The 115,343-nt window shown below is 48.9% G+C and carries 99 protein-coding genes, 2 tRNA genes and 3 pseudogenes (2 of these 104 cut by a window edge); 61 read left to right on the plus strand and 43 right to left on the minus strand.

Annotated features, from left to right (window positions below):
• From HW115_RS01350 to HW115_RS01420, 16 genes and pseudogenes are all read left to right on the plus strand, one after another.
• On the plus strand, nucleotides 1-917 hold the 3' portion of the coding sequence (locus tag HW115_RS01350) for an NAD+ synthase (RefSeq protein ID WP_178930780.1). 730 nt of this gene lie to the left of the window's left edge; only the last 917 of its 1,647 coding nucleotides appear in the window; its start codon lies beyond the left edge, outside the window; its stop codon occupies nucleotides 915-917.
• A gap of 86 nt (nucleotides 918-1,003) precedes the next feature.
• The gene (locus tag HW115_RS01355; protein ID WP_178930781.1) at nucleotides 1,004-2,953 is read left to right on the plus strand and encodes a right-handed parallel beta-helix repeat-containing protein; all 1,950 of its coding nucleotides are present in this window, start codon (nucleotides 1,004-1,006) and stop codon (nucleotides 2,951-2,953) included.
• Between the two features lie 384 nt (nucleotides 2,954-3,337).
• Nucleotides 3,338-5,437, plus strand: a complete 2,100-nt coding sequence (locus HW115_RS01360) for a DUF3857 domain-containing transglutaminase family protein (protein ID WP_178930782.1) — start codon at nucleotides 3,338-3,340, stop codon at nucleotides 5,435-5,437.
• Nucleotides 5,438-5,524: 87 nt separating this feature from the next.
• Nucleotides 5,525-6,739 (plus strand): annotated as a pseudogene (locus tag HW115_RS20285) (DUF3857 domain-containing transglutaminase family protein); the annotation flags it as partial.
• 618 nt (nucleotides 6,740-7,357) lie between these two features.
• The gene (locus HW115_RS01365) at nucleotides 7,358-11,659 is read left to right on the plus strand and encodes a tetratricopeptide repeat protein (RefSeq protein WP_227021286.1); all 4,302 of its coding nucleotides are present in this window, start codon (nucleotides 7,358-7,360) and stop codon (nucleotides 11,657-11,659) included.
• A gap of 400 nt (nucleotides 11,660-12,059) precedes the next feature.
• Nucleotides 12,060-13,898 carry a molecular chaperone HtpG gene (gene htpG / locus HW115_RS01370; protein WP_178930784.1) on the plus strand — a complete coding sequence of 613 codons (1,839 nt, stop codon included), beginning with the start codon at nucleotides 12,060-12,062 and terminating at the stop codon, nucleotides 13,896-13,898.
• Nucleotides 13,899-14,066: 168 nt separating this feature from the next.
• On the plus strand, nucleotides 14,067-14,666 hold the full coding sequence (locus tag HW115_RS01375; RefSeq protein ID WP_178930785.1) for a peroxidase-related enzyme: 600 nt from the start codon (nucleotides 14,067-14,069) through the stop codon (nucleotides 14,664-14,666).
• 536 nt (nucleotides 14,667-15,202) lie between these two features.
• A complete protein-coding gene (locus HW115_RS01380) occupies nucleotides 15,203-15,412 on the plus strand; it encodes a hypothetical protein (protein ID WP_178930786.1) in 210 nt (69 codons plus the stop codon).
• Between the two features lie 383 nt (nucleotides 15,413-15,795).
• Nucleotides 15,796-16,809 carry a rolling circle replication-associated protein gene (locus tag HW115_RS01385; protein ID WP_178930787.1) on the plus strand — a complete coding sequence of 338 codons (1,014 nt, stop codon included), beginning with the start codon at nucleotides 15,796-15,798 and terminating at the stop codon, nucleotides 16,807-16,809.
• Between the two features lie 62 nt (nucleotides 16,810-16,871).
• A complete protein-coding gene (locus tag HW115_RS01390) occupies nucleotides 16,872-17,048 on the plus strand; it encodes a hypothetical protein (RefSeq protein WP_178930788.1) in 177 nt (58 codons plus the stop codon).
• A gap of 469 nt (nucleotides 17,049-17,517) precedes the next feature.
• Complete coding sequence (locus HW115_RS01395; RefSeq protein ID WP_227021211.1) at nucleotides 17,518-17,733, plus strand: hypothetical protein; 216 nt, start codon at nucleotides 17,518-17,520, stop codon at nucleotides 17,731-17,733.
• Nucleotides 17,734-17,836: 103 nt separating this feature from the next.
• Nucleotides 17,837-19,249, plus strand: coding sequence for a hypothetical protein (locus HW115_RS01400; RefSeq protein ID WP_178930790.1), 1,413 nt, complete (start codon nucleotides 17,837-17,839; stop codon nucleotides 19,247-19,249).
• A 1-nt stretch (nucleotide 19,250) separates the two neighbouring features.
• On the plus strand, nucleotides 19,251-19,604 hold the full coding sequence (locus tag HW115_RS01405) for a hypothetical protein (RefSeq protein ID WP_178930791.1): 354 nt from the start codon (nucleotides 19,251-19,253) through the stop codon (nucleotides 19,602-19,604).
• Entirely contained in the window at nucleotides 19,604-20,491 is an 888-nt protein-coding gene (locus HW115_RS01410; RefSeq protein ID WP_178930792.1) for a zonular occludens toxin domain-containing protein, read from the plus strand. Before HW115_RS01405 ends, HW115_RS01410 begins: the two co-directional genes overlap by 1 nt.
• 67 nt (nucleotides 20,492-20,558) lie before the next feature.
• Nucleotides 20,559-21,512, plus strand: coding sequence for a type II and III secretion system protein (locus HW115_RS01415; protein WP_227021212.1), 954 nt, complete (start codon nucleotides 20,559-20,561; stop codon nucleotides 21,510-21,512).
• 160 nt (nucleotides 21,513-21,672) lie between these two features.
• Nucleotides 21,673-21,843, plus strand: a complete 171-nt coding sequence (locus tag HW115_RS01420; RefSeq protein WP_178930794.1) for a hypothetical protein — start codon at nucleotides 21,673-21,675, stop codon at nucleotides 21,841-21,843.
• A 54-nt stretch (nucleotides 21,844-21,897) separates the two neighbouring features.
• Here HW115_RS01420 and HW115_RS01425 read toward each other — a convergent pair whose 3' ends face one another.
• The 6 genes from HW115_RS01425 to HW115_RS01450 form a co-directional block, all read right to left on the minus strand.
• On the minus strand, nucleotides 21,898-22,194 hold the full coding sequence (locus HW115_RS01425) for a hypothetical protein (protein WP_227021213.1): 297 nt from the start codon (nucleotides 22,192-22,194) through the stop codon (nucleotides 21,898-21,900).
• Nucleotides 22,195-22,829: 635 nt separating this feature from the next.
• Nucleotides 22,830-23,264, minus strand: coding sequence for an SMI1/KNR4 family protein (locus tag HW115_RS01430; protein WP_178930796.1), 435 nt, complete (start codon nucleotides 23,262-23,264; stop codon nucleotides 22,830-22,832).
• A gap of 150 nt (nucleotides 23,265-23,414) precedes the next feature.
• Nucleotides 23,415-23,852, minus strand: a complete 438-nt coding sequence (locus tag HW115_RS01435; protein WP_178930797.1) for a hypothetical protein — start codon at nucleotides 23,850-23,852, stop codon at nucleotides 23,415-23,417.
• A gap of 104 nt (nucleotides 23,853-23,956) precedes the next feature.
• Complete coding sequence (locus HW115_RS01440; RefSeq protein WP_178930798.1) at nucleotides 23,957-24,514, minus strand: hypothetical protein; 558 nt, start codon at nucleotides 24,512-24,514, stop codon at nucleotides 23,957-23,959.
• 101 nt (nucleotides 24,515-24,615) lie between these two features.
• The gene (locus HW115_RS01445; RefSeq protein ID WP_178930799.1) at nucleotides 24,616-25,152 is read right to left on the minus strand and encodes a hypothetical protein; all 537 of its coding nucleotides are present in this window, start codon (nucleotides 25,150-25,152) and stop codon (nucleotides 24,616-24,618) included.
• A 91-nt stretch (nucleotides 25,153-25,243) separates the two neighbouring features.
• The gene (locus tag HW115_RS01450; protein WP_178930800.1) at nucleotides 25,244-25,828 is read right to left on the minus strand and encodes an SMI1/KNR4 family protein; all 585 of its coding nucleotides are present in this window, start codon (nucleotides 25,826-25,828) and stop codon (nucleotides 25,244-25,246) included.
• A gap of 2,660 nt (nucleotides 25,829-28,488) precedes the next feature.
• On the opposite strand from HW115_RS01450, the gene HW115_RS01455 reads away from it, so the two are divergent.
• The 6 genes from HW115_RS01455 to HW115_RS01480 all read left to right on the plus strand — a co-directional run bounded on the left by HW115_RS01455 (nucleotide 28,489) and on the right by HW115_RS01480 (nucleotide 34,956).
• Nucleotides 28,489-29,943 carry an efflux RND transporter periplasmic adaptor subunit gene (locus tag HW115_RS01455; RefSeq protein WP_178930801.1) on the plus strand — a complete coding sequence of 485 codons (1,455 nt, stop codon included), beginning with the start codon at nucleotides 28,489-28,491 and terminating at the stop codon, nucleotides 29,941-29,943.
• A 44-nt stretch (nucleotides 29,944-29,987) separates the two neighbouring features.
• Nucleotides 29,988-30,701: an ATP-binding cassette domain-containing protein gene (locus HW115_RS01460; RefSeq protein ID WP_178931422.1), complete on the plus strand. Its 714-nt coding sequence runs from the start codon at nucleotides 29,988-29,990 to the stop codon at nucleotides 30,699-30,701.
• Nucleotides 30,698-31,837: an ABC transporter permease gene (locus tag HW115_RS01465; RefSeq protein WP_178930802.1), complete on the plus strand. Its 1,140-nt coding sequence runs from the start codon at nucleotides 30,698-30,700 to the stop codon at nucleotides 31,835-31,837. Before HW115_RS01460 ends, HW115_RS01465 begins: the two co-directional genes overlap by 4 nt.
• Nucleotides 31,838-31,899: 62 nt before the next feature.
• Nucleotides 31,900-32,997, plus strand: a complete 1,098-nt coding sequence (locus HW115_RS01470; RefSeq protein ID WP_227021215.1) for an ABC transporter permease — start codon at nucleotides 31,900-31,902, stop codon at nucleotides 32,995-32,997.
• A gap of 71 nt (nucleotides 32,998-33,068) precedes the next feature.
• A complete protein-coding gene (locus HW115_RS01475) occupies nucleotides 33,069-33,605 on the plus strand; it encodes a hypothetical protein (protein WP_178930804.1) in 537 nt (178 codons plus the stop codon).
• A gap of 85 nt (nucleotides 33,606-33,690) precedes the next feature.
• The gene (locus HW115_RS01480; RefSeq protein WP_178930805.1) at nucleotides 33,691-34,956 is read left to right on the plus strand and encodes a M48 family metallopeptidase; all 1,266 of its coding nucleotides are present in this window, start codon (nucleotides 33,691-33,693) and stop codon (nucleotides 34,954-34,956) included.
• Nucleotides 34,957-35,009: 53 nt separating this feature from the next.
• Here HW115_RS01480 and HW115_RS01485 read toward each other — a convergent pair whose 3' ends face one another.
• Complete coding sequence (locus tag HW115_RS01485; protein ID WP_178930806.1) at nucleotides 35,010-35,879, minus strand: hypothetical protein; 870 nt, start codon at nucleotides 35,877-35,879, stop codon at nucleotides 35,010-35,012.
• A 97-nt stretch (nucleotides 35,880-35,976) separates the two neighbouring features.
• Here HW115_RS01485 and HW115_RS01490 point away from each other — a divergent pair, with 97 nt between their 5' ends.
• Complete coding sequence (locus HW115_RS01490) at nucleotides 35,977-36,960, plus strand: AAA family ATPase (protein WP_178930807.1); 984 nt, start codon at nucleotides 35,977-35,979, stop codon at nucleotides 36,958-36,960.
• A 45-nt stretch (nucleotides 36,961-37,005) separates the two neighbouring features.
• Here the strand turns inward: HW115_RS01490 and HW115_RS01495 are convergent, their stop codons facing one another.
• On the minus strand, nucleotides 37,006-37,863 hold the full coding sequence (locus HW115_RS01495; RefSeq protein WP_178930808.1) for a fumarylacetoacetate hydrolase family protein: 858 nt from the start codon (nucleotides 37,861-37,863) through the stop codon (nucleotides 37,006-37,008).
• A 50-nt stretch (nucleotides 37,864-37,913) separates the two neighbouring features.
• Nucleotides 37,914-38,081 (minus strand): annotated as a pseudogene (locus HW115_RS20290) (Rdx family protein); the annotation flags it as partial.
• A gap of 243 nt (nucleotides 38,082-38,324) precedes the next feature.
• Between HW115_RS20290 and HW115_RS01505 the strand changes: the two are divergent.
• Nucleotides 38,325-38,401: transfer RNA gene (locus tag HW115_RS01505), tRNA-Pro, on the plus strand.
• 98 nt (nucleotides 38,402-38,499) lie between these two features.
• Here the strand turns inward: HW115_RS01505 and HW115_RS20295 are convergent.
• The 4 genes and pseudogenes from HW115_RS20295 to HW115_RS20305 form a co-directional block, all read right to left on the minus strand.
• Nucleotides 38,500-38,592: pseudogene (locus HW115_RS20295) on the minus strand (transposase); the annotation flags it as partial.
• 6 nt (nucleotides 38,593-38,598) lie between these two features.
• Complete coding sequence (locus tag HW115_RS20300; protein ID WP_178930810.1) at nucleotides 38,599-40,104, minus strand: hypothetical protein; 1,506 nt, start codon at nucleotides 40,102-40,104, stop codon at nucleotides 38,599-38,601.
• Between the two features lie 129 nt (nucleotides 40,105-40,233).
• Complete coding sequence (locus HW115_RS01520; protein ID WP_227021216.1) at nucleotides 40,234-41,967, minus strand: sulfatase; 1,734 nt, start codon at nucleotides 41,965-41,967, stop codon at nucleotides 40,234-40,236.
• Nucleotides 41,964-42,407 (minus strand): LacI family DNA-binding transcriptional regulator, encoded by a 444-nt coding sequence (locus tag HW115_RS20305; RefSeq protein WP_178930811.1) that lies wholly within the window; start codon nucleotides 42,405-42,407, stop codon nucleotides 41,964-41,966. The genes HW115_RS01520 and HW115_RS20305 overlap by 4 nt, the downstream gene beginning before the upstream one ends.
• 303 nt (nucleotides 42,408-42,710) lie before the next feature.
• Here HW115_RS20305 and HW115_RS01530 point away from each other — a divergent pair, with 303 nt between their 5' ends.
• Both HW115_RS01530 and HW115_RS01535 read left to right on the plus strand, forming a co-directional pair.
• Nucleotides 42,711-43,979 carry a class I SAM-dependent RNA methyltransferase gene (locus HW115_RS01530; protein WP_178930812.1) on the plus strand — a complete coding sequence of 423 codons (1,269 nt, stop codon included), beginning with the start codon at nucleotides 42,711-42,713 and terminating at the stop codon, nucleotides 43,977-43,979.
• A 154-nt stretch (nucleotides 43,980-44,133) separates the two neighbouring features.
• The gene (locus tag HW115_RS01535) at nucleotides 44,134-44,580 is read left to right on the plus strand and encodes a hypothetical protein (RefSeq protein ID WP_178930813.1); all 447 of its coding nucleotides are present in this window, start codon (nucleotides 44,134-44,136) and stop codon (nucleotides 44,578-44,580) included.
• 18 nt (nucleotides 44,581-44,598) lie between these two features.
• Here the strand turns inward: HW115_RS01535 and HW115_RS01540 are convergent, their stop codons facing one another.
• The gene (locus tag HW115_RS01540) at nucleotides 44,599-45,006 is read right to left on the minus strand and encodes a hypothetical protein (protein ID WP_178930814.1); all 408 of its coding nucleotides are present in this window, start codon (nucleotides 45,004-45,006) and stop codon (nucleotides 44,599-44,601) included.
• A 626-nt stretch (nucleotides 45,007-45,632) separates the two neighbouring features.
• On the opposite strand from HW115_RS01540, the gene HW115_RS01545 reads away from it, so the two are divergent.
• Nucleotides 45,633-46,925, plus strand: a complete 1,293-nt coding sequence (locus HW115_RS01545; protein ID WP_178930815.1) for an IS4 family transposase — start codon at nucleotides 45,633-45,635, stop codon at nucleotides 46,923-46,925.
• Between the two features lie 123 nt (nucleotides 46,926-47,048).
• Here HW115_RS01545 and HW115_RS01550 read toward each other — a convergent pair whose 3' ends face one another.
• The 4 genes from HW115_RS01550 to uvrA form a co-directional block, all read right to left on the minus strand.
• Nucleotides 47,049-48,053 carry a S1C family serine protease gene (locus HW115_RS01550; RefSeq protein ID WP_178930816.1) on the minus strand — a complete coding sequence of 335 codons (1,005 nt, stop codon included), beginning with the start codon at nucleotides 48,051-48,053 and terminating at the stop codon, nucleotides 47,049-47,051.
• Nucleotides 48,054-48,380: 327 nt separating this feature from the next.
• Nucleotides 48,381-49,085: a hypothetical protein gene (locus tag HW115_RS01555; protein ID WP_178930817.1), complete on the minus strand. Its 705-nt coding sequence runs from the start codon at nucleotides 49,083-49,085 to the stop codon at nucleotides 48,381-48,383.
• A gap of 95 nt (nucleotides 49,086-49,180) precedes the next feature.
• Nucleotides 49,181-49,837, minus strand: coding sequence for an RNA polymerase sigma factor (locus HW115_RS01560; protein ID WP_319609224.1), 657 nt, complete (start codon nucleotides 49,835-49,837; stop codon nucleotides 49,181-49,183).
• 106 nt (nucleotides 49,838-49,943) lie between these two features.
• Nucleotides 49,944-52,832, minus strand: coding sequence for an excinuclease ABC subunit UvrA (gene uvrA, locus HW115_RS01565; RefSeq protein WP_178930818.1), 2,889 nt, complete (start codon nucleotides 52,830-52,832; stop codon nucleotides 49,944-49,946).
• Nucleotides 52,833-52,931: 99 nt separating this feature from the next.
• Between uvrA and HW115_RS01570 the strand changes: the two genes are divergently transcribed.
• The 7 genes from HW115_RS01570 to clpX all read left to right on the plus strand — a co-directional run bounded on the left by HW115_RS01570 (nucleotide 52,932) and on the right by clpX (nucleotide 62,449).
• Nucleotides 52,932-54,209 (plus strand): phospholipase D-like domain-containing protein, encoded by a 1,278-nt coding sequence (locus tag HW115_RS01570; protein ID WP_178930819.1) that lies wholly within the window; start codon nucleotides 52,932-52,934, stop codon nucleotides 54,207-54,209.
• A 147-nt stretch (nucleotides 54,210-54,356) separates the two neighbouring features.
• Nucleotides 54,357-55,037 (plus strand): YiiX family permuted papain-like enzyme, encoded by a 681-nt coding sequence (locus HW115_RS01575; RefSeq protein ID WP_178930820.1) that lies wholly within the window; start codon nucleotides 54,357-54,359, stop codon nucleotides 55,035-55,037.
• Between the two features lie 69 nt (nucleotides 55,038-55,106).
• Complete coding sequence (locus tag HW115_RS01580) at nucleotides 55,107-56,402, plus strand: AI-2E family transporter (RefSeq protein ID WP_178930821.1); 1,296 nt, start codon at nucleotides 55,107-55,109, stop codon at nucleotides 56,400-56,402.
• Between the two features lie 148 nt (nucleotides 56,403-56,550).
• On the plus strand, nucleotides 56,551-58,710 hold the full coding sequence (locus HW115_RS01585; RefSeq protein WP_178930822.1) for a protein-disulfide reductase DsbD family protein: 2,160 nt from the start codon (nucleotides 56,551-56,553) through the stop codon (nucleotides 58,708-58,710).
• Nucleotides 58,711-58,950: 240 nt separating this feature from the next.
• Nucleotides 58,951-60,294 carry a trigger factor gene (tig, locus tag HW115_RS01590; RefSeq protein WP_178930823.1) on the plus strand — a complete coding sequence of 448 codons (1,344 nt, stop codon included), beginning with the start codon at nucleotides 58,951-58,953 and terminating at the stop codon, nucleotides 60,292-60,294.
• 65 nt (nucleotides 60,295-60,359) lie between these two features.
• Nucleotides 60,360-61,004, plus strand: a complete 645-nt coding sequence (locus HW115_RS01595) for an ATP-dependent Clp protease proteolytic subunit (RefSeq protein WP_178930824.1) — start codon at nucleotides 60,360-60,362, stop codon at nucleotides 61,002-61,004.
• A gap of 173 nt (nucleotides 61,005-61,177) precedes the next feature.
• A complete protein-coding gene (clpX, locus tag HW115_RS01600) occupies nucleotides 61,178-62,449 on the plus strand; it encodes an ATP-dependent Clp protease ATP-binding subunit ClpX (RefSeq protein ID WP_178930825.1) in 1,272 nt (423 codons plus the stop codon).
• A 114-nt stretch (nucleotides 62,450-62,563) separates the two neighbouring features.
• On the opposite strand, the gene HW115_RS01605 is transcribed toward clpX, so the two are convergent.
• On the minus strand, nucleotides 62,564-62,776 hold the full coding sequence (locus tag HW115_RS01605; RefSeq protein ID WP_178930826.1) for a hypothetical protein: 213 nt from the start codon (nucleotides 62,774-62,776) through the stop codon (nucleotides 62,564-62,566).
• Between the two features lie 21 nt (nucleotides 62,777-62,797).
• Nucleotides 62,798-63,406 (minus strand): hypothetical protein, encoded by a 609-nt coding sequence (locus HW115_RS01610; RefSeq protein ID WP_178930827.1) that lies wholly within the window; start codon nucleotides 63,404-63,406, stop codon nucleotides 62,798-62,800.
• Nucleotides 63,407-63,738: 332 nt separating this feature from the next.
• Between HW115_RS01610 and tal the strand changes: the two genes are divergently transcribed.
• The 5 genes from tal to HW115_RS01635 all read left to right on the plus strand — a co-directional run bounded on the left by tal (nucleotide 63,739) and on the right by HW115_RS01635 (nucleotide 69,244).
• Nucleotides 63,739-64,707 (plus strand): transaldolase, encoded by a 969-nt coding sequence (gene tal, locus HW115_RS01615; RefSeq protein WP_178930828.1) that lies wholly within the window; start codon nucleotides 63,739-63,741, stop codon nucleotides 64,705-64,707.
• Between the two features lie 186 nt (nucleotides 64,708-64,893).
• Nucleotides 64,894-65,328, plus strand: coding sequence for a nucleoside-diphosphate kinase (ndk, locus tag HW115_RS01620; protein WP_178930829.1), 435 nt, complete (start codon nucleotides 64,894-64,896; stop codon nucleotides 65,326-65,328).
• Nucleotides 65,329-65,538: 210 nt separating this feature from the next.
• Nucleotides 65,539-66,402, plus strand: coding sequence for a succinate dehydrogenase cytochrome b subunit (locus HW115_RS01625; protein WP_178930830.1), 864 nt, complete (start codon nucleotides 65,539-65,541; stop codon nucleotides 66,400-66,402).
• 63 nt (nucleotides 66,403-66,465) lie between these two features.
• Complete coding sequence (locus HW115_RS01630; RefSeq protein WP_178930831.1) at nucleotides 66,466-68,436, plus strand: fumarate reductase/succinate dehydrogenase flavoprotein subunit; 1,971 nt, start codon at nucleotides 66,466-66,468, stop codon at nucleotides 68,434-68,436.
• A 46-nt stretch (nucleotides 68,437-68,482) separates the two neighbouring features.
• The gene (locus tag HW115_RS01635) at nucleotides 68,483-69,244 is read left to right on the plus strand and encodes a succinate dehydrogenase/fumarate reductase iron-sulfur subunit (RefSeq protein ID WP_178930832.1); all 762 of its coding nucleotides are present in this window, start codon (nucleotides 68,483-68,485) and stop codon (nucleotides 69,242-69,244) included.
• Nucleotides 69,245-69,452: 208 nt separating this feature from the next.
• Here the strand turns inward: HW115_RS01635 and HW115_RS01640 are convergent, their stop codons facing one another.
• Complete coding sequence (locus tag HW115_RS01640; protein ID WP_178930833.1) at nucleotides 69,453-70,673, minus strand: hypothetical protein; 1,221 nt, start codon at nucleotides 70,671-70,673, stop codon at nucleotides 69,453-69,455.
• Between the two features lie 104 nt (nucleotides 70,674-70,777).
• Here HW115_RS01640 and HW115_RS01645 point away from each other — a divergent pair, with 104 nt between their 5' ends.
• Both HW115_RS01645 and HW115_RS01650 read left to right on the plus strand, forming a co-directional pair.
• Entirely contained in the window at nucleotides 70,778-71,698 is a 921-nt protein-coding gene (locus tag HW115_RS01645) for an RluA family pseudouridine synthase (RefSeq protein WP_178931425.1), read from the plus strand.
• A gap of 146 nt (nucleotides 71,699-71,844) precedes the next feature.
• Nucleotides 71,845-72,099, plus strand: coding sequence for a hypothetical protein (locus HW115_RS01650; protein ID WP_178930834.1), 255 nt, complete (start codon nucleotides 71,845-71,847; stop codon nucleotides 72,097-72,099).
• Between the two features lie 14 nt (nucleotides 72,100-72,113).
• On the opposite strand, the gene HW115_RS01655 is transcribed toward HW115_RS01650, so the two are convergent.
• The 5 genes from HW115_RS01655 to HW115_RS01675 all read right to left on the minus strand — a co-directional run bounded on the left by HW115_RS01655 (nucleotide 72,114) and on the right by HW115_RS01675 (nucleotide 79,818).
• Nucleotides 72,114-73,724, minus strand: a complete 1,611-nt coding sequence (locus tag HW115_RS01655; protein ID WP_178930835.1) for a DUF4955 domain-containing protein — start codon at nucleotides 73,722-73,724, stop codon at nucleotides 72,114-72,116.
• Nucleotides 73,725-73,746: 22 nt separating this feature from the next.
• The gene (locus tag HW115_RS01660) at nucleotides 73,747-75,057 is read right to left on the minus strand and encodes a sulfatase-like hydrolase/transferase (protein ID WP_178930836.1); all 1,311 of its coding nucleotides are present in this window, start codon (nucleotides 75,055-75,057) and stop codon (nucleotides 73,747-73,749) included.
• A gap of 130 nt (nucleotides 75,058-75,187) precedes the next feature.
• Nucleotides 75,188-76,540 (minus strand): sulfatase-like hydrolase/transferase, encoded by a 1,353-nt coding sequence (locus HW115_RS01665; RefSeq protein ID WP_178930837.1) that lies wholly within the window; start codon nucleotides 76,538-76,540, stop codon nucleotides 75,188-75,190.
• A 212-nt stretch (nucleotides 76,541-76,752) separates the two neighbouring features.
• A complete protein-coding gene (locus HW115_RS01670; protein ID WP_178930838.1) occupies nucleotides 76,753-78,843 on the minus strand; it encodes a sialidase family protein in 2,091 nt (696 codons plus the stop codon).
• 108 nt (nucleotides 78,844-78,951) lie between these two features.
• Complete coding sequence (locus tag HW115_RS01675; RefSeq protein ID WP_178930839.1) at nucleotides 78,952-79,818, minus strand: sialate O-acetylesterase; 867 nt, start codon at nucleotides 79,816-79,818, stop codon at nucleotides 78,952-78,954.
• Between the two features lie 154 nt (nucleotides 79,819-79,972).
• Between HW115_RS01675 and HW115_RS01680 the strand changes: the two genes are divergently transcribed.
• The 3 genes from HW115_RS01680 to pheA all read left to right on the plus strand — a co-directional run bounded on the left by HW115_RS01680 (nucleotide 79,973) and on the right by pheA (nucleotide 82,501).
• A complete protein-coding gene (locus HW115_RS01680) occupies nucleotides 79,973-80,485 on the plus strand; it encodes a lactoylglutathione lyase family protein (RefSeq protein WP_178930840.1) in 513 nt (170 codons plus the stop codon).
• A gap of 113 nt (nucleotides 80,486-80,598) precedes the next feature.
• Nucleotides 80,599-81,393 carry an SMC-Scp complex subunit ScpB gene (gene scpB, locus HW115_RS01685; RefSeq protein ID WP_178930841.1) on the plus strand — a complete coding sequence of 265 codons (795 nt, stop codon included), beginning with the start codon at nucleotides 80,599-80,601 and terminating at the stop codon, nucleotides 81,391-81,393.
• A gap of 37 nt (nucleotides 81,394-81,430) precedes the next feature.
• Nucleotides 81,431-82,501 carry a prephenate dehydratase gene (pheA, locus tag HW115_RS01690; protein WP_178930842.1) on the plus strand — a complete coding sequence of 357 codons (1,071 nt, stop codon included), beginning with the start codon at nucleotides 81,431-81,433 and terminating at the stop codon, nucleotides 82,499-82,501.
• Between the two features lie 87 nt (nucleotides 82,502-82,588).
• Here pheA and HW115_RS01695 read toward each other — a convergent pair whose 3' ends face one another.
• Both HW115_RS01695 and HW115_RS01700 read right to left on the minus strand, forming a co-directional pair.
• Complete coding sequence (locus tag HW115_RS01695) at nucleotides 82,589-84,052, minus strand: sulfatase-like hydrolase/transferase (RefSeq protein ID WP_227021217.1); 1,464 nt, start codon at nucleotides 84,050-84,052, stop codon at nucleotides 82,589-82,591.
• A 77-nt stretch (nucleotides 84,053-84,129) separates the two neighbouring features.
• Complete coding sequence (locus HW115_RS01700; RefSeq protein ID WP_178930844.1) at nucleotides 84,130-86,142, minus strand: right-handed parallel beta-helix repeat-containing protein; 2,013 nt, start codon at nucleotides 86,140-86,142, stop codon at nucleotides 84,130-84,132.
• A 403-nt stretch (nucleotides 86,143-86,545) separates the two neighbouring features.
• On the opposite strand from HW115_RS01700, the gene HW115_RS01705 reads away from it, so the two are divergent.
• From HW115_RS01705 to HW115_RS01720, 4 genes are all read left to right on the plus strand, one after another.
• Nucleotides 86,546-87,151 carry a trimeric intracellular cation channel family protein gene (locus HW115_RS01705; protein WP_178930845.1) on the plus strand — a complete coding sequence of 202 codons (606 nt, stop codon included), beginning with the start codon at nucleotides 86,546-86,548 and terminating at the stop codon, nucleotides 87,149-87,151.
• A 289-nt stretch (nucleotides 87,152-87,440) separates the two neighbouring features.
• Complete coding sequence (locus tag HW115_RS01710; RefSeq protein ID WP_178930846.1) at nucleotides 87,441-88,730, plus strand: tyrosine-type recombinase/integrase; 1,290 nt, start codon at nucleotides 87,441-87,443, stop codon at nucleotides 88,728-88,730.
• Between the two features lie 322 nt (nucleotides 88,731-89,052).
• Nucleotides 89,053-89,280: a hypothetical protein gene (locus tag HW115_RS01715; RefSeq protein WP_178930847.1), complete on the plus strand. Its 228-nt coding sequence runs from the start codon at nucleotides 89,053-89,055 to the stop codon at nucleotides 89,278-89,280.
• Nucleotides 89,281-89,380: 100 nt separating this feature from the next.
• On the plus strand, nucleotides 89,381-91,594 hold the full coding sequence (locus HW115_RS01720; protein ID WP_178930848.1) for a BT4734/BF3469 family protein: 2,214 nt from the start codon (nucleotides 89,381-89,383) through the stop codon (nucleotides 91,592-91,594).
• 234 nt (nucleotides 91,595-91,828) lie between these two features.
• On the opposite strand, the gene HW115_RS01725 is transcribed toward HW115_RS01720, so the two are convergent.
• On the minus strand, nucleotides 91,829-92,272 hold the full coding sequence (locus HW115_RS01725; RefSeq protein WP_178930849.1) for a terminase small subunit: 444 nt from the start codon (nucleotides 92,270-92,272) through the stop codon (nucleotides 91,829-91,831).
• Nucleotides 92,273-92,315: 43 nt separating this feature from the next.
• Entirely contained in the window at nucleotides 92,316-92,609 is a 294-nt protein-coding gene (locus HW115_RS01730) for a hypothetical protein (RefSeq protein ID WP_178930850.1), read from the minus strand.
• A 76-nt stretch (nucleotides 92,610-92,685) separates the two neighbouring features.
• Between HW115_RS01730 and HW115_RS01735 the strand changes: the two genes are divergently transcribed.
• The 5 genes from HW115_RS01735 to HW115_RS01755 all read left to right on the plus strand — a co-directional run bounded on the left by HW115_RS01735 (nucleotide 92,686) and on the right by HW115_RS01755 (nucleotide 94,334).
• Nucleotides 92,686-93,216, plus strand: coding sequence for a hypothetical protein (locus HW115_RS01735; protein WP_178930851.1), 531 nt, complete (start codon nucleotides 92,686-92,688; stop codon nucleotides 93,214-93,216).
• 3 nt (nucleotides 93,217-93,219) lie between these two features.
• Nucleotides 93,220-93,474, plus strand: a complete 255-nt coding sequence (locus tag HW115_RS01740; RefSeq protein WP_178930852.1) for a hypothetical protein — start codon at nucleotides 93,220-93,222, stop codon at nucleotides 93,472-93,474.
• A complete protein-coding gene (locus HW115_RS01745) occupies nucleotides 93,474-93,692 on the plus strand; it encodes a hypothetical protein (RefSeq protein WP_178930853.1) in 219 nt (72 codons plus the stop codon). The genes HW115_RS01740 and HW115_RS01745 overlap by 1 nt, the downstream gene beginning before the upstream one ends.
• Nucleotides 93,693-93,697: 5 nt before the next feature.
• Complete coding sequence (locus HW115_RS01750) at nucleotides 93,698-93,955, plus strand: hypothetical protein (protein WP_178930854.1); 258 nt, start codon at nucleotides 93,698-93,700, stop codon at nucleotides 93,953-93,955.
• A gap of 106 nt (nucleotides 93,956-94,061) precedes the next feature.
• Nucleotides 94,062-94,334, plus strand: a complete 273-nt coding sequence (locus HW115_RS01755) for a hypothetical protein (RefSeq protein ID WP_178930855.1) — start codon at nucleotides 94,062-94,064, stop codon at nucleotides 94,332-94,334.
• 285 nt (nucleotides 94,335-94,619) lie between these two features.
• On the opposite strand, the gene HW115_RS01760 is transcribed toward HW115_RS01755, so the two are convergent.
• The 8 genes from HW115_RS01760 to HW115_RS01795 all read right to left on the minus strand — a co-directional run bounded on the left by HW115_RS01760 (nucleotide 94,620) and on the right by HW115_RS01795 (nucleotide 100,329).
• Nucleotides 94,620-94,696: transfer RNA gene (locus HW115_RS01760), tRNA-Met, on the minus strand.
• A gap of 118 nt (nucleotides 94,697-94,814) precedes the next feature.
• Nucleotides 94,815-96,791 (minus strand): ATP-dependent helicase, encoded by a 1,977-nt coding sequence (locus HW115_RS01765; RefSeq protein ID WP_178930856.1) that lies wholly within the window; start codon nucleotides 96,789-96,791, stop codon nucleotides 94,815-94,817.
• Between the two features lie 108 nt (nucleotides 96,792-96,899).
• Entirely contained in the window at nucleotides 96,900-97,820 is a 921-nt protein-coding gene (locus HW115_RS01770) for a S1C family serine protease (protein ID WP_178930857.1), read from the minus strand.
• A gap of 79 nt (nucleotides 97,821-97,899) precedes the next feature.
• Nucleotides 97,900-98,514 carry a sigma-70 family RNA polymerase sigma factor gene (locus HW115_RS01775; protein WP_178930858.1) on the minus strand — a complete coding sequence of 205 codons (615 nt, stop codon included), beginning with the start codon at nucleotides 98,512-98,514 and terminating at the stop codon, nucleotides 97,900-97,902.
• A 119-nt stretch (nucleotides 98,515-98,633) separates the two neighbouring features.
• Nucleotides 98,634-99,008, minus strand: coding sequence for a dihydroneopterin aldolase (locus tag HW115_RS01780; protein ID WP_178930859.1), 375 nt, complete (start codon nucleotides 99,006-99,008; stop codon nucleotides 98,634-98,636).
• On the minus strand, nucleotides 99,005-99,667 hold the full coding sequence (locus tag HW115_RS01785; protein WP_178930860.1) for an HAD family hydrolase: 663 nt from the start codon (nucleotides 99,665-99,667) through the stop codon (nucleotides 99,005-99,007). Before HW115_RS01785 ends, HW115_RS01780 begins: the two co-directional genes overlap by 4 nt.
• A 19-nt stretch (nucleotides 99,668-99,686) precedes the next feature.
• Nucleotides 99,687-100,106, minus strand: a complete 420-nt coding sequence (locus tag HW115_RS01790; protein WP_178930861.1) for a DciA family protein — start codon at nucleotides 100,104-100,106, stop codon at nucleotides 99,687-99,689.
• Nucleotides 100,096-100,329 (minus strand): ferredoxin, encoded by a 234-nt coding sequence (locus HW115_RS01795; protein ID WP_178930862.1) that lies wholly within the window; start codon nucleotides 100,327-100,329, stop codon nucleotides 100,096-100,098. The genes HW115_RS01790 and HW115_RS01795 overlap by 11 nt, the downstream gene beginning before the upstream one ends.
• Nucleotides 100,330-100,547: 218 nt before the next feature.
• On the opposite strand from HW115_RS01795, the gene HW115_RS01800 reads away from it, so the two are divergent.
• The 3 genes from HW115_RS01800 to ffh all read left to right on the plus strand — a co-directional run bounded on the left by HW115_RS01800 (nucleotide 100,548) and on the right by ffh (nucleotide 104,347).
• Nucleotides 100,548-101,543 (plus strand): hypothetical protein, encoded by a 996-nt coding sequence (locus HW115_RS01800; protein ID WP_178930863.1) that lies wholly within the window; start codon nucleotides 100,548-100,550, stop codon nucleotides 101,541-101,543.
• Nucleotides 101,544-101,648: 105 nt separating this feature from the next.
• The gene (locus tag HW115_RS01805) at nucleotides 101,649-102,902 is read left to right on the plus strand and encodes a polysaccharide deacetylase family protein (protein ID WP_178930864.1); all 1,254 of its coding nucleotides are present in this window, start codon (nucleotides 101,649-101,651) and stop codon (nucleotides 102,900-102,902) included.
• A 41-nt stretch (nucleotides 102,903-102,943) separates the two neighbouring features.
• Nucleotides 102,944-104,347: a signal recognition particle protein gene (gene ffh, locus HW115_RS01810; protein ID WP_178930865.1), complete on the plus strand. Its 1,404-nt coding sequence runs from the start codon at nucleotides 102,944-102,946 to the stop codon at nucleotides 104,345-104,347.
• Between the two features lie 308 nt (nucleotides 104,348-104,655).
• On the opposite strand, the gene HW115_RS01815 is transcribed toward ffh, so the two are convergent.
• The 3 genes from HW115_RS01815 to HW115_RS01825 form a co-directional block, all read right to left on the minus strand.
• The gene (locus tag HW115_RS01815; RefSeq protein WP_178930866.1) at nucleotides 104,656-105,354 is read right to left on the minus strand and encodes a hypothetical protein; all 699 of its coding nucleotides are present in this window, start codon (nucleotides 105,352-105,354) and stop codon (nucleotides 104,656-104,658) included.
• Between the two features lie 96 nt (nucleotides 105,355-105,450).
• Nucleotides 105,451-106,035 (minus strand): hypothetical protein, encoded by a 585-nt coding sequence (locus HW115_RS01820; protein ID WP_178930867.1) that lies wholly within the window; start codon nucleotides 106,033-106,035, stop codon nucleotides 105,451-105,453.
• Between the two features lie 47 nt (nucleotides 106,036-106,082).
• Nucleotides 106,083-106,676 carry a hypothetical protein gene (locus HW115_RS01825; RefSeq protein ID WP_178930868.1) on the minus strand — a complete coding sequence of 198 codons (594 nt, stop codon included), beginning with the start codon at nucleotides 106,674-106,676 and terminating at the stop codon, nucleotides 106,083-106,085.
• 47 nt (nucleotides 106,677-106,723) lie between these two features.
• On the opposite strand from HW115_RS01825, the gene HW115_RS01830 reads away from it, so the two are divergent.
• Nucleotides 106,724-107,299, plus strand: a complete 576-nt coding sequence (locus HW115_RS01830; RefSeq protein ID WP_178930869.1) for a 5-formyltetrahydrofolate cyclo-ligase — start codon at nucleotides 106,724-106,726, stop codon at nucleotides 107,297-107,299.
• Here HW115_RS01830 and ybeY read toward each other — a convergent pair.
• Nucleotides 107,296-107,736 carry an rRNA maturation RNase YbeY gene (ybeY, locus tag HW115_RS01835; RefSeq protein WP_178930870.1) on the minus strand — a complete coding sequence of 147 codons (441 nt, stop codon included), beginning with the start codon at nucleotides 107,734-107,736 and terminating at the stop codon, nucleotides 107,296-107,298. The genes HW115_RS01830 and ybeY overlap by 4 nt on opposite strands.
• Before the next feature lie 25 nt (nucleotides 107,737-107,761).
• On the minus strand, nucleotides 107,762-109,423 hold the full coding sequence (locus tag HW115_RS01840) for an HD family phosphohydrolase (protein WP_178930871.1): 1,662 nt from the start codon (nucleotides 109,421-109,423) through the stop codon (nucleotides 107,762-107,764).
• A gap of 210 nt (nucleotides 109,424-109,633) precedes the next feature.
• Between HW115_RS01840 and HW115_RS01845 the strand changes: the two genes are divergently transcribed.
• From HW115_RS01845 to HW115_RS01860, 4 genes are all read left to right on the plus strand, one after another.
• Nucleotides 109,634-110,305: a TetR/AcrR family transcriptional regulator gene (locus tag HW115_RS01845; protein ID WP_178930872.1), complete on the plus strand. Its 672-nt coding sequence runs from the start codon at nucleotides 109,634-109,636 to the stop codon at nucleotides 110,303-110,305.
• Nucleotides 110,306-110,352: 47 nt separating this feature from the next.
• Complete coding sequence (locus tag HW115_RS01850; RefSeq protein WP_178930873.1) at nucleotides 110,353-111,588, plus strand: efflux RND transporter periplasmic adaptor subunit; 1,236 nt, start codon at nucleotides 110,353-110,355, stop codon at nucleotides 111,586-111,588.
• Complete coding sequence (locus HW115_RS01855) at nucleotides 111,585-114,758, plus strand: efflux RND transporter permease subunit (protein WP_178930874.1); 3,174 nt, start codon at nucleotides 111,585-111,587, stop codon at nucleotides 114,756-114,758. The genes HW115_RS01850 and HW115_RS01855 overlap by 4 nt, the downstream gene beginning before the upstream one ends.
• Nucleotides 114,759-115,196: 438 nt before the next feature.
• On the plus strand, nucleotides 115,197-115,343 hold the beginning of the coding sequence (locus HW115_RS01860) for a sensor histidine kinase (RefSeq protein WP_178930875.1). Its footprint extends 1,038 nt past the window's final position; 147 of the gene's 1,185 nt are visible here — the first part of the coding sequence; its start codon is at nucleotides 115,197-115,199; its stop codon lies off the right edge, out of view.

The following is a 115,343-nucleotide window of genomic DNA, read 5'->3' on the forward strand; positions in this document are numbered from 1 at the left end:
TTGAAGAAAAATGCACGGTCGTTGAGACCACGGCCGACGCCAACACCACAAGCCGGAATCACTTCGACTTGTCAGATGAGGAGTCTTTGTACCGAGCATTGGTCCTTGGTTTGCGAGATTACGTGAATAAATGTGGATTTTCCAGTGTCTGCTTGGGTTTGAGCGGGGGGATCGATTCAGCTCTGACAGCCGTGTTGGCATGTCACGCATTGGGGGCTGACAAGGTGCGAGGCTTGACCATGCCCAGCGAATTTTCATCCGAGGGCAGTGTCGGACACTCAGTGGATTTGGCTCGCAATCTGGGAATGCGCTGTGACACCGTGCCTATTGCAGACGCATTCGCATCGGTTAAAACATCGATGCAACCCATATTCGGCGATTTGCCGGAAGATGTGACGGAGGAGAATATGCAAGCTCGGATCCGCGGACTGTTCCTCATGTCGCTTTCCAATAAGTCAGGGAGTTTGCTGCTGACGACAGGAAATAAAAGCGAATTAGCTGTTGGTTACTGTACCATGTACGGTGACATGTGTGGGGGGCTCGCCGTAATCAGCGACCTACCAAAAATGCAGGTATACGCACTATCTCGCTGGATCAACCGGGAGCAGGAAATCATCCCTTGGGACACCATCGAAAAACCTCCAAGCGCCGAGTTGAGGCCAGACCAAAAAGATCAGGACACCCTGCCTCCCTATGAAACACTCGACGCCATTCTATCCCTCTACGTGGAACAGCAACTGTCGGCCAGCGAGATTGTAGAAGATTACGGCCACGAAGAAAATCTGGTTCGTTGGGTTCAGCGGCGGGTGGATCTCAATGAATGGAAGCGCTTTCAGGCGGCTCCGGGGTTGAGGGTGACATCAAAAGCATTTGGCATGGGACGGCGCATGCCGATCGTTCAGCGATTCACAGATTAATTAACGCTAATTCCTGCTAGCGTTTCGCCCCGAACCTTTGCTATGCTCAATCATCGGGTCAATTGACCTGCGTTACCCCCAGGATCATGATGGACGAATCTTCAGCGCGCGCCATACTCGGACTCAAGGCTAGGGAAAACCCTCGCCCCCGCTTAGCTGAGTTCCGCGCCAACGTCCGTAGGCGAGAGGCCTTTATTGAAAATGCCCCGAGCCCGGAAACGAAGCTTCGACTAAAAAAGGAACTGCATGACTACGAGCAAGCAATCGAAGTTATCGCTGCCGTAGCCCAATCGGTCAAACAACGAAGGCATGTTGGCTTCTGTTGCTGTTTACTGGTGATTGCCACCGCTGCGGCATGCGGGTGGTGGAAGTATGATCAGTATGTAAAGCAACAGATAGAGCTGGAGCAGGCTAGGGAGTTGGATTACGAGCATCGCCGTTTTGAACAAAAGGAAAAGCTTGTCAATCAACGGCTGAAAGAGGGGGAGGGCTACCTGAACCGTCGTCAGTGGAAGTCTGCCACCGAGGCTTACCAATCCGCACTAAGCATCGACCCCGGTTCTGTGGCTGCAGAGCAAGGTCTGGAGGCTGTCAGCGCGGGGAAACTGGAAGAAAAAAACCAAAAGATTTTTTATCGCTTGGGTGAAAGTCAGGCTGCGATGGAGGCCGGAGAATGGGAGAAAGCGATCCGTTTAACCCAATCGGTGCTCAAAGAGAATCCAGGGCACCCGGAAGCGACCAAAAAGCTGAAGTCCATCAAACTTAAGCAACATCAGCAAAAAGTCAGCTTGCTAGCTCAAGCTGTTGAGCGAGACCTTGAAAGCGGAGACTTGCAGCAAGTTCAGCAATCGTATGCGCAATTGGAAAAAGAAGCCCCTGATCACCCCGGACTGCAAGCCTACTCGAAGCGCATGAATCAAGCGCTCGCAGAGTTGCAAGCCAGGCAAAGGCAGGCGCTGGCCCTCATGCAGCAGGCCAAAGAACTGGATAAAGGAGAGTATTCCTCTGAAGCGGTTCGCCTCCTCGATCAAGCTGCGCAGTTGGACCCGGATAACCCGGAAGTTAAAAAGCTGCATCAAAAAATCAATAACTACTCCAGAACTGTTAAAGTGCCTGAAGATGTGGCCACGATCACTGAAGCGATCGCCATGGCCAGAGCTCGGGACAGAGTTGAGATCGCTCCAGGTATCTATCATGAGTCAATTATTCTGGACAAGCCGATCAAACTGGAAGGGGGCGCCGGTGTGGGTAAGCTCGAAAACAAGGAGCCCAACACCCGTGCTTCAGAAAAGCCCCGGGAGAGAGTCATTCTTCAATTGCCAGCGGGTGAAGCACCGCTACTAACCGTCCGAGCTACAGCAGACGGATCCCATATCAGCGGCATCAGTTTTCAACACGCAGGTTTCGACTATGATGACGAGAGGGCATCCGCAGTCATCGTCCAAGGGGCATCGGTCACGATCAGTGAATGCTCGATCAGGCAGGCCGCAGGGCACGGGTTGGCTGTGATAGATGGAGCCAAGGTTCGGGCTCTTGGGTGCTCATTTACGCATTGCGGGTGGGATGGCGTTTCTGTTTATGGGAAATCGGATAAACGCAACAGTTATGCTGAACTGTTCAATTGTATCAGTCAGGATAATATTCAACACGGAATGGAGTTCTGGAACGGGGGGCATGGTAAAGTCGAGAATTGTAGAGTGTTAGCCAATGGCTTGTGTGGGATACTGGCCATGTCTCCTCTGGCGCAACTGACGGTTCAAACAAGTGTCTGCTCAAGAAATCGAAGTGCTGGAATTTTAGTTTCGGATCAAGTAAAAGGGAAGCTCGTAGCCAACCGGTGTGACAACAACCTGCTCAGCGGAATTGTTGCCAGAGGCCAAGGAACGGATGTCCAGCTCATCAACAACGTAAGCAACGGAAATCAGGAGGTGGGCATTCTCATTCACCAAGGGGTCAAACGCAGCGCCTTCTCTGGAAATCAGGCAACGGGAAACAAACACCGCCAAATTTGGTTGAATGCTTCCGCCGGCCGCTAGCTTTTTTGCGGTCAGCTTGAGAAGGTTGTTCTTGGTTGTTGAGGTAGAGCTTTACCTCCGGTCATTCACTCCTGTGTAGGTCTAATACCACTCCGTAAAATAGACGAGACGATTGATCATTGTTGCGGTATTTGGAAGAGCACTGCGTGATCCATGAGAGTTCCGGATGAATGACTCCTTTGGCTGTGTTTCTCCTTAGTCATGGTGCCCGCACCATTCCTTCGTCGCGCCTTGCCAAAGAACTTATTCATCTCGGCTATCGTCCCGTCTGTTTTACTACTTGGTCTAAAAATTACGGGCGTTTTACCAAATACGGATTATGCATATTTTGCTATTTCTAGCTGGTCGTGCAGGAAGCATCAGGGGTAAGTTACACCTATCAAAATGACTTCTTCTGATTTTGGCTATTCCGATGCCCATGCATCCACATCCTCCTTGAAAGGCAGTAAGGTAACCGTCACTCAATCCCCCTCATGGTTGCAAGCTGTAGAATATTCACCCATGGATCGGGTTCTGGACGCCCCGGTTTCTATTCATCTCATTGATCACCAAATCAATACTCTCGAGCACTCGGCATACTACCGCAGCTGTAAGAGATTGGAGACCCCGGCCGGGGTGCAAGATGAGTCCCAAATTGAAGTCGCTTTTGATCCGGCAATCCAAAAGCTGGAATTGCACCACTTGTCTGTTTTTCGGCACGGCGAGCTGGTGGCAAACTACGCAGATTTAGATAAAATTCGATTGATTCAGCGGGAAACATCCTTGGAGCAACGGATCTATGGTGGTGAAATAACTGCGCTGATCGTTTTGGATGATGTTCGCAGTGGAGATACCGTTGATTTGGCGTATACGATCACCAACGAATCGTGGTTATTTAATCAGCATGAGTGGAGGCACTTTTTGCTTCAACACCGCAACACGGTAGGTCTACTTCGGCTCGTCTGGCTCGGAGAAAAGCCGAGGTATTCCTTGAATGTGGACAAAGCTGAAGATGTTTCCTTTCAGGAGTCTGATGGATGTTTCATATGGCAGCGTAGAGACTGTCCAGCTTTCAAGATGGAGAACGGCATTCCTTTAAACTACATGCCGATTGAAGACCTCGAATTGAGCAGCTTCGCCAACTGGGGCGAAGTTCAAGATGAGGTCAACGCTCTGTGGCGGAACCTCGGCCAACTGGCCCCAGAGGCTTTGCAGATGGTTGAACAAATTAAAGCCGAATGCTCGGAGACCGAGCTGATCGAAAAGCTCGTTCAATGGGTCAGGCAGGAAATCCGCTATCAAGGTTTCGAGGTTGGGGCTTTAGCCATGAAACCTGCAGACCTTGAGGCCATCTGGAAACGGCGGCATGGCGACTGTAAAGAAAAGTCATCTCTGCTGGTTGCCTTGTTGCGTGCTGCCGGAGTTGAGGCATATCCGGCTCTTGTTCACACATCCATGGGTGGGCTTTTGGAATCGACGCTTCCATCTCCCGGAGCCTTTAACCACGCCATTGTCTGTATCCGACATCAGGGCCTGGAATACTGGGTGGATTCGACCAACTCGCTGCAACGCGGAGGTTTGCCGAACTGGACCGGCATCTACCACTTTGGCTACGCCTTACTGATTGGTCCCGATGACGGTAACTTAAGTGTGATCGCTGAGCCAGATAAACGACGTAACTGGGTGCAAATCGCCGAGCACTATCAAATCAACTCCCATCAAAAATCGGCTAAATTTACGATCAAGCATCGGGCGTCAGGGGTTGAAGCTGAGCACCTTCGTCACATTGTGGAACATGAGGGGCGAGTGAAGCTGCAAGGTGACTTTGTGGCATGGGTTAAAGCAGCCCATCCCTCGGCCGAACTCCAGACAGATCTCGAGATTGAGAGCACCGACAGCAAAGATCAATTTTGCATGCAGGGGGAGTTTTATATCCCTGAAGCCTTTATTGTCTCTCCGGACGGATCGGAGGAGGGGGTGGTCTTTAGCCCCTACGCCATTATCGACCGAGTGGTTGGCGCTGATCACTCAAACAGAAAGCATCCGCTTGGCTTGAACTACCCATGCCGAATTGGGCAAACAACCACGATCGATTGTGATGTGAGCATTCCTTTCAGCAAGGACACCAAGAGGGTGGATTGCCCGTTTTTTGTCATGAGTTTCGATGTCGAAAACCACGAGGGAAAGCCTTTGTTGCGTTATCATTATGAAACCAAGGAGAAATTAGTCCCCCCTGATCGCATGGCCGGCTATAAAGCTCATTTGGTCAAATCAGAAGACTTGATCACTTGGGCAATTTCGGGTCCCCGCAATGCATCGGGCCAGAGTGAAGTCGAAAACGCTTGGGGGGCACCCAAACGGCAAAGCTATCGAAGTTCAGGTAGCGGGCGCCGGCGAGTCTACCGGGAAAGGCCCGAGTCCTCTTCTGCCGGCATCCCGGTGTGGCCATTTGTCATCGCAGTCGTCATCGTTTTGCGATTGGTTTTTGCCATGATGGATGGTTAACAGGGGCTTAGGTTACGCCTTTAGCGAAGAACATCCGCTCCCACGTTTACTTATCAATTGGATCTATATCACTCCATGAAATCGCTTATGCACTACCGTTTGCTTTGTCTCTGTTGGTTTCTTCTGGCTCTGCCAGCCTTCGGGGAGAATGAATCTCTGTCACGAACCCTCCCCAAGGCGTTGCCTCAAGATATCCTTACTCGCTTAACGCCATTGCAAAATGTCTTAGACAATTCCAAGGGGATTTCCAACTCCGAGGATTCTGGAGTCATTCTACTAAAAGAACGCTATGTGTGGGGAGATCGTTCGGGTCGGAGGTTTAAAATCCACCATTTGGTGTATAAAGCTTTGACCGAGCAAGGCTCCAAATATCTGGAAAAAGACAATTTTCGGTATGATGAGCAACTGACTAAAATCCACCTTTTGCAAGCCAGGACGGTTCTGCCTGACGGAACGATCAAAAAGGTGGCCGATAATGCGGCTTTCTTGCAAAGAGGGAGAGATTCAGGCTCATCTCAAACCTACCACAGTGACCGTGAGTTGGTGATTATTTACCCCGATATCAAAGTTGGCTCAATCACCGAAAGTATCGTCATTTATGAAGATGTTTCACCTCGGATCGAGGGAGAATTTATGACGGGGTTCTCGTTTCATTCCGGTTGGCCAACCGAACGGTCGATCAGCACGGTTGATCTTCCGGACGACCTCGGGAAGCGCCTCAGGTTACACCATATTGGGGCGGGGGTGCCTCAGTTAAAAAAGTCATCTTCTACAAAAGGTCGAACCCGGTGGGTGTGGGAGCAGCGTAAGGTGGAGTCGTCTGATTATGAGCCACAACGAGCTCCTAGTTTTCAGGCAGGGCCTGCAGTGAGAACTTCGACACTCCCCAATTGGGATGCTGTGGCCCGCTGGTATCAGGGGCTACTTGAACCTCGGGCTAAATTATCCCCAGAGTTGAAAGCACTGGCTAAACAGTGGACCAAAAGCAATCAAACACGGAAGCATACGATCAATGCTCTTTATCAGCGGGTAGCCAATGATGTGCGTTACACCGGTCTGGAGTTCGGACTTTCGGGCTTGCAGCCATATGATTGTAATGATGTTTGGAAAAACCAGTATGGTGATTGCAAAGATAAATCAAATTTACTCTGCGCTCTACTCAGGCATTGCGGGGTTACAGCCTATTTGGCCCTGGTCGAGACGGAGCATCGAGGTATTACCCATCAACAGCTGCCCACCTATCAAGCGTTTAACCATGCCATCGTTGCCATCCCCCCGGAAACTGAAAATGGCGAGTGGCTGTATTGCGATCCTACGATTCGATATGGAAAACCAGGTCTGTTATCTCCATCTTCATCCAACCGGAATACGCTGGTAGTGCAGCCTGATCGCGCGGTCTGGAAAATGACTCCGACCTCGAGTGCGGGATCATTGACTTATGACTTCAATCTGAAGCTGAATACCACAGGTCAATTGGAGGGGTGGATGACTTTGAGTGCAGAAGGGTATTATTCCATTAGCACCGGCGAGTCCTACCACGGCAGGGAGAGGGACAGTGTGCTCTATCAGTTAAATCAGCTGATTCAGCCTTTTTTCGCCGGAGCGCTTGTGGCCGATTACGTCATTCCGTCCCCTGAAGATAAGCAATTTAAAGAACCTGTAGTCGTCAAAGCCTATTTTACGTGCCCGGCCATCCAGCCTGACCAAAAGGGAAGAATTCACCTCTCCTTTCCCTCATCCAGTGGGTTGATTTCAAATTATGGAACCAACCCAACGAGACAGACCGACTTCTACCAATGGCCTGATCAAATCAACGTAACAGCTAATATCAAGGTCCCTGAGGGATACTCCATTCAATCCGCTCCACCATCATTTGAGGCGTCGACGCCGTATTTCAAGGCTGAGGCCAAATGGAACGACTTGCATTCCAGCCAAACTTGCCAAGCAATCATGAGACTCCATGTCCTTGGTGATTTTATACCGGCAACAAAAATAGCCCCAGTGCAACAGGCAAGCAGAGCTTTAAATGCGTGGCTTGAGAAATCAGCATTAATTCATCATGGAGATGTCACCCCTGCACTTGAACGGGAAGACAGTAAAGCGATAGAGATGACATTGATGCCGACCGGGGAAGGACAACTCGATCTTTTGGACAGACGGTACCCGTTGGGAGGATCAAAAGAAATGAGGGAAAGCGCCTTAAAAAAGGTGATACAGTGGTTTCCAGGTGATGCCAATACCGTGTTCATTGCACGCTCGAGAATGGCGTATTTGAATTATTGTCACGACGAGCTTCAAAAAGCGGAAGAAATCTACTCAAAGCTTCTCTCGAGGGCAGCTAATGGAGTCGACATCGATGAACGCCTGCTCGCCAAGTATCTCTATGCCATGGTCAAATACGAATTGGATGAGAAGGAACAGGCCATTGGAATTCTGGTGGAGCTCGCCTCAGATGATCGCATCAATGATTACCGCAAAGGGTGGACACACACCTTACTCGCCGATTACTTGTATGAGAATAAGAAGAGGATGGATGCCGCTGCTGAGCACGCAAAATTAGCTCTAACCATTGAAAATGAGCATCAGCCACGTGCCATGCAACGGCTGTTTCTCTGTTACTGCCATCAGCAGATGTCAGAACAGGCTGCAAAGTTATTGCTGGACTGGGCGAGCACACATGCCGATCAAGCGGAAGACACGTTCAAAGAACTCGAAAGTAAACTTTTTGAATTACCGATTTCACCTCTCATGAAGAACGCACACCTTGCGATTCAGCAATCACTAAAGACTCAAGCAAAAGATGGAGTCACAGCTTCAAATCAAAAGGACATACAAGCCATGCTCGAAACATTGGCTGGGAATCTTCGCTGCAAGATGGAATCTCGAGAAAGTAATGGGGAGATTCGGAAAGAACTGCTGGCATTGTTTGATCAGATAAATCCAAACTATCTAAAAAGCCGCCAAGCGACTGCAATTCATGCCAGCGCATCAAAGCTGGAAGCACAGCTAAATGATCTGTACAATGAAGACAATGATCAATGGTTGAAGGTTGCGGGGAAGTATTTTCGGTCATGCGAGCCTAACGGGCAATTCACACACTACCTATGGCAATTCCTAGCAATGGTTCAATGGAAAGAACATCAAAGCTCAGTGCCAGAAAATTGCGGAATGTATGGGTCTTTGGCAAAGTTGAGCGAAAAAATCCCACACCATGACGACAACTACTGGGAGTGTCAGTTTTTGATCGCTAGTCATTATGAATCCATGAACCAATGGGAGTCGGCAGTGCAGATTTACAAAAAAATGTCCAACGATCCGCAATTCAATTCAGAATACGGGCACGCTTGCTGGCACCGAATGGGTAAGGCCTATGAGGGGCTCGGTATGTGGGGGGAATCGAGGGAGTGCCACCTTAAGTTTGTAAAAGAACGGAAAGAATTTGAGAGTGTATGCTCACATATATGTAGAGCTGGATTGGTTAGTTTGAAGTCTGGCAATCGCCAGCAGGCAATTGACGACTGGAAGCTGTTGCAGGATGTGCCTCGGTCAACGTGGGCTGAGAGCGAAAATGCCGATGCCATTCATATGGCCATCCATATGGCAAACACTCCTGAAGAATCATTCGAATATTGGGATGATATGGACCAGTGGTGGCGTGAGGTTTATCTTGAAGAACTCAAGCGGCATGATTTACAGCCGGAATCGAACACGGTTCTTTATTCGTCAGATCAGGCGTCTAACGTTGAGGCTGCAGTCAAGTTGGCGTCATCAAATAAAAATTGGTCTGAAATGCTGGAATCTATCCACCCGGTTTTTGATGTGATGCGGTTTTTGCCATGTTATTTTGAAGGGCTTTATGCAACGGTCTATAATGGGGCGAATAGGTTTTCCACCTCAGATAAAAAAAGGTGCTATCGTTTGTTGGCTAAGGCAGCCGGAGCCATCAACGTAGGTAAACCGGAAGTCACAGAAATCGCAAACCGGGTGGAATGTGCACTCCTTTACGACGTCGGAGAGCATCAAAGAGCCCATCTCAAATCTCGATTGTTTTTGAAAAAGGCAGCCAAGGCCAGCCCGGAGCATTTGGAGCGATTAACATGGCTGTATTTGATCACCAGTCATGCAACGGGCAAAGATCTGAAGGATAGCATCGCAAAGGGGCTGAAGATTTGGAATCAAGGGCCAGAGTATATGAGTTATCACCGCTTTGCCCTGGCTCTGTCGAATGTCATGACCTCGAACCGCCAGCCCAAAGATGCGATAGAAGTGTTAAAAAAAGCCAGCAAAACCAAGTCGCCAGATGACGAATTCTATCAACAAATCCAGAAGCGATTGCAAAGTCATTCCAAGCAATCCCGCACTGCCGACAGTTTTCAGAAAAAAGTCAGTGAATGGGTGTCAAAACACAAACCTGCATGGTATGGTCATCTGCCACCATACAAGCTTGATGACGAGTTGAAGTTAGAGCTTGAGGGCTTGCTTCAGCTCGGTATCACTGAAAAGCACCGGCTTATGCATATCAAGTCATTGATGCTGGCAGCTCAATCAGATCAAATTCCTCTGGCTGAACGCCATCAGGCATTTATCGAGGCTGTGATTCTTGTTTCGGAAGACGCACCGACATGGAAACAGCATCAGGAAATCATCACCGATGCTTTGGGTCTGGATGCCGTTCCTGATCTGGTGAATCGTAATATTATTTGGAGGGCTTTTGTCAGGGCTTCATATGAAGGTCATCCGAGCATTCAGAGTGGCTATCGTGAACATCCCGCTTACCAATTGATCAACGAGTCAACCCGGAAAGCTTGGGGGAGGGATCTCGTCAAACTATGCAAAGTGCGTGCATCCGAGGCTGCCGAGGAAGTAGAATCGCTGCTGCGCAAGTTGGGTCGACGAAACATTGATGGAAACGATATCATCCAGATTGAGTTTCTATTTACGCTGCTTCTTGGCTGGGGTGAACTAGAAAAGGCTCAGGAAATTTACGACGAATCTGAAGCTTGGGAGTTCGTTGGTAATCATAACCAACGCCAACTTGAAATACGGTTGAAAATGCTCAGAGGTCTCAAGATTGCAACCCCCAGAAATGAAGTTCACCAGCAACTAGTGAAGCATTTCAGCAAAGCATTGAAGTTGAAAGCGGCTGAACAACCAAAGGGTTGGCAAGAATGGATCACACCTGAAAAAGACGCAGGTTACTCTACCAGCCAGCGGCACGCCATCATGGCGCAGCGAATCATCAAAAAACAACAGCTTGATGTCTCGGATTTGAGCATCTGGTTTCTTAAGCCAGGGTTCTGGGCAGAGCACGATGGGAAAGTCGAGCCAGAGCGTCTTCGTGTTGCTTTGAAGACAGTTCTGGATTCACGCCTGACAGAGAAAGACAAGTCATTTGCGATTATTGGCCTGATCCATTACGGTATGACGATCCCACAAGCTCTTCCTGTCATCGAGAATGAACTCGCAAATTGGGTTCGTCTGAACCTCGGAAAAGGGAGTAACGCCGCGACGGCATGCTTGACCTTGGCCCGGCATGCTGTCGGTCACGCTCTTCCCAAGGGGGAGCCCTCCGAAGATCTCATTAATTTGGGGCAAGATGGAAGCACTCTGCGCAAATTAGGGCGCTCCTCCTACCTGTCACTTTTACTTCGCTCAAGCGACCAAAAGAAACTTTCCGTGTTTTTGGATTATCTGCCGTCTTCAGCCCTCCTCGAAGATGAATTGCTCTTCAGGTATTACTCATCACTGAGGCTGCTCGGCGATGATGCGTTGCTGAAGTTGCTCGATCCTTATATTGCTGAGCTTATAGAGAAACAGGTGATGGATGCTTGGCGAGCTCCAGAGGTTGAATCCTTTATCAGAACCTGCCGATTTGCCATTGAGGCAAAGCATCAAGATTTACTCACTGAGGTTTGGATGCACCATGTAATTAGCTCCTTGCATTCCGAAGACAAGCCAATGGCAAAGCTCATGCTTGCGGTCGTAAACCAGCAGTGGGGCGAGGTTCTGGATTTGACAGAATCGACGCTCAAAGATGAGCGCAATGCAGAAAACCAAGCTTGTTTGCATTACTATCGAGCTCAAGCATTATTGGAACAAGGAAGGCTAGAGGAAGCAAAGCAAAGCCTTGGCAAAGCATCTGCAATCAATCCTATAAGCTCAGCCTATTCCTATATGGCCACCCTCCAATGCTCGAGCCTGCATGCTAATACCACTCCGTAAAACAGACGAGACGATTGATCGTTGTTGAGGTATTTGGAAGAGCACTGCGTGATCCATGAGAGTTCCGGATGAATGACTCCTTTGGCTGTGTTTCTCCTTAGTCATGGTGCCCGCACCATTCCTTCGTCGCGCCTTGCCAAAGAACTCATTCCTCTCGGCTATCGTCCCGTCTGTTTTCTACTTGGTATAAGCAGTCAGCCGTCGAAGCTGAAGAAAAGAGCGATTCCCACTCGAAATAACGCACGCTCCGATGAGCCTCCCTCTATAGGAGCGAAACTCTGGGGACAGCAGTGGAGGTTTTCGCTTGCAGGGCGGGGGAGTTTAGCTATTTTTCGCCGCGCGCACGGCAGGTCGCCGACCTCACGTGATCTTCCAGCGCTAAGAAATATACGTAATCACCATGGCTACCAAAGAACACACCCATTCGTTCCAAGCAGAAGTTCGTCAACTGCTCGATATCGTCATTCACTCGATCTACACGGATAAGGAAATCTTTGTTCGTGAACTTGTCTCCAATGCGTCAGACGCCCTTGAAAAAATGCGCCTGAAGCAACTCACGGAGAAAGACGTTTTCGAATCCGAGCGAGAGTTGCAGATTGAAATCACCACCGATGAAGAAGCCAAAACCCTGACCATCACGGATAGTGGTATCGGCATGAATCACGAGGAACTGGTCGAAAACCTGGGAACCATCGCACACTCAGGAACCAAGGCGTTTCTTGAAAAAATGAAAGAGCAGGGGGACTCCAACGCCGATGTGATCGGTCAGTTCGGAGTTGGTTTTTACTCAGCATTCATGGCCGCCGATAAGGTTGATGTTATTTCCCGCTCATGGGAAAAAGACAGTGAAGGGCATGTTTGGAGCAGTGACGGTGCCAGCGGATATGATATTGAGTCAACGGATGAAGCCTCCCGGGGGTGCCGTATTGTGATTCATCTCAAGGAGGGCATGGAAGAATTTGCCACCGAGGCGAGAATCAAAGGCATTCTCGAAAAATACTCCAATTTTGTATCATTCCCTATTCAACTCAACGGCGAGCACATCAACAAGGTGGAAGCTCTCTGGATGAAGAGTAAAAAGGAAATCACCGAAGAGCAATACAATGAGTTTTACAAGTTCACAGCGCATGCCTTTGATGATCCTCGCTACATCATGCACTTCAGTGCGGACGCACCGCTATCCATCAATGCGCTCCTGTTCACACCCAATGAAAATACCGAGCAGTTTGGGATGGGGCAAATGGAGCCTGGTGTGGCACTTTACTGCCGCAAGGTCCTAATCGATGCCAAACCGGACAAGTTACTCCCTGAGTGGCTTCGCTTCTTGCGCGGTGTAATCGACAGCGAAGATCTGCCGCTCAGCATTTCCCGCGAATCCATGCAGGACAGTGCCTTGGTGCAAAAACTCAACGGCTTGATCACCAAGCGTTATTTGAAGTTCCTTGAGCGCGAGGCGAAAAACGAGCCCGAGAAATACGCCGAGTTTTATCAGAAATTCGGTCGATTCCTCAAAGAAGGCATCGCGACCAGCTTTGAACACCAAGAACAACTGGCAGGCCTGCTTCGTTTTGAAAGCTCGATGACGGATGCCGGTAAAACCAGCAGTTTTGCTGAATACGTTGACCGGGCCAAGGAAGAGCAGGAAAACATTTACTTCCTTACAGGCTTGTCCCGTGAGGCAATCGAGAGCGGTCCTTATCTTGAAGCGTTCAAGGCTCGTGGGCTCGAGGTCTGTTACTTTACCGAACCTGTGGATCAATACGTGATGGATGCCTTGCCCGAGTTTAAAGGGAAGAAGCTCGTTTCCGCTGACCGTGGCGAAATTGAACTCGATGACATCGCAACCGAGGGCACCGAGTTGGGCAAAAAAGAAAGCGAGAAGCTCATCAAATTCCTCGAAGAAGAACTCTCGGAGCGCATTGCCAAGGTGGAGTCCTCCGGCCGATTGGTTGATAGTCCCGTCGCCGCATTAACGCCCAAAGATGCTCCGAATGCCCAGATGCGCGCCATTATGGCATCCATGGGGCAGGAAGTCCCAATGACCAAAACGTCCTTGGAAATCAACCCGCGCCATGAGGTTATTCACGGATTGGCTCGATTGGTGGATACAGATAAGGAAACCGCCCAGTTGGTCGCTCAGCAACTTACAGACAATGCCTTGTTGGCTGCAGGATTGCTAGAAAATCCACATCAGATGACCTCTCGGATCAACCAACTGCTAGAAAAGGTCGTTCATTAATACCTCATCGTTGGGCCGAGGTTTTTTAAATCCCCGCGAACCCTCGGAATAAGCCCCGTTACTTCAGCGTCCGCATTTCTTAAATGGAATGCGGACGCTCTTGTTTACGCACAGACTACGGTATCAGTCAGTTTGACACGGGAGTAGGGGCCTTGTATTCTCAGGACTATGCCCTTCATTCATACTGTTTCCGAATCGGAAGCTTCTGGACCCGTAAAGCAGGTCTACGAGACATCCATTGCATCCTTTGGCCGGATCGCCAATATTGTGCGTCTTCTCAGCCCGGATTCTGCGGTGATCCAGAGTTCGATGTCGCTCTACGCGAGCCTAATGAAGCGAGAGAATGCACTCAGTGCAGAGCGGCGCGAAATGCTTGCCACCATCGTTAGTCATGCCAATGACTGTTACTATGGAACACTTTTACACGCTGAGGATTTCCGCCAGGTGTCCGAATACACTGAAGCTGCAGAAATCGCCGAGCAGCTCATTTACGATTATCGGCAGGCAATGATCAGTGATGCAGACCGGGCTCTTTGCGACTACGCGATCAAGCTCACCCTGAAACCTGGTGACATGTCCGCATTCGATGTCGAGCATTTGCGACAACATGGGTTTAGCGATGATGCGATCAATATAGCGGCTCAGGTGGTTTCGTATTTTAATTACCTCAACCGAATTGCAGATGGTCTCGGTGTCGAGCCCGAACCGGAAATGGCTCCATCCGAAGAAACCTGGCGTGCTCTCAAAACCAACGAATATGGACTCTAGGGATTCCTGAACGTCTCAAACACCATAGAAGCTCTCCCCATGACTTATTTATAACTTCGCACAATGTATGTAATGCGTGGAGCATTAAAAAATGTGTTGACTGTATCACAATAAGGGGCTTAGTCTACATCCGAATTTACGGCGTAAGCAGTTAATTCAATTTAAGACTACAAAGTCCCCGTCCCCAGGTGGTGCTGAGCGGGGCGTNATGGGCTTCTTTACTTGAATATATGACTTGGCATTCTGCGCGGGTTAAGTTACGGCGGAGGCAGCCAAGGGAGCATTTTTATGACCCCGAAACAGCGACTCTAAAGCTGAAAACCGAATAGGTGTATTTCGTTAGAGGGGTGGTGTAACTCATTGAAACTCAATGGTCAACACACTGTATGTAATGCGTGGAGCATTAAAAAATGTGTTGACTGTATCACAATAAGGGGCTTAGTCTACATCCGAATTTACGGCGTAAGCAGTTAATTCAATTTAAGACTACAAAGTCCCCGTCCCCAGGTGGTGCTGAGCGGGGCGTTCTTTTGCCTGTGATTCCCTTTGATCCAGATTATTTTGCATTCTTGTGGTTCCTGGGCTCTGGGTTCCTCCTTTTTATTTCTGCAGTTGATAAAATTGCAAATAAGCAATTCAAGGCTTTTAAAGGTTTTAAGTTTTGGGCGGCTCCTGTTTTTATTGCGCTTATTTTGTCTGTCTCCGTTGGTATATTTCTTGGTCTTATTCAAGATTTAGCTGTTTAATCTGCGCATATTTTCTGCGCAAATTCCGCATATTTTGCTAAATTGCGGTGAATTATGTTAATCTCATTCGTTTTTTGTTGACGAATTATGGATTTTTGTGGTTTTGATCGTCTAACGCTTTACCGAGCGTTTCAGACTCACCATCTGATTTCGAAGTCTTAAATTATTAACTCAATGCAATTACTATTGCCCTTTATGGCCGTAATGTTTGATCTATCGATATTTGATTTGATAGATGATTCTGACCTGGCAGCAACACAACCGCGTTTTTCGTGCGCGGTTCGGGCAAATGATTTGCAAATGCCCTTGCCGTTGTCGTGGTAGCTTATTCTGTTAAATCCAGATCACAAAATTCATCCGAGTCATCTGCTGATGGTGTCGAGGTGAAATACGCTGCATACCCTAACTGGTTCACGTCTTACGGTGTTTACTTAAAGCAAAAATTGCTTATGGCCGAGGGTTTCCCCATGCCCTCGGGCTGGATGATGGTCACATTAACCGTTAATCCAGATTGGTTTGAAGATGAGTGCGACGCTTACAAATATTTAAAGCCCAAAGTCACTCGTTATATGAAACAAGTAGCTGAAAAGCTCTATGAATGGGGATATTTTGAAGAGGCTCGCCACTGTGTCAACTGGTGGAAATTTGAGTTTCAAGCTAACGGCTGGCCACATTGGCACGTTTTCACAAACCTGACTAAGCGTGTTTCTGAAGAACAATTAAAAGAATTGTGTGGCATGTGGAAATGGGGTCGCGTCGAATATAAGCATTGTGATCAGCATGGACACTACGCTTTTAAATATGCTTTCAAGGCTCCGCTGAAAAAATACAACAGCGACAACCTAAAAAACGCAGTTCCTGAATGGTTTCTTAATTATTATGAAATCAAAGACGGAAAACCTGAAGCATTCGATCGCGTGCGTTTTTTTCAGCGGAGCCGTAATTTCTTAGCCAATTTTTCTGATTGGTTAGTTTCTCAAGGGAAAGAGCCGCATGATTACAAAGTCATGCAGCCGCGCAAAAAAGACAAGCCTAAGTCTTGTCACTTCCCCCGCCCTGTCTGGATGGTGCTTGATGAGAAAATGAAGAAAGTCCAGGTCATTGCTCGGAATGAGCATGGCGATTATCTCAAATCTAAAACAATTCATTTAAATGATGCGTTTCATACTTTTGAGCATTTCTTAACGCAAGGGACACTAAATGGTGACGTGGTTAGCATTAAGCCAAACCATTACTTTTTAGAAAAGATTCCCGCGGGATTTGCTCAACTCTCCGACAAACATAAACTAAAACAGATATGTCAAAACAACAAAATGACGATGACAAGGGCCAAGCAGCTTCGGCAGCTGGCGTTCCGCAAATTGGCGCAGATTTCGGCCTACGCTTCAAAGGAATAATTACAGCGGTAGCACCTCCGAAAGATTGGACCGAGTTTGGAAACTCCTCCAATGTTCTCGGAATGCAGACCGCTTTGCAGGTTTCAGATGGTATCAATGGTTATACCTATTCTTTGAAAACCGAAAAAGGTCAACAGCATCCAGAGCTTGCAATGTTTCAACACATTGAAATCAAAAATGCTGGTTTGACTACCGAAAAAGGAATGCGCCGCCTTACTGGTGAATATGTTCCTGGTTAATTTTCATAAACTCTAATTTTTTACGCTGTTATATGAATATTATCATGGTTGAGGAAATCCGGATCGGGATGCTTGGGCGCGTCAGCGCCCAAGCGCCCGAAACGGTTTTCCTTTCCTTGTTTAATACTAAATGTAACTCGTCAAGGTTTCGCGGGGTGGCCGTTCACACCATCGCAAAGGTGGCTTGTCGATAACTCGGCAGGTCACCCAATCACTTTCAAATAAAGATGACTCCTGAGGCAGTAACATATGTGAACATGGATTATGTTCTTCTGGTCATGTGGAAACTTATGGCTCTTTGGGCTGTATTTCGCGCTCCGTCGATTCTCACGGCCTTTGCTAAGGCGTCATCATAAACAATCTAGGCTAACTCCCCTCGCCTTTCTCTGCATCAATGAACAGAAGTATTAAGGACTTGCTGCAATGCTACAGAGATAAAGAGGGGTTCAACAACAACGCAAAACAAAGTATGAAAAATACATTGAAAAAAGCTGGTGCCGTTCTCGGCGTGTCTGCCCTTACTGTTCTCCCTGCTGCTGCTCAAACTGATGCTGGCACTTTGATTACAGCTGAACTCACCAAGGTCTCTACGGCTGCCCCTGCTGTCATCACTGCTGGTTTGGTCATCTTTGGTTTGATCTTCGGAGTTCGCAAGCTCAAGAGCATCGGCCGCGCTGCAAGCTAATTGCTGCGCATAATCAAGGGGGGCGGACGGGCTCCCCTTTTTTCGTTATGACCCAGACAGAATATTACACCGAATCTTTAGAGCGTTTTAACTCAATCCAAGAATGCGCACATTTACAAATTGCTATCTTGCTTGCATTGCTTTTCTGCTTTGCCTTGGATCGGCTTCTACCTCGTTAGCGGTTGAGGGTTTCCAAATTAACCAATCAACTTCGATAGCGGCAAGAGGTCCAGTCACTTGGACTTTGGACAATACAGGCAGCACTAAAAAGCTTGCCATTTGGGTTAAGCATTCAAACGGAGCTTATTACAACCAAGGATATGCTTTGCCTGGTGAAACTGCATCTGGCTCTATAGCTTTGAGCTTTGGCGGTTCCGTTGATTCTCCTGCGCCTACTGGGTCTATCGTTGGTGTTTCTGCATATGTGGAAATTGTTATTTCCACAAATACCGCTATCAAGCCTCCTTATGCTCAGCTTGGTTCTTATGCTCTGCCAACGGTCCAGACTTTGACTTATACATATGATCCAGCAATACAAAGCCAAGTTCGGTTTGTTGATCTCGGTTCTTTTGGTGATTTTTCAGCAAGTTATTTGAATGATTCAGATTTCGAGGGTTCTTTTACTCCTGTCGAAATTGATCCAGAACCAGAGGAACCAGATGCGGAATTTTTCGCTTTAGGTCTTGAGGATTCATTAGACCAGGCTGATCCAGCCGACACGATCCAAATGCTTATCGAGGCCGCAGGGGTCGAAGGCTCTGGAATTACTAAAGAGGCATTGATTGGCGAGGTTCAAGCATTAGGTGCAAATCCTGCTATTGCTCTTGAGGGGGTTGAATTAGCCAACGGTGATAAAATTACTTTTTCAGTCGATGGTGCGACTATTGAGGGCACTATTGTTCAAGGTGCTGACGGTTCTTTACTTTGGACAGAATCAGGCACTCAAATTGTTGATACGTCCACACATACGGAGCTTGTGCGTAATGCAGACGGCTCTTACAGCGTCAAACAGGTTTCAAACGTTACAACTTCTAAAACGAATGATAATGGGTCAACTACGGTTTCCACTAGCAAGATAAACAAGGAAACAGGCAAAACAGAAACAAAGGGAACAGGGACAGCGCAGGAGGGCGAAGGGCGCACCGGTATGAGTTCAGCGGAAGAAATAGCAGGAGCTAAAGCGGAAGCAGAAGCGGGCGCCGCAGAAGGCCAAGCAGAAGGCCAAGCGGCTTTTGATGAAGTCTCACAAGAGGCTAGTGATTCTATGGCCGAAGCTTCTGAAAAGCTTCAAGGCGCAACTGATGGCCTCAAGGGTAAAATGTCTTCTTATCGTCCATTTGACGGCGTGGCCTTTGGCCAGCAGAATTCATATTCTGTTTCATTTCCCCTGGGGGATTATTCTGCACCTATCACGTTGCCTCTAGATCATCCGTCAGTGTCTCTTATTCGTGCTGTTGAGTTGTTTATTGTCAGCCTTTTCGGGGTTCGTTTCTTCTTCAAGATTTTGATTGTATAATATGAATGCTCTAGGAATTTTCACTGCTTGGATTTTTGGCAACAAAACCATTAAAAACAGCGTTTTTAATAAGCTCGGCATTACTGCTATTTTTGCCGCTATTACTGGATTTATTACTTGGATTACCGATTTGGTTGTCTCTGGCATGGATCAAATAACCATCTGGATTCAACAACTAACCGAAGCTAATTGGCCTTCTCTCGATGTGTCTGGTTTGTCTGAGGTTGGAGGCATCGCCAACACTATTTTTCCGATTACTGAAACGATTACAATTTTTGGTTCCCTTTATGCTTTGTGGGGCATCGTTCTTTTGATTCGCTGGGTTAAATCTTTCGTGCCAACCATTGCTAACTAATGATCCAGATTCTTACAGGTAAGATCGGAGCGGGCAAAACTTTGCATGCTGTTGAGTTCATTTATGAGGCTTTGATTGAGGGGCGAACTATTGCAACCAATATCGAGCTTGTTTATGACAAGCTTGCTTATCTGGCTCTAAAGGAAAAAGGCGTTTTGATTCGTGAGGATCAAATAATTCATCTTGATTTGAATGCCGATCCGAATTGGCATCAGTCAATCCCCTGGGGAATTGTCGGCAAAACGGTTTTAGTCGTTCTCGATGAAATCCATTTGTTTTTTAATAGTCGGGACTATGCAAAGACAGACAAGAATCATAGGTCAATGCTTTCTTTCCTTAGCCAATCCCGAAAGGCTTGTGTGGATGTTCTTTTTGTTGCCCAAGTAGCTTCACAAGTTGAGAAGCAATTTCGGAACCAGGCTAAAAATGAAATTTACATAAATGACTTTGGCAATTTTCACCTTCCTTTGGTTGGCCGTGTTCCTTTGCGTCAAAATATTCTTACAACTAAGGATTTAGACACTGGAATGAAAATGCGCGTTCAGAAGCGTGATTACCCTAAGAAATTTTTTGGAGCATATAATACATATGCCTTTTTGGATGACGATATGCAGTTGGCATCATCTAAGAGTGAACGGTTGGAACCTTACAAGCTACACAAGCCGAAAGGATCCGAAAAAAGACAACTGTTACAAAAATTGAACGGAAATGAGATTTTGGATAATACTAATGGTAGTGCTAGGCGGCACCACTTTTGGCCTTTGGAAATTGCTTGGAAATTTTGGAGGCTCCGACGAGCCGAAAGAAAAGAGACCAACGGAGCAAACGACACATCAGCCGACAAAGAAACAAACCAAGCAGACAACGGCTTACAGTCATACGGATAAGCAACCTTTGCTTGAGCTTCCTGTTGCTCGTAATTCTGTAAGGTTCAAACATCGGCCTGTGCCTGACTTGGAGCAGCTCCGCTTGTTAACTCATGCGCCAGTTGCCAAGGAAAAAGACGCGCCAGAGCGGCGGCCTGTCGTAGCTATTCCGGATCAGTCCACTAATACGGTTTTACTTTATGGCGATATGATCGAAGTCCAGCGGTTAGCGGAGGCTTTAAAATCAATGGATCAGGTCATTTCCACTTGTCATATGAAAACTTGGGTTGTTTGGGTTCGTGGAGATAAAAGGACAAGCTTTGATCTGGTTGCCAATATTGTTGCTGATTCTGACGATGTATTATTGGCTTCTCTTGGTGGTGGCATTTTCACTTCATTTTTACAGGTCGACAAATTGCAAATTGCTCTCGAACTGGCTTGCCAGAGTGGACAGATGGAAATTGTGGATCAGCCTTATTTGCAATTAGTCCAGGCTCAAGAGTCATTGATAACCACGGGGGAAGAAATTGCGATTCCTTCAACCACTTCAAATCAAGGTGTAACAGAAACAAGCGTTGAGTTTAAGACTGTTGGCTTGTCTTTGGCTGTTACTCCTTGGTTTCTTGACCAACAGCGCGTGAGGCTTGCTGTAATGCAGGAAAATGGAGTTGTAGGCAACTACCGCAAGATTGACGGCGTGGAGATTCCAGAAGTATTCAAGCAGACGCTGAAAACGTCCGTAGAGCTTCGCTTAGGTCAAACGATGGTTCTAGGCGGTGTCGAGACTGCCAAGCGTGAACAGGGCAAAGGATGGCTTTATAAAAAGGATCATAGACAGGTAGGTCATTTGTATGTGGTCGCATCTGTATTTGAAACAATTCCAAAGGCCCAAGTTGTCAGTGATTTACAGCCAGATTTTCCCCTTGTGCCGGGCACTCCTAGCAAATCGGGGCAAGAATTCTTCGACGGTAACGCTTGCTTGCCGTCTTGGAATTGTCCGAAAAAGCAAGTTATTCCAATTAACCCTAAATCCCAAAAATGAATAAACTGCTTCTTTCTTCCTTTTCCTTTTTCTTAGGTTGTGCCGTTTGCTGGGTGTTTAAGCCTTTGTATCGCATCGAGGTCAAGTGCTCTGGCTGCGGTGCCTGGTCTAAGAAAGAATTTGAGAGGGAGAAATTTTTAGCAGAACACAACCGAAGAAAATGAAAAAGCAATATTCAACTTATACTGTCGTTGGTCATTTTTCAGATGACTCTAGAGATGAAATCAAAGTCATGGCAATTTGCCGACTTCATGCAGCCGTTCAAGGTCGTGCCCTTTTGCAGTTGTTGAATGAGTCTGGCCTGACTCTTGTTTTCACTGAAGTACGTTAAAATTTAACATACAAAAAAAGCGGAAGTTAAATTGCTAACTTCCGCTTTTTTTTACTAAACCTTTTCTAGTCTTGTTCTATTGTCTCCCCAATCTGGGTAATAGATTTTTCCTCCGTCTTCGTCTGAACTGAAAAACGTTAATGCTAAGTCTAGTTCTTTAGTCCAAAGGATTTCAAAACTTCCAATGGCATCCCATTTCATGCCATATCTTCGGCAACTCATTCTTTCGTGTCCTCCTATTTTTAATTTTGTATTTAATGGGTATGCAACGAGTTTTGAACCGTCTGCAGCTTTGAAAATGCTGCCTGCTCTAAATGTAACCCCTTTGTTTATATTCACTTTTCCTGGCATTTGTTGGTTGCGATTTCTAGAAACTCCTTGATTGAGTGTTCTAGGGTGTCGTTGGGGTGTAGCTCGATAGTTTTTGCTATCCACCCGACAAGGTGGTGTGTGTCGTTTTCGTTAAGTTCTCGGACTGTCTGGGCAATATCTGAGTTTTTCATGATATAATTGTTTTAGGTTTTGAGTGACGCAACCTAGGCCATTTATGGCCGTGGGTGGCGCGCGCAAAACCGTAACGACTACGATAATAGAGGGTGCGAAGGTTCTGGCCTGTCCAGATAGGCCAGCGTTTTCCTTGAAAACGTGCAGGTGGTAAAATTCGGGAGTTTTCGCCGCTGACTACGAAAAACAAACAGGTTCGCCAGCTTCATCCCTCCGAAGCGAAAAGTCCCGAATTTTAATCTGGATGGGACAGGTTCTCGCTGTCGCCGTTCAATGCCTATTGTGTGTAGGTCTTCGCTTGCGTGGATCTAGGAAGAAGGTTGTTTTTCAGGCAATGCCAATTCTAAGGCGAACGTAAAGCACACCGGCCGCGATGTGCCAGTTGCATCAATTTATAACTTTCAATCCTGTAAACCAGTCAAAAAACCTGGCCAGTCAGCTACTAGCGGTCGGGTGCTGCGACTTGTTCGACCACATTTTTGCTAGACAGATATGCGCCCCGTTAACCACCACTCGTAGAAAACCTCCAAAGAAGGGGCGACCCAAGATCTACTATCGTCTTCGTGATTCCACACAAAAATATCATCTCGGCTCTTACCGTTTCGAAGTGTAGGGAATGCAAATTGATCACCGTTGCCAGCGTCACCAAAGAAAATCAAATGGTCAAATGGCATATATAAATCTTCAAAATCATCTGATCTTCGAAAACCAAGATTATCCTCTTTGATTCGCTCAATGTCCCACATAAGTCCTAATCCATATTCCCCTATTATGCCATTAGTCTCAGATAGCAATGATCTCAGAGCTTCAGGACAGTGAATATCCAAATCACGTTCGAGTTGATCTATCTTTTCATCAGAAACAGGCTCCGAGAATATAAGATCGGAGCTTAATGTTTGAAGGTGTTTTATTAGCATATTTTTTTGTCGAACGTAAAGTTCACCCGTGGCGATGAAACCGCGGATAAACGGTTAATGTTTCAATTTTAATTAATGGTCACAAAACCTGACACAGTAGCTACTAGCCATCGGGTGCAACGACTTGTTATGCCCATTATTTTTCAGGGGTTAACCGTCATTATTCCTCCAAATTTTTCCCTCAATCTCAATTTTCACTTCCTTGGCTTTGGGTTTATATAACTTCACTGTTCCAATTATTGAATGCATTATTATGGTATCAAAACTAGGACCTCCGCTGAAATAGGGCTTAGCACCTTTAGAAAACATAACTGTTACAATGTTCTCGGAAACCCTAACTCCTCTATAATAGTATATAAGATCTTTGTATTTTTTTCGCCCGCCTATAAAATTCTGTTCAGCACCTTTATCTGCCGCTTGATCTGCAAGAGTGAACAATGCAGGTAAAATTGCTTCAAGAGTTTTAAATTCACCCGGTATTGTCGTTTCAACCGGACGAAAAGCGTTAGTAAGAACAACTTTGCTGTCTGCTGAAACAATTGCAGTTAATATTGCCGAGCTTAAAAGTAATATCATTAGTAGTTTCATATTTTTTTGCATAACGTAAAGTTCACCGGCGGCGATGGAAGCCTAGATGAACGGTTAATATTTTCAATCGTGTAGAACAGCTGCGAAATCTGGCTTCGTAGCTACTAGCCGTCGGGTGCAACGTCTTGTTCTGCCTTTTTGTTTTTGAGTGATTTCACCTCTTCTCGAATCTCAACATGTTCCGAATTATAAAAGGTAGTTACCAGAGTATCCTCGTCAGACATACTCACTTGCATCACATCTTGATGGGAAATCATATCTTCAATATCATCGCTAACAGGAACCCTCATCAATAGATACGATTTATCTTCTTCCATTATCGTGGCAAAAGAAAAACCGATTCGTGGTTGATCTATTGTGAAAACAATCTCCTCAGGATCACCCTTCCGAAAGGGGGTTATGTAAACCACTACGCTTTCATCAGGTCTTATCTCATATCGCCCAATCAAGTTCGCAGGTTCGTGATTCGTCGAATAATGCGCTACCCAACCGCCATGAAACCGAATGTAATCAGTTCCATCACATGCACACTGAATCAGCTTACCTGCCGAATATACACCTTCAACTTTACCCGGTAGGCTCAAGCCACCAACTACCGCTACTAATACTATCACTATAACCAAAGCGGTTTTTATGACGAATACACGACGCTTAGATTTCATTTTTTGCAGAACGTAAAGCACACCGGCAGCGATCAGGCGCCGACATACGAATTAAAGATACAATGTCGTAAAAAGGTTTGCCGTCGCAAACTCGACAGCTACTAGCTGTCGGGTGCTGCGACTTGTTCGACGATTTTTTTATGCGGATGCTTTAAAGCAATCTTCGCCAGCGCCTCAGAATACTTATACATAGCTAAAGGGTCCTGAGCATCTATGTGATACTCGCCTTGAGCAGGAGACCCATCCATCGGGGTCTTGTAATAGAAAATGTAGTATAATTCCCCTTCATACTTGGAGCCTTCTTTAAATCCTCCATCACCTACACGGTGAAATGATATTTTGTCACCAACGTTCTTCGTCCCTTTAACCACGCCAACAATAGTTGCCTTGATATCTAATTTAGACTTCCAGTTATTCCATTTACCATTCTTAGCGTCATAAATCGATATCAAGTAACATTCAGATGTCTGAACATGGAGAGTCTCATGAAAGGCTTTATGCCACTCATTAGTCACATTGTCTCCATCAATTTTGCCGCCAGAGCAAATCGAGGAAGTTACAACCAATAGACAGAAGCTAAAGATTCTCATTTTTTGTCGAACGTAAAGCACACCGGCCACGATGAACCAGATGCGCAAGTTTATAACTTTCAATCGTGTAAACCAGCCCAAAAACCTGGCCAGTTAGCTGCTAGTGGTCGGGTGCTGCGACTTGTTCGCTTTGTTGTTTTTAATCGTCTAATGCGCACTCTTCAATCGACACTAGAAAATCGTTAAATGTACGAAGAAGCCCCTCATAAAATGAATCTGCATAGTACAGAACATTAGAACAATGAATCATACAATACTGGTATACTCCCGGGTCAGCCCCAACATAAAGATTATGGGTTCCAGCACTTTCATCATCTCCCACCATTAGTAGATCCCAAAGTTTCACTCCATTCAAATCCATAGATTCATCAGTAAATCTCTCAGGGTTAGAATTATCAGAGCCTCTCGAAATCCATAAAGATCTATGCTCTTCTATATCAGCCCATCTATCTCCCGCGAAATAACTTCCTGAGACATGGTAAATCGGAACAGAACAATCATCTATGAGGTCTTTTGGTGCCTTAATACGTAGATCGCCGCTGGGAGATCCCCCCCACCCTATGCATCGATAAAACTCCTTAAACTGCGCAGGAAGCTGTATCTGCAGCGCAGATTCAATGCTAGCAACTTCGTCTTCAGTCGCAGGGGTGAATGGATTCCAGAAATCATTTTCTATTTCCCTTCCTTTTGCGCGAACCTGATCAAGTGTTATAGCGTCTTTCATTATTTAGCGAACGTAAAGTTCACCGGCCGCGATGAAAGCGTCGATAAACAGTTAAAGTTTCAATTTTGTAGAACTGCCGAAAAACTTGGCCCGGCAGCTACTAGCGGTCGGGTGCAACGTCTTGTTCGACACGTCTTTTGAATTGCTTAGCTAAGAGAATCCAGTTATTATACGAGTTTATATACTGGTTACCACAAAAATCAGTCACCCCCTTGGATTTCGACCAGCTAGTCTCAGGGTTATACCCACAAGCCCTCATATGGTTAAGAAATTCCTTAGGCAACGGGACATCATGCACCTCCACATAATGATGCAATCCTTCAGGCCAAATCCAAAAACCATCATATATATCTGCTGATCCCATAAGCGTGGTATCTATTCCACAATCAAATCGACATTCTGAGTGTCCCCAGCACCCGAACAATGTCCTACCTGATCTCAAATATTGGATAACTCGTATTTTTTCATCGTGGTTCCAATCAAATGGGACCAATTGCCTAGGGTCAGGTAGTTCTGGCTCATCTTTCGAATACCAGAAACCTACTTTTTGTAATGGAATATCAACATCTTTGTCACAAACACGTCCTCCAACACAACGCCTGCATACTCCCCCGCATAGATCAGCAGTGGACTTCATAAACTCTACTCCACAATTTGGGCATATAACCATTGGTTCACTCATAATTTTTTGTCGAACAGTATTAGATTGTTGGGGTTTAGGTTCCGAATTGTCTTAATCCGATCATTATTTGAGAGAATACTCAAGCTTAAAGCTTATGCGCTTGTATACATGTAGTAAACATAACTTAATAAGTTGAATGTTATACTCTTCGGGATATGCAAATTTCAGGTCAACTTACTACTGATATATTCAATATCATGTTATCTTTAGTATGTTGACCTAGTCTTTTTCCTCTTCGAGTTTTACAGCCTTGTTCTTCATGACACACACCTCCCCCTATCGCATAGCCTGAGCATATATTTGTTTCAAGTCTCTTGACTGTTTGGAGCTGTTGGGGAATTTTGCGTTCGTATGAGTAAGACTAGTGACAACCACGAAGCAGCGGCCTTTGACTTGTTCAACAGGCAGCAAGGTGGAGTCGTCCCCCCTACCCTCGCCGCGCACTACCTTAAAATTTCGATTCAGGGCGTTTATAATGCAGGATCGAGGGGGAGGCTTGATTTTGTCAAGTGGCGCGGCACCAGGTATTATGGATGGGCTTCTTTACTTGAATATATGACTTGGCATTCTGCGCGGGTTAAGTTACGGCGGAGGCAGCCAAGGGAGCATTTTTATGACCCCGAAACAGCGACTCTAAAGCTGAAAACCGAATAGGTGTATTTCGTTAGAGGGGTGGTGTAACTCATTGAAACTCAATGGTCAACACACTGTATGTAATGCGTGGTTGTTTGTTTGTGCGGTTTGGCTTGCACTGCCTCTGTCATCCCTGCTGTCCCTTGAACAACAATCCACTTTCACGCCTGTCATCCATTTGGGGGTTCTACAACATTCATGTCCGTTCCATGAATCTCTCATTATTGGGTTATAGGAATCGCCATCTGTAGCCATGTATGACTTTGTATGGCGCTTTTGATCGGCCTTGATCCGCTTGCCCGTTGTCGCATTGCGTAAGATCCGGAATAAACCTTAACGGTTGACCCTCACAAGGTTTAGGATGTAGATTGTTTCAGGCCGTTATGTTTCGTAGATGTTCAGCAGTGTTTTTACTGATGGTGATGACTTTGTTCATTACCCTGCAGCACCCTGTCTTGGGTTATTGCTACTGTCTGAACACCTACTTCACCGGATCCTGCACCTGTCAGGCGGTCAAGCAAGTGACACGGGCAGCTGCAAATGATGCCGATTCAGCCATGGAACAAGCCCCAGCGTCCGGCTGTTTGAGCTGTTGCTCGGGTTCTGAAAACAAATCCAGTCTGACAACATCGGATCCGGAAGCTGTGGTCACATCCCAATCCGCCGCACCTCTAGAACCCTGTGACGATTGTGTCGAATCTTTGGTTGTCGACGTTGGTTACTACATTTGGAATGCATCCGGAAAGGTTCCCGCAGAGCACCAAATCCAACCAGAAGGCCCCAATCCCTTTCATTTCATCACCCTTTCGTTCCAACAACGGCCGCAGTTTGTGCCGCATGGTCTACGGGCTATACCTCCTCCCGAAAGACCTCTCATTGCATCTAGCGTGCCTCTTTTTATAGATCAATGCGTCTTCAGGCTTTGATCCCCGTGCTGCTTGAACCAGCTAGGACCACCGTACCATGCTTCGATGCGCTCTAGCGCATCCGTGCGGCATGCTCCCTGTAGGTATGGCGTATTGCATTCGTTCCGTATGGCTTTCCAATGTCGGAACCAATGCGAAATAAGGCCCCATAATCTGAGGATTACGAACATGGCCATGGTCAATGCTAGGATGTGGTTCGGTTTTCTACCAACTGCCAGCATTCACAGCTTAATCGCAGTCATTGAAGGGATCGGATACAATCGATTCATGGCTCGTATCAAGCTCTCAGGGTAAAGCTTTTCTCATCAGGCTTGTTCATCTTAAATGTTAGGTAAACTCCCCCATTCTCTCCAAACGTCCCATTCTCCCCCTTTCACACTTTTCTCGGCTGACTTTGTTCAGCTCCATATTCAATCGCCATGTCTCTCAAACAACTTTCCCATTTATCTCAGACTCCGCAGGAGCGTCACCGCTCGTATGCCTGGTTGCTACCTGCGGGACTCATGCTCGGCTTCGTACTGATCTTCGCTCTTATTTTCGGTCAACGGCTGATGCCAGCAACTGAAGTCCAGGTAGCTCCGGTGATCACTCTGCGCTTTAGCTCCGAAACCTCTGATGGCACCTCTGATGGCACCTCTGATGGCACCTCTGAGGTTCCAGAAGCGAAGCATTCTGAAGAAGCAAACAAAGTGACCGTTCGTGGAGACCTGATCTTCCAGGCGTCTGGATGGGTCGAACCCGATCCTTACATCACTTATGTTCCAGCTCTTGTCAACGGAGTGGTCGACACGGTTCATGTCCTGGAAGGCCAGCGAGTCAAAAAAGGTGACTTATTAGCCACGCTCGTTGATGATGACGCACGATTTCACCTGCAGCAAGCGGCACAAAAAATAACAAGTCTCGAAGCCCAGATTGAAGCTCACTGTGTGGGTGCTGAGATTGCGCAGGCTGAAATCGATGCCGCACTCAAAAAAATCGAAGCATTCAAGGCTCTCCAAGCTGATGCCGAGGACAATTTAACCCGGCTGGAAAAACTACCTTTTGAAGCCATCCCCGAACAGCAAGTAGTCCAGGCCCGGTTGGCAGCCATTCGTCAGAAAGCGCTTGTGGCAGAAGCCCAGGCTGTCATCCCTCAACTGAAAGCGAAAATTCGGCAAATCGGCCTGGAACGCAAAGCTATGGAATCTCGACTCGAAGAACTCAAGGTTGAGCGAGATCAGTCCCAATTGGCCTTGGATCGAACCCGGATCCAAAGTCCGATGGACGGTGTGGTTCTTCGCCTGTTTGTTGCTCCCGGTAAAAAGCGAATGCTGAACATGGATGATGCGGACTCGGCCGTGATCGTGTCCCTCTTCGACCCGGTGAAGCTGCAGGCCCGTATTGACGTTCCCTTGAACGAAGCTGCAGCGTTGGATCTTGGGCAGTCCGTTGAGCTCAGTTCGGACCTCTTACCGGATGTTGTTTTTAAAGGAAAAGTTACAAGAATCAATGGGCAGGCCGACATCCAACGAAACACCCTTCAGGCCAAAGTGGAGATAGAGAATCCCGATCAACGCCTTAGACCTGAAATGCTGGTCCGAGCCAAGTTTTTCGCATTCAGATCTAATCACAGCGGCTCAACATCAGTCGAATCCGCTTCCTCATCACGTCTGGCACTCTACGTACCCGAATTAGCCATTTACGATTCCAACCAAGTATGGGTTGTGTCTCAAGAACAATCAGCAGAACCAAGAACTCTCCGCCTAGGAACCGATAAAAAAGATGGATATTTGCGCGTCTTGGACGGACTCAAATCGGGAGAATGGGTCATTCTTCCTCCCTTTGATCAATTAGAGTCGGGTGACCGACTCCAGACGGAAAAAGTCTCCCTCTGAGATTTAACAAACTATTACTACACGCCATTTAAATTACCACGATGATGCCTTCTTTTATTTCCATTCAGCACCTTACCAAATCCTACTCCAAGGGCAAAAATACAGTGACTCCGCTTCAGAATCTCTCACTCGAGGTTCCTCAGGGCGAGTTCCTGGCGCTCATGGGGCCATCAGGATCAGGAAAAACCACACTACTCAACATGATTGCCGGTATCGACTCTCCGAGTTCGGGAGAACTCATTGTCGATGATCGAGACATCTCAAAACTTTCCAGAGCTGAAATCACACGATGGCGGGCAAGCCATGTGGGGTATATTTTTCAGCTCTATCATTTGGTTCCGATTCTATCCGCCTATGAGAATGTCGAACTGCCGTTGCTCCTTACGAAAATGAGCCGAAGCCAGCGCAAGGAGCGTATTTTAGCCGCTCTCGACCTCGTCGGACTGAGTGACCGTGCGAACCATCGTCCATCTGAGCTATCTGGTGGTCAGGAGCAGCGTGTAGCCATCGCCAGGGCGATTGTGCACGATCCAGGGTTGTTAGTTGCCGATGAGCCCACCGGTGATCTGGACCGTGAGTCTGCCGATTCAATCCTCCAGCTTCTCAATACTCTGGCTGATGAGCATGATAAAACCATTGTGATGGTGACCCATGACCCCAAGGCTGCCGCCGCAGCGCACCGGACGCTTCATTTGGAAAAAGGGCAATTGATCGAGCAAGGGGCAGTCTCATCTTCAACCCAAAATGCAGCATCATGAAATTGATCTCTCTGGCATTTAAAAACCTGAGTAGGCATCGACTCCGTTCGTTGCTTACCATCCTAGGGGTCGCTGCGGGTATGTTTCTGTATGCCTCGGTAGAAACCATGCAAGGTTCTCTGGCCAAAGCAACGCAAGTGAGTGCAGACGATACCACCCTGATTGTTTACCGGGAAAACCGTTTTTGCCCTGCCACTTCCCGCCTCCCCGAGCACTACATGAACACCATCCAGGGGCTCGATGGTGTTCGCGAAGTCATCCCTATCCAGATCGCGGTGAATAACTGCGGAGCTTCACTGGATGTGATTACGTTCCGAGGAGTTCCACCAGAAGAGCTTCGACGTTACAATCCTGACATCAAAGTGATTGCCGGATCCTACGATGATTTTCTCGAACGCTCTGATGCCGCATTGATTGGGCAGCATTTCGCCCAACGACGAAACCTGAAACCTGGTGACAAATTTGAAGCCGTGGGGGTGACGGTGCAAATTGCCGGCGTGATTCGTTCAAACTCAGCACAAGACAACAATGTAGCCTATGTGCACCTCCCCTTTTTACAACAAGCCTCGAAGGTGGGATTGGGGATTGTTACCCAATTCAATGTCAAAGTGGATTCAGCAAAGCATTTGGATTCGGTCGCCGGCGCCATTGATGAAACATTCAAATCCGATCAACAACCGACACACACCCGACCTGAAAAATCGTTTTTTGCCGACACGGCCAAGCAGATGATCGAAATGATCGGCTTTACCCGCTGGCTTGGTCTGGGGGCTGTTTGTGCGGTTTTAGGGCTCGTGGCCAATGCCGTGTTACTGATTGTCCGAGGTCGGGTCAAAGAGACGGCCATTCTGCAAACCATTGGTTTTTCCCGTAAGGCGATTGCTGGCATCGTTCTGTTTGAGGGCGTTTTACTTGGTTTGGCGGGTGGACTCTTCGGGGTGGCCGGGGCTTTTGTGTTCTTCGATCTCCAAGCGTTCACGGTCGGCAATGAAGGGTTGACCCTCGCTCTTTCTCCAACATTGTCCGTTTTTGTTAAGGGCTTGTTGGTTTCTTTGCTTCTCGGCCTTCTGGCATCGCTTTACCCGGCGTGGAAAGCCACCTCCCGGCCACTCATTCACTCTCTTCAATCCAGTTAATCAAACCTCTTATGTTACCGTTTACTTATGCCGTCAGAAACCTGTTCAGGGATCCCGGACGAATGCTCCAGACCATTGGAGGTTCCGCTCTGGTTGTTCTGTTGCTGGTTGCCGCAGTGGCCTTGAATCAAGGCATGAACAACGTGCTGTCTGCATCCGGCGCTGAAAATAACATCATTCTCGTAGGGAAAGGTTCGGAAGAATCCATGGAAAGATCCGAGGTCCACTTGGAAAGTGAAACCATTTCAGCGACATCGATCCGGGGGCTCGACACCCAACTGGGTGTCGCAGCCGTGTCTGGTGAAATTTTCTATCAAGCTCCGCTGGTCACGGATAGTGGGGTCGAAAGCCAAGCCTTGTTGCGGGGAGTGTTCGAAAAAGCCTTACTCGTCCATCAATCAGTTCGCGTGATCGACGGGCGTTTCCCCGGCCCGGGAGAAGTCATGGTCGGACGCCTCAGCCACCGAAAACTTGGCGTTCAGACCGATGATCTTAAATTGGGGAAATCCGTTCGCTTTGAGCAGGAAAAGCTACGCATTGTCGGTATATTCGAGGCTCCCGGCACCGTCCTCGAATCGGAGATCTGGTTTGACCGCAACGATTTGGCCAATCTAACCCAAAGAGACACCTTGTCGTCGATCACGCTCAAACTCGACGACGCCGAATTCGACGATGTTCATGTGTTTACCTTACAGCGCAACGATCTCGAGCTTGCGGCTATCCGTGAGTCCGATTACTATGCGAAGCTAAGCAAGTTCTATCAACCCATCAAAGTGATGACCTGGGTAACGGCGGCCCTTGTTTCGGCTGGTGCGATTTTTGGAGGCCTGAACACTCTCTATGCAGCCTTTGCTTCGAGAATCCGTGAAATGGCAACTCTGCAGTCGATTGGTTACACCCGCAAAGCCTTGCTTCTCTCCTTGATTCAGGAATCATTGCTTGCAACCATGACAGGAACTTTAAGCGCCTTTCTTCTTGCCTACTTCTTACTGGACGGCTTGACGGTTCCCTTTTCAACCGGGACATTCTCTATCACCTTGAGCCCCTTGGTCATCGGGGTTGGGCTTATCGCCGGAATCTTGCTCGGAACCCTTGGCCCCCTGCCTCCGGCCATTCGCTGTCTGGCTCCACCCTTGCCCAAAGCACTTCGATCTTCTTAAGAAACAAAAATACAAACAATTACAACTTATATTTACGCTTTTAATATCAACGAAATCAATAGAACCAAACCATGAAAACAAGCATCCTTATCCTAACATCCGCCCTCTCGATTTTCATTTTCTCATCCTGCAATGAAAAACAAAGCGAATCCGTCAAAAATGCAGGTGAACCCTCAAAAGCGCTCCAGGCCATCGTCTTAAAAGAAGCCCCAGCCGATGCTCTGAGTATTGCCGAAGCGCGCAAAGACCCCACTCCGGGAAAATCAGTTGTGTTGCGGGGCAAGGTCATGGGAAATCTGTCTCCGATTGTTTCCGGTAGGGCCATGGTTTTGATTGGAGATCCTGACAAGCTGACTTCCTGTGATTTGAAAAATTGCAGTGATTGCCAGACTCCTTGGGATGTCTGCTGTGACGATCTGGACGATCGGAAAAACTACACTGTCACAGTGCAGGTTCTCGATACCGATGGAAAACTGCTCAAGGAAGGCCTGCGTGGGGTGCAGGGGCTCAAGGAGTTGAGCGAAATTGTGGTTGAAGGTGAGATCAGTGAAGGATCGAACACTGACAATTTCCTTGTGAATGCCACCGGTATTTACGTGCAGCCCTAGCGTGAACATCAGGAAAATTACCCAGGAACCACATCCTTTCAAAGCTCGCTCTTGACCCGGGAAAGCGAAGCAAGTAACACCCGCTATGGACAACGCCACCGCCCTCTTCATCGTGCTCGCATTGATTGCACTCTGGAATCTGGACTTCATCGCATCCCTACTGAATCTAAAAGCATTGAAACCTGAGCTTCCGGCCGAGTTTCAGGGAGTCTATGACGACGAAAAATACGCCCAATCGCAAGAATACACGCGTGTTTCTGAAAAATTTGGAATCATTACGTCCATCTACTCTCTCTCCGTGCTTTTGGCCTTTTGGTTTGCCGGTGGTTTTGGCTGGCTCGACCAATGGCTGCGTTCCTATCAATGGGGAGAAATACCGACAGGGATAGGGTTTATTGGAGCTCTCATGATCGGTAACACGCTGCTGAACCTCCCCTTTCAGATCTACGACACCTTTGTGATTGAAGAGAAATTCGGATTCAACAAAACCACCCCCAAGACTTTTGTTGTGGACCAAATCAAAGGGCTATTTGTATCGGCTCTTATTGGGGTGCCTTTACTGGCCTTGGTCTTATGGATCTTTGCTGCTGTGCCGAACGCATGGCTCTGGGCGTGGCTGGCATTCACCACTTTCCAGCTACTGATGATGTATCTGGCCCCGTCCCTGATTCTCCCCTTGTTCAATAAATTCGAACCGATGCCCGAGGGCGAACTCAAAACCCGCATCCAGGAGATGGCCAAGCAGTGTGACTTTCCCTTAACCGAAATTCACGTCATGGACGGCTCCAAGCGATCGACCAAATCCAATGCTTTTTTTACAGGTTTCGGAAAGCGTAAAAAAATAGCCCTGTTTGACACCTTGATCGATAAACATGACACCGACGAATTGCTCGGAGTGCTGGCACACGAGATCGGACATTTCAAAAAGAAACACATCATCCAGCGCATGGTTTTCTCGATTGTACAAACGGCCGTTGTCTTTTTCTTGCTAGGCTTGGTTACAGACCCCGACAGCCCCTTCGCCCAAGAACTATTCAAAGCCTTTGGTGTCGAATCCGTCTCCACCTATGCCGGCCTCGTCTTTTTCATGCTCTTGTTCTCTCCTGTCAGCAAGTTGCTGGGTGTGATCGGCAATATCTCAAGCCGCAAGCATGAGTTTGAGGCCGATGCTTATGCCGCCGAAATTCAAGGGACTCCCGAGCATCTGGTCAGAGCATTAAAAAAATTAGCCGCAAATAACCTGTCGAATCTCACTCCCCACCCGCTGCCGGTTTTTCTCGACTACTCCCACCCTCCGATGCTTGTGAGGCTCAAAGCACTGAAAGCCTTCAAACTTAAAACGGAGGCGTGAGCACCCGTTGAGAGGTACGCTTGACTGGTATCAAGCAGCAATCGAATGGGGATTCATTTGATTTCGATCACCATGGGGGATGTTTGATCATCTCCCATGGGGCGTTTCCAGATGACGGTATAGCCTTGCCAGAGCTTCCCTTTTTTGCCCGGTTCTTTGTTCAGAAACTCAAATGCCTGACTGTCGTTTTCACATTCAAAAACAAAGTCCCGTCCCTCCTGCCCATCCATGGAAACGATGAGTTGCTTCACTCCACCCTTTGCAAGTTCCGGCGCACCCAAGTCCACCGCTTCGTATGATTTGAGTGTGACCTTCTTGCCATCCCGAGCGCGGAGAAAGCGAACTCGATCTCTTTTCATTCTGGCTTTTTCCTTTTTGCTGCTGGATTTATAAGTGTCCGTGTACATCGCAGGAACCATGATTTTATATTGAAACGATAAGGTGCCTTCTTTCAGGCCTCCCCGATCGAGAATCTTCCCATCCATAATCACCCGGTTGCCGTCGTATTGGATATGCATTTCCACCTTTGCCTCCCCGACACTCGTGGCACTGAAGGTGACCTCTTTGTGCTCAAGTCCGGGTTTGAGCTTCGAATGATAGCCCTCGTCATTCTTCAAGCGCTTGACGGTGCGTTTACCGTCCTCGGTTTCCACCAGCACTTCAGCGTAGATTCTGAGCCTCCGCGTCTCCCCCACCCTCTTTCGGTCTTTGCCAATTAAATACAGCACTGACTGGGCCTCGTCATTGACTCCGAAATGGAATTGTCGACGTTCGTATGCCGAAAAATACCCACCCCAGGGCGCTTCCACCATCGACGGCAGCCGGGTCTGAGCTCCAGCAGTGCCTCGTAAACCAAGAACTACACACCCTGCCACAAAAAAGACAGCCGCACGGCTTTTTAGAGAAATTGACCAGTTACGCATAACTAACAGTTAGTCTGATAGGGTATTTTACACAAGGAATAATTGCGTTTATCCGTTGCATATCATGTGAATCTTTGGAGAATGAGCCGTGTCGATCATGAATAATCAAGAGCTATCCGACCAAATCAACGTATCTTGCCAGTGGGTCCCACAGGTGAAAGAGGAAATGGGCAAGGTCCTAGTCGGACAGGCAGATCTTGTTGATCGTCTTATTGTCGGGCTATTGTGCAAGGGGCACATCCTGCTTGAGGGTGTTCCGGGATTAGCGAAGACCCTCGCGATCAAAGCCTTATCCGGTTGTCTGAGAACGGATTTTTCCCGATTGCAGTTCACTCCGGATTTGTTGCCTTCAGATTTGCTGGGGACGATGATTTACAACCCGAGAGAGGCTGAATTTACGGCCAAGCTGGGGCCCATTTTTAGCAATATCATCCTGGCTGACGAAATCAACAGGGCGCCGGCGAAGGTTCAGTCAGCCTTGTTGGAAGCCATGCAAGAGCGGCAAGTCACCATCGGTGATACCACGTATCCCCTCCCCGACCCTTTTCTGGTGCTGGCTACGCAGAACCCGATCGACCAGGAAGGTACCTACCAGCTTCCGGAAGCCCAACTGGACCGTTTTCTGCTCAAGGTGACTGTCAGCTACCCAAGCAGGGAAGAAGAATTGACCATCCTGGACCGAATGGCCACATCCGAACCCATCTATGAAACCAAACCCGTGGTCGAAATGGATACCTTGGCTCAGAGTATTCATTTGGTGAATCAAATCTACATTGATCCAGCGGTCCGAAAATACATCGTTGAGCTGGTGCATGTTACGCGCTATCCGGCCAAGGTCGATGCCTCGTTAAAAAATCTGATTCGCTCGGGATCCTCGCCACGAGCCACGATTAACCTGGCTCTGGCAGCCCGGGCAAAAGCATTCATGGACGGTCGAGCCTTCGTCACGCCTCAGGATATCAAACTGCTCGCGCACGATGTCCTGCGTCACCGGATTTTGCCAAGTTATGAAGCTGAGGCCGAGGATGTCACCACAGACAGCTTGATTGACCGCATTCTGTCGCGTGTTCCGGTGCCGTGATCATCAATCCACAAAAATGAGCCTGTGGTCCTCATTGGAGTTTGTCTATGAACTCCCGGATATGATGCGCTGACGCATGGAGCCAATGCCTTCGATGCCAAGCTCCACCTGGTCGCCTGGCGCCAGAAACCTTGGAGGAGTCATGCCCATGCCGACCCCAGCCGGCGTCCCGGTTGCGATAATGTCCCCGGGCAACAAGGTCATGAAGCGAGAGATGTAACTCACCAGATAAGCGGCAGAAAACATCATGTTGCCGCTCCATCCGCCTTGGCGCTTTTCGCCATTCACTTTGGTCCACAGGCAAAGGCTCTGAGGGTCAGTTAGCGTATCGGTGGTGACCATGCATGGGCCGAGGGGCGCAAAGGTGTCTGCACTCTTCCCCTTCACCCACTGACCGCAATGTTCTTTTTGCCATGCTCGCTCACTGTAGTCACACATCACGGTGTATCCGGCGACATAGTCCAAACCGTCTGATGCCGCGATCCGGGATGCCGTTCTTCCGACGATGAGAGCCAATTCCACTTCATAATCCAGTTTGTCGCAGCCCGGAGGGATGACGACCTCATCAAAGGGACCACTGCATGCGGTGCTGGCCTTCATAAACAAAACCGGCTCGTCTGGCACTCCACCACCAAACTCCTTGGCATGGTCGACGTAGTTTTTGCCAACGCACACCAATTTCGAGGGACGGGCAACGGGTGGCCCCAGCCGCACATCGGAATCGACAGTTGAACCACCGGGACAACCGGCGTCGACCCATGCCCTTAAAGAGGCTAAGCCGCCACAAGCAAAAAAACCTTCATCAAACTCACGGAATTCATCAGAGGCATCCACAATGGATCCGTCCGCTCTCAGAATCCCGGGGCTTTCGTGACCAGCTTCACCGTGTCGTATGAGTTTCATCGTTTATTCAGGGGTAACGTCGATTCAGAAAGACGGCTAGCGAATGGATGCTATGAGAAAAGAGCCGCAGCCTCGCCTTGTTCAGGGAAAACCCCGCTCTGCGTTTTTTTCCATAGTAGCGCTCCATCCTGACGGATTTCAAAGATCCCGCCCCCACCTGCGATCAAGAGCACTGGTTCCTTGGTTGCTTTTTCTATCTCGGCCGACACACGGTCGGCGTGTGGTTTGAAGTTTCAAACGGCACAATATTCAATTTCAATAGCCATGCGGAGACTATGCCTCCAAGCCGGAAATTTGTCACGAAAGAATTGCCAATCGATGCTCAACAAGGCGCTGATGCAAGGAAGCTAAAAAAAACGTGAAAAAATTGCATTTTCGTCTTGCCAGAAAGGGTCAATTCGTAGAGTTTCTCGCCGCCGTCCGAAAGGATAGCTAAACCACCAATCCAACCAACCTTATTACGGGGAGTAGCTCAGCTTGGTAGAGCGCCGGCTTTGGGAGCCGGATGTCGCAGGTTCGAATCCTGTCTCCCCGACCATTTAAAAAAAAGGAACCACCTGCAAAGTGGTTCCTTTTTTGGGGTCTACACCAAAGTTTGGGGACAAGGCATTTTTTTTCAATCGTTAAGGAGTTGGGTTATCCGCATTGGGCGATGACTCGGAGGCGGTAGTTTTCAAAGTTTCGAAAGCCGTAGGCGCGGCGTTGGATGAGTTTCATCTTGGTTCCGAAAAACAACTATTTCTCGAACGTCATTTGAATTTTATCGAGGATCGGCTTAGACGCATTTTCAGTCGTATCTGTTAAACGGACCTCAAACTGGAAACCAAAGCCTTCAGGGAGACCTTTCAGATCAAGCTTAGCCGGTGTCTTAGCAACCTGCTTTGAAAAGCCTGTCACGTAATCATAGCTTTCCTTCACGTTTTGCCAATCCGTCCACTGATCCATTTTCTTGTCATTGTTCGTATCCACTCCAACACGGACCTCTACAGCATCCACCCATGGCCCTGGACTCACGTAATCCGTAGTTTGGGTCACCAAATAAAATTGCCCCATGGCAAACATAATATCCGGATCCGGGTGTCCCTTACCCACATTGCCACAGAACTTAAATGGCTTGTTGATATCTGAAGACGTAAACCATGCTGTGCTCATCGCATTTCTACCGTGTGCGCCTGCTGGATCATAATCACCAAATAAATAATACTGGCCTCCGATCGCGATCGCTGCCCAGTCACCAAATGCATCTTGCTCTGGCTCATGCACCTCATACTTCGCTACATTCGTCTTGTAGTTCTTTGGGTCTTCCTTCACCCAGTGCGGATGCTTATAGGTTTCAAACTTTCCCGTCGGCTTAGTTCGATAATCTACGGCTGCATCGACCAATTGAAAGCCCCCCATTCCGTTTTCACTTACTGCATGACTAGCAAGCGGAGAATCCCAAGAACGCGCCGATGCTTTGATGGGGTCCCAGTTCTCAAGAATCAAGTGAAACTTCCCGTCCAACGAACGGATAATCGCGCTGTCAGATCCATGTGAAGGGTCCTTGATCGCCATACCCATTTTTTTACCAAGCTCGCCATCTTCTAAGTTTTCGTCGATAATCAAGTGAGGGTCTTGGTCATTAGGAAAATCATAATACAAATAGGTCTTTTCACCAACTTGCTCAGCACTGGTCATCCACCGGGCCTCTCTATCAGAAACCGGACCATGGTGAACCCAGTTCACCATATCCTTACTTTGCCAAGCGTGGTAGCCGCCTTGACCTTTCTTTAAACCGCCTGGAGCATTATACTGGTTTGCGAAAGGTGTCGTTACCAGAGGGGTATCATAGCCGTCCAGCTTGGCGGGTTTCGCCTCAAACTTTTTACCGCCGACCTTGCCAGGTCCCCCGCGATAACGCCCAAACATCCAATAGTTGCCCGGCCCAACCCTCAAACACACGGGTGCGTCGCCTAGGTTCTTTGGACCCACATGCCGCGTTGCATTCCAATTCTGCCATACAGGCGACTGTGAAATTGTAATGGATGATGCCTTTTTCTTCTTAGCAAAACTTTTCAGAGTGCTCGTGTAGGTTGCCTTCTTCACCTTGGATGAGAGCATGCCGTCCCTGAGTTCAAACTCACCTGCCAATTTTCCGGATCCAGTCCAGTCTTTATCTGACTCTACTACCCACACTTCTGCATGCACAAACATCGGGCAAACCCATGCCGACAACATCATAGAACGATATAAATTTCTCATTTCCTGTTTTGATACTTAGATTATCTGGTTAATCTAGCTAACTCTTTTTGATTTTCCTCTCCAAAGCCCTTTGATTTGGCGTTTACCGTGGTGGCGAATCACCCATTTTAATGGCCTGTGTGCCGAGGATTACCCCTGGGCAGGAATCACACCTTTCGCCTTACGGTCTCCGACTTGAAAATGGCCCAAAATCTTGCCTGCACGATCTTTCACAACCCAAACCCCGCCTGGTAGGTCACTCGTAACGTAATGTTTTTCAGGGAAAACTCTTGCCTTTTTGATCTCTGTGCCGTCGGCGTTCAATCGATAAAGAAAGATAGTTTGTGCCTTTCTGTTGATGAAAACGATCTCCTTTCTGCCACCATCAGGCTTGGATACAGGGGGCTTTGAGCCCTTGAATGGAACCCACTTCATGGAGGGGTATGTATGGTAACTCTGCTTTGGAATAGGAATGAAGTCTTTGGGTGAATTTTCGCGGAAATAAACCAGCTTTTGCTTATGCTCAGGTTTATTCGCCAGGTTATTCCATTCGTAGGGGTCTTTACTGATGTAGTAAAGCTCCTCGGAACCGTCCGGATAGTGAATGTAACGCCAATCGCGATCACTTAGGCCAAACGCCTTTGGTCGCTCCAAGCAGGTCACCGCGAGCCGCCCCGTCTTCAGCATTGGGTTTTTTAACAAGGGAACGATGCTCACCCCGTCAATATTGGGTTTCGCTGGCAGGTCGCAAAGCTCTGTAAGCGTTGGAAAAATACTCAGCAAGCTGACAGGATCATCACACACACCACCGGGAGTCACTCCGTGTGGCAGCGCCTTTGAAATTTCTTTGGGCACTTTCACCATGAGGGGGACACGGGTGGTTGCGCGCCAGGCTGTGTATTTTTGCCAATGTTGCTTTTCTCCAAGATGCCATCCGTGGTCAGACCAAAGAACAACGATGGTGTTGTCCTTGTTTGGCCCCTTTTCCAAGGAGTCTAACACATGGCCTAGCATGGTGTCTGCAAAGTTAATTGATGCCAGGTAGCCCTGGACTCCACGTTTCCATTGTTTGTGCTTCCGGATATGAGCAAAGTATCGATTGGCGCCGCGTGCCTTCCCTGCTTTTGGCAGGTCATCCAAATCATCCTCCTTATAACCAGGAGGGAGTTTGATGTCTTTGAGGGGGAACTTATCAAAGTATTTTTTAGGCACAAACCACGGCTCATGCGGTCGGTAGATTCCGCAAGCGAGAAAGAACGGCTTCTCATGTTTCTTCAGCAGCTTTTCACTCACCCAATTTGCGACGAGATAGTCTCCTCCAAATGCTTTGTCCGTGGTATCAATCGGCCCCCAATCGGTTTCCACATATTGCCAGGCTCCTCCCCTAGGTAACGAGACAGGACGTTCCTTTGGATACATCGTAAATGGGAACGGGTTCTCTGTCTCTTGCTTTGGAAAATACTCATGCCATGAACCTGCATCGATAAAGTAGTGGAGCATCTTACCGGATCCACCTGCCCAATAACCATGTGAGGAAAAGTACTTCGGCAAAATCGTCTCTTGAGGCAACACCTCTCTCATTTTTTGAATATTGGCGTAAACAGCTGATTTCCAAGGTGCACGTCCTGTCATGGTCGCCGTCCTAGACGGGTTACATGCTGGAGCAACGCAATGTGCGTTAGAAAACAACATCCCGCTTGCTGCGAGACGGTCAAAGTTTGGAGTTATGGATTGTTCATTGCCACCAAGACAACCGATCCAGTCATTCAGATCATCTACAGCAATAAAAAGGACGTTAGGCTTGCTTTGAACCTCTGCAGATAGTGAACTCACGCCAGCATGTAGTGCTATGAGGGAGGCTCCGATGATTCGCATGCATTTCATGATTTTATTTGATGTGTTTCGCGTTTGATGAACAGAGGGTGGACTTGAAAAATCTCAGCATCCGTTCCTTTTAAAAATGATTGGAGCGCTAGACGCATCACAGTCGGCAAATCTAGCCCGACGGAACTCAGTCTAGGGTTCATATAGTCACATACCGCGGCATTGCCCCATCCGATAATGGCGTAGTCAACTCCTGGCAAGAGTGACACAGCCCCCCTGATCAGTGTGCCTATGACCTGTGTTGATGCCCTCCGCAACGCACGTGCTACATGGTTGGGAATGTAATCCATTTCATTGGCTATTTTGATGATATGGCATGCTCGTTCCTTACTCTCACTTACCCTGCCAACTCCGGAGCCGTTAAGCACATGTGACAAAGACATCATCGATGTGCCGGCGGCCTTTGCAATATCCTTTAGTCTGACTCGTTTATTTGCCATAGACAATCTGAGAACGTTTCGCGTTTATATAACGTTATATTCAAGGGGGAATTTCCTTACATTGTCAAATAATGGCATATTCCGAGGGAAACCTTACGAGAATCGTGGTGATATCAAAGTTTGAAACCAGAGTCCAAGAGAGCTAAAGCGGGTCTCAATACCCGATCTGAGATACCCATGGCGGAGACGGTCTCAAAAAACGACCTCCCTAATATAAACCCTCAATCTGTCAGGTAGTTCATTTTATCTGAACCTTCTCTATTTTCGGTTTGGCATTTTTCATCCTGTCGATACATAGGGCGCATGCGCAGGCCTAAGAAATTCCACCCCTTCCCTTTTGACTACCATCAGGAAATTGAAGTTGAAATCTCCAGCTTGAGTAATTTAGGCGTTGGGATTGGCAGGATCCAGCTTGATGATCCGGCTCAAGAACCTTCCGAGGAAAACAATCCAGGGTGGGTTGTGTTTGTGCCTCACACATTACCAGGAGAAAAGGTGCTGGCCCGGATTTTTCGCAATGACAAAAGCCATAGTCAGGCGGATTTGGTGCGTGTGATCGAAGCTTCACCAGATCGACTCGCTCCCCAATGCCCGCTTTTTGGTAAATGCGGTGGTTGTCAATACCAGCACCTTTCCTATGAAAAGCAATTAGCCTGGAAAACCCGCCAGGTCGAGGAGTTGCTTGAACACATGGCAGATGTCCATGTGTCGGTCTCTCCTGCGGTAGCATCTCCGAAGCAGTGGGGATACCGGTCAAAAATCACCCCCCATTTCAAGCGGCCTCGCGATGGAAAAATCGGGGACATTGGTTTCTTGCTTGCCGGCCAGCGTAGTCATCTCGTTGACGTCCCCCAATGCCCGATCGCCATGGAGGAAATCAACGCCGCCTTACCTGGCATTCGGGAGCAAACGAGGGCTCAGGCAAAAAACTATAAAAAGGATGCCACGCTATTGTTGCGGGCTACCGAAGGTCGGGTAGAAACCAACCACCGCAGCCCTATTTCGGAAACCGTTACAACTGATGATCGAGCTATCACCTTTCATTTTCTTGCCGGTGACTTTTTCCAAAACAACCCGTTTATTTTACCCTCGTTCACTGGATACGTGGCAGAACAAGCCTCATCGGGAGGGGCCAAATTTCTGGTGGACGCCTACTGCGGCTCCGGGCTGTTTTCCCTCTGCCTGGCGCATAAGTTTGAAAAGGTCGCGGGCGTGGAAGTCTCGGAAACGGCCGCTGACTGGGCCCGGCGCAACGCCGCTCTCAACCAGATCGAAAACACCTCGTTTTTGGCCGCGAGCGCCGAAGCCATCTTTGCCGATATCACCTTCCCGGCTGACGAAACCGCGGTTGTCATCGACCCCCCACGCAAGGGCTGCAACCAGGAGTTTCTCGATCAACTGTTCGCTTTTGGTCCTGGAAAGGTTGTTTATGTTTCCTGCAATCCGGCAACCCAAATGCGGGACCTCAAGGAATTTATCCGAGCGGGTTATCAGTTAACCGAAGTTCAGCCCTTCGATCTGTTTCCTCAGACTCGGCACTTGGAATGTGTCATTGTTCTGGAAAAAGCTTAGGCTGACCCAGCCAATGGATTACGTATTTCAATGCAAACACATATCTCTGCTGAATACGGATTTGTTTGCCCTACGGACAACCGAGTCCTGCATCATGGGTTATTCGTTTCTTTAAGGGTCGTAATCCTCAGATCTTGCATGTAATACGTCTCTCATGGCTGACTCACTATGGATGCGACTTCGTAAAGTCGATTGGAAACAGTATGATGAGGTTTCCGAAACCCCGACATCTCCCTCAACATCCGCCAAATCCATCCCAAGGCTACTCGAGCAATTAGCTTCACGCAAAGAAGCCCGTGCAATGAAAGCCAGTCACGCGCTTTGGGTGATGTTTTGCCGCGGGGACAAGCCGTCCCCTCCAGCATCCGTCACCCCCACCCTGCCCTTTCTCTGTGAAATTCTTCAAATTTCCAGCCCTGGAGTGCAGTGTGAAATCTTGGACATCCTCAACCATTTGGCCGAGGTTCAGGAGAGCAACGACCAGCGACCGCAAACGGTCCGCAACGCGCTAAGTAAAAATAAACACATCATCAGCAGACTGTGCCGAAACAAAGACGATATGGTGGCAGATAAGGCCACCCAACTCATCGAGAAACTTTAACACCTCTCTTTCACCCCCTCATTGGGCTTTGCCACCTTTCAGTGCTGGTGACGGGACTGGAGTATCTGCCGCTTTGCTGTTTTTGTTTGCCGGTTCTGGATGGCAGTTTGTGTCGTCACAGTCGTTCACCTCGGGATCATTCTTCCGAGCTTGCGGTTTTGCTTTTTTCTCATCTTGTTCAGATGGTTTTTTCGATGCCTCTGCTGGTTGACAATTCCCAGGGAAGGTAAAATCCGTTTTGTAGATATACTCAGCGATTTTTTTTATCTCTTCCTCTGGGATCGGAAAAGTCGGCATCAGCTTGAAGCGGCGGATCGCTCCCGGCATTTTTGATTTTTGCGGGTCAGGCTTCTTCACCCAGTCCGAGACACTTTTGACAAAGGTCGCCTGGTCATCAGACTGGTAGCGGATTTTGATCATGGCCATGGGCGGTGCCAAACGATTCCTGCCAGTTTGAGCATTCCCGTGACAAACAAGACAACGGATTTGGGTTTCAAGCTTCCCTACGGAGACCTTCTGATCAACAGGTTTGAGGGGGGAGCTTTTTGTTTCGCTTGAAAATAAGGGCGGTGACGAAACGAAAACAGCTCCGCAAGCCAGAGCTGACAACCATCGGGGCAAAGCTTGTAATCTCATGACCCCATTATGGAGCGATAAGGACCAAATGTAAACTCGGCAATCTTCACAATAAAAAATCTTGCGCCGCGTCTGAGCCGTAAGCTCATAATGACACAACGCAAGATGTGATAATACCACTCCGAAAAACAGACGAGACGATTGATCGTTGTTGAGGTATTTGGAAAAGCACTGCGTGATCCATGAGAGTTCCGGATGTATGACTCCTTTGGCTTTGTTTCTCCTTAGTCATGGTGCCCGCACCATTCCTTCGTCGCGCCTTACCAAAGAACTCATTCATCTCGGCTATCGTCCCGTCTGTTTTACTACTTGATCATTGGCGTCAAAATAAGAGCTTAACCCGCTGAATATAAGTCAATTAGATTAAAATAAATCATAAAAACTCTTGACTTCACAGGTGTGGCGGCACGCTTGGTATGCCTATTCAAAGCTACCGAGGTCACTCGACCCAGCCTGCCGCCACATTGAATCTCACTCGGGATGAGATCGAAAGTTTAGCGAAGCAGGTAGGATTTATCAAGCGTCGCACTCAGGGATTTTCAGCCTCGGGATTTCTTCTTTCTCTTCTTAAAGCAGTGACTGGAGGCAAGGGGTCATTAAGCCAACTAGCCACTTCATTGGGAGCAACCGAAGTGAGGACTCTGACCAGGCAGGGGCTAGCCTATCGCTTTAGCTCACAAGGGTTGAAATTTATGCAAGAGTGCCTTGCTTTGGTCGGAAAAGATCTCCACAAGCCAAAGCATAAGGGGCTCATTCCTGTGAAGTTCTCCCGGGTCATTCTTCAGGATGCAACGCAAGTGCGCTTGCATCCCAAAAATGCAAAGCACTACAAAGGAATTGGAAACAAGTCAGGTGCAGTCTCATGTGCAAAGCTCGACACATTAACTGTTCTTTCTACTGGTGAAGTTGTATCAACTCTCCTTACCAACGGCAAAGAACAAGATCGAGTCAATGGCCACCAACTTTTTGATCATTTAAAGAAAGGCGATCTCGTTTTACGAGACATGGGATATTTTGATGTGAAAGCGTTCGCTAGGATCGAAGCGCAAGGAGCTTTTTGGGTAAGTCGTTTGACTGCTTTGGCCTCAGTCTGGGTTGATAATAAAACACCCATTGAAGAACTTCTCAGACNTACTTCCCAAGACGTTTTGGATCTGGGTGTCGTTGTGACTAAGAAACGTCACAAATGCCGACTCATTGCCGTGAGAGCACCGGAGGAAGTGGCGAACTTACGTCGAGCAAAGGCAAAGAAACACCGGAAAAAGATGGGGAGTCAACCTCGTAAGGAAAGCCTCCTGCGCGCAGGTTGGAGTCTTTATTTAACAAACCTTGATGTCGACGAAGTTGAGAGTCTCGATATAGTTAAAATATACGAGCAACGCTGGGCCATCGAAATTCAGTTTCGTGCTTTGAAAGGAAGTTCTAAAATTCGCAATTTACTCAATTGTAGGGCAAATAAAACTCATCTTCACATTCTGCTGACAGCACTGATGATCTATGCGCAGTTGATCGGAAAGTCCTATTGCTTCATGCTTGGGAAAAGTCAGAAGAAACGCAGCGTCAGCATTGAAAAAGTGGCGCAGTGGCTGTCGCTGAGAGTTGTCGAGATGAGATCTATCGAGGCTCCACTCACCTATGCCATCAAAAATCTGTTGCACGAAAAACGCCATCGAAAACCTTTAGCAGAAAGAGCTAAGTCCTTATTTTGACGCCAATGACTACTTGATATTAGAATTTGAGAAATGGTTGGCCTGCCGTTTACCGACTCCTGAATATCAGGTCCTGATTGAACAGTGTCGGAGGCTGAGCAGGCCCATGGTTCTGATGAACGCTTACTGAGCCTCTTCTTCGTTATCAGGCTGCTCGGCTTGTTTCATTTGTCCAGGCAAGATCCTAAGGCGAAGGCCATTACCGTCGACTTTCCCCAAATCAAGTCGGCCAACCCTGTCCCGAATGTCATCGGGGAGTGCTGCCTTGTCTTGTTCATTGTCATAGGGGCCTTCAAAAACGATTTCTCCTTTTTTATCGCGAACGACGACTTCCTTCTTTCCGTTTACGGTTTTCATCGTGACGGAGCCTTCCTCATCAGAGATGCTGATAGATGTTGATGCGTTCATTTGGAAGCCTTTCGCTCCATTGCCATCTTTGGGTATGGCTTTTTCGATATCGTCAAATCGAAGTTCCATCATCCCCTTTTGGTCGAATTGTTTACGCATACGATCCATGTGTTGTTGAATCTGCTTTTCAATCTTCATTCGCTCACCCTCTGGGATTTGGCCTCCGAGTCCTTTGAACATCCATGGATTGCCCCCTGGAGCATTACCCTGGGCTTTCCCGATTCGCATCTCTGCCGGGCGTTCACCCAAGGTGATTTTTTTCTCCACGCGTTTACCTGCGTGAATATACTGGATCTTCACTTCATCGCCAGGTTTGTGCTTGAAGATTTGCTCTCTGAGCTGGTCCTGACTGCCGATAGGAATTCCCTCGATCTGGGTGATGATGTCGTGAGGTTTGAGGCCAGCCTTATCGGCGGCCGAACCTGGAATAACATGGAAAAGAAGAAGCCCCTGCCCATCCTTGAGACCAAGGTGAAGCGATAGGATTTCGGACGCCGGAGCTCCGCCTAAGCCTAACATGGCACGTTTGACTTGAGCCACTTCTGGCGCATCGCCCTTGGCTTTAATTTCTTCACCCTGAGGCCCTTCTTTCGGCTTCGGGTCATTAGGTTCGGATGGACGCTCAATAGCCGTGACAGGTAATGCCAAAAGCATGGTTCCGATGCCAAAGGTGCTGAGCCATTTGATTCGTTGGTTGGTGGTTCTAGGGGTAGCTTTCATCGTTTAGCTAATGTGGTTGAGGTTAATGGAAGTTGGAATGGTCTTTGTTGGTTTTACGATGGGTGACAATCCACTGAAATGAGCAGCCAGACAAAAAAGTTGGAAGCCAACTTTCGATGAAAGCTGGGCGATCTGAAAGATAACCAGCTTCCTTCTTTGCCGTTCTTGATCAATAGATCAGTAGATCGGTCGATCAGGATGAGACCCGTATAGGATCCGCATAAGATCCATGAATTGTCACCTGAACTGTTACGAAGAGGTTGGATTGTCCACCCTCACTCGCTTTGTCAATACAGCGTAAACACAGGTTTATTCTGTCTAAAATTATTAATTAGTTTCCACCGGGATGAGCATGAAATCGACACCTGGAGATTTGATTTCAATTTCGCGTCCATCATCGTCTTTAACCTTGATGCGGTCGATATACTCCACCCGAATACATCGGTGTGGTACGTTGTCGCGAGTCATGATCACTCCGCTATCACTCGTGTGCGTTACCTTATGGCTATAGGTGTCGGGTTTGAGCCATTGACTGGAAATGGCGTTGGACTGCCCAGAATCAGGTCTTCGTGAATCTTGTCCCCCTGGAGAAGCCGCTTCTGGCAAGTTTGCCGTAGCTTGTTCTTTGCCGGGGTTCCAAAACCAAGCACTTAGAACTCCGAGCAGCGCCATAGCCGCGGCCGCTTTAAGCATGCCGTTGCCATGTCGGGAGGATTTCCTAGCCGGAAATGAAATGGTGTGTTTTTGAGCTTCCTCCTGATGTTGCCAGCTGTCCATCGCCTGGGACATCCGAAGCAAAAGATCATCCGGCATCGGAGCTGGTGAGAGTTGGTCAAGGTGAAGCTCGAGATCCGTGAGTTGAGCGTGCTCTTCCGGGAGTTGTTCGATACCCGGTTGAGCATCAGGCTGAACCTCCCACTGCTGCATCAGCATTTCCATCCGAGATAAGAGGTCGCCGGACAAGCGTTGTGGTGAGAGCTGTGTCAGCTGCATTTCAATGACGCGTAGTTCTTCGTCAAGGCTATGTTCCATGCTATTTGACATAATTGATCAAGTATAGGGTGCTTGGGGTGATGAGCCGATGGATAAGTTGAAAACAGCTTACTTCACGGCGATCGGGTTGAGATTTAGATGTCTTCCTGGATTCGAGATGTGTTGAGAGATTTACGAAGGCGTTCAAGTCCGTAGCGATACCGGGACGCCACTGTGTTTAAAGAAACGCCGAGGATTTCTCCGATTTCAGCAAACGTGCGTTCTCCCCAGATCTTCATAATGATGACTTCAGAGAATTTTTGAGGGAGCTTCTTGAGGTTTTTTTCAAGCAAAACCCTGGTTTCATCATTTGAGGATTCACTTTCAAACCACGGGTCCGTCACCCCTCCCGTTTGGACGCGACGATCAATCTCAGATTTTTCCTCACGCTTCGATCTGCGGTCATTTTTCCTTCCCAGATCAATGGCCAACCTGCGGATCGCGGTGTAAAGATACGGTTTCCACGACTCCTGACCGCCATCAAATGAACCTTCCTCTATTTTTCGAGCTAATTTGATCAGAGCGTCTTGCAGCACATCCTCAGCATCTTCCGTGCTTCTGGTTTGGTTTCGCGCAAAGAGCAACATCCGAGGACCGTTTTCCTGTAACCAGTCGGTCCAGGCGCCCTCCCTTAAGTCGTCGTGAAGATCGTGGACCCTTGCAAGCCGCGTGGACGCGCCTGCTTCTTCTCCCTCCTCATTGTCGAGGTCGAGTGCTGAATGGATCGATATGGTTGCCGGGGAGCCGTTCACAAGGTCACTTTATTTTCATGCATAGCGTCGCATCAATTCCAAATTGTGCAAGTGCCGGAAAGAAATTGATGTCATCTAAACATAGAAGGAAGCCTCTGAGGTGAAATCAAGTGGTTGAGCCGGACTTGAGCCATGCTCCGGTCCGGGATGCCGGCATCTGAGCTAAATCGTCTGGAGTTCCAGCCCCCACCACTTGCCCGCCGTGTTTTCCCCCTCCAGGCCCAAGGTCAATGACCCAGTCCGCCGAGCGGATCACATCAAGGTTGTGTTCGACAATCACGAGGGAATTGCCGTCGTCACGGAGTCGTTTCAACACCTTCAACAAGATCCGGACATCGTTGTAGTGCAGGCCGGTTGTCGGCTCATCGAGCAGATAGAGGCAATGCCCTTGATTAGGCTTGGAGAGTTCATCTGCAATTTTGACTCGTTGGGCCTCGCCTCCGGACAGACTATTGGCCGCTTGCCCCAGGTGGACATACCCCAGCCCCACATCACACAAGGCTTGAAGAATGCGTTTCAGTTTGGGGACGGGATCAAAAAACGAGCTGGCTTCTTCCGCTGTCATTTCCAAAATTTCCGCAATATTGCGACCCTTGTAGGTGACTTCGAGCGTTTCACGGTTGTATCTTTTTCCGGAACAGGCGTCGCAGGTGACGTAGGCATCACTCAGGAAATGCATGTCGATCCGAATCTGTCCGTCACCCTGGCATTTTTCACAGCGCCCTCCTTTCATATTGAAGCTAAACCTCCCCGCCTGATACCCTCGTTGTCTGGATAGCGGCAGCTTGGCAAACAATCCTCGAATCAAATCAAAGGCCCCGGTATAGGTTGCCGGATTAGACCTAGGACTACGTCCCAGAGGCTTTTGATCAACGACAATCATCTTATCCAGTGACTCCAGACCTTCGATCGATTCATGCTCCCCGGGCTGCACATTGGAATGGTAAAAATAGCGAGCCAGTGCACGACGCAAAATGTGATCAATCAGGGTGGATTTTCCGCTACCACTCACTCCTGTGACGAGCACCATCATCCCCAAGGGGATCGAAACATCCATACCTGCCAAATTATGTTCCCGGGCCCCGCGGATTATCAGTTCGCCAGTGGGTGCTGGTGTGGGTGTGGGCGCTGGCCCGGGGGCGGATTCTGTAGTGTCCACACCGCTAAGCCATTGCCCTGTGATTGACTCCTTGTTCGCTATGACTTGCTCTGGAGTGCCTGCAGCTAGAAGGCTCCCTCCATGACTCCCCGCCCCGGGGCCGATGTCAATGAGCCAATCCGCAGCTCGTATGGTATCTTCGTCGTGCTCAACGACCACCACCGTATTCCCAATGTCTCGAAGCCGTAACAACGCTTGAATCAAGCGTCTGTTATCCGCTGGGTGGAGTCCGATGCTGGGTTCATCCAATACGTAGATGACCCCTGAGAGCCCGGCCCCTATCTGGGTGGCGAGCCTGATGCGCTGACTCTCACCGCCCGACAAGCTGTTGCTCGGGCGATTGAGGTTGAGATAAGAAAGCCCCACTTCATCGAGAAACTCCAAACGCCGCAATATTTCATGCATTACGCCCTGGAGAGCTTCCCCTTTGTTTCCTGGAAGCTCTTGTCCCTTTAAGACACCCAATGCGTCCTCTACCGATAACGAACACAGCTCATGGATATTCAGGCCTTTCTGACGGTCGACCTTGGACTCCGGGTCGGGGAGCCGGACGGCCAAAATTTCAGGTTTTAGCCGTTGCCCGGCACAGCACGGGCATTGCTTAGCTCTCATGAAGCGGTTCATGCTCTTCCGCACCGCGTTGCTTTTACTTTCGCGGGCAAAGCGTTCAACCGTGTGACATAAGCCTTCAAAAGCTTTTCGGTGTGGGAGCTTGTAACCCTCTTTTTCCCACATCGTTTGAATTTCCTTTTCTCCCGTGCCATAAAAGAGCGCCCGCTTGAAATGTTCTGGGAGCGAGGAAAATGGAGCCTCGACATTCGCTCCCAGGGTTTCGGCCAAAGCTTGGATTTTCTTTCCCTGCCAGGATTGCTTTTTTTTGCTGCCTTTCCAAATAGCCACAGCCCCTCCGGTAATGGACTTCGTAGGATCCGGCACGATCAGCCCGGGGTCACAGGACAGTTCCGTCCCCAATCCATGACAATGGGGGCAAGCCCCCACTCTCGAGTTAAAGGAAAAATGCTTCGGGGAAATTTCTGGCATTTCAAAGCCGGTTTCCGGGTTTCGGTAACTGGTCATGAAGACCTGATCACTCCATGAATTGTCACCTGGCCGCATCACGGATGCGATGAGCTGGCTACCACACATCCTAAGCGAGGCTTCCACGGAGTCAGCAAGCCTGCTTTCCACCCCTTCCCTGATTGCCAAGCGATCGACCACCACCTCGAACTGGTGAATTGAAACAGCTTCATCATGATGGATTTCATCTAACTCATGAACTTCTCCATTGATACGAACTCTCACGTAACCTTGTTTTTGCAGGGACGTCTTCAAGCTGGAAAAATCTCCCGTCTCGCTAAGCGGGACCGACGCCAGAAGCATGAGTTTGCTTTTCTCCGGCAGGCGGCTCAGGGAGCGAACAATCTCAAGACTTGTCAGCTTTTCGAGTCGCTGCCCTGTTGCAGGGTCATGAGGCACTCCAACCGCAGAAAAAAGAACTCGCAAATAGTCATAAATTTCGGTTGATGTGGCGATCGTAGATCTGGGATTACTTACCCCATTGCGTTGATCAATTGCAATCGCCGGACTAAGCCCCTCAATGGAATCGACATCCGGCTTATCGAATTGATCAAGAAACTGCCGAGCATAGGAACTCAAACTCTCGACATAGCGCCGTTGCCCTTCGGCGTAGAGTGTATGGAACGCCAAGGACGATTTACCACTTCCACTGGGGCCGGTGATCACCGTCAGTTTCCCCCGAGGGATCGAGACCTCGATATTTTGCAAATTGTGTTGGCGGGCTCCCTTGATTTGTATCTCGTCCACAAAACAAGCCATAGCCTTGCGTTGGAGAATTTCCAATCATTCTTTCATTTGCATCCTACCTAGCAACTGCTTGTCACCTCATGATCACATGCTTATAATGTGCACTCACCCATGCCAATAGAGACGAACACCTCCAAGTCACTTCTGCATCTCCTTCATCTGATTGTTGTTCTGGCGCTGGCTGCCTGCTCACCCGGATCAAGATTGGCAAAACAACATCCTATCCGCCCGGATGCCCCGGTTGGAACCGAGTCTTTTAAACAAGCAGTATCGGAAGTTGTTGGGGCGGACTGGATCTCAGGAAACAAGGTCACCTCTCTGGTCAATGGTGAGGCCTTTTTTCCGGCGATGCTCGAGTCCATCAAAAACGCAAAACGAACGATCACCTTTGAAACCTACGCCTATATTAATGGCACGGCGGCATACACCTTCACCCAAGCCTTGTGTGAACGCGCGCGCAAGGGGGTGAAAATCCATATGATTCTCGATTCGGTTGGATCGATTGAAATGGGACAGGCAAATATCGATCAACTGCGAACTGCTGGGGTTGAACTTCACTTCTATCACCCCTATTCCATTCTCAGACCCTTGCGTTACAATACCAGAGATCATCGTAAAATCATGGTCGTTGACGGCAAAATTGGCTATATCGGTGGATGTGGTGTGGCGGATGCTTGGACCGGTGATGCCAAAACGCCCAAACATTGGCGTGAAAACCACTACAAGGTGACGGGCCCTGTGGTGGCACAACTGCAACACGCATTCCACGACAACTGGGTTAGAGTAAGCGGTCAAACACTGTCGGGTCCGGCATATTTTCCCAAGCTTCGGCCAACCGGGCCACACCTTGCCCAATGTTTTATTTCAGCCCCCAAGGATAACAACTTTTCCGTTCCTCACCTCTACCGTCAAGTAATTGCATCGGCGCGCCAGCATATCGTTATTGAAAATTCCTATTTCATCCCAGACTCGTCGATCATGGATGAAATCTTTGCAGCCCGCAAACGTGGAGTGAAGGTGGAAGTTCTTGTTCCAGGGGAACATATCGACGCTTGGCCGGTCAGAAGTCTTGCCAGAAGTTATTACGAACGCCTGCTCAGGCACGGCATCACCATCCATGAATACCAACCAACAATGATGCACTGTAAAGTGTTAGTGGTCGATTCCCACTTTGTTTCGATAGGCTCCGCCAATTTCGACCCTCGTTCGATGTATATCAATGATGAGGCCAATTTGAATGTCTTGGACCGTGGGTTTGCACGCCAGCAATTAAAGCTCATCGAGAAGGATAAAAAAGCGTGCAAGGAAATCACGAACCCTCCATCACGATGGAATCCACTCACGCTTCCACGGAGGTTGGTGGCTCAGTTGCTAGCCCCCCAGCTATAACTTGCTGGACCTCGTGCACAAAAAACATCCCTCGATCGAACACGCTCAGCCTGAAGAAAGGTCATGCTCACCGGAAAATAGAAAAAATGACATATTGTGAAAGATTGCTTGATTCGTTTACGTGTGGCGATTTAGTGTCTATTCGTTATGTCTCACTCTTTACCCCCTCACTCCGGCATTCGCACGTTGCTAACCGGACTCTCTCTTCAACTATTGATTATTCTCACCGCTTTTTGTGGAGAAAAAAATGGGCGCCCCTACCTACTGCAGGACGGAGATATTGTGTTTCAGAGTTCGAATGACGTTCAGTCCAAGGCGGTCAAAGCGGCGACTCGGTCACAATGGTCCCACGTTGGACTCGTCTTTTTTCATAATGGCAAGCCATGGGTTCTGGAGGCTGTCCAACCCGTCAAAACGACTCCACTAGCTGATTTTATTGCACGCAGTCCAAAATCATTTCACGCGATGCGATTAAAAGATGCCGCTCAGCACATCAACCGGAAAAGTTCGCAAAAAGCCCGGCAGTATGCACAGCGACAGTTAGGCAAAAACTACGACCCTTATTTCAAGTGGTCCGAGGATCAAATGTATTGCTCCGAGCTTGTATGGAAAATCTACAAATACGCAACTGGCATTGAGCTATGCAAAACGCGCCCCATGAGTTCCTACAATTTCCACCACCCAGATGTGCAACCAATTATCAAACAGCGCTATGGCTCAATAAGTCAATTACCTCTTAATGAAGCCATGGTTGCCCCGTCTGACCTCGCTGAATCCCCCCTGCTTATGGAGGTTCCCCGGTTGAATGCCAAGATTTCAAAAAACTAACGGCAGCTATAAAGTCTAGGCTATTTTACCATCGCCAATCACGGTTTTCCTTCTATCTTCGGCTGCGTGATGCCCAAATACCCATCAGACTTTCAACGCAAAACACTGTGGAACGCCCTGACTGGGCTGGCAATCCTTGTTATCGGACTGCTCTTGTCGTGCCTTATTTGGATAACCGGCAAAGTATTCGGAGTTCTCCAACCTGTGCTTGTCCCATTGGTTGTCGCCGGTATCGTGGCCTACCTACTCGACCCTCTCGTTTCTTGGTTCCAAAAAAAGGGTCTATCTCGACTGAAGTCCGTGATTGTTGTCTTTGCATCATTTCTCATCCTGATTGGGGTCATGGCCTGGCTTGTTGTCCCCCCTATCGTTTCCCAGGTAAGCAACGAACAAAAACGCAATGAGTTGATTGAGAACACCGGAGCTGCACTTGTAAAAATCAAAGAAGTCCCCTGGGTTCACCACTGGCTGGAAAAGGCTGAAACCCAAAAGGCTCAAAATGCCCTCGACCAGGCCAATGGCGAGAACCCTCCTGCCGAGCCTGAAGCCTCTGCCGAACTGCAGTCGGATCATGGGGTTCCCTTTATGGAAACCCGAATGGCCGCGCTACTTCCTGACAACATCGTTGCGACCTCAGCAGGTTGGGTTAAAGGAGGTACAAGCAAAGTGCTTGGTTTTCTGGGGCTTGTCCTGGGATTCGCCATGATGCCGATTTACCTCTACTATTTTCTGAAGGAAAGTTCCGGAATCAAAGCCCACTGGCACGAATACGTGCCACTCAAGGCGTCTCATTTTAAAACCGAAGTGGTTGACACTTTGAGCGAAATCAACGGCTACCTCATTTCCTTTTTCCGAGGGCAATTGCTCGTCGCGGTGATTGACGGCATGCTCGTTGGGATCGCCCTTTGGCTGTTCGGCTTACCATACGGACTGGTCATTGGTCTCTTTATGGCCTTTGTCGGCGTTATCCCCTACATCGGCAATATCCTTTGTCTGATTCCAGCATGCATTATTGCCTATGTGCATTTTGGACAGGAAAGTAATCAGTTTTTCCTCGGGCATAATCCATGGATTTATGTGGCCTCTGTGTGTGCGATTTTCTTTATCGTGCAGCAGATCAACTCATTGGTCACGGCTCCGAAAATTGTCGGGGATTCGGTTGGTCTCCACCCGATGACCGTTATATTTTCGATGCTTTTCTGGTCGATTCTCCTTGGAGGCTTTATCGGAGCGCTTCTTGCCGTTCCGCTGACAGCCGCGGTGAAGGTTTTATTCCGACGCTATATCTGGGAGCGGCGTATTCAGGAGTCTCCGCTAGGCGGAACCCCGCAGAAACCAGACGATGCCGAGGAAGTGAGTGCTTAAATCCCACTTGATCTCATAGATTATGGGCGGTGGAAGTTTTTATCAGGTTCTTTTTTTAAGGAAGAAATCGGGTCTGTTACGCTCACACACCAACAAGTCTGATGGCTTATGCCCACCGCTAAGCACGATTGAACAACCTTCAACAACCATGATTCACCGCTCGCCACTCGCTCAACTTCGTTACCTCGCCTCGATCTTTGCACTTGCGGCACTTTGTATTCTGCCAGTTTCAGCACAGTTCGATCCCTTCTCTGATGGCTTAGAGGAAAAGGAAAAAACCGAGGCGGCCTTGATTTCGGAAGTCAGCAAAGTAGCCCCAGGAGAACGGTTTTTCCTCGGAGTTCGCCTGAAACATAGCGAAGGCTGGCATTCTTACTTCAAAAACCCGGGAGGTCCGGGGCTTCCTTTGGAATTTGACTGGAAACTGCCCGAGGGGTTCAGCTTGGTAAAACTGCATTGGCCGACCCCCCATTTATACAGCAGCGCGGGAATCCAGTTTTATGTCTACGAAGGTGAATACACCCTGCTTGCTGAAATTCAGGCACCGGCAAATACTCAGGCTGGCAAGGAGATCCGTGTAGGTGTTAGCCCAACCTGGCAGCTTTGCGACGACAAAGGGTGTGATCCGCCTCAGTCAAAAGACTTGGAAATTACAATTCCACTGGCTGAAACCACAGAGAAGGATGCCGAGCAGGTTGCCTTTTTTAAAAAGGCGAGAGAAGCGCTTCCAGTCAAAAATATCCCATGGGAGCTATCGGTAAGTGAACAAGGCGGCTCCTATATTTTCGAACTCACCCCGAATACCGAAACGCCTCAAGAGCTTACCGACCTTTATTTTATTAGCTCTGATCAACAAAGTAACGGATCCAGCGCTCAAAAATTGACGAAAAATGACGATGGGACCTACACCCTGACGGCGAGCAAGGCGAAAGAAACCGGCAATGGTGCCGAAGTCATCCACCACCCTCATTTATCAGGTATTCTCTACAATGATGCAGGGTGGAATGGTGCGGCGAAAGGATTCATCGTCGATGAACTTGAGATAACCAAAAAACCACTGGAAGCCGCAGGTATTGGAAAGTTGCTGGGGATTCTCGGAGGAATGCTGATCGGCGGACTAATCTTAAACCTGATGCCCTGTGTGTTCCCTGTCATCGGGTTGAAAATCATGGGCTTTGCCCAGCAGGCTGGCGAAGCCAAAAGCAAAGTGGTCTTGCATGGTGTCGCTTTTGCCGCCGGCGTCTTGATTTCCTTCTGGGTGATCGCAGGTCTCCTGCTCTCACTGCGCAATAAGGCACTGGATGGCTCGGGTGAAGATGTTGGTTGGGGGTACCAACTACAAAACCCCTTCGTCGTTCTGACTATTTTGCTGCTGATGTTCATTCTGGCACTCAATATGTTCGGGGTCTTTGAAATTGGCACCAGTGCCACAGGCGTAGGTGGAAAGCTTCAAAGCAAGCAAGGGCTGCAGGGCTCTTTTTTCAGTGGTGTTTTGGCCACGGTCGTAGCGACCCCATGTTCGGCTCCCTTTCTCGGGGCAGCCATTGGGGCAGCCTTCGCGCTACCGAATGTCCAATTCATGCTATCATTTACGGCCATGGCACTTGGTCTAGCTCTCCCCTACCTCTTTTTATCCATCTTCCCCCACTTGGTGGAAAAACTGCCCCGCCCCGGCCCGTGGATGGAAAGCTTCAAGCAGGGAATGTCTTTTTTACTCTTTGCCACTGCTGGCTACCTGCTCTGGATCTATGTGGCGCAAACCGGCATGGACTACATGCTGAATGTTGTGCTTGGCCTGAGCATCATCGCCATGGCCCTGTGGGTTTACGGTCGATGGAACTTACCGCACAAGAGCGGCAAAGCGCGGAATATTGCCCGGGGGCTGACACTCGCAGGTTTGGCTCTTGGTCTCTTTGCCTGCTGGCCTCCGGACACCAGTAATAAGATCAAATGGGAGAAGTGGAGTGAAGCCAAAGTGGAACAACTCTTGGAAAACGACACCCCGGTATTTGTCGATTTCACAGCCACTTGGTGTGCCACCTGCCAAGTGAATAAAAAAACAGCCTACACCGATGAGGTCGTCGATCTCTTCAAACGTTATGGGGTGGTTGCCTTGAAGGCAGACAAAACAAGCCCGGACCCGGAAATTGAGAAGAAACTACAGGAGCTTGGCCGCACCGCCATCCCCGTCAATGTTCTCTACATCCCTGGGGTGGAGGAACCGATCATCACTCCTGAAATTCTGACGCCCGACTATATGAAGCGTTTGATCACCGAGAATCTGGAAAAGCCTGACAGCGCTGAATAAACCGTTGCAGCGGATGCCAGATCAAGGGCGAACTCATGATCAGAAGACGAGCTCTCCACGGCGCCGGATGAGCTTAAAGAGAAAGCAGCGCATGCCTCTGCTTTTTTCTCGTTCCCTGTGGTGTAGATTCGGTGTCATGGTTCTTGACTCCACCGGTCCTCCCCTCTAGCTTGCCGCACCTCGGACGCGCCATGGTGCGGTTCCCGATGCCCATTTTTAACCGATACCCATCATTTCATTATGAACATCACTGTCGAAAAACAACCAGAATGCACAGCCACCCTGCGTGCGGAATTCCCAGCTGACCACGTCTCATCCGAGCGTAAAAAAATCGTCAAAGGTTATGCTAGCCAAGCCAAGATCCCCGGATTCCGTCCCGGCAAAACTCCCGTTTCCGTGATCGAGAAGCGCTTTGGTGATGCAATCAAAGAAGAGCTTGAATCCCGACTGATCAACGATGCTTGCTCCGGTGCAGTCAAACAGGAAGAAGACCTGAAGGTGCTTCAGTTTAAAAACCCTGAGTCCATCAACCACAATGATGACGGAACCTTTGCTTTTGTGATGCCTCTTATTCTCGCTCCCACTTTTGAGCTTCCGGAATATAAAGGAATCGAAGTCAAGCTTGCTTCAGCCGAAGCAAGCGAAGAAGAAATTCAGCGCGAACTCGATGGAGTGCTTGAGCGTTATGCGGATTACAAGGAGATTGAAGATCGGCCGTTACAGACCGACGACATCGCCGTAATCGACTTCACTTCCACACTGGAAGGCAAGCCTCTTGAGGAAGCGCTCGGAAAACCTGCAGGTATCCTTGGTGGCAAGGAAGATTACTGGGTCCGCATTCAGGAAGACGCCTTTTTGCCAGGCTTCAGCGAACAGCTTGAAGGTGCCTCCATCGGCGACTCACGTGAAGTTACCTGTGCCGTGGGCGACGACTTCCCCTTGGAAGATATTCAGGGTAAAGAGCTTGTCTTTGCTGTCACCGTCAAAGGCATCAAGGAGCAAAACCTACCTGAACTGGACGATGCTTTTGTTGCCGACACCCTGCAATTTGGTGAAGGCAAAACTGTGGATGACCTCAAGGAGCTCATCTCTGATCAGGTGAAGATGCAAAAAGAACGCCAGATCGAAGAAAGCAAGGTCAACCAAATCGTCGAGCAACTGATCGAACGTGTGGACTTCGAACTGCCCCAAGAGTTGGTCACAGCCGAAGCTCAGGGCAGCGCCGATGACATGGTCGCCCGTGGCGCCCAGGCTGGTCTGAGTGATGAAGAAATTGAAGCACAACAAGCTGATATTATCGCCACCGCTCAAATCCAGGCACGCAACAATCTCAAGACGAACTTTATCCTACAGGAAATTGCAGCCGCAGAAGACATCAGTGTCAGCGAGCAAGACCTGCTCCAGAGAATCTCCGCCATGGCCCAGCAAGAGAAGAAGCCCGTCAAGTCCTTCATCCGCGAGTTGCAGAAGTCAGGTCGCATCAACGGTCTGCAAAATTCAATGCTGATAGGAAAAGCAATCGACTTCCTGGTGGAAAATGCTCAGATTGAAGAACTGGCGAACGAAGAAGAAGCTGAGGCTTAATCAGCCGGTTTTTTCCTTTGTCCCGGTCATTCACCATTTATCCATTAACTCATTTGCAACTATCCATGGATTCAAATCCTCAAAACAACTACTACATCCCCACCGTCATCGAGTCCGATGGCCGTGGGGAACGCGCCTTTGATATCTACTCCCGCCTGCTAAAGGATAGGATCATTTTCATTGGCACCGGCATCGATGATGGCGTCGCGAACTCCGTGATCGCCCAATTGCTGTTCCTGCAGATGCAGGATCCCAAAAAAGATATTCATATCTACATCAACTCCCCAGGTGGCTCGGTGACAGCAGGACTTGCTATTTACGACACCATGCAATTCCTGACCTGCGATGTGAACACCTACTGTATCGGTATCGCAGCATCCATGGGAGCCGTTTTGTTGACTGCCGGGACCAATGGTAAACGCTTCTGCCTGCCAAATTCCCACGTCATGATTCACCAGGTGTCCGGTGGAGCCCAGGGAACGGCAGCGGATGTCGAGCGAACCTTCGGATTCATGATTGATCTGAAAAAGCGTCTCAACACCATCCTTTCGAAGCATACCGGCAAAACCGAGAAGCAAATTGAAAAAGATGCCGATCGAGATAATTACATGTCCGGCAAGGAAGCTACAGCCTATGGCTTAGTAGATAAGGTGCTGGAAAATCGCAAGGAACTCCCCGACGGAGCATCCTCCGATGACGCAAAAAAGTAAGACAAACGCTCTGATTTAAGCTATCATCGGGGTGTCCGGCAGAATCCATCTGTCTGACACCCCGTTTTTTGGCAAAGTCCATTTCTGGATGTTCAAAAGTCATTTCCCCGCCGCACACATTTCAACATCGATCTCCCTACACCTCGCCCAATCTATTCTTCATCAAACTCATCATGGCACGTTCAACCAATCTCACCATGTGCTCCTTCTGTGGCAAAAGTCACTCAGAAGTGAAAAAGCTAATTGCCGGCCCCGCTGTTTATATCTGTAACGAATGCATCGAAGTTTGTTCTTCGATCATGGAAAAAGAACTCAGCCAAGCCAAAAGCTCCTTTCCTGAGGCTAGTATTGACCAAAATACCATCCTGACCCCCGCCGAGATCTCCGCCAAGCTCGACGATCATGTCATCGGTCAGGAAACAGCCAAAAAAGTCCTTTCCGTCGCTGTCTACAATCATTACATGCGACTCGGACAAGGGCAAATCGACACCGCTCCCGAATTCTCAGAGGTCGACATCGAAAAATCCAATATTCTGATGCTTGGGCCAACCGGATCAGGCAAAACTCTGCTGGCCCGCACTCTGGCAAAGGTGCTCGATGTTCCCTTTACCATCGTAGACGCCACCACCCTCACGGAGGCTGGTTATGTAGGCGATGACGTAGAAAACATCATCCTGCGCCTACTTCAAACAGCTGACTTTGATGTCGAAAGAGCTGAGCGAGGTATTATCTACGTTGATGAAATCGATAAAATCGGTCGAACCACCCAGAATGTTTCCATTACCCGCGATGTCTCGGGTGAAGGCGTTCAGCAAGCGCTGTTGAAAATCCTCGAAGGAACCGTCTGTAACGTCCCGCCACAAGGTGGACGCAAACACCCGCAGCAGGAATATATCCAGGTCAACACCGAGAAGATTCTTTTCGTCTGCGGTGGTGCCTTTGTCGGGATAGACGACATCATCAGCCGTCGACTCGGGAAACACGTTCTCGGATTCCATGAGGAAGGAGAATCCGCAGATCAAGTCAACGACGCTGAGCGTTTGCTCGAAAAAGCAGAGCCTGAGGACCTGCTGCACTTTGGCCTGATCCCGGAATTCATCGGCCGCTTGCCAATTATTTCATCGCTTCGCCAGTTGACGACAGATGAGCTTATCGAGATTCTTACCCAACCAAAGAACGCCTTGATCAAGCAGTATACAAAACTGCTCGCCATGAGCGGAGTGAAACTCAAAGTCACCAAAGACGGATTGCACGCACTCGCAGAAGAAGCCCTGAAACGAGGAACCGGAGCTCGCGCACTGCGGTCTATTTTTGAGAAAATCATGCTCGATGTGATGTATGAAGTCCCCAGCCGGAACAACATCGCCTCAGTCACCATTAACCGTGGCGTCGTCGAAGGTAAACGCGCGCCCATAATGCGTAAAAAACGAGCCGATGCTGCTTAAGTGGGGCGGGCTCGTCTCCCACTTCCTTTTGGCGAATCAAAAAGCCAACAAAAAATTGCCACTCCCGAGCTGGGAATGGCAATTTTTTTATGAGTGTGATCGTTGTCTGACCGATTAGTCGGATGAGGCAACGCGGGTGATTTTCTTTTCTTTGTGAATCTTTAACACGCTAGGCGTGTTGGCAACGGTTTTGATCACCTTGTCATCAAGGACAACCTCTACCGCAATGCCAATAACGTGATCGATCCGGCGACCACCTTCAGAGAAACCGTTCTGGACATAATAGATATCTTTTTGACGACCGTCAAAAAGGCCGGGGAGGTCCAAATCCCCGTCATCGATGCTACATCATCCACCGCCGCCGCCACTTGGGACTGGTGGGGCTGTTCCTTTTTTACTGGCTCGGACAATATCAATCTTGGCCGTTTGTAAGGTGCTGGTGTCCTGACCGTAAATTTTATCAAACACAAGAACACCTTTGGCTACCTGCGGCGTATGCTTGGGACCTCCCGGTTTGAGAGTGCCCACGCAATAATAGTAATGATAACGCAACTCCAATTCCTCAACCGGTGTTTTGCTCCTATTGTAAACCGTGATGTCAAAGTAGGTAGGAACGGCTGAAGTCCGAACCAAACCTTCCTTGCTGCGAATCGACTTTTCCTTAATCTCCTTGAATGAGACGCTGACGTCTTTGCTCACTGCCAAGGTGTCCTGGTTGTCGAGCACGTATTTCTGGTCATCATCAGACAGCAGGTCGATATTGAATCGCTTCTCATTGCCTGAGGCGAGCCTCACTGTGACAACTTTACTCTTACTGTCATAGCCGGTCAGCAGACCGCTGAATGACTTGTCTTTGCTAGCGCTTCGGAATGTCCGCTCTTCAAGGGCCTGACCGGGTAGGATCAAGGCCGCGAGCGATAACATACACAAACATCGCTTTTTTAGTGTGTATTTCATAGGTGTATGAAGAATATTGCAGCAATCTATCAAATCCGACAAGGTGTTTTTTATGGTTTAAAAAAAATACCAGTTCATCTGGAGGATGAAGCGGGTCCAAAAATGCACCTGCTTGTTACTATTGACCATAGGGCATAGCGTCTAGTTTGTGTCAGGCATGAAGCGATGATTCCCACAACCCAATGAATTCGTGCAATTAATCACAGGGCCTCGCCCGTTCATTTGATCGAGGATTTTTCATGCTGTGGCGAGCCAAAAGCTTCGTAAAATTTATCTCCAGTCGACACATCCTCCTTGCATGAATAGAGGCAGGCGATATGAATGCCTCTGTCATGAGCACCGCTAATCATCTCGACCAACTTAAGCAGTTCACCACCGTCGTTGCCGACACCGGTGATTTCGCCAGCATGGAGGAATACCAGCCACAGGATGCGACCACCAACCCATCACTTATCCTTCAAGCGGCATCCAAACCGGAATATCGTCCCCTCGTAGAACAAGCCATTTCCGAACATCAATCATCGGAACTGAAGGGCAGTGCTCTGGTTGAAAGCGTTATCGACCGGATCCTCATCCTCTTTGGGGTGGAAATTCTCAAGATTGTGCCAGGTCGGGTTTCAACCGAGGTCGATGCCAGACTCTCTTTTGATACAGAAGGAACCGTCGAAAAAGCGAGACAGTTGATTGACCTATATGAAAAAGAAGGCGTCAGCCGAGAGCGGATCCTCATTAAAATTGCAGCTACCTGGGAGGGTATCCGAGCTGCTGAAGAACTCGAAAAAGATGGCATTCACTGTAACCTCACCCTTCTTTTCTCTTTTGCCCAGGCTGTCGCATGTGCCGAAGCCGGCGTTCAGCTCATTTCACCATTTGTTGGCCGTATTTACGACTGGTATAAAAACAAAACAGGGATCGACTACCAAGGCGGCGATGATCCGGGAGTGCAATCCGTGCAGAAAATCTACAACTACTATAAAAAATTCGGCTATCAAACAGAAGTGATGGGAGCCTCTTTCCGCAATACGTCTCAGATTACAGGCTTGGCAGGCTGCGACCTCCTCACCATCAGCCCCAGATTACTTCAAACGCTTCAAGATACAGAAGGCGAGCTCAAGGCCAAGTTGACACCTGAATCGGCAGCAGTGTCAGACTTGGGAAAAATCACCCTCGACGAAAAAGCCTTTCGCTTCATGTTTAACGAAGACGCCATGGCTACGGAGAAAACGGCCGAAGGGATTCGGAGCTTTTCAGCGGATATCGTCAAATTGGAAGAGCTCATTCAGAGCTTACTGACTAAGTAATCCACAATACACCCGTCTCACATTACAACGCCCGATCTGGATCAAGCCCAGATCGGGCGTTTTGCCTATTAGCGCATGGATTAGCTTCGCGAAAGGATAAAGACTTAGCATATGATCTGAAAAAAACTGCGTCATTTGCCGGATTCAGTATTGCAAATGCCCAGATGCAGGTCTACAGCCACCCGCATGTCCAAGGAAACCACTCTGATTCTACTCAAGCCTGATGCCATTGAGAAAAATATCGTCGGCCTGGTCCTCTCTCGTTTTCAAGAGATTGGCTTCAGCATTCACGGTATTAAAATGATGCAACTTTCAGAAGAGCTGTTGGCTGAACACTACTCCCATATTGCTGACCAGCCGTTTTTCCCTAATATCGTCAAATTCATGACCAGCACCCCCGTCATCGCCATTGCTTTCGAAGGTGAGAACGCCATTCGTCGTGCACGGGAACTGATGGGACCAACCAACTCCTTGGAAGCCCCCGCAGGAACCATCCGAGGAAACTACGGGCAGGACATGATGGTTAACGTGTGCCACGCCTCCGACGGACCGGAAGCCGCACAGGTTGAGTTGAAGCGCTTTTTCTCAAAAGACGAGTTGTTTACCTTCCCAGCTAAGTAGGCTTCCCCCTATCCCTTTCCCCCAAAAGGAGCCGCCCGATTTCATCGGGCGGCTCCTTTTTTATAGAAGGGGATCCAGGATTTGCTCTAGCTCAGCACGGCGCTGAGCATTCTATGCCATAGCTTACGCATAAATTCATATTATGGAATTCAGACCTTGCCAGTCGACACTCCAACAACTAATAATCGGCCAGCCAACGCTATATTTTTTATGAGCTCATCCACTTGTCTTCCCTGCCGCGCCCTCTGTCAATTTTGGCAATCCTCCATCGGTAAAAAACTTGTTGTCGCCCTCACAGGCGCCTTCCTTGTGTTGTTCCTCGCGGGACACCTTGTAGGCAACATGTTAATTTACCAAGGTTCCGAAGCCTTCAACCACTACGCCCATTTTCTTCACACCATGTTGCACGGCTGGGGAATCTGGCTGTTCCGCCTCACTATGCTTGCCGCGCTTGGACTGCACATTGTCGCCACGGTTCAACTGGTGAAAGCCAACCGTGCCGCCCGACCATCACGCTACCAGGCAGATGATACCATGGTTGCATCCAAATCCTCACGGATTATGATCTACAGCGGTCTGACGATTCTCGTCTTTTTTGTCTTCCACATCCTCCATTACACCGTCCGCGTCACTGGAGACCTGAAAGTGCTCGCTGAATTCGGTCAAAACTGGGCCATGACAGTGAAAGGATTCCAGAACCCGATCGTGGTGATTTTCTATGTGCTCGCCATGGGGCTGCTTTGCTCCCACCTCAGCCACGGGGTTGCATCGATTTTCCAAACCCTCGGCTTGCGTTCCCGCAAGACTGAAGGATTGATTTCATTACTCTCGAAAGGCTACGCCATCGTCCTCTTCGTTGGTTTTTCCTCCATCCCAGTGGCCTGCCTGTTTGGGTTCGGAAAAAAAGAAATGAACACCACCACTGAATTGGTCGATACCCTGCAGAAGAAAGGATACTGCGAACTGCCTGAATTACTCGAAGGTAGAAACCTGACCGAATACGCCAGAGAAATCGAGCTTGCTCCTTCGATCAAGAAGAAGTCCGGCTGCAGTTCATGCCCTGATTGCAAGTAATTCCGACAAGCAACTGAAGATTCCTAAATCACTCTTTCCTCAACCATTACCCTTTTAAACACCATGTCACTAGATAGCAAAATTCCAGAAGGCCCGATCGAGCAGAAATGGACCAAACACAAAATGGACTCCAAGCTCATCAACCCGGCGAACAAGCGGAAATACACCGTTATCGTCGTCGGTTCCGGCCTCGCCGGTGGAGCTGCCGCAGCCTCCCTTTCCGAAATGGGATACAAGGTTAAGTGCTTCTGCTACCAGGATAGCCCGCGCCGCGCACACTCAATCGCGGCTCAAGGAGGTATCAATGCCGCTAAAAATTACCAGAACGACGGCGACTCCGTTTATCGTTTGTTCTACGACACGGTCAAAGGTGGTGACTTCCGGGCACGCGAAGCCAACGTTTACCGATTGGCCGAGGTTTCCAATGAGATCATCGACCAGTGCACCGCCCAGGGTGTCCCCTTCGCCCGCGAATACGGCGGTCTTCTCGACAACCGTTCATTCGGTGGAGCTCAGGTTTCACGGACATTCTACGCTCGTGGCCAGACGGGTCAGCAACTCCTGATCGGCTGCTACCAAGCGCTGGAAAAAGAAGTTGCCAAAGGAGGTGTGGAAATGTTCACCCGCACCGAGATGATGGATGTCGTCAAGGTCAACGGACATGCCAAAGGGATTGTCGTGCGCGACATGGTCACGGGTGAAGTCAGCTCCCATGCTGGTGATGCCGTAATTCTTGCAACCGGGGGATACGGAAACGTCTTTTTCCTCTCCACCAATGCCATGGGGTGCAACGTCACCGCCGCCTTCCGGGCCCACAAGCGGGGTGCTTATTTCGCCAACCCATGCTACACCCAGATTCACCCGACCTGTATTCCAGTCAGCGGTGACTACCAATCCAAGCTGACTCTGATGTCAGAGTCCCTGCGAAATGACGGCCGCATCTGGGTTCCCAAATCCAAGGAAGATGCCGAAGCCATCCGCACAGGCAAGAAAACGCCCGAGGATATTGCTGAGGACGACCGCGACTATTATCTCGAACGGAAATACCCATCCTTTGGTAACCTTGCCCCACGTGATGTTTCATCCCGAGCAGCCAAGGAAGCCTGCGACGACGGCCGCGGTGTCGCACCAACCGGACTCGGTGTGTATCTCGACTTCAAGGATGCAATTGCTCGCCTTGGTGAGGATGTCATCCGGGCCCGCTACGGAAACCTCTTCCAGATGTATGAAAAGATCACCGGTGACAATCCATACAAAACACCGATGCAAATCTACCCTGCTGTGCACTACACCATGGGAGGACTCTGGGTTGACTACAACCTGCAGACTACCGTTCCCGGACTGCACTGCCTCGGTGAAGCCAACTTCTCGGACCACGGAGCCAACCGACTCGGAGCTTCCGCTCTGATGCAAGGATTGGCTGATGGATACTTTGTTATCCCCTCCACCATCGCCGTTTATCTTGCCGGAGAAAAACCAGGCAGCATCACCACCGAAATGGATGAGTTCAAACAGGTGGAAAAAGATGTGCAAGATCGCATGGACGCCCTGATCAATGTCAAGGGTAACCGCACCGTTGACTCTTTCCACAAGGAACTGGGTCTCCTGATGTGGGATAACTGCGGTATGGCCCGCACGAAAGAAAGCCTTGAAAAGGCGCTCGAGCGCATTCCTCAGATCCGTGATGAGTTCTGGAAAAATGTTCGAGTCCCCGGCGAAGCCTCCGGTATCAATGCCGAACTGGAGAAAGCAGCCCGCGTCGCCGACTTCCTCGAGTTCGCCGAGGTCATGTGCTACGATGCGCTGGAACGCGATGAATCCTGTGGTGGTCACTTCCGCCTCGAATACCAATTCACCAACGACTCCCCAGAGGTGCAAGCCGGAACCACCCAACCTGGTGAAGCCATGCGCCGTGACGACCAATTTGCCTACGTCGCAGCCTGGGAATTCAAGGGGGTTGGAGCCAAACCCGACCTTCATAAGGAGGAACTCAGTTTCGAAAGCATTCAACTTGCCATCCGAAGCTACGCCTAAGCCACTGACACCATCATACATTTGAACCTTTAACGATTTACTAACAATGTCCAAACTGAATCTCACTCTCAAAGTCTGGCGTCAGAAAAACGCAAACGAAGAAGGGCACATCGAGACCTACGATGCCAAGGATATCCCGATCGAGGCATCCTTTCTGGAAATGCTCGACATCGTCAATGAACGTATTCTCAACGACGGCGGCGAACCCATTCACTTCGACCACGATTGCCGTGAAGGTATTTGCGGGCAATGCTCACTTACAGTCAATGGCATCCCCCACTCCAAGGAGCGAGGCATCACCGTTTGCCAGCTTCACATGCGGAAGTTTAAATCCGGTGATACCATTTGGATCGAGCCATGGCGCGCCAAGGCCTTCCCATTGCTGCGTGACCTGATGGTTGATCGGTCTGCTTTTGACCGCATCATCGCAGCCGGTGGCTACATCGACGTGCGCACCGGTTCGGCCCAGGATGCCAACAACCTGCCTATTGCTAAAACCAAAGCGGATGCCTCCATGGATGCCGCGGCATGTATCGGTTGCGGTGCCTGCGTGGCAGCCTGTAAGAATGCAAGTGCTATGCTGTTTGTTTCTGCGAAAGCTGCACACCTCAATTTGCTGCCACAAGGGTCTCCTGAGAAGGATAGACGCGTGCTCGGCATGGTGCGTCAGATGGACGCTGAAGGATTTGGTAACTGCACCAACCTTTACGAATGTGAAGCGGTCTGTCCTAAAGAGATCAGCGCTGAAAACATCGCACGTCTCAACCGCGATTACGCCATGGCTGTGACGCGCGAGGCTCTTGCCTAATCAACGAGCGTTCATCAAAACGCCAATCTCATCCCATTTACATCAACGGGCCCTCCGAATCAACGGATGGCCCGTTTTTGATGTGATTCGGGGCAATCGATCCGGGACTCATGGATCACCTAGGGCGTTTTTGTACACCTGATCCGATCATCCACCGTTTCGTCTGATTGGCGGAGTGATATGATCCAGTTATTCCTCCCCGTGAAGGCTAGAAATAGAAGTTGTAGATCAACTCGAGCGGTTCACCGTCCAACTCCTTGACCACGGCACTTGGCATCTTGGGAAGCTTTGCCTGTCTGATCGCACGCTGGGTAAAGCCACGTTCAATGAAATTGGCAGCAATCACCTCTTGAAACTTAACCCCTGAAACCTTCCCCTTTTCATCGACGTAGAACCTCAATGAAATCACTCCCGGAACGATGTGGTCTCGGTGCTGCTCACAGTTGCGCCTCCACTGAAGCTCCACGGCCTTGCTCACCTGAGCCTGGTAGCGGCCGAGAGCCGTGTTCTTGACATTGAGGGAGCTTTTGCCTCGTCGATTGATTGACCCGGTTACTCGATTTTTCCGTGAGTGCCCGCTGAATCCGTCTTTTTTAGGTTTCTGGTCAATTTCTTCACCCTGACTCTCCTTGTTTTCTCCCTCATTGGGGCGTTCTTTCGGTGATTCATCGGCTTTCGGTCGATCCTGAACAAGCCCCTTGCCTTCTCCAGCATCCGTATTCGGCAACATCTCTCCTTTATCGAGATGCTTGTTTTTTGGCCGGGCTGAGTCTTCTTGCTCGGGTTCCGGGGTTTCGACTTTAGGAGCAATATCAACATCCGGAGTGTCCTTTCGTGAGGCGGTTTCCTCCTGTGGAGTTTCGGTTTCCTCTCCGGTTTTGTCCATGCCCACCGATCCGTCTTCGTATTCACGTGTCACGGTCTCAACTTGCCCTGGAAATAATGGGTTCTCACCATCCTGAGATGGCGTATTGGGGTCGGCCCCCAGTGTGGGAGCCAAATCCGAAGCTGCCAACGTGTCGCGATCACCGATCAAGTCAGTGGGTTGGTCCGGGGTTCCTGCCTGATCTTCCGAGGTTCTCGCATACTTGCGTTTCTGCTCGGGTAAAGCCTTCTCCTGCTGGGGTGGCTGCTCCTCGGCAATTTCGGGTTTCGGGATTTTGGGTATTTCAGGTAGCGGCGGCAACTGCTTTGGCTGAGGCAAAGGTTCCGGCTCCGGCAATTCGACGGGTTCGGGTTCAACAAAGGGTTTTAACACCACCGTTACTTCGGGCTCAGGGCGCTCCTCATATGGAGTCTCTTGATAGGCAAAAATAGGCAGATCCCAAAGAATCAGCAATATCCATGAACCAAAGACCAGTCCGTGCACAGCAAATGCGGCGGCCACCGAGATGATGGCGCGCTTCTGAATCAAGCTGAACTGGCTCATGCCCATGATTTTACTGCCAAATAGCAAATACGAAACTATAATTTACAAAAGATCCCGCCATCGTGACGGTTGACTTCATCGGACGGCTCATCCAGTCTGGGTGCGTGAAGATCCAGGTTGATTGTAGAGAACCACAGCGAATCGACCAATTTCTGGCGTCGAAACTGCCCGAGCTTTCCCGGTCGAGAATTCAATCCCTCTTAAAATCAGGGGATATTCTACTCAATGGAAGCAAAAGCAAAGCTAAGCAATCGGTCAGTGATGGGGATCTGATTGTGGTGGAGGTGCCCGAACCCGAACCCGCAGAGGCTCAAGCACAGGAAATCCCACTCGATGTTCTCTATGAGGATGACGATATCATTGTCATCAATAAAGCTCACGGAATGGTCGTTCATCCTGCCGCAGGCAATGCAGACGGAACACTCGTCAATGCTCTGCTCCATCATTGCCATGGCCAATTAGCAGGCATCGGCGGCGTGGAACGCCCCGGTATCGTTCACCGGCTCGACAAGGACACCTCCGGCTGCATTGTTTGTGCTAAAAACGACAAAGCACACCAGTCCTTGGTCGGTCAATTCGCAGAACGCAACACAGAAAAACAATACCTCACCGTAGTACAAAGCCCACCCACCCAGCCGGAGGGCCACATCTTCACCCATATAGGCAGGCATCCGGTCAACCGCATGAAAATGGCGGTATGCAACCCAGGCTCAGGCAAAACGGCCATCACCGATTACAAGGTGCTTTACCAGGCACCGGACAATACCTGCCTCGTTCTCTGTGACCTCCACACCGGCCGAACCCACCAGATCCGAGTGCATATGGGCCACTTGGGCACGCCTATCCTGGGAGACCCCATCTACGCAAAACCAGCAAGGCAGGTATGCCAACCAGGAAGGTTGATGCTGCATGCCTGGAAGTTATCGCTCGATCACCCACGGACATCTGAGCGCCTGGCTTTTCTGGCACCTGTCCCCGAGGCCTATCGTCCCTGGACCCAGGCATGTGAGCTCGGTCTCGAATAATCGAGTTCGCCACCAAGCTGTATGCTCAAACCATTCTCCCAGTTAAATTGGCAGAATGGTTTGAGTTTAAGATGATGATTCAGTCAGCAAGCTGAATGGCAAGGGAGCACTTGACTCTCTTTGATCTCAGCACCAGTATTCAGGCCATGAATAACGATGAATCATTGATCAATTCGCTCCTGCCAGCAGTTGAACAACAACTTGAATCGGATCAAACACCATACGTCAAATCCACCTTTTCTCGTTTGGTGGAAAAAGAAAAGACTAGTCCAGACGACGCCAAGGAAATGATCGCTTATTGTCTGGCCGAGGAGTCGAACCGTATGTTTATTGAGCAGAGGGATTTCGACCAAGCCCGCTACCGGGAGCTGCTTGATCTTCTGCCTGAGGTTGAAGTCTGACGTCCCCTTTTGCTTTATTCTTTCTTCTTCAGGGCCTTGAGCCACTTGGGGGTATTTCGCAAGCGCAGTTGCAATTGCGCTTCGTAAAGCGATTCAGGGCTGACGGGTTTTCCCAATGATTCCAGAGTTGATGTTTGTTCGGGCACAAAATTCACCAAGCCACCGTGGAAACCAATGACGTGAGGCATGATGATCTGCCCGTATTTTTTGTTGGTTTTGACAAACTCATAGGGGGCTTTTTTATCTTGGCTGGTATTGTGGTAATTCCAAAAAACAGCCCCCTCCAGATGGTTTGGCTGGCTTTGAACGGCACCACCCCAACGGCCATCTATAAAACCTCCGGTCACACGATCAAACAAGGTGTGACGGGGTTGTGAGGCATGCGCTTCGAAACTGGTGTCCGACGGATATCGAATCCGCCAAAAAACATTGCCTGAACTCATTCCCCCGACACCACAGGCGTGATGCTGGCTTGCCCGGTCATCGATCAACGCTCCTAAGCAGTGGGAACTATTACGAAAGGCAACAGCAGCGTGCCCCTTGTTGCCGTCCAGCAGGATCTCGGACACTGTGATATGCGCGCTGTTATTCAATGATAAGGCATTATTGCTATCCGTGAATCTGCACCTTCGGACCCAGCCATTGGCCACATGAGAAAATGACAGCAAGCTCCAGCCACCATCATGCAAGGCCGATTGATGATGGACAAATTTTTCATGCCAATTTCCGACAAACGCAATATCCTCGATACCCACGCCCACAATGGGAGACCACTGTTCCACGGTCCACCCCTCATCAGGGTTAACAGCGTAGTGTAATGGGGCTCTCAAGGTCACTTGTGATTGCTGCACTGACTTGACTTGGTGGTATTCACGGATTTGAACACCCCCTTCCATGATCTTTTTCCATTCGGCCCTGGGTTTGTAGGGGGCCAAAGCACTCGCTATCGCCGATTTAGAGTTGTCCCTGCGTCGAATTCCAACCCAATCACCAGCTTGAAGTCGATCCGGAGTATCCATCTGGATCTTCAAGCTGTCTACTGGTGAGGGCTGAACCAACTTCCCGAGCTGCTTTGATTTTCTCCATGGAGCCGACACTTGGATCATGTAGGGAGTGGTCCACATTTTATCAGGATCCTTGGCTTCGAGAGCGTGCCGCATAAACAACTCAGTGCCGCCTGCTCCCGATCCGGAACCACGCAGTATGATACGACTCGACTGAACCCTGATAATTGCGTTCTGATCGTCGCCTGGTTCATTGATAAGAAAGCGACCACGCGGAAAATAAATAATCCCCCCTCCTGCCTTGCTCGCGGCATCAATGGCTTTCTGAATAGCGATCTTATCCGATTTCCCATCATTGGGGGTGGCACCATACTGGGTCACATCAAAGGTGCGCCCTTTGACGTCCGGGATAGGGACCTCCCCTCGTCGGTATCCCACATAGGAATAATCAATCAGCGGGGTTGGTTTGCCGGATTGTTTGGCCTTCTGATACGCACTCCACGTAGGGCTTACTTGATGCACCGCTTCACAATCACAACGACTCGTCTCAGCCTTTGAGATGGGAGTCGAGCTCAAGATGCCCCCCAATGCGGACAAATAAAAGAAATGAGAAGCATTCATAAAATCGATACAGGCATTCCCATTACTTTGGTTTCATCTTGGAGCTTGAATCTTGAGCAACGTCACGCTTCCAATCCTTCAGCAGGGACAATAGTTTTTGAGTTTGTTCTGGCTTCGTTTTTGATAGATCGGATTGCTCACCCACATCTTGTTTGAGGTTGTAGAGCAAAACTTTTTTCTTGTCTAACACCAGCTTGAAATCCCCCTGCCGAACGGCAACCCCTCGCCCCGTGCTCCAGAACAAGGTTCGAGGAGCCAACGGCTTACCCTGCAGAGCGGGAAGAATATCAACACCGTCGAGTTCACGTTTATCTTCAACCTTCCCTCCAGCGAGAGAAACGAACGTGGGAAACAAGTCCATCGTCATCATGGTTTGGTGGCAAGTTTGCCCCTGTTCCAGGTGTTCCGGCCAATTGAAGATTCCGCAGACGCGATGGCCACCTTCCCATATGCTTCCCTTTTTACCTTTTAACACCCCGGCAGACCCCGAACGCGCTGGGCCGTTATCGGAGCAGAAGACGATCAATGTGTTCTTCCTAATTTGCAGACGCTCAAGCTCGGTTACCAGTTTGCCAATGCCCTCGTCCATCACCTCCACCATTTCTTTATATATGGCTTGGGGATTTTCCAATACCTGTCGAGGTTGTTTGCCATGGGGTTTCCCAACAACACGGTGTCCCGGAGTCTTTCTCCCCTGCAAGGGATAATGCGGAGCTCCATGTGTCAGCATAAGGAAAAACGGACGGTCTTTATTTCGTTTAATGAAGTCGACCCCATGTTGTGAAATGAGGTCGGTGATATATCCGGGTTCGTCTTTGAGTTCATCCTGCACCCACCAGTCAGCATACCCTTCTTGATCAATATGACGGTGGTAATCCACATTGCCGGAGACGAAGCCTCTAAATTCATCGAAGCCTTGTTTCACCGGGTTAAACTTGGCTTGATAACCCAAATGCCACTTACCAAACATGGCTGTGCGATAACCCAACGACTTCATAGCTTCAGCCACCGTCCACTCATTGGTGGCAAGGCCGGCATGTCGATGGCTCTTTGCTGTGATCACACCCGTAACACCACTCCGTTGTTGATATCTTCCTGTGATCAAAGCGGCCCGCGTGGGAGAACAAACCGCACCATTCGAATGGAAATCAGTGCACCTCACCCCGCCGGTTGCCAACTTGTCCAATACCGGGGTCTCAATCAATTGGGAACCATAACAAGATAAATCAGCATAGCCCAAATCATCAGCCATGATTAAAATCACGTTAGGCTTGTCCGCCGCCATGACCTGCAATGCGAATAGTATCGAGCTAAGAGCAATCAACAACTTCATATCTTCACTATACTGGTTATGAGGAATACAATTTTCATATTCTTTGGCATAGGTCATGTATGCCCCACGCTACTCGAGTGCATACCATCGTTTCCACTCGGTTGCATATGAACTATCGGGACGCCGCCGATTACTTTTGATCCCAATAGCGCATCATAAACTGGTCATTGCGCTTGGAATATTTTTTCGTCCACAATGGCTCAGGCAATGACGCGTCCCAGGTCCGAAGCAAGGGTTCAAGTTCAGTTGCTTTTTCCGGGTGTTGCTTCAGCAGGTTCAACTGTTCGGTCTGGTCTGACTTGAGATTGAACAAAAACTTCGGCTGATTATTGAAGCAAATCAACTTCCAGTCACCATAACGAACGGCCGATGTATTGCCTCGCCGCCAGAACAAGGGAACCGTATCACCTTTCGCTTCATCTATGTTCAACAAATCCCTGCCTGAGAACTTCAATGCTTGGAGTTCATCCTCGGAATATCCAGCTTGTTTACAAAAGGTATAGCTAATATCCAAAGTATTCACAGGGACATTCGAAACGGAGGGTTTGACTTTACCTTTCCAATGCAGGGAATAAGGCACTCTGATTCCACCTTCCCATAGAGAACCCTTTCGCCCACGGAACCCCCCATTGTTTGTTTTGAGGTAGGTAGCCCCACCGTTGTCATTGCTAAACACAATCAAAGTGTTTTCTTCCAGTCCTTGCTGTTTGATTTCATCCAGCACATAGCCAATGGAACGGTCCAAAGCAATCGTCATAGCGCCTAAGACCCGTCGTTTTTTATCTTCTATCGAAGACAGGGCTTTCAGATCTTCGTCTCTGGCGTGGAGGGGTGAGTGAACGGCGTTATATGCCAGATAAATAAAAAACGGCTTCTCTTTGTTGTTTCTGACAAAACGTGCGGCCTCTTTCCCAAGGTGATCTGTGAGATATTCAGGAGTCTTTACAACTTCCCTGTTGTTCATCAAATTGAATGCTTGGTTCGGTTTTTCCAATGGCCAGAAGCTACGATGCCCTCCGAGAAAACCAACAAAGTGATCAAACCCTCGATTATTCGGATGAAAATGATCATGCTCACCAAGATGCCATTTACCAAACACCGAAGTAACATACCCTTTTTTTTGCAACAAACTCCCTAGCGTAGGCACATTACGCGGTAGACCAAATTGCTCCGGAGCGATCGGCTCCGTTAACCCTCCTGTCAGATTTTCTTCAAACCCAAACGACTGCTGATACCGACCGCTAATGAGTCCCGCTCTGGAAGGAGCACAAATTGAAGCCGTCACATAGGCATGGTCGAAGCGCACTCCCTGAGTGGCAATACGATCAATTTGAGGAGTCTCCCAATCCTGACAACCAGTAAAGCCAAAGTCATCATAACCCGCATCATCGATCAGAATGAATATAAGGTTGGGAGTTTTTCCAGCGAAGAGCAGCGGGCACCCCAACAACAAAACAAGCAAAAGAGAATAGAAGAAGCGCATGGTATATTTTAAGTTCCGATTGTGAGCGTTAGATCGAATACCTTGGCCAAAGACCAGCTCTTTCACATCGCGAATGGTTTGAGTTGCATTCCAGTCTACACCCAATGCCCTACCTAAAGCATCGAGTGTCTGACTGGATCACGCAAAAAGGTATTCCCCCCGTCCCAATACCCATGCGTGAGTTTCAGATCCAATCCAGCCAAAGCGCTTGTTTATTGACTCCCCGTCTTGCCCATCAACTCATCCAGAGTGAGGCGTTCGAAGGTCATATTGGATTGGCTTCCTTCATAGATGATTCCGATATCTTTGCGATCACCATCATGAACCAGTGAAAGGCATGAATACGCCCCTCCAATCTCATCCAATAAATACGGGTCCGACCATGTCTCTCCTTCATCAAGGCTGTAACGAATGGACATATGAGAGCGTCTCTTTTTACCTCCGTCAGCGGGGCCGGAAAAGAGCAGGATGTCTTGTTTATCACCATCCTTGGTAGATGAATAACGTAGAATCGATGCCATACAGCCTGACATATTGAACGTGCCTCGTCCCGAGGTCGGGTGTTGCTTCCAGGTTTTACCGAGGTCCGAGGTCGTGAAGACGGCTCGACCACCAGCAGAAATACGGCAGTTGAGCATCAACGAACCATCGTTCAACTCAACGACCTGCGCTTCCGTTGTTTCCTGAGGATAATCCACACCGGGAGCCACCGTCCATGTTTCCCCATGGTCCTTGCTATACAAGATCGAGGACCGGGCCGAGTAGCGTGGCTTCGATGCAGTGCCCAGATTTTCTTTGTATTGAAAAGCAAAGACGAGCGTGCCATCGCGCGTGGTGATCCCGGCACCCGGCCCCTGGAGCATTAATTGCCACTCAGGGTTCTTGATTTCCGGGGTGAGGTTGCGAGGTTTTGACCAGGTTTTTCCATCGTCTTCGGATTTGACAATCACGACTTGCCCGGTGTCCTTGGGGTCCATTCCAGGTTTGGACTTCCCCCAATACCAACCACTGCTGAGTCCATGGGCAACAAGCCCCGTAATGTAAATGTGTCCGGTTTTGCGGTCGACCAAGATAGCGGGGTCACCCACCCCATTTTTATTTTCAGGTTGGCCTAACCACTCTCCCATATCGAGCACTGGTCGAGGAGCTTCCCAAGTTTTACCTCCGTCGGTGGAGCGAGACAGGCCAACATCAATGTCTCCGGGAAGATCACCATTTTGTTTCCAACGCAAATCATACACGGCGAGCAAAGAGCCTTCATTGCTTGTCACCATGCCGGGAATACGCATCCGCTTACATTCCATACTTGATCCATCTGTGCGGACCACAACATCACCACTATGGGCGACATTATATCCAATACGTTGACGGGTCGGCTCCCCTTTGTCGCTAGGTCTTAACACTCCAGCCTTGGCCAACTGAACAGAAGCGAGGGTTGCGACGACTCGATGTGATAGGTCTGCCGTCCCACTTAACTCAGGCACCAGAAAATAGCGGTTGGCTCCACTCCGAAGTTCTTGTTGAAAATTGAATACCAACTTTTTAGCCGCAGCATGCTTACCTACCTCAAGAGCTCCTTCAACATCGCTAGCCCCGTTCTTGCCAAGGTAGAGCGTGTAGGACTGGATATCTCCCAAAGCACTGGTTCCATCCGTGCTAATGACGACCTCTTGAATGGTGTCTGCTTTTTTACTGCCTTCAGTTGAAAGGTTAAAGCTAAGCAATGGAGTCTTACCACCACGGATCAGTGAAGGGATCTGCAATTGCTGTGCAGTCAATCCTTTGATCTCCATGTCACCATCAGGTACAATCTGAAGATTATCGAGCAAGACACCACTGTCTTTTTTTGTTGTTGCTGAAAAGCGGAAGGCACTGAAGCTCTCCCCCTTCAAATCGACATGGATAGTTTTGTCAAGTTGGCGCAATGGCAGCTTATCACCGTGATAGACCTTTTTCCATTTGTTTGCCTGTTTGCCTTCAATTGAAAAAGAAAAAGGGTTCGCTCCGGTCCACCGCTCCCCATTGAATTGAAGGTAAAGTAAAGGCTTTTGCAGGGATGAGGCCAATTCCAGAACAACCTCCCGTTTGCTTCCTCCATTGATTCTCAGAGAACCTGGAGTTTGATCTGCAGATTTGCTGTTAATGGATGCAGCTCCCGACTTCGCCTTAAAATGCCCCAAAGGACTCTTTAACGAAGTAAAATCGCCTTGCTTGAATCGACTGAAATCTTCAGCCCCAGCATACAAGGGGCCAGACGCGCATGTGATGAAAAGCAGAGGGTAAAGTAATCTGTGTGTAACCATGGATAGGCGGAATATAACGCTAGATCAAGGCCGCGCAAGTATGTCCGGCTGGACTGGTTGTCAGACCAGATCTATCACGGAGACTCGAAAACACGAAACGAGTTGACGTTATCGCTTTGCCTCTCCCTGCCGACGCCCCTTCTTTTCCTGTAACGCCACGAAATGCATGTAGAAGCGCTTGCCAATTTCCAGTTTGGCCTTTTTGTCAAAATGAAGCCGGTCATATAAGTGGCTCTGCAAATCCATGGTTGAAAAATGCGTGGTGTCATCACGCCTATCAGCCAATTCTTTTTGCAATCTTCGAGTCAAATCCCGCCGTTCTCCACTTGCGGCAATCCCTCCAACAACCGTCAGCATGGACCGGGCATGTGGTAGATCTTTTTTGAGCTCATCAATCAAATCCCCCAGGCGTTCCCCAGCCAGCTTGGCCTCGGTCGCAGAATTGCTCTCCCCCTGAAGATAGAGCATGGCAACAATCTCATAAGTGTGACCATGTTTTTCCAATTGGGCTACAGCCGCCTGCACCGTATCCAGAACATGTTGATACATCTGCTTTCCTTTAAGCCAATAGCCATTACCTCCACCACCGCGGCTAGCCTTGATCAAAAGAAAATCGCGACCTCCGTTCTCATAGAGCCCACGACAAAAAGCCACTTCCGGCCCCCAAAACGAGGGGTTACGCCCCTGCCCCTGTTGTTTTCGCATGGTGAGAATTTTACCTCCTGAGTCACCGATGATGGCAGCCGGCCCGTCCGCAGCCGTTGTCGAGCGATTGCTCCAGAAAAAAGGGATCCGGGCATCGAGTTCCGATGCGGGAAGATTCTCCGGATCCGTGTCGGTTTTGTTGGCCGTGGTTCCCAGTGAGTTAGACTGCCCGGTAAGGATAAATACCTTTATGTGTTTTGCCTGCACGCCAGGCATACAGAGAGTCAGAACACCCAGAGTAAGGCATGCTTTTTGAAGCAACCATTTCATTCGCGTATTTTTCAATTTCATGCACACAGAACATGTGTAGCGGATACATGCTAATAAAGCACAATTCAAGATTTTCGCAGCGACTAAGCACTGGTCGAGCAACCCGTCCAGATAATACTTGCAGACATTCGAAAATAACGTTTAATAAACCATTATGGCTACTAAACTACCCTATCCTCGAACCTTTTCACATATTGGTCTCTCCGTGCCTGATCTCGAGCAGGCGGTTCAATTTTATACAGAAGTCCTCGGTTGGTATGTCATCATGCCCCCCACTGTGATTAACTCGGATGATTCAGCCATCGGCATCATGTGTGACGATGTTTTTGGCAAAGGCTGGAACTCCTTCAAAATTGCCCATTTATCGACCGGAGACAAACTAGGGGTAGAGCTTTTCGAGTTTGAAAATGCAGAGGCTCCCGAGAATAACTTTGAATATTGGAAAACCGGCATTTTCCATTTCTGTGTGCAAGACCCGGATATCGAGGGGCTTGCCAACAAAATCGTGGCCCATGGAGGCAAGCAACGCATGCCTATCCGAGAATACTACCCAGGAGAAAAACCCTATCGCATGGTTTACTGCGAAGACCCCTTCGGTAACCTCATCGAACTCTACACCCATAGCTACGAGCTCACCTACTCTGCTGGCGCATATCAGGATGGTTAAGCGAATTTTCCGGACAACCGGCTGACTCAGCTGTCCAAGAATAGCCAAAATTCGTTCAATGTTGGCTATCTCCTCACTTGCAATCTGTCGATGATTCCTTAGGCTGTGCGGCCATGGAACTCGCAGCCATCATTGAAGCCCTGTTGATTGCGTCAGAAGAGCCTCTCCCCAGCTCCGAACTGGCCCGGCTTATCCGTGCCCGCGTTGCGGAAGCTGAGGACACACTAGCCACAGAGATTGAGGACGGAGCCGCAGCCGAAGGCTCCACTCTGCCTGAGGAACTCGCTAAACTTGCCAACGTCGATGAGAATGCCATTACGGCAAGCATTGTGCAGCTCAATCACAGTTATGAAACCTCAGGTCGGGCCTTTCTCTGTTCCGAACGGGCCAAAGGCTGGAAAATCTACACTCGTCCCGAATATGCCGATTTTGTCCGGCACCTTTTCCCTGGTAGAAAACCGAGCCGTTTGAGCGGCCCCGCCATGGAAACCCTAGCCATCATCGCTTACCGCCAACCGGTCACCAAGGCATCCCTCGAAGCCGTCCGGGGTGTCTCCTGTGATGGAATGCTGCAAAAACTTCTCGATCGCGAACTCGTCAAGGTCGGCGGCCGGGCCGAGCTGCCAGGCCGCCCACTTCTTTATGAAACCACGGATTTGTTTTTTGAGCATTTCGGGATCAAATCGGTCGAGGACTTGCCCAACGCCAACGAGTTAAGGTCCGTCAAACTCCCCGAACCCGAAGAAACTGCTGAATCTTCCCCAGAAGGTGAAGATGAGGCCCAGAGCTCTGCCAAGACAACAGAAGAAGCTGAAAAACAACTTGCTTTGAGTGCCGTTTCCCCGGAAGCAAGACCCCAAACCGATTCTGAAAATTCACCCGACGACACCACCACGGCTGACCAATAAGCCCCACCCGTTTTTCCCAATTCATTGAATTCATTCCATGCCACTCGACCAAATTCGCAAAAAAATCGACACCCTCGATCACCAATTGATCGGACTCCTCAGTGAACGCGCTGATCTCGTTCACGAAGTCGGGGAAATTAAAAAAGCAGAAGGTCTGCAAATTTACGCTCCCGAACGTGAACATGCGCTGCTGCGCCGCTTGGCCGAAATCAACCAAGGCCGTATCCCTGAAAAATCATTGCGTGCCATCTACCGGGAAATCATGTCCTCAGCTCTCGCTCTGGAGGATAACCTGACCGTGGCTTATCTTGGGCCTGAAGGAACCTGGACACATCAGGCTGCCATTAAAAAATTCGGTCACTCGATCAACTACGCATCCCAGGCAAACTTTGCCGAGGTTTTTGATCAGGTGGCTCGCCGCAAGGCCCACTACGGAGTCGTCCCGATTGAAAACTCAACGGAGGGTGCGATCTCACATACCCTCGATCTCTTTGTCGATTCTCCACTACAGATCTGTGCACAGATCATGTTAAGGATTGAAAACGGATTAATGGCCTGCATTCCAAGGGATGAGATCAAAACTCTCTATTCGCACCCGCAGGTGTTTGGCCAGTGTCGTAATTGGATTCTCCGCCATTTTCCAGAAGCGGACCTTGTCGAAGTTTCATCCACCACCAAAGCTGCCGCTCTAGCCCGCGAAAATGCCCCCAATGGAGCAGCTGCCCTCGGAGGCAAGCTGGCCGCAGAACTCAATGAGCTCACGATGCTTGAGGAATCCATCCAAGACCGATCCACCAATACCACCCGCTTTCTGGTGATCGGCGAGGAAACTTGTCCGGCAACCGGCAACGACCGCACATCCATTCTATTCTCCATTCACGACCGTCCAGGGTCACTGGTGAACGCCTTACAAGCATTTGATAAGCTCAACGTGAACATGAGCAAAATCGAATCGCGCCCCTCGAAACAACGAGACTGGGAGTACATTTTCTATGTGGACCTCGCCGGACACTGCACGGATGCTGCGGTCAGTGAAGCGCTACTGGAATTGGAGAAACATTGCTCATTGGTTAAAATGTTCGGCAGCTACCCCGACACCGAAAGTTAGGCTACCCCAACATATCCAGATACTCTGGCAACCATCGTCAGGGCAAATGCACTGCAGAGCCCGAGTTGGAATCTAGCCAATCCTAAGCTAGATTTCATCATAGAATTGGTAATCTTTATGGTTATGCAGGTGCTTTTGAACAGCCTTTGGCTTGGTATACAGCTCTAGAAAGCGTTTACCTTTTTTGGTTTGAAAGTAAGGATGTTGCTTCGTCAGGCCGGGATATTTATCCAGAATTTGAGAAAACTGCCTACGAACCTGCCTATGTTCCGGATCGGAATCAATCCGTTTGTATCCGCGTCCATCATGCTTGTTAGCACAATAATAAAACCGCCCTTCGGCAATACCCAGGATTGGGTTTACCACTTCCAAGAGGTGGGTTCGACTCCTGACCAAGCGGGTTGAGCCAATACAGGCAAAAATGTATTCGCGGTGTTTCGTTGACTCACCCGTCAAAAACGGCTTCAGGCTCTTACCGTCGATCGGCATGCTCTCTGGTAGCTTCTTACCCGCAAAATCAACCAGACTCGGCAGGATGTCTGAGAGGTCCGCAATTTCATCGCTTGCCCCTCGCTTCTTGATCCCACTCCCGTAAACAATCAAGGGGATGCGGCAACCACGTTCCGTCCCCCTGGATTTGGCGATGCTTGCGGTGCCGTTATCCGAGCAAAAAATGATCACCGTATTATCCATAACTCCAAGGGCTTTAGCCTTCTCCTCCAAGCGACCAACTAAGACATCGATGTAATCGTTCAAGGCTCGAAAATGAGAGCGGTTGTTTTCCTTGTTTCCTCCCAAATATCCTCTTTCGCCATACTTGGGCGTTGAGGGTGACCCTTTACGTGTCCCATGTGGGGCGACCATCGGGTAGTAAGCGAGGAAGGGTTTCCCCGATTTTACACTCCGCTCCATAAAGTCACAGAGGAAATCAGTGAACACATCGGGGCCGTAATCATCTTTCTTGGTTGGAACGAGGCGGCCATTTTGAACAACACATGGATGCCAGTATCTGGAAGGTGTTGATTCGTCCTCCCAGGCACCACGGTGTGTGGGGCTGTCTGGCAGTCTGGATAGCTCTTTGGGGCCTTCCCACAGACAATACTCATCAAACCCAACATGTTTGGCGTGGGGTGGTTCAGCTCCACCAATATGCCATTTACCAGCTACAGCAGTGGTATAGCCGGCATCTTGCATTAACTTACCGAAACTTGAATAATGTCTAAACAGGTTGTTTGATCCGTCACTTTGAGGAATGGAAAACCCATTGCTCCAAAAGCCTGTTTGAGTAGCATAACAGCCCGTCATGATTTGAGCACGTGCGGGACAACACAAGGCACTCCCCCATGCGGATTTAAACATCACTCCCTGACTTGCCATTCTATCCAGGTTGGGAGTCTTGGCATCCTGAGATCCATAGCAACCAAACATTTCAGGGCTGACATCATCTGCCATCACCAATATAATATTCGGCTGCCCAGCGTGTCCCACGGTGATTGTAACGACCGCAAATAAAACCACCCATATCAATCTCCGAAGCTCTCGTATGTTCATCGTATTTATTTTTTGATCTGATAATTCCAAAGGTCACCTTTGATTCGACGCCCGTCCGTTGTCAGACTATCAACTCTTCAATAGCACCTCGACTGCGAAGTGGTCTTAGGCAAAATAAGATAGCATTGTGCCGTTTTTTGAAGTCGGACCAATCTCTCTGGCTTCTCCCCCCAATACACAAGATAGGATTTAGCCTTCAATGAAGGCCTCCACATCAAGACGGTGTTGGGATCAAGATGCTTGGAACCACTACGGGGAATAGGCATACTCGCCTTTTCGGAAAGGTGACCTGGGATCCAATATTGAGCAGGGTCATGAGAATATGCTCCAATCTGGCACGATGGTTGCGCATTTCTACCAGCTAGATGAACTTCAGAATCTTGACGAGGGCGGAAGTCAAAATTGTTAACGTTGGTCAGCTGACTTCCTACATCACCCGTCCAGTTGTTTTGGTGTTTTCCCGGAATTGGAATACCCTGCTTGTGAAACGCTCCGGAAATGCTGCCTGCGAGATTTCTTGCTGTCAATGTCTGCGTGTTAATTCCCCCGGCTAATAATCTATCAAGGATACCTACATCAACTCTGGGTGAACCCAATACAGTATTCCCGATAATTTGGTGCCCGTCCCCCTTCACTTTGACTTGCTGGGTATTCCAACAAACGTTCTCAATCATCGCTCCACGATGACCATAACGCACATCGGGACTCCCCATATTGGCAGAGTCAAAACGAAGTGCTGCCTTCGCGGTGTCGCGCACCCAGTTCCGGCGTAACACAGAACCTTCGATATTGTTTACACCGACATTAATCGCAGAGCCGTCATGCTGTAACAAACCCGTTCTTGAGATATGATTGTATTCTACAAGCGAACGACTTCCCACCCGCACGCCTTCCGAGTTCCCCGTTAAATCTACAGTATTCCGGCGAAATACCATACCTCTCGAGTTGCCAAAGTTCAGCGCCCCTTCACCACCATTGCCGAGGCACATCCAGTCGATGGCATAGAATTGGCAGTTCTCCACCACATCGTTGATTCCGGACATCGACAATGCCGGCCCGTTACAATAATTAAATGAGCAATTGTACACTCGGTTGTCTGTCCCTCTCTGATCCATGCTCTCAAGGAACTTTTTACTATACGCAAAATGAGTCACCTCGGGGCGGCGCATGTCCCCTGCCCCCAGTGCCGTTGCTGATGGGAAATTAAAATGACAAGCGTCGAGTGTCATCGATAAGCAGTCGGAAAAACTAGCATAACAGGCAAACAGCCTTAGCCCCTCGAACTTCAGGTGTGAACTCTGACGCACACGAAGACCGCAATCGATCTGTCTGCTCCTCAGCTTGATTTCTCCATCTCTCGGCATGAGGTAGAGCCAGCCTTCAGATCGATTGTAAAACCATTCTCCAGGCGAATCGAGACACTCCAGACTCCTTTCCAAGTAGTAGTAACCTTCACCTCCTTTTTGGATTTTCTTCCTCCAAAATTCAGTTTTTTTGGGGAAATGGTTAGCAGCGCGAGCCATCGCTCGCCCCGATCGTTCAAAATCCAGACTGTAGGTAAAGCGCTGACTCCCCGGATCGTGTTGGCCAACCGTTTGAGCCCACGACAACCAAGAGCCAATATTCATTACAGCAACAGCACCGGTGAAATCTTTCCCAGTGTCCGATAATGTCTGTGTATTCTGAGATACGTAGGAGCCCTCCATCCAAGGTGCGCGTTTCTGATCGCCCACTTTCGGAGTGGCATCAATCATCACCCCAAAAGTGCTTTCCGCTGCCGCCTTTCGCCATCGACCATGCAAGTCAAATACACTTTCATCGTAAATGTCGGCATTGGGCCATCTGGCTGGCATCAAATAACGCCCATTTTGAAAAAGCTGTTTCACGGGCCCCGAAGCCTCAGCCCGGTAGATTCCGTCTTTCCATTTCTCCCATTTTAATTGAAGAGGTCTTGTCCCGTCCAGGATAACGGTTTCACCGGGCCAAGCTTTGAAGGTGATCGGCAACTGTTTCGTCCCATGCAGCTGTTCGATCTCCAAGAGCTCGGTATATCTTCCCTTACGAATCAAACAACAATCCCCTGGTTTCATTTGTTTCGCAGCTTTGCCCAGGGTCGCAAAAGGTGCTTCCTCGGTTCCAGCATGACGATCATCCCCATCAACCGAAACAACCCACACCTTTGCATGGAGGCATGACAGGCTCAGAAACCCGAACCCTAAGCAAAGCAAGCAATGACTTTTCTTTTTATTATAAAACACCACGTTGACCTGATTCAGATCAAACTTCCCCCTATTGTCTTCTGACTACAAGAGTAAAAACAACACTGCTTTGAGATGAACAAAGCTCCTGAAAAACTGAAAACATTCAAATCAGATTGTCCAATTTTCGATAATCCAAAGCCTTTTCTGAAGATTAAAACAAAACTAAATATTTGGTGGAATTTGCTATTGAAAAATGGCATCGACCGAACTTTACATTCGCCCTGTGGACATCATGCTTATTCTAGAATTTATGGCCGTGGCCGTCTCCGCCGTCTATGGTTCCCTCATGGCTGCACGGGCAAGAATGGACTTTGTGGGTTCATTTACCATTGCCTTTCTCGCAGCCTTGGGAGGAGGTTCATTAAGAGACCTGATTCTGGACCGTCACCCCTTGTTTTGGATCGGCCAGCCCTACTATCCGATCACCGTTTTTATCATCTGTATCATTGTGCCCTTCCTGATCAAGTTCATCAGTCGGATCAAACCGATCCTTCTTTATCCTGACTCCCTTGGTATGGCCTTGTTCACGGTGGTCGGAACCAAAATTGCCCTGGATGCCCAAGATTCAAATTTTATCGCTGTCTTACTGGGAACCATTACCGGAACGTTCGGAGGGGTTTTAGCTGACATCGTATGTAATGAAGTTCCATCGCTCTTCAGACCAGCACCTTTGTGCGCGACCTGCGCATTTTGTGGGGCTTGGATCTATGTCTTTGGAGCGATGCTGTGTTGGGAGGGGCCGCTGCTGATCAGTGTGAGTGTAATTTTCATCGTAATCTTCAGGATTGCAGCTGTTGTTTTTGATTGGCGTTTTCCATCGGTCAGGCAACCGGACTGATTCTCGATCTGCCGCCGCCGCCGTGGTTTGAATGTGATAGAAAAGCCAGACCGAACACGAACGGGGAACAACGCCCATGATAACTCATAGCGCTACCATGAAAAACAAAAATGCCGCCTTCAATAAAGAAGACGGCAATTAAATTGGTTACGGGGGTAGGATTTGAACCTACGACCTTCAGGTTATGAGCCTTTAGTTCATCTTTATAAAATGAGACTAACATTCAGTCATGCAACACTTCATGCTAACAATTATTGCTATTGCAGGAAAATGCAGGTAAAAGAAAAGCATGAGTGAATCCAAAACAATTGAAAAAATCCCGCTTGATGGAATCAGCGAAAAAGGAATGACCATCAAGGAAAACACCTACAAAAAGAACGGAAAAACTTACTCAAATTGGATTGTCCAAGGATGGCGAGAGAACGGGAAATGGCAGCGGAGGCAATTCAAAGAAGAAGCTGCCGCAAAACTGTTCAAAAATGACACTGAACGGCGTTTCATGAGTGCCGGGGCGAATCAAAGACTTCTTTCCACATCGCTTGACGAAATGCAGTTGCGGCATGCAGAAGCCGCTGTTGCTCAACTCGGGTCCACATATACGCTACGAGACGCGGTGCGATTCTTTCTCGAAAACCACCGGGCACCGGATTTCACAATCCCCCTTCTGGACGGTATCAACAAATATCTTGGTGAATTGGAAAGCACTTTACGGGCAAACTCGATCAGGAGCCGCCGTAGCGTCCTGATGCAGCTTGAGGAATTCACCGGGGGCGTTGCGGTGCATGAAGTGACCACTGAGCAAATCAAAGCGTTTCTGAACGGTTTACGGGCAAAAGACGGAACCAAGGCCAAACGAAAGACTTGGAACAACTACCGAAATGACGTGAACCACTTCTTTTCTTGGGCTTGTGAAGAAGATTTGAACACAAACCGCCCTTGGAGCTTCACCAATCCATGCGCAAAAATCCCCATTTTCACGGCAAAACAAGTTGCGGAGCAACGCGCCAAACCATCGACAACGAGCGCGGCACGGGTGAAGCGTTCCATGTCATCGCTCATGAACTGGCGAGAAGGTTCCTTGATGAAGTTTTTTGCCTTGGCCTATTTTGCAGGAATCCGCCCGGATGGTGAGTTGCAGAAACTGGCAACACGGGAAAAAGAGCTAATCAACCTAAAAACCCGCACAATCCACATTCCCGCCGATATTTCAAAAACCAAGGAGGAACGAAACATTGATATTTCAGAAAACCTCATGCAATGGTTGAAGCTCTGCAAAGACAAGCCGATTGTTCCCACCAACTTTGACAGGCTTTGCAAACGTGCCCGGCGGAGCATGAAACTTGACAGGGACGAAACTCGGCACTCTTTCATTTCCTACCATGTCGCGCTAAATAGGTCTGTTGGCGATGCCGCGTTGCAAGCGGGTAACTCTGAAAGCATCATCAAGAAACACTACTTGCGCCTGCATACCCGTGAAGAAGGTGAGGCATTCTTTTCAATCGTTCCGGATGCGGAAAGGAAACGTGCGGTTTTCAGTGACCAGAAGCCACAAAAACAAGGTGCATTGAAAGTTATTTGAAACTTTTTTTGCTATGTTTTAACGGTGAACAATATCTGTTCTAAGTCCCCGCCCCGCGTCCTGCAAAGGTTACGGGGCTTTTTGTTTTTTTAGCCATGAACACAATTTGTTCACCGTCAAAGAATATATTGCACGTAGTCTCAAACCATTGCATTATCGTGCTAACGGTCAGCGGAAATTGACCGTTTAATAAGCAAGATTTTCGCTAGGATGATTGCCTGACACCTTTCAACCGAAAAGAATAATAGATTTAGTTCCCCTTGGGGAAACGAGTAACGCCGCAAGCGTGTGTCATTGGAAAAACTAAAAAACTATTATTCCGATGAATACCATCACCCAACAAAAGAAGAAAAGCCCCCTGCTCCGCATGCGTCCTTGCTATGAAGCCTTGTTTCCAGACCCGGAGGAAAGGCCAAGTTTCCGCACATTCTGCGAATGGAAAAAACGCCGCTATTTCCCCCAAATCAAAATTGGTGGAAATGTCCTGCTGAATCCTGAAGAAGTCCGTGCCGCCATTGAAAAGCGGTTCACAATCCCTGCCGCCCGATAACAAAGAAACCCGCCCTGCCGTGAAGCGAGGAACGGGCATTTCTTGACGTAGGATGATGCTACCTCAATTCATAAATCAGGGCAATAACTGATTTATAATTATGACCTTAGATGAAATCAAAGTTTCATATTTTCCCACTATTGGAAAAACAACAAACCCGGATACGGTAAGCATTGCCTCATTGTGCGATGAAATCAAAAACGGGGCATATAAAGAGCAAGTTGAAAACGTCACCAAGCTAAAAGAAGACTATGTTGCAGACCCAACAAGTGAAAAGGAAACTGCATGGAAGGACGCAAAGAAAGAACTCCCAAACTTCACCACATCCGGGACGTTCACCCGGCGCAATGGAGAGTCGTTAATCAAACATAGCGGGTTGATGCAGATCGACGTTGACCCGAAAGACAACCCCAACAAAACAAAGGATGAATTGCGGGCAATCGTTGAAGATGATCCACACACTTTCGTTGTTTTTGACTCACCTTCTGGTGATGGCGTGAAAGGCTTTGCTAGGGTTTCAATCAACCCGGATGACCATCTAGGGTGCTATGAAGCAATGCGGCAAACATACGCTGCCAAGAGAGTTGTGATAGATGACAACTGCAAGGACATTTCACGAGCCTGCTTTGTCTCCTATGATCCTCATTTATACCAGGCACCATTTGAAAAAGTGCAGGAATTCAAGCCCGTTCCCCTGCCAGAACGTGAACCGGCAAAGAACGGTGATTCAGAAATTGGAGAAGAACCATATTACACCATCGAAGTTGCTAAGGATGCATTAAAAGCAATCAAAGATATTCACGGGGGGAACTTAGAAGGAGAATATGAGTTATGGCTGAAGATCCTTTCTGGCATGTTCAACTCATACGGGGAAGATGGATTTCAAGCAGTTGAGGAAATTATCGGCGGCGATGGTTATCAAGAAAAGCGTGGCAAGCTGCTTAAAGACATAGGCGTTGGCACCGTGATTCATTATGCAAGGGAAAATGCAGGTTGGCGGGGTGACGTGGCCATGGTTGACCGCTTTTTCTATGAAGGCAAAAAAGGCTATCGCTTTGAAAGTAGCCAAGGAAGATACATTGCTCAAAACATATCGGACGTTAGACGTAGGTTAAAAAAATCAGGCATTAAAAACCATGATATTGATGATAAAATTGACCACATCCAAGAGAACCGGGACATTTGCTATGCTGGTGAAATATCTGGACGCATGGCAGGGTTCTATGATGAAGGAGGCACAAGGTTTCTAGTGACCAAATCACCGCATTTCATCAAACCCAAAGAAAGCGAATTTCCTACTATCAAAGCTATTCTTGAAGGTGCTTTGCTGAAACACGAATCGCCCGAAAACGCCAATAAGCAACTTGATTCATTCTATGGGTGGCTGCAAACAGGTGTAATTTCTTTGCGTGGTAGCAATGAGCAACACGGGCAAGCAATGGCCTTTGTTGGTGGTGTTGATTGCGGTAAAAGTTTCATTCAAGATTACATCATCACACCTTGCCTTGGTGGACGTTCAGCCAAGGCTGCATTGTTCATGCAAGGAGGAACCGCGTTCAACTCTGATTTATTCAAGGCCGAGCATTTAATTTTATCAGATGAGTTTATGACGCGTGACATGAAATCACGGGGGAAACTGGCAGCGAATTTGAAGAAATTCACTGTTTCAACACACGGGGAACAACTTCATGCAAAGGGTGTTGATGCAATATCCATCACCCCTTGGTGGCGTGTCAGCATTTCATTGAATGACACACCTGAAAACTTGTTGATTCTGCCACCACTAAATGATGACGTGCATGATAAAATAATCATTCTGCGAGCCAGCCGGGAACCGTTTCCAATGCCAACCAAAACAGCTATGGAGAAGAAGGCCTTGCGTGAACAGATTGAACAAGAGTTGCCGGGGTTTCTTTGGTGGCTTCTGAATAAATACCAAATCCCACAAGAAAGGGAATGTGGACGTTTCTGCATTAGCACGTGGCACAACGATGAAATTCTGAAGTTAATTCATGCTGAAAGTGAAGAAGGGCAATTCCTCACATTGATTGACTCACATTTCTGGTCTGGGAATGATGAAGCCGACGAAATAATTCCACGACTCGAAAAATGGCAAGGTGAAGCATTGGAGTTGAAAAACCAACTTTGCAGTAGTGGGTCACACGCTGCACAACGTAGCGCGGAAAAATTGCTTGGAACGTGGTCAAATAAACCGGGAAAACTACTTGGAAAGTTGAAAAAGCTGCACGGGGGACGTATCAGATCCAAAATTACGAACGGAAAAACTATTTGGACGATTTACCCACCTGAATAGCGTCTAGGGTTGTCAAAGTGGTCAAAGTGTTCAGTTATTCTATGTTGTAAATGTAAAATAGAGAAAAGCCCCCATACAACCGAAGATAGTGAACGAAACACACCAAAACCAACTTGGAAAAAGTGACCACTTTGACCACCTAAAAACGACAAGTTAGCATGAATAGTTGCATGAAATCGAAAAGACTATTGTTTCAAGGTCTTGAACTTCAGGCGTGGGGCTTTCAGTTCACATCTAATCCAATTCTATCGTTTCTTTCATGAGTTGGGCTTGTGCCCCTACTGCCGCTTTTTCCCAATCTTCCAAACAATTCACCACCGGCACCAACATGACCCCGCCATGGTTTATATCAGCTTCCACTTTCTGAACATAGAGCCCATCCATTTTATTGAGCAGATGGATTGCTGCCATTTGTTCCGTAGGTGTTGCCAGTTGGCTTGTGGCGATCTTGCTCAAATGCTCCTTGCGTGCTGTTATATCAAGAATAAAGGGCGTGTCTGCCTTGTCTCGCAGGGTGCCAAGGTATTCTTGTGCATCCGCCCGGCGCATGAGCTTAGAAACCATTTGGGGGGCATTGCTGACAGAATACCCAGCTTTGCGCCCCGCTTCCGTCAACGTCATACCCGTTGCCACATATCGAAGCGCGTTGCGTTGTTGGTCGTTTAATTTTTGAGCCATGCGGGTCTTTTTGGTGGATAGTTAGGAACGAGAGCAAAAATTTTTAACCGCATTTTGCGAGTTTGTTTGCCTCCCGGACACACGCCAAAGCGGTCTTGGGGTTAGTGAAAAGATGCACCCGCGCCAATGTCCGCAAGTCTGCAATCCGTTCCCTGACAGAATAGACCGTTTCCGCGTCTATGTTCTTTGCAATCGCCCGCAGATAGGCTTTCCCCTCATTTGAGTTACAAATCTGCCAAACCGTTTCCAAGTTCTTATACCCTGCCGCCCTTGCAGCTTCTTTATATGTGCAACCCTTGGCAACCGCTGCAAGTGCTGTTCTTTGCTTGATTGTCATGCTGCTTTTATAGCATATCATCAACTTGATACAAGAAAACTCTTGCGATGAACTTTTATTATGCTAAAAAAACAGCATGACTACTTTCAGAACAAACACCGGGCACACGGTCAAAGCTGCAACCATTGAAGAAGCCATTGAGAAAGTGACCACTGATTTAATCATCGCCACTGGTGAACATGCCGGGTGCAAAATGAAAATACATAGTTCGGAACGCTTCACCGTCCCCCGGCACAAGATTGAGGCGGTGCGATTGGTTCTTGAGCCTGACTTACCCGATTTTATTGCCCGACTCATTCCTGACATGCCAACGCTTGAATCCCCTTTCAGCATTACGGACACCCCACAAGAAGGCAGTAAATATGAAATTGAAAACCCAAGACCAGGATTCGGCAATTTCATCTATTCGGGCGAATGGGAAGCCATTGCTACCGAACATGCCTATTTCCTCGCAGGGTGCAACACAGTCCGGGATAACCACGATTTAAATCAACTATTTATCGCATCCTTGAATATCAAAGACAACTTGGCACGCGGCACCATCATGTGCGGCAATAGCGTCAATGGTTCCGTTCATGTCAGGGGGCAAAAACTACCAACCAAATAAATTATGCAATACCAATCCACAGCCACACACGCCCCGTTCACCGCAGCCAATCAAAAAGAAGCAGTATTGATAGCCTGCAACCATTTAGGCACCGATCTTGGTGCAAAGGTTGAACTAGTTTCTTGCGAGCATGGCGGGGATCACTCCGCTTGCGTTGTATCCGTCACCACTAAGGCAAAAAATTGGAGTGAAGGCCAGCAAGTTGAACAGGAGAAAACAGAACAACGCCGTTTTGTGGTCAAGCCCTACACCTACTAATGCCTTACTATATCACAGACACCTTTGAACCTATCGAAGCAGACAATGCAAGTGAAGCAGCACAGGGCTTTGTGAGCATGGGTTTTCCTCCGGGTCTGAATCTGCATGTCCAATACATAGAGACAACTCGTGGCATTCAAAAATTCTACTATTCAGTAAAAGACAATGAAACCATGATAAAACAGGGCCTTGTCAGTGTTGTAGAATGTAAAATTTAGAATCAATGCCTCTCTACGGATCAAAAGACTTCCACCCCTATGCCGCCAAAAACCATCTTGAAGCGGCAAAGGCGTTTGCACGGGGGTTGCTCAAGGCGGACGGGTCAACACTAACGCCGGGTGATTTCATATTGACCGGACAAACAAGCAACGCGCTCGGGGGCATTACCTATCATTTCAAATACAGCTTGCTTGATGCCTTGGGCGGGATCACGGCACAACGTCAAATCGACGTAATACACTATCACAGAATCAGGGATTGAAACATTTGTGGCCATAGATAGCCCCCGGTCATCGTCTTATTGCAGCGGTGGCCGGGGGTGTTTTGTCTTGTAGTTATTTTGATAGAGCGTTAGCTATTCTAGCGTCATGAAATTATTAGCAGTATTATTAGGCCTTCTCTCAGTTCCAGTAGCATTCTATGGGGTTTCATCACTTACTCAGGCAACCGAAGGCGTTGGCATAATTGGGTTTGCTGCGGTGATTGGAATAGTTTCCCGCCTTTGCCAAGCTGAAGCCAATTACGAAAGCGAGAAAAAGCAAAGGGAAGTTATCCAAGATGAGATTGAGAAATCTCATGTCAAAACGATTCAATACTACGATTCTGTGTATCGGAATCTTGTGACAAACAAGAAACAATAAGCAGAATCACAGCAAAAACCCTCTTAGTTCCTATTTTGGGTTTTTCATGCAATGAAGTGTTGCATGAAGATATGCAGTCAACTCCAGTCTGATTCAAACCATCCCCCAACACCCCGCCCTTGATTTATCAACAAATGGCGGGGTTTTTCATGCAACACTTCATGCAATAAAACCTTCAAAACACCCCATTTTATATCATTTCCCTGCATTTTTCACACTTTTCAAAATAGGCAAAAACACACAAAGAAAAACGCTGTAAGCCTTTGACTTACAGCGTTTTAAGATTGGTTACGGGGGTAGGATTTGAACCTACGACCTTCAGGTTATGAGCCTGACGAGCTACCTGGCTGCTCCACCCCGCGATTGAAATGGTTTCACCCTGTCGGGTGCGGGCGGAACCTAGTGGCGAGCCGCTGATTTAGCAAGAACTAAATGGTAAAAAACAGCATTTTTTTACAGCCCTTATTTCTAGGGATTCGATCAGTCAAAGATACTGAATAAATCAGCGATATCATCTTCTGTGGCATCGGCTCCCATAATGTCATCATAATCAAGCACCTCCAGATACCGGTCGCTTAATTCCTGTAGAAAAATGCTGGCTTCACACGCTTCCTGCTTTCCAAATTTGGTTCTTACCGAACATTTTGAAATCGTCAATCGATCCTGAGCTCTGGTGATTCCGACGTAGAACAACCGTCGTTCTTCATCCTGGGTCCCCTCCTCCACACTACGTTTGTGTGGCAAGATGCCTTGTTCGAGCCCCACCAGATAAACGATGGGATACTCAAGCCCCTTGGATGCATGCAAGGTGATCAGGGTAACCCCCTTCTGCTTTTCAATATCGTTGTCATCCTCCCGGTCTTGAGCCAGTGCCGAATGTCGTAAAAAATCTTCCAATGATTTCCCTTCAGAAGACGCCTGAATCAACATCTGTACGACATCATCGATCGCGCTACGCCTTTGGTCACTTTCCTTCTCGGTTTTACTATTGCGCTTAACCCACTCGATATAGCCGATCTCATCGAGGAAATCGAGCATCACACGCCCCATGTTTTCATGTTTTGTGATTATCCGCTCACGAAAAACTTGTAGTTGTTCAATGAATTGTTCGATTGCATTCCGGGATCGCGTCGCCATCTCTTCGGGTGGGTTGCCCATGGCCTCCCAGACGCTTCCACCTCTCTCTCGTGAGGCATCCGTTAGGAGGACAGCTGCATTTTGTCCGATCCCTCGAGGTGGAGCATTCATGATTCGCAACAGTGGCACATCTGCCAGAGGATTGTTCATCACCTCGAGATAAGCCATGAGATCACGGACTTCACGTTTATCATAAAAACTCTGGGCTCCAATCATCCGGTAGGGAATTTGTTCCTCCCGCATCGCTTGCTCAAGACTCCGACTCTGCACATTCGTCCGAAACAGAATCGCAATATCTTCAAGCGGTTTTTTTTCCACCCGGTGAAGGTCTGTAATTTCATGGGCGATGAACTGGGCTTCCTCCAAGTCGCCCGGCATCGATATGATCCGGATATCCTGCCCTCCGACGGCGTGAGCCCGCAACTGCTTTTCGCGTCGACCGGCATTATTGACAATCAATGAGTTGGCGGTATGGATGATGGCCTCCGAGCTGCGGTAGTTGGTTTCAAGGAGGATGACTTCCGGATTGGGGAAGAACTTTTCGAATTGCAGGATATTGGCAGCTTCGGCACCGCGCCACCCGTAAATACTCTGGTCATCATCCCCCACCACACAGACATGGTAGGGGTCGCCCACCAACTGTTGTAACAGACGCATCTGTAACTTATTGGTATCCTGAAACTCATCAACCGTAACCCGGGTCCAGCGTTTGCGGCACATCTCCCTGACATCAGAAAACTCACGCAATAGGCGCTCTCCCAGTACCAGCAGGTCATCGAAATCAACGGCATTTTGAGCGCGCAATTCGTTTTGATACGCCTGGGCGATATCCGCGATAAACTCATCCGTCATACCAGCTATGCCCTCCGGGGAGTTTTTAGCATTGGAAATCATCGCCAGAACTTCGGCCGGCTTCAGCTTTTCGTTGATTCCTCCTTTACTGATAATGATTCGACTCAGCAGGCCTTTTTGATCGTTGCCCGTGTAAATACTGAAGTTGCTTTTATATCCCAGACGGTCAATCCCCATTCGGAGAATGCGAACACACAAGGAGTGAAAAGTACAAACCGTGATTTCTTTGGATGCGGAGCGGCTGACCATGTCTCCGACCCGCTCCTTCATTTCATTGGCGGCCTTATTAGTGAAGGTTACGGCTAAAATCTCACTGGGGCTAATCCCCCTTTCAACCATATGGGCAATCCGACAGGTCACGGTTCTGGTTTTCCCCGTTCCTGCCCCGGCAAGGATCAATACCGGGCCATCCAGCGTATTTACGGCCTGTCGCTGGGCCGGGTTGAGACTGTCCGTGGAAAATGCCATACGGGCGCGGAGCAAACCCGATAGCTGGGCGCTTGTCAATGAAGCGAAAAAGCAAATTTGTCAGTGCCCGAATATCACAACGGCAAATCGCCGTGATCTGAGGAGAAATCAATCCTTCCCCGGACTCACTTCGGGCTGAACCGGGATCTTCATGACGGTGGTTCCTCGCAGGACAACAAAGGTAGCCGGCTCGCCTGCAATCAGATAAAAAAAGGAATCCACCACACTCGCATAGTCGCGAACACTCAAGGACCCTACCTTAAGTAGAACATCGCCATTCTTTAATCCTGCTTTTTGTGCCGGAGACTCTGGGCGAACACTTTCAATGATTGGTGATGCCACCCTCTCATCCATCACAATGCCAACCCAGCAACGTCGAATTTTACCATTTTTCTTATAATCCTTAAGGGTTCTGGACATGACTTCGATGGGCAGGCAGTAAGAACTGTTTTTTTGACCGAACACAGCCTGTCGAACAATGCCGACCCATTGGCCTTTGGCGTCGAGGATCGCTGTGCCGGGCAAAGGTGCTTCACCTTCATGATTCAACCGGATCACCGCTAAAGGCAATGTTTTAGCTTGGAAACGATCTACTCTTCCCACAACCCGAGCTGATTCCTTCCCCTCAGGTTTTGAAACAAACACCGGATCGGCAGGCTGCAATGCCGTCGAAGACCCAAGCGTTGACAACGATCCTTCCAATCCTGACATCGATGCTGGAATTTGGTAAAGTGCCAGACGACTGTTGATATCCGAGGCCATCAGAGAAAGCGACTCACTTTTGCCATTCCATTCAAGTGTCGCCTTTCGTTTGTCAGCTCCAAGGGCAACAACCGTAACCAACACCTTTCCCTTGCCGGACTCTCCAAACACAGAACATGCGGATGTTGACGCCTTGCCTCCTTTGACTGGCAGGGCTTCAAACTTTACCACTTGGGCCCGAAGTGAGCCACCCCAAACCAAACCCAAGACAAGCATCAGCTGAAAAACGACACCCAAAGAAGAAGGAAGAACGCTCATAGATTTCATGAAAATCATCTTCAACAGCAAGCATCTTCAAGGCAAGCCAAAAGCCAACTCAGGTTACGTTATTGTTGAAGTGCATGAACTAACCGCTGGTGCCTGTGCCAGGACGATGATCAAACTCCTTCAAATGCCCTTGCAGTTGCTTGTGTGCATAAAACAGCCGAGACCGGATGGTACCCTCGGATACACCTAATATCCGGCTAATCTCGGCATGCGGCATCCCTTGGATATCAAACATCATCACTACGGAACGATGACCTTCGGATAACTTTAATAAAGCCTCATTCAAGCGCTGGTGGAGCTCGTGAATATTGGAATTGCGACGAGGGTTGGCGCGGTAGGCCTGATCGATGAATGCAGGGTCATTCAATAAGCCGGATTGGTCATCAGAATAACTTGGGCCAGCCCGTTTGCGGCTTTTTTTCAAATGATTCAGGGTGATATTAACCGCAATCGCATAAATCCATGTGTAAAAAGCTGACTTTCCCTTGAATCGCTTCAACGAACGATAGGCTTTGGAGAATGTATCCTGCAGCAGGTCATGAGAATCCTCAGCATGTGACGTCATATGGTAGATCAAACCATACAGCTTCCTGCTGTATTTCATGATCAACAAATCGAAGGCGCGGGTATCCCCGGACTTAGCTCGACGGACTAAATCCTCGTCAGGATCAACGGTTGTTCGTTCTCGGGCCATGACATATTCACCAGCCCCAGCATGGGAGGGTCTAGCATCATGACGCAAAATGACGATTTGTCAAAGAAACAACACCCCTCAAAGCTTTGACAACGAAAGATTTACCTAAGATCACCTAACTACTGGTCTATCAAATCCCCTTGGCTGCGGGTAACAGTCACCCCAACATAACGAGTATTGGGTAAAATATATTTTTTAATCTCCAAGGTGACAGCAAAGACTGCAAACTCGTTAAGTATCACTTGGGCTAAATCCTCAGCCAGAGTTTCGATCAGTCGCCTCGGCTTTTTTTGAGCCTCTTCTTCCAGTCGAAGGGAAACGGCATAATAATCAACGGTTCGGTCGATGTCGTCGTTGATTGGACCGGATTGAGCCAAGGGAAACATCGTAACCGACACCTCCAACTCCTGGCTTTTAGCCAACTCTTCATCCGGCACCCCCACATGGCAGGCAATGCGAAGATCCTTGATCACTATTTGATCGCTCTGTCTCATAATGGCTGGTTGGTTTCAAGCAGTGTTTGTATTTCGGATAGATTGTTAACCAATAAGTCGGGGCTTACTCTGGATAGCTCTTCTTCTCCTTGGTATCCGGTTAACAGAGCAATCGAGGTCACCTTACCATGGCGTGCAGTTTCAATATCATGGGTCATATCCCCCAAAAATACGGTTTGCTCATTCTGCAACTGGTGCCTGTCAAGAATCCGGTGAATCTGATCCCGTTTATCCAGAACTCCCGCATACGTCGCTTCAAAATAATGAGAGACGGCCAACTCATCAGCATGCTCTGAAAATGCCAATGCATCCATCGAGCTTAAGATAAACATTCTTTTGCCTCGGGCGTGCAAACAACGCAAAAAATCCATGGCATACGGAAGCATCGGAGACTGCACTCCGGATGCCACCGAAAGGGCAAAACCTTCTCTGAAGTGATCTTCCAATTCCTCCAGAGGAACGCCGGGAAGAACTTCCTCGTAAAAACCAGCATAGGGAAGGCGGAAGCGCCTGCGAAATTCAGCCCGGTCAATTTCCGGTCGTCCGTAGATCCTGAGAACGTGGTTGGTGGCGTTTACCACCATCGTTAAATCATCGACCAGAGTGCCAGACCAATCAAAAATCCAGTTCTCATAGGTATGGATACGTGATGAAACCATGAAATGCTCCCTATTGAAATCAGCCGATTTTAAAGATAATCCGTTTCACCACTCCGCTTCCCAACTCCTGCCGCATGTTTTCAAGCAATTGGGCACTCATCTGCTGCAAGTGGAATTTCATCGTTGGCTGTAAGACCAGTAAGACAAGGACTCCGTTACGAATGGACTCCGGAACAGTGTGTTTGGCGACAAACTCGCCCGCAACCTTACTCCAACTCTCTTTCAGGCGACTCTCATCAATCCCTTCAGAAAGGCCAACGCTTTTCAGTAAATCCGAGAGGAATTCATCAGCTCGGTGAATATTCCGATCCGGCGCAGGAGGGTCAACCCCTCCCCGCCACTGGGTCAAGAGACTGTGACGCACTCTACGAATGTGAGAGGAAGCTCGCTTCCTCCCCTTGCCTCGAGATCCCGGGATACGGTGGGAGTTATTCCCCATCGTCACCAATGGCCTCAACCGGGCAACCTTCCATCGCCTCGATACAGAGTTCGCGCTCTTCGTCGTTTTCCGGTTGTTTACTGAGGTAGGAATAACCTTCGTCTTCCTCACGGGTAAAATTATTCGGTGCCGTTTCACGGCATAGGTCACAGTCGATACATTGACTATCGACGTAGAACTGACCTTTTACATTTTCAGGATTTTTATCTTCTTTATCAGCCATAATGATTGCGGAATATTGTCCGCGACACTCATCGTCCATAGACAGCTCCCAATCAAGTATGAAATAAAGCAATCCGAACAAATTTGACAGTAGTCATCAGGATCGTCACAATTCTGCTGGCCAAACCACTGGGCAGAAGCTAATTCGGTGGTGCACTTGAGTCTCGTTTCATTTCCTCGTTTCGGTCCTCATTTCAGATTCCCCAAATTCATCACATTATGTCCCAACCCGATCCCCAGAAGCAGCATAGCGCACGCGACCTGACCTCCCATATCGACGAAGATGACCTTTGGGAACTGGATGATGATTGGACTGATGCCGACAGTTCCACATCCTCCGAGGGATCGACTGATGATGACACACCTCCGATCCCACCAGCACCTGAGTCTGTCAGTTCCTATCGCGCGGCATCATTACCCGAGCCAACGACCGAAATCGGAGAGCACGATACCTTTGAACCTGATACCTTGCTCGACCATGAGATCGACACCGGCAGCGATGTAATGGTTGCCGAAAGCCAAACAAAGCCAACTGAACAAGCCGAAACGTCTGTAGACACCCCGCCTTCCCACCCTGCAGCAAAAGAAAATGAGCCCGCAGAGCTTGCAGCGGCACCCGAACCGGTGAACGAAAAAAACAAGGGAAACAAGCTCAATCCACTTGAAAAAGTGTCCCTTAGCCTTGTCGCGGCGGCCTTTCTTGGGGCTGCCATCTGGGCCTACCTCTGGTTGTATGATCAGAATATTATCGAAGACGAAGGAGCGATACAGCTTCCCCTTCAGGGTGAGTTCATCAGCATCTCGGATTTTTCCACGCATTGGGTCTCTGCCAGTCAATTCAAAGAGATTAAAATGGGGGCTAAGGTCCTTCCTGCGGCAAGTATGACTCTCGATGATGCTTCCCCAAGCTCAGGAGCCTTGCGTATTTATTTCCGTAATGTCAATGGAGACTACATCGGAGACTCCATTACTTTAACGGTTCGGGATGGCCAATTCACCAACAGTAATCAACCCAACACCCGCTTTGATAATGATCACCGCACAGCCACGGTCATTGCTTCCGACGGATTTCATCAGGAAGGCGACTTCAATGCTTACGTGCTCGATGAACAAATGGCATGGAAAATCCAAGTCCTTGAAGCCAAAACCTCAGCGGCCGCGGGCAAGGATTTCGAAGAAATCATCCACACCAAGGTAGGGCGACAACGCAAATAAAAGCCCCGCATTGAGGTCGACAAATTCCCTGCCGGCAATGGGAAACCATGCAGAAAACACCCCTTCCTTTTTTAGCAAATCGCACTATATTCCCAGACTCCGTCTATGAAGCATCTATTGTTCATCCTGCTGGCATTGTTGATGTCATGGTATTCAGCCATGGCACATCCCTCTGCATTGTCAGGGAACGAACAGCCGCGTGCATCTCATACATACAGACCTTTCCTGATCAGCACCGATGCGCAAGCCCCTTCTGACAATGCTGAAAACAAGGGCCCAGCCTCCCAAGAAAACCAGGACAGCTCCCGCGTAGTCGTTCTCGGCTACCATGATTTTTCTGCGACAAAAAAAGCGACAGAAATGTTGATCCCAACCGAGAAGTTTCGCAAACAAATGCAAGCGCTGCAGGATTTGGGGCTCAACGTCATTGGCATGGAAGATTTTCTCGCTTGGCGCCGCGGAGAAAAGACCCTGCCTGATAAATCCGTTCTCATTACCATCGATGATGGCTGGAAGTCTGTCTATACAGACGCCTATCCCATCCTCAAAGAGTTTGGATACCCTTTTACGGTTTTTCTCTACACCAATTATGTCGATGGAGGAGGCGCGGCACTGACATCTCCGATGATCCGAGAAATGATGAAAAATGGCTGCAGTATCGGTAGTCACTCAATTTCTCACCCCTACCCCGTCAGTATCAGGAAAGAACAAAAAAAGGGTGATACGTCCTATGCAGCCTATCTTCGTAAGGAAATGGGAGACTCCAAGCAGTTTCTCGAATCCCAATTTCAGCAAAAAGTCACTACCTACGCCTACCCCGGCGGGTTCGTGACCGATGAAATGCCTCCGATTGCCACGGATCTTGGATATGAGTGCTTGTTTACGGTGCTCCCAGGTAAGGTCACTGCCAGCAGTGCAAACCAACGCTTGCCTCGCTACGTTATCTTGGGAACCCACGATTACATTTTCCGCAATGCGACATCGTTTAAAGCCACAAGCACGAGTGGCGCAAGCCATGGAGCCATTGTGCAATCCACGGAACACCCGGTCAGCCCCGAACCCGGAGCCCTCTCCGAAACTCGAATGCCTACCATCAGCGCCAACCTGTCAGCGGTTGAAAACCTCGACCCTGAGTCGATCGTCATGCGCATCGCTGGATTTGGTAAAGTTCCAGCCAACTATGACGAAACCCGAAAAACGGTGACCTGGAAAGTCAAACGCCGCTTACGCTCCCGCACCTGTGAGGTCAGCGTACAGTGGAAACTTCTCGAAGAGAAAAAATACCAGAAACCCATGACTTGGACATTCAGAATCGATCGCGAAGCTGCTTACCAAGCATCCCCTCTTACTGACAAATAATTGTCGCTCCATTTACCCATTTCCATATTCCACATCATATCATGTTCTCAGCCTTATCAGACAGCCTAGACAAAACATTCCGCAATCTGCGCGGCGTAGGTAAAATCTCCGAAAAAAACATCACCGATGCCTTACGGGAAATTCGACTCGCCTTACTCGAGGCCGATGTGGAATTCGGAGTCGCCAAAGAATTTATCGCCAAGGTAAAAGAAAAGGCAATGGGCGTGGATGTGTTCAAATCCATCAAGCCTGGAGAGCAAATCGTCAAAATATTCAACGATGAACTCACTCATCTCCTTGGTGATGATGCCGAGGCCCTCAACCTCAACCCGCCCGCCCACATCCTTCTTTGTGGATTGAACGGCGCAGGTAAAACCACCACAGCGGCCAAACTCGCTCTTAGACTCCAAAAAGAGGGCCGGCGCCCCCTGCTGATTGCCTGCGATCTTTATCGCCCTGCCGCCATCGATCAACTGGCCACTCTCGCCAAGCAAATCAACGTCCCGTGTTTCACCCCTGACCCAGACGAAAAAAATCTGGTCAAAGTCGCCAAACAAGCACTGGCCTGGGCTAAAGATCAACAAGGGACCGCCCTGATTTTCGATACCGCTGGTCGACAGGAAATTGATGAAAAGCTGGTAGCCGAACTCAAGGAGCTCCACCGCTTTGTTTCACCAGCGGAAACGCTCCTGGTCGCGGACTCCGCAACCGGCCAGCAAGCGGTTTCTGTGGCTCGTCATTTTGATGAAGCTGTCGGCATCACGGGGATTATCCTTACCAAACTCGATGGTGACGCGCGAGGCGGTGCAGCACTCTCGATGCGCCAGGTCACAGGCCGCCCGATCAAATTCATCGGTGAAGGTGAAAAACTTGATCAATTCGGGGTCTTCCACCCGGAACGCATGGCCAGTCGGATTCTCGGCATGGGTGATGTGGTCAGCATGGTGGAAACCGCTGCCGAAAACATCAATGAAAAAGACGCAATCAAAGCCGCTGAACGCATCCAGTCAGGGAAATTTGATTTCAACGACTTTCTTGACCAGATGAATATGCTTCGCAAGCTCGGCCCGCTCGATGGCTTGCTTGGGATGCTTCCCGGATTCAACAAAATAAAGAAACAGATCCCAGCGGATGCCTTCGATGAAAATAAAATGAAACGTATGGAAGCGATCGTGCTTTCCATGACTCCACGGGAGCGCACCCGCCCCGAACTCATCAAAGGATCCAGAAGAAGGCGCATTGCCAATGGATCTGGCAACACGATCATCGAAGTAAACCGTTTCTTAAAGCAGTTTACCCAGATGCGCAAAATGATGAAGTCCAAAGGGAAAATGAAAAACATGATGCAGCAGCTCGGCGGCATGGAAGGAATGGAGGGGATGGGCGATATGAACAGCCTGCTCGGAGGGAAAGGAGGAGGCAAACTGCCGAAGCTCCCATTCTAGAATAAAGGTGATGGTGCCATCACTCGCTTATCCCGAGCACCTTCAACCCAACATCAAATTTAACGGGCTGCCCTATGACGGGTTGCCCGTTTTTTGTAGCCTCATTAGACCAAGTAGTAAAACAGACGGGACGATAGCCGAGATGAATAAGTTCTTTGGCAAGGCGCGACGAAGGAATGGTGCGGGCACCATGACTAAGGAGAAACAAAGCCAAAGGAGTCATTCATCCGGAACTCTCATGGATCACGCAGTGCTTTTCCAAATACCTCAACAACGATCAATCGTCTCGTCTGTTTTGCGGAGTGGTATTACCCCTGCGTCACGCCTGGCGGCAACCAGTCATCCGACATCGGAGTAATCAAGGTGCTTTCATCCACCTGGTTAATCTCACTCGCAGATTTTCCACCCAATTCGACAATGGCGATGCCTCGTATCCCTTCAAGAAGCATATCAAACACCACCGGACTCTCATTGACATCCCGTCTAATCCTTAGCATTTGCCTCTGAATGCGTTCATCAATAGAGCAACTTTGTTTGTTGTATTTTGCCCAGTTGACATCAAGCACATACCAATAACGGATGTCCGATGCATGCTCTCCGTATTGCTCAAGACTTCGCTTCTTGCATTTCGCTAGATCCCTAGGGTCCGTCACCTCTACAAGGTCGGGCATGATGGATTCAATATCATAAGCCATGAGGTCCAATTGCTTACGAGCTTCGAAAGCGCTTTCTTCATCCTGGACCCGGACAAGCACCGATGGCACTCGACCATAAACATTCAAGCATCGGGAGACCGCATCGTCGGATTTTTCGAGATCCTTAACGCTTTCCAAGCCTGCGGTTTTTTTCATCTTCAAGCCTTGGTCGTCCACGACCTCTTCCTGAGCATCATTGCTTTCGCCATTTTTTAATTGCTGCAGTTGATGCGCTACTTCCTTCACTTGGTTGCAGGAAACCAGACCGAGAAGGATCAACAAACCAACACAAGATACAGACAGTCCCTTCACGCATTTGTTTATGCTCCAGACTAACAATGACAGCAAGATTTATTCCATACAAAAGAATGCCCTCATCTATCCTGGCAATCAAAGATCAAATCAAACCTAACGACCAAGCATGCCGTTCGTATCCTGGATCGTCAGACCCCGTTGGTCTTTCCAGTCCGTCACATCCGGTTGTTTATACGATTGCCGACGTTTACTTACCTGGACATTCTCTGTGGTTGATGTTCTTCGAGCAGTCTGTTCGGTAGCTCGCTTCGAGCGAAACGGGTTAATCGAAAACTTTTTCTTGCTGTCGGCAGCTTGCACACTCTGTTCTCCGGACTGTTTTCTGACGTACCACGGTTCGTGCTTATACTTACTTGTATCACCACGGGCATTGAATTGTTTTGCCTGATAGGATTTGTCACCAGCCCAGCGCTTCTTACGATACGATTTACTCGTGTAGTCCTTACCGCTAAAATCCTTGTTCGCTGCTATCTGGCTGCTTTTATTCTCAAAGCTACTCCGTTTGTCCGACTGCATCATCGGATTGCCGTGTTCATCCTTACCAACGCTGAACGGCAATTCATTCCCCCAGGGGTCTTTGTTGACCTTTTTCTGAGTCATCGTGCGCTCAGACTCACAGGAGGTAAGCATCAGCAAAGCCGCCATTGCCAAGGTCCGGATGATCCGATAGTCAGACATTCTCATTGCGCGGGGAGCCTCTCACGTAAGTCTTTGAACTGCAAGCCCTAATCCTGAGGAGCGGGTGTAATCCCCATACGCTCTGTTTTAGCATCGGTGATATCTGACCAAGTCAAGTCACCATGATCAATACGGTGCATCTCTGACTCATAAATGGCATCTTCATTCCGCGGGTCAATCATCGCAGCCAACGCGACAAAATAACGAGACAGTTGGGCATTTGCTTTCCCCTCTTGCTTTTCCAAGAGTTGACCACGCGCCAGCAACAGTCTGGCGAAAACCTCTGGATCATAGTCGGCAGCAACTTTTTTTGGCATCATGCTGGCTTGCAGCTGCCGGTTGGCCACCACGCTTTTCCGGTTACGGGGAGAAAGGTGAAGGGCCAAGCCAAGTAACTGGCGCGCGTAGTCCAAGGATTTCTGAGAACCCTTGTTTTCATTCACATGAAGCACGGCAATGGCAGCCAAATTAGACGCATATTCGTCTCGCTCGTTATTCACCATCGATAACGACTCGCCAAACAAACGACGGTTGATTGTCGGGGCCTTGTATTCCCCTTGCAGTTCATCTTTAGCCTCAAGCTCAGCAGCAAAACCAAGAACGAGTGCCAACAAAAGGAGACCTTGCCATAAGCGATTCATCGTGGCTACTTTCCTTCGAAGTCAAGTATCACGCAAGTCGTAAATCCATGAATCAAAAAAACACACTCCGCAAACAAGTGCGCCAGTCACTTGCGGGCACACCGACCCCGTCGCTGGCTAGGGCTTCACAAACGATTTGCCTGCACCTCCAACGGCATTGGCAAGATAGACCGCTCCCCACCCATCTTGCGGTCTTCGCCGCACACGGAGCGGAAATCGATCTCTCCAGCCTGCATCATTTATTACCGCAGAGTGAGTTGCTTTATCCTCTGTGCCACGCGGGTGGCATCCTTTCTTTTCATAAAGTCGATCGATTCGAAGAACTCGCACCGGGAATGCTCGGGATTTTAGAACCCAGACCGGATATTCATCCCGAAATTCCGATTGGCCAAATCAACTGCTTTCTTTGCCCCGGGCTCGCATTTGGAGAAGATGGAACCCGACTTGGTCACGGAGGTGGATACTATGATCGGGCACTTAGTCGCAAATCACCCGACTCCACCAGTTTCGGCATTGCCCTTGCTTCGCAAATTCAAGCCAGTGTGCCTCATGACGCACATGACATCCGGGTCGACCACATTGTGACCGAAGTCGGGATTGTTCAGTCAAAACCTAGCGACTAGTCCGACCAAACAAGATTGAGAAGCTGCTCTTGAATCTGGTTCATCCGGTCTTGGTCGTCTGGCTTGGCATCCAGGTGCCCAGCCAGATGGAGTAAGCCGTGGATAATATACAACATGATCTCCCTGTCCACATCGTTGCTAAATTCTGACGCTTGCCTGACAGCGGTTTCAACCCCCACATGAATCTCCCCATGTTCGAAGGTGATCACATCAGTCGCTCCCGGGATGGACATAAATTGCTCATGCACCGATGCGATCGTCTCATCATCAATCAGACTGACCTCGATCTCGTCCAAATCCTGAATCACCGAACGGGATCCAATCCTGTGTTCCAACACCCCCATCAGAGAGGCTTTGGCGGCGGATTCAAAGCGCGCCAACAACTCATTGGTCAAAGTTACCCGGTCCTGATGGTTGTAGACCGCTATATCAGGCATGCCTTTCATCACATTCCAACCTGAACTAGCCGAGACTGGCTACATGTTTGCCAGCCAAATTGAGATCTGCTGGCAAATTTTCCATCACCTCGATTTTTTCTACCGGAAAGGCATCGCGGTTTTTCTTATCGTCGTCATCGGGGTAATCGATGCGTGAATGCATCATGCTGGTCAAGGTGGATGTAAAGCTGGCAGAGATGATTTTGATATCGCCCATCGTCAGTCCGCTGTCATCCATTTGACCGGAAGTAACGCGGGCCATAACCAGTTCGTTGACCAGTTTGGAAATTTTCATCGGATTCGGCTTTTTCAAGGTTCTGGACGCGCTTTCGACAATATCAGCCAAACTGATAATTCCGCTTTCCCTGCTGCTTGGGCACGGGCCGGGATATCGGAAACTCTTCAGATCCACATCCGGTAAGTCTTCCTTGTTTTCCAATCCCTGCTCCACTTTTTCTTCGGCATCCTGACGTTGATCCAAGGCTTTGTGATAAAAATAGCGCATCACCGATGTGCCGTGATGCTCACGTATGACCTCAATGATCTTGGGATTCAATTTATGTTTGATCGCCATATCCACCCCATCTTTGACATGCGCAATAATGATGATGGTACTCATCGTGGGCGTTAAGTCATCATGAGGGTTGGTATCCCCTTGGTTTTCAATGAAATAGTTCGGCTTTTTCAGCTTTCCAATATCGTGGAAATAGGAACACACGCGACACATCGCCGCATTCGCTCCAATCTGCTCTGCCGCCGACTCCGACAGGGTCGCCACAACCATACTGTGATGATAGGTCCCCGGAGCCTCGAGCTGTAACTGACGTAGCAGCTTGTGATTCAAATCGCTCAGCTCCAACCAGGAAATATCCGTCGTGATCGCAAATAAACTCTCAAAAATGGGCAAGAGCCCACTGACGACCATGCCCGTCACAACGCCCCCCAATAAAGCTACCGCAATCTTCCCCCCCTCAACGGGAAGCGTGGAACTGACATACAATGCCTGCAATTGTATTTTGTCGAATGACAAGGCCAAGAGCAAGGTAACTCCGCCCACATAAAGGCCCGCCCGCAACAAGGATCCACGACGACGCACGTTACGCGTCAAGGAGACCGCCATACCTCCGGCTGCCAGACTAATCACCAAAAAGCAAAAGATATCCTCCACAGGCATCAGCAAGGAGCCAAACAGGCTGACGATCATCGTGGAGAACACTCCCGATTGCCGCCCCAGCAAAACAGAGTGCACCATCGGAGCAAAGGCCAAAGGAGCCAACAGGAAACGGTAGTCCAGATCCCAACCGTTGGTATCAATGAAATAGAACGTCGCCCGAACCAAAAGAAGATGAATGAGAATCCCCCCAAAGACCAAGGCCACTTTTCCATTTCGAACCTGAGAGCTGTGACGAATATGGAAAAAAAACACGGCAAGCGCAGCCAACACAAAACAAACCAACCCCCTGCGGATTTCATCATCACAAAAGAGAGTCTGCTCTCCAACGTAAAACCCGACAATCACACAGGAAAAAACGGCAAAAAGAGGGTAAATCAGCAGCTTAATCAGAATGCTTCTCTCCATGGAGTCCACTACCGCACTCTCACTCGCTGCCGTAGTTCGGCGTTTTTTGCCTGATGACATCCCTTTTTCAGCAAGGCGCCATCGTTTAAAAGCATCAATAAATCCCATAAATTGGTTTATTCTAGTAGGGTGAACTTAGCGAAAGCTCCATCCGGTCTAGACGGAGAAAGGACGCTAATGCGTCCCTTTCGTAGGGCGGATTATATCCAAACCCGACTCCTTGGCAATATCCAATGAGCCCTCCAACTCAATCGCGCATTTCAAATGACCATTTGAAATAATCATTTACTTCCTGTGATCCAGTGCTAGCTTGCGCCCATGTCCGAGTCAGGCAATCATCTTTCAGCAAGTGAATCCGAACAAAAACAGGCTTCTTCGACCAAAGAACAAGTCCTGAGCTGTGCGGTTCCACTGTTTGCTGAAAAAGGGTACCGGGACGTCACCTGTGCCGAAGTCAGCCGCGCGGCCGAAGCAAACATCGCGGCCATCAATTATCACTTTGGTAGCAAAGAGAATTTATACCGCCTCTCAATGAGGAGAGCCTTCGAGCTGGCCAACAAAAAATACCCCTTCAACGCAGGTATTGATAAAGATTCGACACCTGAAGCTCAACTACTCGCCATGATGAGCGCCATGATTCGACGTAATTTCGACGATGGCCCTGCCGGTTATCTTAACCGGATCATGGCTCACCAAGTGTCACGGCCAACAGCGCCTCACGCCCTTGTCATCGAGGAAATCTCCAATCTTCAAGGAAACCATCTCTCAGAAATTATCCGAAAGATCACGGGTGAACTATCTGAACCTTTTTTGCAACAGGCTAAGATGAATGTGGTTGCACTCTGTGTCTTCCCGCGCTGGGCCCCTGCAATGAAACAACACCTGTTCCCTGCTCCGCCCAGCGAGGAAGATCTGACACTCTGGGCGGAGCATCAGCACCGATTTGCACTTGCCGGTTTACAAAGCCTGAAAATGACCGATCCATCTTAAACTCCGATTCCCCAAGCCCCCCTTTTTACTTTCGACTAATTGATCTCATGCACGCATTGAAAAAAATTCTTTCCCTGGGACTGATCCCTCTGGTTATCCTCGCATTAGGAGGATCGGTTGTCATTTATCTCATCAAAACCAAACCGGAACCCAAACGCGCCATCCCTCCGCAAATCATCGCTCACGTTGAGGTGATCAACTCGCAAACCGACACGCATACTCCATGGATTGACACCTACGGGACGGTTCGAAGTTACTATGAAACTGAAATTTCCAGTTTGGTTGCAGGTGAAATCGTCAGTATTTCACCACGATTTCAAACCGGTGAATCCGTGCGCAAAGGGGACGTTCTGGTGGAGATCAACACCGCAGACTACCTCGCTGCCATTGCCTTACAAAAAGCGAATATCGCCAAAGCCAAGGAAACCCTACTCACAGAGCAGGCTCGTGGCAGGATCGCCCGAAGCGATTGGCAGTCGAGTGGGCGCAAGCTCGAAGACGCCTCCCCATACACTCTGCGTGTCCCACAGCAAGAAGCTGCCCAGGCAGCCGTGGACTCCGCCGAAGCGGCTCTAGCCAAAGCGGAACTCGATCTGAAACGCACAAAAGTGACCGCTCCTTACGATGCCATTGTCCAGGAACGGCTCGCCAGCCCCGGATCCATCGTCGGTATTGCCACGCCACTGGGAAGGCTCATCGCAAGGGAAAAAGCTGAGGTTCGACTCCCCCTTACCCCGGATGAGGTCGTGCAGCTCAAGTTACCCCTTGCGTTCAGACTTCCCGAGGATGAAACCGTCGATCGGGAACGCCTGATCGATGTGACACTCTCATCACCTGCATACCCTGGGATTACCTGGCCGGGCGTCATCACTCGCACAGAAGCCAGCGTGGATGCAAAAAACCAAGTCATCTACGTTGTAGCAGAAATCAAAGCCCCCTTCGACCCTCCGGGATCGCCATTACCTATCGGAACCTTCGTCAAAGCACGAATGCAAGGAAAAGACCTGCCGAACACAATCCGAGTGCCTGAGGCATCCATCATCAATGATCACTTTGTGTGGGTTGTCGATGGCGACTCCAAACTCAGAAGGCAAACCGTCAACCGACTCTATAGCTCCAATGGCATGGTCATCGCCAGTCTGCCTGAAAATGCCCCACCCACCCCGTATCACATCAGTGTCAGGCCACTGCCCAGTTTCAGAAACGGTCAAGAAGTCAAAGCTGAAACCAAAACCAGAGCGAGCGAATCCAGCACAGCAAACAACGACGACGTGACGCCATGAAAGATGCGATCGAAAAAGACCATAAAATCATCGCATGGTTCGCCCACAATTCCGTGGTCGCCAATGTCCTACTGTTCGCCATCCTCGGCTTTGGCATCTGGACAGCGCTGAATGTCCGCAAAGAAGCGTTCCCATCATTCGACGCCAAAAGCGTCAATATCGAAGTCCCCTTTCGAGGAGGAACACCCGAAGATGTCGAGCGTGGCGTCGTCCTCAAAATCGAAGAGAGCTTGAAAAATGTGGATGGCATTGAGCACATCCGCAGCACGAGCACGGAAACCAGTGCGACCATCGTCGTTCAAGCATACGAGGACTACGATCTGAGCAAGCTGCTCGACGACGTCAAAATCAAAGTCGACGCCATACCGACACTCCCTGAGCAGGCAGAGAAACCGATCATTTCTGAACGGAAACGTGAAAATTCCGTCATCTGGATTGAGGTTCATGGTGATGCCAGCGAGGAAGTGCTCAAAGAAACGGCCCGCGAACTCAGGGACGACTTGCTACTTGACCCCTCTATCAGCAAGGTTAATACCAGTGGAGCGCGCGATTATGAAATCTCGATTGAAGTTTCTGAAGACAAATTGCGAACCTACGGTCTGACTTTCGAGGAAGTCTCCCAAGCGGTTAGTGCGAACTCAATCGACCTGTCAGGCGGAGTAATCCGGAGCAACCGGGGTGACATTTCATTGCGAACCCGCTCTCAAGCCTACAATACCCGTGACTTTGCAGCTATCCCACTCAGAACCACGGAAGAAGGCACCCGCATCTACCTTCGCGACGTTGCCAGCATCCGGGACGGTTTTGTTGATCAGGACTTTCTCTCAGAATTTGAAACATCACCAACGGTCAGCCTGAATATTGTCAACGAAGGAAGCGACGATATCCTGAAGTCCCGCAAAGCAGCCGATGAGTTGGTTCAGCAATATCTGGAATCCAACAAGCTCCCCGAAGGCGTCACCCTCACTCTCTGGAGCGACGAATCCAAAGTGATTCGTGCACGACTGATGTTATTGGCAAAAAATGGCATCCTTGGGGTTCTGCTGGTGATCGTTTGTCTGACGATGTTTCTTAACCTGCGTCTCGCTTTCTGGGTCTCACTCGGTATCCCGATTTCGCTCGCTGGAGCCGTCATTCTCTTCCCTCTGCCCGGTGTTGACATCTCTATCAATGTCCTCACCTCCTTCGCTTTCATTCTGGTTCTCGGAATTGTCGTGGATGATGCCATCGTCATTGGCGAAAGCGTCTACGCGGAAAAAGAAAAACAAATCGATTGTAAATCTGGGAATGCTCCATTCCGGGCAACCGTCCGAGGGGTGAGCAAGGTGATTGTGCCAGCCGTCTTCGGGGTGTTGACCACCATCGCAGCCTTCTATCCATTGACTCAGGTTAGCGGACGTATGGGTAATGCCTTTGGCCAAATTGCCACCGGTGTGATCTTCTGCCTGATTTTTTCACTGATTGAATCCAAACTCATTCTTCCCGCGCACCTCGCCCACATCGACGTTCACAAAAAGCCGACCAATGCCCTCACTCGCGCCTGGGCTAGGTTTCAAGGAAGTATCGCATCCAGTCTGAAATGGTTCATCCGGACGGTCTACCAGCGCTTTCTCAACTGGTTGATGCCACACCGCTACACCGTGACAGCTGCCTTTGTTGCTGTGTTTGTCATCGTTGTGGCTCTTCTGCCATCCAACCGACTTCGCTTTGTCTTTTTTCCAGACATCCAACGAGACAGTGCCTCAGCCATTCTAGAGCTGGAAGAAGGCTTGCCGGTCAGCTATTTGCATGAACAGGCCCGCCGCATCTCGGATGCTGCACACAGAACAGGAATGGAATTTGAATCCGAAACAGGACATAACCCATTCAAGCACGTTCAGGTGCATTCAAAAAATAACACGCTGGCCACCATCGCCGTCGAACTGACCCCCTCGGAGTCGCGTAGTATATCCACCAACGAAATCGTCAATGCCTGGCGCAATAAAATCCGCGGCATCGCCGGGGCGAAATCACTCACCTTTTCCGGGAAAGCCGGGCCTCCCGGTGGAGCGCTCGATATCCAACTGCAAAGCGATAACCTGGACTCACTGAAATCCGCAGCCGAAGCCCTAAAAACAGAACTCAGCAGCTACAATGGTGTGTTTGATGTGCAGGACACCTTTAGTTCGGGACGACCCGAAATTCAAATCGAGGTAACGCCTGAAGGGGAAGCCGCCGGTTTTGATAAACGAGACTTGGCACTCAACCTCCGAGACGCCTTCTATGGTCGCGAAGCCCAGCGCGTGCAGCGTGGGCGCGACGAAGTTAAGGTGATGGTCCGCTACCCGATTGATGACCGAGGAAGTATTGATACGATGCGAGACATGCGGGTGCGCAGTCTCGACGGGACGACCGTTCCTTTTGGCATCGTTGCCGACACCCATTACGGTCAGGGCTTGTCAAAAATCGAGCGCTACGACGGCAAACGGATCGTTTCCGTTAAGGGAGATGTCGATAAAGATGTCACCTCCTCGGACGAAGTCCTGCTAAAGCTTCAAAAGGACTATTTCCCTGAACTTCTCAAACAACACCCGGACATCACCTTCAACCTCAGCGGAGAGGCTGAGCAACGGGCCAAATCCATGAAATCACTCTTCATCGGCTTCGGTGCGTCCATCATCTTGATCTACATTCTACTCGCCATACCGCTTAAAGCTTATGTCAAACCCCTCTTCATCATGTCGGTGATCCCCTTCGGCATCATCGGAGCTCTCGCCGGACACTATCTGGTGGGAATCCCCGTCAGTATTCTGTCCATCTTTGGTATTCTGGCACTCAGCGGCGTGGTGGTGAACGATTCTTTGGTGTTGGTGCACCGAATCGATGATCTTCGGCCTCAGTATTCTTCATTGGAAGAAACGATCCATCAAGCTGGAGGAGAACGTTTCCGAGCCATTTTGTTGACCTCGGTGACCACCTTCGTCGGACTTACCCCACTGCTTGCCGAAACCGAGGTTCAGGCACAATTCCTCAAACCCATGGCCGTTTCTCTTGGATTTGGAGTGCTCTTTGCAACCTTCATCACCTTGATCTTGCTTCCCATGCAGTTATTGATCGCACGAGACATCAAGCGAGGGTTCATTCACTCAGCGAACAGCTGGAAACGTCTCTTGGGACCGAAAGCCGATTGAGAAAACAGAAGAAAAAACGAAGACAGACAAGAAGCTTCACTCGGAAAACTCAACAAAAACAGCCAAAATCAAGGCTTTGAGTTTTGATCTATCCTCCGCTGCAGAGTTTGGATCCAACTGACTAATGGATCACGCCCTCTGCAGTCAGAGAAGATAGACAACAACAATAAGTATACACTTACCTAGCCCACTCGAAACCTTCCGGGGAATGGCCTCGCCCTATTCGAGATAGTTCGTAGCTAATTCACCCAACGGGTCTGAGCGGTGAAAGGAATTCCGGTGCGGATGAGCAACAACTCTCAAACCACACCCTTCCCTTCTGCTGTGACCCATATTTAGTATAATCCAGCCAATTATCCATAATTTTGGGATTAACAGATCCGAATATGTGACGAACCTCTGGTATTGAGGGACGAATCTGTTAATCTTCGTCCACGTATGGAACGGTTCCTTAAAGCATTGCTGGTTGTATGTGCCTTTTTGCTGGCCTGGGTTCTGCTCACACTGGTGCTTACAGCCCAGCTCACCTACAGTGGAGCCCCCTGGACATCAGGTCTTCTCGTATCAGTTGAGCAGATGCTGCCA

Source organism: Oceaniferula marina, from assembly GCF_013391475.1.
Taxonomy (GTDB): domain Bacteria; phylum Verrucomicrobiota; class Verrucomicrobiia; order Verrucomicrobiales; family Akkermansiaceae; genus Oceaniferula; species Oceaniferula marina.

Bases quoted from the DNA above. Each gene is read 5' to 3' on its own strand.
- HW115_RS01355 (WP_178930781.1), top strand. From the start codon at position 1,004: ATGATGGACGAATCTTCAGCGCGCGCCATACTCGGACTCAAGGCTAGG.
- HW115_RS01360 (WP_178930782.1), top strand. From the start codon at position 3,338: ATGACTTCTTCTGATTTTGGCTATTCCGATGCCCATGCATCCACATCC.
- htpG (WP_178930784.1), top strand. From the start codon at position 12,060: ATGGCTACCAAAGAACACACCCATTCGTTCCAAGCAGAAGTTCGTCAA.
- HW115_RS01375 (WP_178930785.1), top strand. From the start codon at position 14,067: ATGCCCTTCATTCATACTGTTTCCGAATCGGAAGCTTCTGGACCCGTA.
- HW115_RS01390 (WP_178930788.1), top strand. From the start codon at position 16,872: ATGCAGACCGCTTTGCAGGTTTCAGATGGTATCAATGGTTATACCTAT.
- HW115_RS01395 (WP_227021211.1), top strand. From the start codon at position 17,518: ATGAAAAATACATTGAAAAAAGCTGGTGCCGTTCTCGGCGTGTCTGCC.
- HW115_RS01400 (WP_178930790.1), top strand. From the start codon at position 17,837: ATGCGCACATTTACAAATTGCTATCTTGCTTGCATTGCTTTTCTGCTT.
- HW115_RS01405 (WP_178930791.1), top strand. From the start codon at position 19,251: ATGAATGCTCTAGGAATTTTCACTGCTTGGATTTTTGGCAACAAAACC.
- HW115_RS01410 (WP_178930792.1), top strand. From the start codon at position 19,604: ATGATCCAGATTCTTACAGGTAAGATCGGAGCGGGCAAAACTTTGCAT.
- HW115_RS01420 (WP_178930794.1), top strand. From the start codon at position 21,673: ATGAAAAAGCAATATTCAACTTATACTGTCGTTGGTCATTTTTCAGAT.
- HW115_RS01425 (WP_227021213.1), bottom strand. From the start codon at position 22,194: ATGCCAGGAAAAGTGAATATAAACAAAGGGGTTACATTTAGAGCAGGC.
- HW115_RS01430 (WP_178930796.1), bottom strand. From the start codon at position 23,264: ATGCTAATAAAACACCTTCAAACATTAAGCTCCGATCTTATATTCTCG.
- HW115_RS01435 (WP_178930797.1), bottom strand. From the start codon at position 23,852: ATGAAACTACTAATGATATTACTTTTAAGCTCGGCAATATTAACTGCA.
- HW115_RS01440 (WP_178930798.1), bottom strand. From the start codon at position 24,514: ATGAAATCTAAGCGTCGTGTATTCGTCATAAAAACCGCTTTGGTTATA.
- HW115_RS01450 (WP_178930800.1), bottom strand. From the start codon at position 25,828: ATGAAAGACGCTATAACACTTGATCAGGTTCGCGCAAAAGGAAGGGAA.
- HW115_RS01455 (WP_178930801.1), top strand. From the start codon at position 28,489: ATGTCTCTCAAACAACTTTCCCATTTATCTCAGACTCCGCAGGAGCGT.
- HW115_RS01460 (WP_178931422.1), top strand. From the start codon at position 29,988: ATGCCTTCTTTTATTTCCATTCAGCACCTTACCAAATCCTACTCCAAG.
- HW115_RS01465 (WP_178930802.1), top strand. From the start codon at position 30,698: ATGAAATTGATCTCTCTGGCATTTAAAAACCTGAGTAGGCATCGACTC.
- HW115_RS01470 (WP_227021215.1), top strand. From the start codon at position 31,900: ATGCTCCAGACCATTGGAGGTTCCGCTCTGGTTGTTCTGTTGCTGGTT.
- HW115_RS01475 (WP_178930804.1), top strand. From the start codon at position 33,069: ATGAAAACAAGCATCCTTATCCTAACATCCGCCCTCTCGATTTTCATT.
- HW115_RS01480 (WP_178930805.1), top strand. From the start codon at position 33,691: ATGGACAACGCCACCGCCCTCTTCATCGTGCTCGCATTGATTGCACTC.
- HW115_RS01485 (WP_178930806.1), bottom strand. From the start codon at position 35,879: ATGCGTAACTGGTCAATTTCTCTAAAAAGCCGTGCGGCTGTCTTTTTT.
- HW115_RS01490 (WP_178930807.1), top strand. From the start codon at position 35,977: ATGAATAATCAAGAGCTATCCGACCAAATCAACGTATCTTGCCAGTGG.
- HW115_RS01495 (WP_178930808.1), bottom strand. From the start codon at position 37,863: ATGAAACTCATACGACACGGTGAAGCTGGTCACGAAAGCCCCGGGATT.
- HW115_RS20300 (WP_178930810.1), bottom strand. From the start codon at position 40,104: ATGAGAAATTTATATCGTTCTATGATGTTGTCGGCATGGGTTTGCCCG.
- HW115_RS01520 (WP_227021216.1), bottom strand. From the start codon at position 41,967: ATGAAATGCATGCGAATCATCGGAGCCTCCCTCATAGCACTACATGCT.
- HW115_RS20305 (WP_178930811.1), bottom strand. From the start codon at position 42,407: ATGGCAAATAAACGAGTCAGACTAAAGGATATTGCAAAGGCCGCCGGC.
- HW115_RS01530 (WP_178930812.1), top strand. From the start codon at position 42,711: ATGCGCAGGCCTAAGAAATTCCACCCCTTCCCTTTTGACTACCATCAG.
- HW115_RS01535 (WP_178930813.1), top strand. From the start codon at position 44,134: ATGGCTGACTCACTATGGATGCGACTTCGTAAAGTCGATTGGAAACAG.
- HW115_RS01540 (WP_178930814.1), bottom strand. From the start codon at position 45,006: ATGGCCATGATCAAAATCCGCTACCAGTCTGATGACCAGGCGACCTTT.
- HW115_RS01550 (WP_178930816.1), bottom strand. From the start codon at position 48,053: ATGAAAGCTACCCCTAGAACCACCAACCAACGAATCAAATGGCTCAGC.
- HW115_RS01555 (WP_178930817.1), bottom strand. From the start codon at position 49,085: ATGGAACATAGCCTTGACGAAGAACTACGCGTCATTGAAATGCAGCTG.
- uvrA (WP_178930818.1), bottom strand. From the start codon at position 52,832: ATGGCTTGTTTTGTGGACGAGATACAAATCAAGGGAGCCCGCCAACAC.
- HW115_RS01570 (WP_178930819.1), top strand. From the start codon at position 52,932: ATGCCAATAGAGACGAACACCTCCAAGTCACTTCTGCATCTCCTTCAT.
- HW115_RS01575 (WP_178930820.1), top strand. From the start codon at position 54,357: ATGTCTCACTCTTTACCCCCTCACTCCGGCATTCGCACGTTGCTAACC.
- HW115_RS01580 (WP_178930821.1), top strand. From the start codon at position 55,107: ATGCCCAAATACCCATCAGACTTTCAACGCAAAACACTGTGGAACGCC.
- HW115_RS01585 (WP_178930822.1), top strand. From the start codon at position 56,551: ATGATTCACCGCTCGCCACTCGCTCAACTTCGTTACCTCGCCTCGATC.
- tig (WP_178930823.1), top strand. From the start codon at position 58,951: ATGAACATCACTGTCGAAAAACAACCAGAATGCACAGCCACCCTGCGT.
- HW115_RS01595 (WP_178930824.1), top strand. From the start codon at position 60,360: ATGGATTCAAATCCTCAAAACAACTACTACATCCCCACCGTCATCGAG.
- clpX (WP_178930825.1), top strand. From the start codon at position 61,178: ATGGCACGTTCAACCAATCTCACCATGTGCTCCTTCTGTGGCAAAAGT.
- HW115_RS01610 (WP_178930827.1), bottom strand. From the start codon at position 63,406: ATGAAATACACACTAAAAAAGCGATGTTTGTGTATGTTATCGCTCGCG.
- tal (WP_178930828.1), top strand. From the start codon at position 63,739: ATGAGCACCGCTAATCATCTCGACCAACTTAAGCAGTTCACCACCGTC.
- ndk (WP_178930829.1), top strand. From the start codon at position 64,894: ATGTCCAAGGAAACCACTCTGATTCTACTCAAGCCTGATGCCATTGAG.
- HW115_RS01625 (WP_178930830.1), top strand. From the start codon at position 65,539: ATGAGCTCATCCACTTGTCTTCCCTGCCGCGCCCTCTGTCAATTTTGG.
- HW115_RS01630 (WP_178930831.1), top strand. From the start codon at position 66,466: ATGTCACTAGATAGCAAAATTCCAGAAGGCCCGATCGAGCAGAAATGG.
- HW115_RS01635 (WP_178930832.1), top strand. From the start codon at position 68,483: ATGTCCAAACTGAATCTCACTCTCAAAGTCTGGCGTCAGAAAAACGCA.
- HW115_RS01640 (WP_178930833.1), bottom strand. From the start codon at position 70,673: ATGAGCCAGTTCAGCTTGATTCAGAAGCGCGCCATCATCTCGGTGGCC.
- HW115_RS01650 (WP_178930834.1), top strand. From the start codon at position 71,845: ATGAATAACGATGAATCATTGATCAATTCGCTCCTGCCAGCAGTTGAA.
- HW115_RS01655 (WP_178930835.1), bottom strand. From the start codon at position 73,724: ATGAATGCTTCTCATTTCTTTTATTTGTCCGCATTGGGGGGCATCTTG.
- HW115_RS01660 (WP_178930836.1), bottom strand. From the start codon at position 75,057: ATGAAGTTGTTGATTGCTCTTAGCTCGATACTATTCGCATTGCAGGTC.
- HW115_RS01665 (WP_178930837.1), bottom strand. From the start codon at position 76,540: ATGCGCTTCTTCTATTCTCTTTTGCTTGTTTTGTTGTTGGGGTGCCCG.
- HW115_RS01670 (WP_178930838.1), bottom strand. From the start codon at position 78,843: ATGGTTACACACAGATTACTTTACCCTCTGCTTTTCATCACATGCGCG.
- HW115_RS01675 (WP_178930839.1), bottom strand. From the start codon at position 79,818: ATGAAATGGTTGCTTCAAAAAGCATGCCTTACTCTGGGTGTTCTGACT.
- HW115_RS01680 (WP_178930840.1), top strand. From the start codon at position 79,973: ATGGCTACTAAACTACCCTATCCTCGAACCTTTTCACATATTGGTCTC.
- scpB (WP_178930841.1), top strand. From the start codon at position 80,599: ATGGAACTCGCAGCCATCATTGAAGCCCTGTTGATTGCGTCAGAAGAG.
- pheA (WP_178930842.1), top strand. From the start codon at position 81,431: ATGCCACTCGACCAAATTCGCAAAAAAATCGACACCCTCGATCACCAA.
- HW115_RS01695 (WP_227021217.1), bottom strand. From the start codon at position 84,052: ATGAACATACGAGAGCTTCGGAGATTGATATGGGTGGTTTTATTTGCG.
- HW115_RS01700 (WP_178930844.1), bottom strand. From the start codon at position 86,142: ATGAAACCAGGGGATTGTTGTTTGATTCGTAAGGGAAGATATACCGAG.
- HW115_RS01705 (WP_178930845.1), top strand. From the start codon at position 86,546: ATGCTTATTCTAGAATTTATGGCCGTGGCCGTCTCCGCCGTCTATGGT.
- HW115_RS01710 (WP_178930846.1), top strand. From the start codon at position 87,441: ATGAGTGAATCCAAAACAATTGAAAAAATCCCGCTTGATGGAATCAGC.
- HW115_RS01715 (WP_178930847.1), top strand. From the start codon at position 89,053: ATGAATACCATCACCCAACAAAAGAAGAAAAGCCCCCTGCTCCGCATG.
- HW115_RS01720 (WP_178930848.1), top strand. From the start codon at position 89,381: ATGACCTTAGATGAAATCAAAGTTTCATATTTTCCCACTATTGGAAAA.
- HW115_RS01725 (WP_178930849.1), bottom strand. From the start codon at position 92,272: ATGGCTCAAAAATTAAACGACCAACAACGCAACGCGCTTCGATATGTG.
- HW115_RS01730 (WP_178930850.1), bottom strand. From the start codon at position 92,609: ATGACAATCAAGCAAAGAACAGCACTTGCAGCGGTTGCCAAGGGTTGC.
- HW115_RS01735 (WP_178930851.1), top strand. From the start codon at position 92,686: ATGACTACTTTCAGAACAAACACCGGGCACACGGTCAAAGCTGCAACC.
- HW115_RS01740 (WP_178930852.1), top strand. From the start codon at position 93,220: ATGCAATACCAATCCACAGCCACACACGCCCCGTTCACCGCAGCCAAT.
- HW115_RS01745 (WP_178930853.1), top strand. From the start codon at position 93,474: ATGCCTTACTATATCACAGACACCTTTGAACCTATCGAAGCAGACAAT.
- HW115_RS01750 (WP_178930854.1), top strand. From the start codon at position 93,698: ATGCCTCTCTACGGATCAAAAGACTTCCACCCCTATGCCGCCAAAAAC.
- HW115_RS01755 (WP_178930855.1), top strand. From the start codon at position 94,062: ATGAAATTATTAGCAGTATTATTAGGCCTTCTCTCAGTTCCAGTAGCA.
- HW115_RS01765 (WP_178930856.1), bottom strand. From the start codon at position 96,791: ATGGCATTTTCCACGGACAGTCTCAACCCGGCCCAGCGACAGGCCGTA.
- HW115_RS01770 (WP_178930857.1), bottom strand. From the start codon at position 97,820: ATGAAATCTATGAGCGTTCTTCCTTCTTCTTTGGGTGTCGTTTTTCAG.
- HW115_RS01775 (WP_178930858.1), bottom strand. From the start codon at position 98,514: ATGGCCCGAGAACGAACAACCGTTGATCCTGACGAGGATTTAGTCCGT.
- HW115_RS01780 (WP_178930859.1), bottom strand. From the start codon at position 99,008: ATGAGACAGAGCGATCAAATAGTGATCAAGGATCTTCGCATTGCCTGC.
- HW115_RS01785 (WP_178930860.1), bottom strand. From the start codon at position 99,667: ATGGTTTCATCACGTATCCATACCTATGAGAACTGGATTTTTGATTGG.
- HW115_RS01790 (WP_178930861.1), bottom strand. From the start codon at position 100,106: ATGGGGAATAACTCCCACCGTATCCCGGGATCTCGAGGCAAGGGGAGG.
- HW115_RS01795 (WP_178930862.1), bottom strand. From the start codon at position 100,329: ATGGCTGATAAAGAAGATAAAAATCCTGAAAATGTAAAAGGTCAGTTC.
- HW115_RS01800 (WP_178930863.1), top strand. From the start codon at position 100,548: ATGTCCCAACCCGATCCCCAGAAGCAGCATAGCGCACGCGACCTGACC.
- HW115_RS01805 (WP_178930864.1), top strand. From the start codon at position 101,649: ATGAAGCATCTATTGTTCATCCTGCTGGCATTGTTGATGTCATGGTAT.
- ffh (WP_178930865.1), top strand. From the start codon at position 102,944: ATGTTCTCAGCCTTATCAGACAGCCTAGACAAAACATTCCGCAATCTG.
- HW115_RS01820 (WP_178930867.1), bottom strand. From the start codon at position 106,035: ATGTCTGACTATCGGATCATCCGGACCTTGGCAATGGCGGCTTTGCTG.
- HW115_RS01825 (WP_178930868.1), bottom strand. From the start codon at position 106,676: ATGAATCGCTTATGGCAAGGTCTCCTTTTGTTGGCACTCGTTCTTGGT.
- HW115_RS01830 (WP_178930869.1), top strand. From the start codon at position 106,724: ATGAATCAAAAAAACACACTCCGCAAACAAGTGCGCCAGTCACTTGCG.
- ybeY (WP_178930870.1), bottom strand. From the start codon at position 107,736: ATGCCTGATATAGCGGTCTACAACCATCAGGACCGGGTAACTTTGACC.
- HW115_RS01840 (WP_178930871.1), bottom strand. From the start codon at position 109,423: ATGGGATTTATTGATGCTTTTAAACGATGGCGCCTTGCTGAAAAAGGG.
- HW115_RS01845 (WP_178930872.1), top strand. From the start codon at position 109,634: ATGTCCGAGTCAGGCAATCATCTTTCAGCAAGTGAATCCGAACAAAAA.
- HW115_RS01850 (WP_178930873.1), top strand. From the start codon at position 110,353: ATGCACGCATTGAAAAAAATTCTTTCCCTGGGACTGATCCCTCTGGTT.
- HW115_RS01855 (WP_178930874.1), top strand. From the start codon at position 111,585: ATGAAAGATGCGATCGAAAAAGACCATAAAATCATCGCATGGTTCGCC.